Origin of the sequence: Paenibacillus hodogayensis (assembly GCF_039536325.1) — a bacterium.
GTDB classification, from domain to species: domain Bacteria; phylum Bacillota; class Bacilli; order Paenibacillales; family NBRC-103111; genus Paenibacillus_AB; species Paenibacillus_AB hodogayensis.
Window position 1 is genome coordinate 288,358 of sequence record NZ_BAAAYO010000014.1, and the last position, 115,343, is coordinate 403,700.

General features: G+C 55.1%; 102 protein-coding genes and 1 pseudogene (2 of these 103 only partly in view). 22 read left to right on the plus strand and 81 right to left on the minus strand.

The window, feature by feature from the left end; genetic code table 11:
• The 9 genes from ABD796_RS29305 to ABD796_RS29345 all read right to left on the minus strand — a co-directional run.
• Positions 1-412 carry the 5' portion of a hypothetical protein gene (locus ABD796_RS29305; RefSeq protein ID WP_344915103.1) on the minus strand. The gene continues 497 nt to the left of window position 1, outside the view, so only the first 412 of its 909 coding nucleotides appear in the window; the start codon lies at positions 410-412; its stop codon lies off the left edge, out of view.
• Between the two features lie 489 nt (positions 413-901).
• Positions 902-2,161: a VWA domain-containing protein gene (locus tag ABD796_RS29310; RefSeq protein ID WP_344915105.1), complete on the minus strand. Its 1,260-nt coding sequence runs from the start codon at positions 2,159-2,161 to the stop codon at positions 902-904.
• A gap of 3 nt (positions 2,162-2,164) precedes the next feature.
• Complete coding sequence (locus tag ABD796_RS29315) at positions 2,165-4,591, minus strand: DUF5682 family protein (RefSeq protein WP_344915107.1); 2,427 nt, start codon at positions 4,589-4,591, stop codon at positions 2,165-2,167.
• A complete protein-coding gene (locus ABD796_RS29320) occupies positions 4,588-5,679 on the minus strand; it encodes an ATP-binding protein (RefSeq protein WP_344915109.1) in 1,092 nt (363 codons plus the stop codon). Before ABD796_RS29320 ends, ABD796_RS29315 begins: the two co-directional genes overlap by 4 nt.
• Positions 5,655-7,457, minus strand: a complete 1,803-nt coding sequence (locus ABD796_RS29325) for a HEAT repeat domain-containing protein (protein ID WP_344915110.1) — start codon at positions 7,455-7,457, stop codon at positions 5,655-5,657. Before ABD796_RS29325 ends, ABD796_RS29320 begins: the two co-directional genes overlap by 25 nt.
• 31 nt (positions 7,458-7,488) lie before the next feature.
• Positions 7,489-8,943, minus strand: coding sequence for an SWIM zinc finger family protein (locus ABD796_RS29330; RefSeq protein WP_344915112.1), 1,455 nt, complete (start codon positions 8,941-8,943; stop codon positions 7,489-7,491).
• 407 nt (positions 8,944-9,350) lie between these two features.
• On the minus strand, positions 9,351-10,367 hold the full coding sequence (locus ABD796_RS29335) for a FecCD family ABC transporter permease (protein ID WP_344915114.1): 1,017 nt from the start codon (positions 10,365-10,367) through the stop codon (positions 9,351-9,353).
• The gene (locus ABD796_RS29340; RefSeq protein ID WP_379118808.1) at positions 10,364-11,377 is read right to left on the minus strand and encodes a FecCD family ABC transporter permease; all 1,014 of its coding nucleotides are present in this window, start codon (positions 11,375-11,377) and stop codon (positions 10,364-10,366) included. Before ABD796_RS29340 ends, ABD796_RS29335 begins: the two co-directional genes overlap by 4 nt.
• Positions 11,378-11,409: 32 nt before the next feature.
• Positions 11,410-12,447: an ABC transporter substrate-binding protein gene (locus tag ABD796_RS29345; protein WP_344915116.1), complete on the minus strand. Its 1,038-nt coding sequence runs from the start codon at positions 12,445-12,447 to the stop codon at positions 11,410-11,412.
• A 194-nt stretch (positions 12,448-12,641) separates the two neighbouring features.
• Here ABD796_RS29345 and ABD796_RS29350 point away from each other — a divergent pair, with 194 nt between their 5' ends.
• Entirely contained in the window at positions 12,642-14,234 is a 1,593-nt protein-coding gene (locus ABD796_RS29350) for a helix-turn-helix domain-containing protein (RefSeq protein ID WP_344915118.1), read from the plus strand.
• Here the strand turns inward: ABD796_RS29350 and ABD796_RS29355 are convergent.
• From ABD796_RS29355 to ABD796_RS29365, 3 genes are all read right to left on the minus strand, one after another.
• Positions 14,225-15,277: an AAA family ATPase gene (locus ABD796_RS29355; RefSeq protein ID WP_344915120.1), complete on the minus strand. Its 1,053-nt coding sequence runs from the start codon at positions 15,275-15,277 to the stop codon at positions 14,225-14,227. The genes ABD796_RS29350 and ABD796_RS29355 overlap by 10 nt on opposite strands.
• Positions 15,270-15,914: a nicotinamide riboside transporter PnuC gene (pnuC, locus tag ABD796_RS29360; protein WP_344915122.1), complete on the minus strand. Its 645-nt coding sequence runs from the start codon at positions 15,912-15,914 to the stop codon at positions 15,270-15,272. Before pnuC ends, ABD796_RS29355 begins: the two co-directional genes overlap by 8 nt.
• A gap of 200 nt (positions 15,915-16,114) precedes the next feature.
• Positions 16,115-17,554, minus strand: a complete 1,440-nt coding sequence (locus ABD796_RS29365; RefSeq protein WP_344915125.1) for an RtcB family protein — start codon at positions 17,552-17,554, stop codon at positions 16,115-16,117.
• A gap of 434 nt (positions 17,555-17,988) precedes the next feature.
• Here ABD796_RS29365 and ABD796_RS29370 point away from each other — a divergent pair, with 434 nt between their 5' ends.
• Genes ABD796_RS29370 through ABD796_RS29385 form a run of 4 tightly spaced genes read left to right on the plus strand, consistent with a single transcriptional unit; the run spans position 17,989 to position 22,166 of the window.
• The gene (locus tag ABD796_RS29370; protein ID WP_344915127.1) at positions 17,989-19,515 is read left to right on the plus strand and encodes a spore germination protein; all 1,527 of its coding nucleotides are present in this window, start codon (positions 17,989-17,991) and stop codon (positions 19,513-19,515) included.
• 36 nt (positions 19,516-19,551) lie between these two features.
• On the plus strand, positions 19,552-20,757 hold the full coding sequence (locus ABD796_RS29375) for a Ger(x)C family spore germination protein (protein ID WP_344915129.1): 1,206 nt from the start codon (positions 19,552-19,554) through the stop codon (positions 20,755-20,757).
• A gap of 6 nt (positions 20,758-20,763) precedes the next feature.
• Complete coding sequence (locus tag ABD796_RS29380) at positions 20,764-20,991, plus strand: hypothetical protein (protein WP_344915131.1); 228 nt, start codon at positions 20,764-20,766, stop codon at positions 20,989-20,991.
• 14 nt (positions 20,992-21,005) lie between these two features.
• On the plus strand, positions 21,006-22,166 hold the full coding sequence (locus ABD796_RS29385; RefSeq protein WP_344915133.1) for a GerAB/ArcD/ProY family transporter: 1,161 nt from the start codon (positions 21,006-21,008) through the stop codon (positions 22,164-22,166).
• Positions 22,167-22,333: 167 nt separating this feature from the next.
• Here the strand turns inward: ABD796_RS29385 and ABD796_RS29390 are convergent, their stop codons facing one another.
• The 7 genes from ABD796_RS29390 to ABD796_RS29420 all read right to left on the minus strand — a co-directional run bounded on the left by ABD796_RS29390 (position 22,334) and on the right by ABD796_RS29420 (position 28,620).
• Positions 22,334-22,579, minus strand: a complete 246-nt coding sequence (locus tag ABD796_RS29390) for a hypothetical protein (RefSeq protein ID WP_344915135.1) — start codon at positions 22,577-22,579, stop codon at positions 22,334-22,336.
• A gap of 108 nt (positions 22,580-22,687) precedes the next feature.
• Positions 22,688-23,713 (minus strand): NADH:flavin oxidoreductase/NADH oxidase, encoded by a 1,026-nt coding sequence (locus ABD796_RS29395; protein ID WP_344915137.1) that lies wholly within the window; start codon positions 23,711-23,713, stop codon positions 22,688-22,690.
• 204 nt (positions 23,714-23,917) lie between these two features.
• The gene (locus tag ABD796_RS29400) at positions 23,918-24,241 is read right to left on the minus strand and encodes a thioredoxin family protein (protein ID WP_344915139.1); all 324 of its coding nucleotides are present in this window, start codon (positions 24,239-24,241) and stop codon (positions 23,918-23,920) included.
• 2 nt (positions 24,242-24,243) lie between these two features.
• Positions 24,244-25,386, minus strand: coding sequence for a winged helix DNA-binding domain-containing protein (locus ABD796_RS29405; protein WP_344915141.1), 1,143 nt, complete (start codon positions 25,384-25,386; stop codon positions 24,244-24,246).
• Between the two features lie 182 nt (positions 25,387-25,568).
• Positions 25,569-26,078, minus strand: a complete 510-nt coding sequence (locus tag ABD796_RS29410) for a hypothetical protein (protein WP_344915143.1) — start codon at positions 26,076-26,078, stop codon at positions 25,569-25,571.
• A gap of 159 nt (positions 26,079-26,237) precedes the next feature.
• Positions 26,238-26,717: an acetolactate synthase small subunit gene (gene ilvN / locus ABD796_RS29415; protein ID WP_344915145.1), complete on the minus strand. Its 480-nt coding sequence runs from the start codon at positions 26,715-26,717 to the stop codon at positions 26,238-26,240.
• Positions 26,707-28,620: a thiamine pyrophosphate-dependent enzyme gene (locus tag ABD796_RS29420; RefSeq protein ID WP_344915147.1), complete on the minus strand. Its 1,914-nt coding sequence runs from the start codon at positions 28,618-28,620 to the stop codon at positions 26,707-26,709. The genes ilvN and ABD796_RS29420 overlap by 11 nt, the downstream gene beginning before the upstream one ends.
• A gap of 197 nt (positions 28,621-28,817) precedes the next feature.
• Here ABD796_RS29420 and ABD796_RS29425 point away from each other — a divergent pair, with 197 nt between their 5' ends.
• Together ABD796_RS29425 and ABD796_RS29430 are read left to right on the plus strand one after the other, a co-directional pair.
• Positions 28,818-31,106 (plus strand): LuxR C-terminal-related transcriptional regulator, encoded by a 2,289-nt coding sequence (locus ABD796_RS29425; RefSeq protein WP_344915149.1) that lies wholly within the window; start codon positions 28,818-28,820, stop codon positions 31,104-31,106.
• A gap of 172 nt (positions 31,107-31,278) precedes the next feature.
• The gene (locus ABD796_RS29430) at positions 31,279-31,548 is read left to right on the plus strand and encodes a YciI family protein (RefSeq protein ID WP_344915151.1); all 270 of its coding nucleotides are present in this window, start codon (positions 31,279-31,281) and stop codon (positions 31,546-31,548) included.
• A gap of 76 nt (positions 31,549-31,624) precedes the next feature.
• On the opposite strand, the gene ABD796_RS29435 is transcribed toward ABD796_RS29430, so the two are convergent.
• The 3 genes from ABD796_RS29435 to ABD796_RS29445 all read right to left on the minus strand — a co-directional run bounded on the left by ABD796_RS29435 (position 31,625) and on the right by ABD796_RS29445 (position 34,973).
• The gene (locus ABD796_RS29435; RefSeq protein ID WP_344915153.1) at positions 31,625-32,236 is read right to left on the minus strand and encodes a nitroreductase family protein; all 612 of its coding nucleotides are present in this window, start codon (positions 32,234-32,236) and stop codon (positions 31,625-31,627) included.
• Positions 32,237-32,580: 344 nt separating this feature from the next.
• Positions 32,581-33,501: a type I pantothenate kinase gene (gene coaA / locus ABD796_RS29440; RefSeq protein ID WP_344915155.1), complete on the minus strand. Its 921-nt coding sequence runs from the start codon at positions 33,499-33,501 to the stop codon at positions 32,581-32,583.
• A 479-nt stretch (positions 33,502-33,980) separates the two neighbouring features.
• The gene (locus ABD796_RS29445) at positions 33,981-34,973 is read right to left on the minus strand and encodes a Gfo/Idh/MocA family protein (RefSeq protein WP_344915157.1); all 993 of its coding nucleotides are present in this window, start codon (positions 34,971-34,973) and stop codon (positions 33,981-33,983) included.
• A 279-nt stretch (positions 34,974-35,252) separates the two neighbouring features.
• Between ABD796_RS29445 and ABD796_RS29450 the strand changes: the two genes are divergently transcribed.
• Positions 35,253-38,438, plus strand: coding sequence for an Ig-like domain-containing protein (locus ABD796_RS29450; protein ID WP_344915159.1), 3,186 nt, complete (start codon positions 35,253-35,255; stop codon positions 38,436-38,438).
• 148 nt (positions 38,439-38,586) lie between these two features.
• Here the strand turns inward: ABD796_RS29450 and ABD796_RS29455 are convergent, their stop codons facing one another.
• The 3 genes from ABD796_RS29455 to ABD796_RS29465 all read right to left on the minus strand — a co-directional run bounded on the left by ABD796_RS29455 (position 38,587) and on the right by ABD796_RS29465 (position 40,402).
• Positions 38,587-39,441 (minus strand): EamA family transporter, encoded by an 855-nt coding sequence (locus ABD796_RS29455; RefSeq protein WP_344915161.1) that lies wholly within the window; start codon positions 39,439-39,441, stop codon positions 38,587-38,589.
• Between the two features lie 129 nt (positions 39,442-39,570).
• The gene (locus ABD796_RS29460) at positions 39,571-40,092 is read right to left on the minus strand and encodes an ankyrin repeat domain-containing protein (protein ID WP_344915163.1); all 522 of its coding nucleotides are present in this window, start codon (positions 40,090-40,092) and stop codon (positions 39,571-39,573) included.
• A gap of 127 nt (positions 40,093-40,219) precedes the next feature.
• A complete protein-coding gene (locus ABD796_RS29465; protein ID WP_344915165.1) occupies positions 40,220-40,402 on the minus strand; it encodes a hypothetical protein in 183 nt (60 codons plus the stop codon).
• A gap of 182 nt (positions 40,403-40,584) precedes the next feature.
• Here ABD796_RS29465 and katA point away from each other — a divergent pair, with 182 nt between their 5' ends.
• The gene (gene katA / locus ABD796_RS29470) at positions 40,585-42,045 is read left to right on the plus strand and encodes a catalase KatA (RefSeq protein WP_344915167.1); all 1,461 of its coding nucleotides are present in this window, start codon (positions 40,585-40,587) and stop codon (positions 42,043-42,045) included.
• A 183-nt stretch (positions 42,046-42,228) separates the two neighbouring features.
• Here katA and ABD796_RS29475 read toward each other — a convergent pair whose 3' ends face one another.
• Positions 42,229-42,444 (minus strand): hypothetical protein, encoded by a 216-nt coding sequence (locus ABD796_RS29475; protein ID WP_344915169.1) that lies wholly within the window; start codon positions 42,442-42,444, stop codon positions 42,229-42,231.
• 287 nt (positions 42,445-42,731) lie between these two features.
• Here ABD796_RS29475 and ABD796_RS29480 point away from each other — a divergent pair, with 287 nt between their 5' ends.
• Positions 42,732-43,790 carry a stalk domain-containing protein gene (locus ABD796_RS29480; RefSeq protein WP_344915171.1) on the plus strand — a complete coding sequence of 353 codons (1,059 nt, stop codon included), beginning with the start codon at positions 42,732-42,734 and terminating at the stop codon, positions 43,788-43,790.
• 85 nt (positions 43,791-43,875) lie between these two features.
• On the opposite strand, the gene ABD796_RS29485 is transcribed toward ABD796_RS29480, so the two are convergent.
• The 10 genes and pseudogenes from ABD796_RS29485 to ABD796_RS29530 form a co-directional block, all read right to left on the minus strand.
• Positions 43,876-45,150, minus strand: a complete 1,275-nt coding sequence (locus ABD796_RS29485) for a nickel pincer cofactor-dependent isomerase, group 22 (protein ID WP_344915173.1) — start codon at positions 45,148-45,150, stop codon at positions 43,876-43,878.
• The gene (locus ABD796_RS29490; protein ID WP_344915175.1) at positions 45,147-46,487 is read right to left on the minus strand and encodes an AGE family epimerase/isomerase; all 1,341 of its coding nucleotides are present in this window, start codon (positions 46,485-46,487) and stop codon (positions 45,147-45,149) included. The genes ABD796_RS29485 and ABD796_RS29490 overlap by 4 nt, the downstream gene beginning before the upstream one ends.
• Positions 46,488-46,499: 12 nt before the next feature.
• Positions 46,500-47,369, minus strand: a complete 870-nt coding sequence (locus ABD796_RS29495; protein ID WP_344915177.1) for an NAD(P)-dependent oxidoreductase — start codon at positions 47,367-47,369, stop codon at positions 46,500-46,502.
• A 64-nt stretch (positions 47,370-47,433) separates the two neighbouring features.
• The gene (locus ABD796_RS29500; protein WP_344915179.1) at positions 47,434-48,777 is read right to left on the minus strand and encodes an ABC transporter substrate-binding protein; all 1,344 of its coding nucleotides are present in this window, start codon (positions 48,775-48,777) and stop codon (positions 47,434-47,436) included.
• 150 nt (positions 48,778-48,927) lie between these two features.
• The gene (locus ABD796_RS29505) at positions 48,928-49,776 is read right to left on the minus strand and encodes a carbohydrate ABC transporter permease (RefSeq protein WP_344915181.1); all 849 of its coding nucleotides are present in this window, start codon (positions 49,774-49,776) and stop codon (positions 48,928-48,930) included.
• Positions 49,773-50,654 (minus strand): carbohydrate ABC transporter permease, encoded by an 882-nt coding sequence (locus tag ABD796_RS29510; RefSeq protein WP_344915183.1) that lies wholly within the window; start codon positions 50,652-50,654, stop codon positions 49,773-49,775. Before ABD796_RS29510 ends, ABD796_RS29505 begins: the two co-directional genes overlap by 4 nt.
• 37 nt (positions 50,655-50,691) lie before the next feature.
• A complete protein-coding gene (locus ABD796_RS29515) occupies positions 50,692-51,396 on the minus strand; it encodes a GntR family transcriptional regulator (RefSeq protein WP_344915185.1) in 705 nt (234 codons plus the stop codon).
• A gap of 304 nt (positions 51,397-51,700) precedes the next feature.
• Positions 51,701-52,018, minus strand: a complete 318-nt coding sequence (locus ABD796_RS29520) for a helix-turn-helix domain-containing protein (protein WP_344915187.1) — start codon at positions 52,016-52,018, stop codon at positions 51,701-51,703.
• A gap of 530 nt (positions 52,019-52,548) precedes the next feature.
• Positions 52,549-54,185 (minus strand): annotated as a pseudogene (metG, locus tag ABD796_RS29525) (methionine--tRNA ligase).
• A 362-nt stretch (positions 54,186-54,547) separates the two neighbouring features.
• Complete coding sequence (locus ABD796_RS29530; protein WP_344915189.1) at positions 54,548-54,886, minus strand: winged helix-turn-helix transcriptional regulator; 339 nt, start codon at positions 54,884-54,886, stop codon at positions 54,548-54,550.
• 152 nt (positions 54,887-55,038) lie between these two features.
• On the opposite strand from ABD796_RS29530, the gene ABD796_RS29535 reads away from it, so the two are divergent.
• Positions 55,039-56,256 (plus strand): MFS transporter, encoded by a 1,218-nt coding sequence (locus ABD796_RS29535; protein ID WP_344915191.1) that lies wholly within the window; start codon positions 55,039-55,041, stop codon positions 56,254-56,256.
• 30 nt (positions 56,257-56,286) lie between these two features.
• On the plus strand, positions 56,287-57,129 hold the full coding sequence (locus ABD796_RS29540; protein WP_344915194.1) for an aldo/keto reductase: 843 nt from the start codon (positions 56,287-56,289) through the stop codon (positions 57,127-57,129).
• A gap of 66 nt (positions 57,130-57,195) precedes the next feature.
• Here the strand turns inward: ABD796_RS29540 and ABD796_RS29545 are convergent, their stop codons facing one another.
• From ABD796_RS29545 to ABD796_RS29555, 3 genes are all read right to left on the minus strand, one after another.
• Positions 57,196-57,747, minus strand: a complete 552-nt coding sequence (locus ABD796_RS29545; protein WP_344915196.1) for a methylated-DNA--[protein]-cysteine S-methyltransferase — start codon at positions 57,745-57,747, stop codon at positions 57,196-57,198.
• 168 nt (positions 57,748-57,915) lie between these two features.
• Positions 57,916-59,142 carry an RtcB family protein gene (locus ABD796_RS29550; RefSeq protein ID WP_344915198.1) on the minus strand — a complete coding sequence of 409 codons (1,227 nt, stop codon included), beginning with the start codon at positions 59,140-59,142 and terminating at the stop codon, positions 57,916-57,918.
• A gap of 132 nt (positions 59,143-59,274) precedes the next feature.
• Positions 59,275-60,075, minus strand: a complete 801-nt coding sequence (locus tag ABD796_RS29555) for a nucleotidyltransferase domain-containing protein (RefSeq protein ID WP_344915200.1) — start codon at positions 60,073-60,075, stop codon at positions 59,275-59,277.
• 190 nt (positions 60,076-60,265) lie between these two features.
• On the opposite strand from ABD796_RS29555, the gene ABD796_RS29560 reads away from it, so the two are divergent.
• Both ABD796_RS29560 and ABD796_RS29565 read left to right on the plus strand, forming a co-directional pair.
• Positions 60,266-61,582 carry a helix-turn-helix transcriptional regulator gene (locus ABD796_RS29560; protein WP_344915202.1) on the plus strand — a complete coding sequence of 439 codons (1,317 nt, stop codon included), beginning with the start codon at positions 60,266-60,268 and terminating at the stop codon, positions 61,580-61,582.
• Complete coding sequence (locus ABD796_RS29565; protein WP_344915204.1) at positions 61,569-62,393, plus strand: WYL domain-containing protein; 825 nt, start codon at positions 61,569-61,571, stop codon at positions 62,391-62,393. Before ABD796_RS29560 ends, ABD796_RS29565 begins: the two co-directional genes overlap by 14 nt.
• On the opposite strand, the gene ABD796_RS29570 is transcribed toward ABD796_RS29565, so the two are convergent.
• The 15 genes from ABD796_RS29570 to ABD796_RS29640 all read right to left on the minus strand — a co-directional run bounded on the left by ABD796_RS29570 (position 62,388) and on the right by ABD796_RS29640 (position 75,155).
• On the minus strand, positions 62,388-62,954 hold the full coding sequence (locus tag ABD796_RS29570; RefSeq protein ID WP_344915206.1) for a bifunctional transcriptional activator/DNA repair enzyme AdaA: 567 nt from the start codon (positions 62,952-62,954) through the stop codon (positions 62,388-62,390). The two genes, ABD796_RS29565 and ABD796_RS29570, sit on opposite strands and share 6 nt — an antisense overlap.
• A 125-nt stretch (positions 62,955-63,079) precedes the next feature.
• On the minus strand, positions 63,080-63,685 hold the full coding sequence (locus ABD796_RS29575; RefSeq protein ID WP_344915208.1) for a protein kinase family protein: 606 nt from the start codon (positions 63,683-63,685) through the stop codon (positions 63,080-63,082).
• A complete protein-coding gene (locus ABD796_RS29580; protein WP_344915210.1) occupies positions 63,682-64,209 on the minus strand; it encodes a DinB family protein in 528 nt (175 codons plus the stop codon). The genes ABD796_RS29575 and ABD796_RS29580 overlap by 4 nt, the downstream gene beginning before the upstream one ends.
• Before the next feature lie 149 nt (positions 64,210-64,358).
• The gene (locus ABD796_RS29585; RefSeq protein ID WP_344915212.1) at positions 64,359-65,543 is read right to left on the minus strand and encodes a bis-aminopropyl spermidine synthase family protein; all 1,185 of its coding nucleotides are present in this window, start codon (positions 65,541-65,543) and stop codon (positions 64,359-64,361) included.
• Positions 65,544-66,005: 462 nt separating this feature from the next.
• Positions 66,006-66,818, minus strand: a complete 813-nt coding sequence (locus ABD796_RS29590) for a metallophosphoesterase (protein WP_344915215.1) — start codon at positions 66,816-66,818, stop codon at positions 66,006-66,008.
• Positions 66,815-67,795: an ABC transporter ATP-binding protein gene (locus ABD796_RS29595; protein WP_344915217.1), complete on the minus strand. Its 981-nt coding sequence runs from the start codon at positions 67,793-67,795 to the stop codon at positions 66,815-66,817. Before ABD796_RS29595 ends, ABD796_RS29590 begins: the two co-directional genes overlap by 4 nt.
• Positions 67,792-68,775, minus strand: coding sequence for an ABC transporter ATP-binding protein (locus tag ABD796_RS29600; protein WP_344915219.1), 984 nt, complete (start codon positions 68,773-68,775; stop codon positions 67,792-67,794). Before ABD796_RS29600 ends, ABD796_RS29595 begins: the two co-directional genes overlap by 4 nt.
• A 13-nt stretch (positions 68,776-68,788) precedes the next feature.
• A complete protein-coding gene (locus ABD796_RS29605; RefSeq protein WP_344915221.1) occupies positions 68,789-69,607 on the minus strand; it encodes an ABC transporter permease in 819 nt (272 codons plus the stop codon).
• A 5-nt stretch (positions 69,608-69,612) separates the two neighbouring features.
• Positions 69,613-70,557, minus strand: coding sequence for an ABC transporter permease (locus ABD796_RS29610; protein WP_344915223.1), 945 nt, complete (start codon positions 70,555-70,557; stop codon positions 69,613-69,615).
• 14 nt (positions 70,558-70,571) lie between these two features.
• Entirely contained in the window at positions 70,572-72,134 is a 1,563-nt protein-coding gene (locus ABD796_RS29615) for an ABC transporter substrate-binding protein (protein ID WP_344915225.1), read from the minus strand.
• A 21-nt stretch (positions 72,135-72,155) separates the two neighbouring features.
• The gene (locus tag ABD796_RS29620) at positions 72,156-72,890 is read right to left on the minus strand and encodes an MBL fold metallo-hydrolase (protein ID WP_344915227.1); all 735 of its coding nucleotides are present in this window, start codon (positions 72,888-72,890) and stop codon (positions 72,156-72,158) included.
• A 23-nt stretch (positions 72,891-72,913) separates the two neighbouring features.
• Positions 72,914-73,771 (minus strand): MurR/RpiR family transcriptional regulator, encoded by an 858-nt coding sequence (locus ABD796_RS29625; protein WP_344915229.1) that lies wholly within the window; start codon positions 73,769-73,771, stop codon positions 72,914-72,916.
• 12 nt (positions 73,772-73,783) lie between these two features.
• Complete coding sequence (locus ABD796_RS29630) at positions 73,784-74,500, minus strand: HAD family hydrolase (protein ID WP_344915231.1); 717 nt, start codon at positions 74,498-74,500, stop codon at positions 73,784-73,786.
• A gap of 224 nt (positions 74,501-74,724) precedes the next feature.
• A complete protein-coding gene (locus ABD796_RS29635; RefSeq protein WP_344915233.1) occupies positions 74,725-74,937 on the minus strand; it encodes a helix-turn-helix transcriptional regulator in 213 nt (70 codons plus the stop codon).
• Complete coding sequence (locus ABD796_RS29640) at positions 74,937-75,155, minus strand: hypothetical protein (RefSeq protein ID WP_344915235.1); 219 nt, start codon at positions 75,153-75,155, stop codon at positions 74,937-74,939. The genes ABD796_RS29635 and ABD796_RS29640 overlap by 1 nt, the downstream gene beginning before the upstream one ends.
• Before the next feature lie 154 nt (positions 75,156-75,309).
• Here ABD796_RS29640 and ABD796_RS29645 point away from each other — a divergent pair, with 154 nt between their 5' ends.
• Positions 75,310-75,579, plus strand: a complete 270-nt coding sequence (locus ABD796_RS29645; RefSeq protein ID WP_344915237.1) for a helix-turn-helix domain-containing protein — start codon at positions 75,310-75,312, stop codon at positions 75,577-75,579.
• Positions 75,580-75,811: 232 nt separating this feature from the next.
• Here ABD796_RS29645 and ABD796_RS29650 read toward each other — a convergent pair whose 3' ends face one another.
• The 6 genes from ABD796_RS29650 to ABD796_RS29675 all read right to left on the minus strand — a co-directional run bounded on the left by ABD796_RS29650 (position 75,812) and on the right by ABD796_RS29675 (position 84,968).
• Positions 75,812-76,366 carry a hypothetical protein gene (locus tag ABD796_RS29650; RefSeq protein WP_344915239.1) on the minus strand — a complete coding sequence of 185 codons (555 nt, stop codon included), beginning with the start codon at positions 76,364-76,366 and terminating at the stop codon, positions 75,812-75,814.
• 179 nt (positions 76,367-76,545) lie between these two features.
• On the minus strand, positions 76,546-77,775 hold the full coding sequence (locus tag ABD796_RS29655; protein ID WP_344915241.1) for a hypothetical protein: 1,230 nt from the start codon (positions 77,773-77,775) through the stop codon (positions 76,546-76,548).
• A gap of 171 nt (positions 77,776-77,946) precedes the next feature.
• A complete protein-coding gene (locus tag ABD796_RS29660) occupies positions 77,947-78,702 on the minus strand; it encodes a hypothetical protein (RefSeq protein ID WP_344915244.1) in 756 nt (251 codons plus the stop codon).
• Between the two features lie 215 nt (positions 78,703-78,917).
• Positions 78,918-80,969, minus strand: a complete 2,052-nt coding sequence (locus tag ABD796_RS29665) for an S-layer homology domain-containing protein (protein ID WP_344915246.1) — start codon at positions 80,967-80,969, stop codon at positions 78,918-78,920.
• 71 nt (positions 80,970-81,040) lie between these two features.
• On the minus strand, positions 81,041-81,802 hold the full coding sequence (locus ABD796_RS29670) for a hypothetical protein (RefSeq protein WP_344915248.1): 762 nt from the start codon (positions 81,800-81,802) through the stop codon (positions 81,041-81,043).
• Positions 81,803-81,905: 103 nt separating this feature from the next.
• The gene (locus tag ABD796_RS29675) at positions 81,906-84,968 is read right to left on the minus strand and encodes an AAA family ATPase (protein ID WP_344915250.1); all 3,063 of its coding nucleotides are present in this window, start codon (positions 84,966-84,968) and stop codon (positions 81,906-81,908) included.
• Between the two features lie 57 nt (positions 84,969-85,025).
• Between ABD796_RS29675 and ABD796_RS29680 the strand changes: the two genes are divergently transcribed.
• Positions 85,026-85,214 (plus strand): hypothetical protein, encoded by a 189-nt coding sequence (locus ABD796_RS29680; protein WP_344915252.1) that lies wholly within the window; start codon positions 85,026-85,028, stop codon positions 85,212-85,214.
• A gap of 180 nt (positions 85,215-85,394) precedes the next feature.
• Here the strand turns inward: ABD796_RS29680 and ABD796_RS29685 are convergent, their stop codons facing one another.
• Positions 85,395-86,339, minus strand: a complete 945-nt coding sequence (locus ABD796_RS29685; RefSeq protein WP_344915254.1) for a helix-turn-helix transcriptional regulator — start codon at positions 86,337-86,339, stop codon at positions 85,395-85,397.
• Positions 86,340-86,517: 178 nt separating this feature from the next.
• Positions 86,518-86,889 (minus strand): winged helix-turn-helix transcriptional regulator, encoded by a 372-nt coding sequence (locus ABD796_RS29690; RefSeq protein WP_344915256.1) that lies wholly within the window; start codon positions 86,887-86,889, stop codon positions 86,518-86,520.
• Positions 86,890-87,018: 129 nt separating this feature from the next.
• Between ABD796_RS29690 and ABD796_RS29695 the strand changes: the two genes are divergently transcribed.
• From ABD796_RS29695 to nspC, 3 genes are all read left to right on the plus strand, one after another.
• The gene (locus tag ABD796_RS29695; protein WP_344915258.1) at positions 87,019-88,209 is read left to right on the plus strand and encodes an MFS transporter; all 1,191 of its coding nucleotides are present in this window, start codon (positions 87,019-87,021) and stop codon (positions 88,207-88,209) included.
• A gap of 729 nt (positions 88,210-88,938) precedes the next feature.
• Positions 88,939-90,177, plus strand: a complete 1,239-nt coding sequence (locus tag ABD796_RS29700) for a saccharopine dehydrogenase family protein (RefSeq protein WP_344915260.1) — start codon at positions 88,939-88,941, stop codon at positions 90,175-90,177.
• A 1-nt stretch (position 90,178) separates the two neighbouring features.
• On the plus strand, positions 90,179-91,306 hold the full coding sequence (gene nspC, locus ABD796_RS29705) for a carboxynorspermidine decarboxylase (protein ID WP_344915263.1): 1,128 nt from the start codon (positions 90,179-90,181) through the stop codon (positions 91,304-91,306).
• A 72-nt stretch (positions 91,307-91,378) separates the two neighbouring features.
• Here the strand turns inward: nspC and ABD796_RS29710 are convergent, their stop codons facing one another.
• The 13 genes from ABD796_RS29710 to ABD796_RS29770 all read right to left on the minus strand — a co-directional run bounded on the left by ABD796_RS29710 (position 91,379) and on the right by ABD796_RS29770 (position 106,289).
• The gene (locus ABD796_RS29710) at positions 91,379-92,788 is read right to left on the minus strand and encodes a sigma-54 interaction domain-containing protein (RefSeq protein ID WP_344915265.1); all 1,410 of its coding nucleotides are present in this window, start codon (positions 92,786-92,788) and stop codon (positions 91,379-91,381) included.
• A gap of 150 nt (positions 92,789-92,938) precedes the next feature.
• Positions 92,939-94,408, minus strand: a complete 1,470-nt coding sequence (locus ABD796_RS29715) for an aldehyde dehydrogenase family protein (protein ID WP_344915267.1) — start codon at positions 94,406-94,408, stop codon at positions 92,939-92,941.
• 25 nt (positions 94,409-94,433) lie between these two features.
• Positions 94,434-95,855 (minus strand): aldehyde dehydrogenase family protein, encoded by a 1,422-nt coding sequence (locus ABD796_RS29720; protein ID WP_344915269.1) that lies wholly within the window; start codon positions 95,853-95,855, stop codon positions 94,434-94,436.
• A 32-nt stretch (positions 95,856-95,887) separates the two neighbouring features.
• Positions 95,888-96,949, minus strand: a complete 1,062-nt coding sequence (locus ABD796_RS29725) for an aromatic ring-hydroxylating oxygenase subunit alpha (protein ID WP_344915271.1) — start codon at positions 96,947-96,949, stop codon at positions 95,888-95,890.
• Positions 96,950-97,061: 112 nt separating this feature from the next.
• A complete protein-coding gene (locus ABD796_RS29730) occupies positions 97,062-97,817 on the minus strand; it encodes an SDR family NAD(P)-dependent oxidoreductase (RefSeq protein WP_344915273.1) in 756 nt (251 codons plus the stop codon).
• A gap of 39 nt (positions 97,818-97,856) precedes the next feature.
• Complete coding sequence (lpdA, locus tag ABD796_RS29735; protein WP_344915275.1) at positions 97,857-99,236, minus strand: dihydrolipoyl dehydrogenase; 1,380 nt, start codon at positions 99,234-99,236, stop codon at positions 97,857-97,859.
• A gap of 12 nt (positions 99,237-99,248) precedes the next feature.
• Entirely contained in the window at positions 99,249-100,469 is a 1,221-nt protein-coding gene (locus ABD796_RS29740; protein WP_344915277.1) for a dihydrolipoamide acetyltransferase family protein, read from the minus strand.
• A 48-nt stretch (positions 100,470-100,517) separates the two neighbouring features.
• Positions 100,518-101,552, minus strand: a complete 1,035-nt coding sequence (locus ABD796_RS29745) for an alpha-ketoacid dehydrogenase subunit beta (protein WP_344915279.1) — start codon at positions 101,550-101,552, stop codon at positions 100,518-100,520.
• 18 nt (positions 101,553-101,570) lie between these two features.
• On the minus strand, positions 101,571-102,557 hold the full coding sequence (locus tag ABD796_RS29750) for a thiamine pyrophosphate-dependent dehydrogenase E1 component subunit alpha (RefSeq protein WP_344915281.1): 987 nt from the start codon (positions 102,555-102,557) through the stop codon (positions 101,571-101,573).
• Positions 102,558-102,590: 33 nt separating this feature from the next.
• A complete protein-coding gene (locus ABD796_RS29755; protein WP_344915283.1) occupies positions 102,591-103,970 on the minus strand; it encodes a purine-cytosine permease family protein in 1,380 nt (459 codons plus the stop codon).
• Between the two features lie 388 nt (positions 103,971-104,358).
• A complete protein-coding gene (locus tag ABD796_RS29760; protein ID WP_344915285.1) occupies positions 104,359-105,042 on the minus strand; it encodes a hypothetical protein in 684 nt (227 codons plus the stop codon).
• A 1-nt stretch (position 105,043) separates the two neighbouring features.
• Complete coding sequence (locus ABD796_RS29765; protein WP_344915288.1) at positions 105,044-105,913, minus strand: ATP-binding cassette domain-containing protein; 870 nt, start codon at positions 105,911-105,913, stop codon at positions 105,044-105,046.
• 7 nt (positions 105,914-105,920) lie between these two features.
• Entirely contained in the window at positions 105,921-106,289 is a 369-nt protein-coding gene (locus ABD796_RS29770; RefSeq protein WP_344915290.1) for a GntR family transcriptional regulator, read from the minus strand.
• A gap of 165 nt (positions 106,290-106,454) precedes the next feature.
• On the opposite strand from ABD796_RS29770, the gene ABD796_RS29775 reads away from it, so the two are divergent.
• Genes ABD796_RS29775 through ABD796_RS29785 form a run of 3 tightly spaced genes read left to right on the plus strand, consistent with a single transcriptional unit; the run spans position 106,455 to position 110,511 of the window.
• Positions 106,455-107,159 carry an ABC transporter ATP-binding protein gene (locus tag ABD796_RS29775; RefSeq protein ID WP_344915292.1) on the plus strand — a complete coding sequence of 235 codons (705 nt, stop codon included), beginning with the start codon at positions 106,455-106,457 and terminating at the stop codon, positions 107,157-107,159.
• Positions 107,160-107,161: 2 nt separating this feature from the next.
• Entirely contained in the window at positions 107,162-109,492 is a 2,331-nt protein-coding gene (locus ABD796_RS29780; RefSeq protein ID WP_344915294.1) for an ABC transporter permease, read from the plus strand.
• 50 nt (positions 109,493-109,542) lie between these two features.
• Positions 109,543-110,511, plus strand: a complete 969-nt coding sequence (locus tag ABD796_RS29785; protein ID WP_344915296.1) for an AraC family transcriptional regulator — start codon at positions 109,543-109,545, stop codon at positions 110,509-110,511.
• A 15-nt stretch (positions 110,512-110,526) separates the two neighbouring features.
• Here ABD796_RS29785 and ABD796_RS29790 read toward each other — a convergent pair whose 3' ends face one another.
• From ABD796_RS29790 to ABD796_RS29815, 6 genes are all read right to left on the minus strand, one after another.
• On the minus strand, positions 110,527-111,984 hold the full coding sequence (locus ABD796_RS29790; protein WP_344915298.1) for a YcdB/YcdC domain-containing protein: 1,458 nt from the start codon (positions 111,982-111,984) through the stop codon (positions 110,527-110,529).
• Positions 111,985-112,027: 43 nt separating this feature from the next.
• A complete protein-coding gene (locus tag ABD796_RS29795; RefSeq protein ID WP_344915300.1) occupies positions 112,028-113,380 on the minus strand; it encodes an ABC transporter substrate-binding protein in 1,353 nt (450 codons plus the stop codon).
• Positions 113,381-113,431: 51 nt separating this feature from the next.
• Positions 113,432-114,217: a hypothetical protein gene (locus ABD796_RS29800; protein ID WP_344915302.1), complete on the minus strand. Its 786-nt coding sequence runs from the start codon at positions 114,215-114,217 to the stop codon at positions 113,432-113,434.
• Positions 114,192-114,755 carry an RNA polymerase sigma factor gene (locus ABD796_RS29805; RefSeq protein WP_344915304.1) on the minus strand — a complete coding sequence of 188 codons (564 nt, stop codon included), beginning with the start codon at positions 114,753-114,755 and terminating at the stop codon, positions 114,192-114,194. Before ABD796_RS29805 ends, ABD796_RS29800 begins: the two co-directional genes overlap by 26 nt.
• 230 nt (positions 114,756-114,985) lie before the next feature.
• Positions 114,986-115,195 carry a hypothetical protein gene (locus ABD796_RS29810; RefSeq protein ID WP_344915306.1) on the minus strand — a complete coding sequence of 70 codons (210 nt, stop codon included), beginning with the start codon at positions 115,193-115,195 and terminating at the stop codon, positions 114,986-114,988.
• 13 nt (positions 115,196-115,208) lie between these two features.
• Positions 115,209-115,343: the final stretch of a HEAT repeat domain-containing protein gene (locus ABD796_RS29815; RefSeq protein WP_344915308.1), read on the minus strand. 828 nt of this gene lie beyond the right edge of the window; 135 of the gene's 963 nt are visible here — the last part of the coding sequence; its start codon lies beyond the right edge, outside the window; it ends in the stop codon at positions 115,209-115,211.

Consider the following 115,343-nt stretch of genomic DNA (forward strand, 5'->3'; position numbering starts at 1 on the left):
GATATTGCCCGTCGGGCGCCATCGTCGTTTCGAATGAAATATGCTTATGATCGTGCTGCTCCGGGTTGTTTGCCTTGTCGTGGGAAATAATCGCCGTCTTGTCCTTGCCGTTCTCGTCCGCCCAGACGATCGCCGGCTTCGCCCGTTCCGCCGTCCATTGAAGCCGGATCAGATCGGACAGATGCCCCTCCTTCTCGATCCATTTCTTGTCGGTAGACAGATGCAGCCGTTCGTTATGCGGAACGCGAATGCCGCCGCCCGGCAGATCGGAAACGCCGAATTCGACATTCGCCGCCGCTGCCGGCTTTGCCCCGGCTCCAGTCGCCGTTCCGGCCTTGTCCGTGCAGCCGATCGCCAGCAGGCACACCCCTCCAAGCAAAACCGTTGTCCACGCAGCTTTTGATAATCTCATAAATTTCCCTCCGATTTAAGTTATATACGATTCTATTGTTCGTTAAAACGAACAAATAGCTTGGCTTGATCGTATTATAAACTTCGATCGGCATACAACCGTTTCGTGCGTGTTCCCGTAAAATAGCTACTTTACACCCAGTTATCGTTGTCTGATCGTGACGAAATTTGTCCGTAAACAACGAGAGCCGCCCCAGGGCCATTCATAGGCCTTTCGCGGGCGACTCATAGGCGGTTCATGGACGATCCATAGGCCTTTTGCAGGCGGATGGTCGGCGGTCCGTTGACAAAACCAGAGCTCAAGCCGTATTCACGGAAGGGCCCGCTCTCTTGCTCCGCAAGGAGTTGGACCTATTCCGTGTACACAGATCAGCTCTGGCTTTGTACCTTCGTGCGCTTCATTTCCGCTGCCCGGATTTTTGGGCGGCGCGGCTCCTTGTGTTACCCGCTATCCGGGCGCTTTCGTTCGTTACATGGCGTTTTTGCGCCGCTACTCGCGCCTGACGCCGAGTTCGGCGGCCAGCGCCTGCAAATTTTTGTCCTTCAGCGCTCCCTCGATCAGCTCGGGGAGACGGTCCGGCGTGCAGCCGAAGCAAGGAATGCCGAACCGCGCCAGCTTCTTCGCCACCTGTTCGTCATAAGAAGGGATGCCCGTATCGGATAGGGCGAGCAGGCAAATGACCTTGACCCCCGCCTGGCTCAGCCCCTCCATCCGACGCAGCAGCGCCGCCTGATTGCCGCCTTCGTACAAATCCGAGATCAAGATGAACAGCGTTTTCTTCGGATCGCGCACGAACGTTTCGCAATATTCGACAGATTTGTTGATATCCGTGCCGCCGCCCAACTGAATGCCGAAAAGCATGTCCACCGGGTCGTTGGCGCATTGTTCGCTCAGGTCGACTACCGCCGTGTCGAAGGCCACGACCCGGGTATCCAGCGCCGGCATACTGGCGAATATCGAGCCGATCACCGAGGCGTAGATAACCGAATCGGACATCGAGCCGCTTTGGTCGATATCGAGAATAACCGTCCATTCCTTGCTTTGCCTGGCCCGGTCGAAGAAATAAAACTTTTCCGGAATCAACCGTCGCGTCTTCGTATCGTAATGCTTCAGATTGCGCCGGACGGTCGTCTTCCAGTCCATACTGCTGATCGACGGAATCGGCGAGTGCCTCCTCCGGTTGAGCGCCCCGGTCACCGCGCTGCGGATGTCGCTCTCGAGCCTCTTCTTGATTTCGTCGACGACCGCGGCGACCAGCTGCCGCGCCGTTTCCTTCGTCTTCTCGGGAATTTTCCCCTTCAGCGACATCAGCGTGGCGACCATGCGCAGATCGGGCTTGACCTGGGCCAGCGTCTCCGGCTCGAACAGCAGCTCCTTTAGCCCTTTGCGCTCGATCGCGTCCGCCTGAATGACCGATACGACATCCGACGGGAAAAAGCTGCGGATATCGCCGAGCCATTTGGCCAGCTTCGGCTGGGACGCGCCCAGTCCGGCCGAACGCCCGCCACCGCCCCGGCCGCCGCCGGAAGCGCCGGCTAACCCGCCATTGCCCGCGTCGACCCCCGATGTGCCGTCATAGATGGCGGCCAGCGCCTCGTCCATTAGTCTGCTCTCTTCATCCAGCAGCGGCTGCCCGCCGCCTGCCCCAGCGCAGCCGCAAAGCTTCTCCTCGGCGGCCTCGCCGAGGATGAGCCGCCAACGCTGCACTTGCCCGCGCAGTTCCGCGCCGGTCCGTGTTTGCTCCGTCATAGGCTACAAATCCTCGAAATCGAATTCGTTAAGCTCATCCAGCTTCCCTCTCTCCTCTTCGCTTAACGGCCGCTGCAGCACGTCTCCGGACTGCTCGCCGCCGATGCCCCACAGCTCGCCCATCATCTCTGCAATCGAAGACTTCTCTCGCCGCTCGAAAGGCGCGAATGCCCGACGCAGGAAGACGAGCGCCCGGCGGAACTGCATGTCGTCGAGCGAGCCGATATACGCATCCAACTGCTGCCACAAGGCGCTGCGGGACAATAGCGCATACCGGTTGCGCAGCGCCAGCCCTTCGAACCAGCCGGCTCCGAGATCGGCCGGTATGCCCGGCGACAGTCTGCGCGACACTTCCCGCGATACCCGCTCGTCCCCGACCCGGTTACGCTCCAAGAGCAGGGAGAAGGCCAATCCGGACAGCTTCGCGTTGCGGTCGTCGCGCGCCGCCAGCTCGTCGAGCCGCTGAAGCCACTGCGCATCGTCGACCAGCTCGCTTTGCTCTTGCGAGACGGCATGCATCTCGTTCATCGCCGCCACCATCTCGCCGGCGGCTTCTTCGCTGCAGGCCGCCGCCTCGTTCAGCAGCAGCGCCGCCCGCAAGAACAGCTGCTGCAGCAAAGGCTCCAGCGACGCCGTATTCATCCGGCGCACATCGCCGTAGCGCAGCAGCACCGACAGCCCGTGCGCCGCCCCGGCCAGCTGCGGGAAGCTGCCGGCGTCGACAGCCAGCCGCTGCAGCGTCTCGCGCGCGTCTTCCATCGCTTCCGGCAAGCCGCATTCGCACGCCTCGCGGACGATGCGGGACGCCTCGCGAATATCCTTGCACTGCCCGAGCCGCTCCTTGATGACATAGGCGACGGCCCACTCTACCGTCTCGCCCTTGAGCGTCGATTCGACCATGCGGATTTCCGCCTCCGGCGTCCATTGCAGCACCCAGTGCTCGGCCCAGGTCGCCCCTTCCTGACGGACGGCCTGCTCGTGGGCGAAGCCGATCTCCAGCAGCCGCAGCCGATGCAGGAAGATCGAGCGGTTCAGATCAAGGAAGGCGGCTTCCTGCGATTTGACGCGCCGGTTTTCGCGCAGATCAAGCTCCAGATCGGCGGCCACCGCAGACTTGTATTTGTCCAGCTTAAGCTTTTTCAGATGGCGGTTGAAGTCGTCTTGAATCGGCGTCTGGCTGATTCCTTCCGGCAGCGAGCCGATCGCCGTACCGACATCGGTGCGGGCAAGCGCCTCGGCCACTGTCGACCAGTCCCCGAAGCCGAGACAGACGGCTGCCGCGTCGCGCAAATCTTTCCATACCGGCAAATGGCCGGAACGCAGCGAAGCCAGCGATTCCGCCAGCCGCACCCCCTCGATGACGGAGGCGGTGGAACGGAACGTTCCTTCCTCCCGAAGCCGGACCGCCACCTGCGACATATATAAGGATGGCAGCTTCGCCGCATCTCCTCGCCGCAAGCAGTCCCACATCAAGCCAAAGTAAGCCGGAGCCGGATTGCCGGCCCCGTATCCCGAATGCGTGGACAGCTTGTAGTACGAGTAGGGCATCAGCGTCAGCCGCGTCGTCAGGCGCGGCAAGCCGCGCAGCTCGCGATCGGTCATCTCCGGCAAGGCCGGGTCTAGCGCGGCGGTATGATACGCTCCGGTGACGACGACAATGCTTTCCGGCGCATAGCCTTGCCGCACCGCGTCGGCGATACGCCGTCGCATGTACGACTCGCGAATCGCGTTGTAAGCCGCCTCCCGCGGATCGGCCAGGCGTTCCTCCTCCTCCAGCAGCTCTCTCATCTGCCGGGAAAAGGCGTGCATCGCCCGGCGATAACCGTCCGGGTCGGGAGTATGTTCAAAATGCCTTTCCCAATAGCTTTCGTAATCCGGCTCCCCGGCCAGCTCCGCCACCCGCTCGTACAGGCTGTTCTGCCTCCGGTAGTAGTCGCGGCGGCGTTCGCTGGCAGGGGCTGCGGTGCGACCCGCCTCGTTTCCGACCTCGGCCGCCTCCGAAGCATCGGTCCGTTCGCCGGACGGCCGTCCGTTTTCGTCCACCGATTCCAGTCGATCCGCCTCTTCGGCCGGCAGTCGTCTTGCTTCATTATAAAGAACGACGGCGGCGTCGGACGGCAGGTCGATGAATTCCGCCCGCACGCCGTGCTCCGCTGCCCAGACAAACGCCTGATACTCCGGAGAATAGTCGGCCAGCGGAAATAGCAGCGTGCGGATCGGGATACTTTCGGTATAGGCAAGAATCGCAATCGGGGGCACGACGCCCCGCGCCGTGATCGAAGCGATCAGCCCGGTCGCGTCGGACGGCCCTTCCACCAGCACGAGCTGCGGCCGGATGCGATCGAGAAACGAACGCAAATGCACGGCGCCGGCCGGGGACAAATGCCGGATGCCGAATAAATGCACCCCCTGCCCGTCCGCGGCGCTCAATCGTTCAGCTCCCGGCATGCGTTGTACAGACTGCGCCATTCCGATCCCCGTTTTTTCATCACATTCTCCAAATATTCCTTCCAAGCGACCCGGTCCTTCTCCTCGTCCTTGACGATCGCGCCCTGCAAGCCCGCCGCCAAATCCTCCTCGGCGATATGGCCTCCGCCGAAGCTGGCCGCGAGCGCCATGCTGTTGGTCAGCAGCGAGATCGCTTCCGCTGTGGAGATGACCCCGCTCGGCGGCTTCACCTTCTCCTTGCCGTCGAGGGTCATGCCCCCGCGCAGCTCGCGGAATACGGTCACGATTTTGCGGATCGCCTCTTCCTCAGGCGGTGCCGCCTTCAACTCGTAGCTGGCCGCAATTTCCCGAACCCGCTTGCGGACGATATCGACCTCTGTCTCCAGCTCGGACGGGGACGGCAGCACCAAAATATTAAACCTCCGCTTGAGCGCCGCGGACATATCGTTGACGCCGCGGTCGCGCGTATTCGCCGTGGCGATGATCGAGAATCCGCGGGCCGCGGACACTTCCCGGGCGAGCTCGGGAATCGAGATCGTCTTCTCGGACAAGATCGAGATGAGCGCGTCCTGCACTTCCGAGGCGCAGCGGGATATTTCCTCGAAGCGGGCGATCCCCCCGCACTCCATGGCGCGATAGATCGGGCTTTTCAGCAAAGCCTGCTCGCTCGGACCGTTCGCCAGCAGCATCGCGTAATTCCACGAATAGCGGATATGCTCCTCGCTCGTGCCTGCGGTGCCCTGCACGACTTTAGAGGAATCGCCGTGAATGGCTGCGGTCAAATTTTCCGACAGCCACGACTTGGCCGTTCCCGGCTCCCCGATCAGCAGCAGCGCGCGGTCGGTGAGCAGCGTGGCGATAGCAATCTCCACATGCCGCTTGTTGCCGATATATTTCGGCGTGATGCGGACGCCATCCACCTCGCCGCCGGTAATAAACGTCAGCACCGCCCGGGGCGACAACTGCCAGCCGGCAGGCTTTGCGTCCCGATCGAGCGCCTTCAGCGCGCTCAACTCCTGCTCGTACAGCCGTTCGGCCGGCAGCCTCAAAACATCTTGCTTTTGATCCATTCGATCCACCCCGTTCTCGTAGTCGTTGTGTCCGGCTTGGCTTCAATCCGCTCGATAATACCGGACATTTGCTCCTTGACGCTTTCGTAGGCGATGCCCTCGGCATAATCGCGCAGACGGCCGGCGCAGGACACCGGCAATTGGGCCAGCAGCACCGCCTTCGCCCGGTCGACATAATACAGCCGCCCCGCCGTGCTCTGCTCGATCGCTTGCATCGTCAGCTCGGCCGCCTCCGGATGCCCCATCCGGAATAGCGTCAGCAACGTTTCGACCGTTTCCTGCTTGAACCATGAAGGAGCAGCCTGCAGCTTTTCCAGCAAATACGTTTCCGTCCGCTTATCGCGCCGCTTGGCAAACCGGCATACGAGATCCTTGGCGTCCAGCTCGATGAAGCGATGCAGCCAACGTTCGTCCCACGCCTCCCCGCTTTCGGCCTGGTCTGCGTCCAGGTAACTGTCGGCCATATCCTTGGTCAGCTGCATGATGACCCACTGCAGCTCCTTGACGGTCGGCATGCCGGGACGAAGGAACGGTTCGTACGCCTCGTACACCTCGGACGCCGGAAGGTACCTCGCCGCCGCGCGCAGTCCGAAGGAGACGAGCATCGTTTCCTTCCTCGCGCGCAGCTCGTGCAAATAGACGTAGGCGTCTTCCGTATTCCAGTTCAACAATTGCAGAGCCGCCTCTTCTCGCAGAGCATGAGTCGGCTTGGCCGGCAGCTTCGTCTCGGACAGCAGCCTTTTCAAGAAAGCCTTGGACGCTTCCGTCCGCTTTCCCTCCAGCGCTTGCAGCGCCGTGTACAGCTTGTCGGCGGCATCTCCGGCCGCCTCAGCCTTCGTCCCGCGCAGCTGGTCAAGCAGCTCGTCGCCGTAGCGCAGCACTTGGTCGGTCAGCCGTTCGCCTTCGTATTGCAAAATCGGCTGCACGGCAATATCGCTGTCTTTGCCCGACAGCGCTTCATACAGACGGTCTCCGGCGCGTTCCGTGCGCAGCTGGGCCAAAGCTTGCAGAGCCGCCCTGCGCACTTCCTTCCGGCGGTCGTAGGACTGCTCGAGAATCAGCTCCTCCCGCTCCGGATAATCGCCCAGCAGTTCGACCGCAGCAGCCCGCACGTCCGTGGAGCCTTCTCGGACCGCTTCCAGCACGATCTCCTCGGCGGCGCTTCCCGACAGCCGCTGGATCAGCTGAAGCTTGCGCCCGTCCGCCTTGCCTCCCTGCAAATCGAGCCCCTGACGCAGCGTCGGCAGCGCCGGGGCGCCGATCGCGGGGATAACGTCGGCAATCATGAAATCGACGATTTCGCCGAAAGGATCCTCCAAAGCGGCTATCGCTGCGGCATGGGTCCGCATATCGCGGAACAGCCCGCCCTCGTGAGCTTGACGAATCACCTCGAGCCTTCCCGGGCCGCGCGTCGTCAGCGCTTCGATTAACGGTCTCAGCTGGCGGTAAGTGGCGAACGTCTCTACATTCGCTTCCCCGGCATACGGCCGCCCCGGCTCCTCCCATTCTCCCGACGCGGCCGCGTTCCCTTGCGTGTATAGAATCGAATGCAGCAGGACGCCCAGGTCGAGCAGCTTGCCCGGCGACTGCTCGCGGTCGGACTCATGGAGCTGGCGGACGGCTTCGGCCACCCGTTTGAATACCGGGGCGCTTTCCCCCATTTGCTGTAGCTGCGGCAGCAGCTTGGCCAGCCGCACGTCTCCTGCGGCCAGCCCGCTTCCGGCAATGAACAGCCGGCGCACCTCGCGGTGCAGATCGATCAGTATCGGAATGCTCACGGCATGCTCTCCTTGTATGTAGGGATCTCTATTAATAAATGAAGCGAACCGTTTCATGCGGCGTCATCAGGGAGAGCGGCTGCGCCGTCAGACGGTGGTCGTCGAGATTGTGCTCGAACATGACCAGCATCGCCTGGCCATGACGCCATTCATCGCGGAGCTGCTCCAGCATCGGCCCGACCGGATGCGCCAGCTCGGCAATATCGCCAAGCGCCAGACTGCGGCCCTCGCCGTCCTCCAGCGCATAGCGGCCGTCGCCCGTCCGCCCCAGGCGGGCATAACGGACCAGGGCAACCGGATGCTTGCCGGCAAGCGGCTGCTTCAGCTGGTTTTTGACGTCCTTCAACACGTCGGCGAACGACGTTCTCGCATGAGCCAATACCGCCGTCCGATCTTCCGCGGTCGTGCCGCGCATCGTCGCTTCTTCCCATCGGGCACGCGGGACGCCTTCGCCGGGATAAACGTACAATTCCTTCGACTGGACAACCGCATAACAGGAATCGTCCTCCCTCATATGCTTCGCCGCGCGGAAAGGCCGGTACAGCCGGGTCGCGTACAGCTCGCCCGTATCCAGACCAATCCACCAGCCCTCGTCCACATGCTCGCCGCGCGCCTCGTCGGCGTATGAACGGAACGCCAGCTGCAGCAGTTCGGCATCCGTCCGCACAAGTCCGCCTTCTCGCAGCTCGCCGAGCTGCCAGGCATGGCCGATCCGCTCCTCGAGCGAAGAAGCAAGTTCCATCGGCAGCTCGGGGTTTTCCCTCCTTGCCTCCAGATGCTCCCGGCTTTTGCGGATCAAAGCATGCAGCGTCGTCAGACGGTCCATCGCCTCCGTGTACGCGCGCTCGCGGTCGCCCTCGCGGCGCAGCAGCAGCACCAGCTCGCGGAAGGCGGCCTGCAGCCCCGGCACATAATAATTGCCCAACTGCTTCGCCTGTTCTTCCATCACCTTCAGCGCCTTCGCGTCCAGCGAGGCGAGCCCGGTCTGAACCGTCTGGCCCACCAGCTTCTCCAGCAGCTCGACGCCCTCCAGTTGGGCCGCCAGCTTCTTGGCGAGCGCCGCCTTGTTCGTTTTGCGCTTGGGCGCCGGTCCGTCCGCTTGCGCGGCGTCTGCTTCCTTCTTCGCCTCGCGCTGCTCCGCCTTGCCGCGCTTCTCGGCTACGTCGTCGGGGATGTCCCCTTCGGCGAACGGCTTGCCGGCGGCGAATGCGTATAGCAGAGCCAGATTGTGCTTGCACGGAAATTGCCGGCTCGGGCACGTACAGCGGAATACCGGATTTTCCGGCTTCTGATAATCGGCGGAGCAGCGATACGGCTCCTTGCCGCTTCCTTTGCAGTTCCCGTACAGCAGCGTACCGTCTGCGGAACGGTACAGCTCGGCAAAGCTGTTCTTCTTGACCAGATCCCGGCCGTTTTTGATCGCCCCCGCGTTCGGGGCCAACGAATCGATATACGCTTCGGTTATCGTAGTTAGGGTCGCTGTCACGGTTGTACCTCGCTTACGGGTTGAATTTTACGCCTATTCCTTTCTACATGACGTGATCGTTCTCCTGTTGAAAGTCGCCAGAATAGGCCCTTGGACCGTATCTTTTACCGAAAACCGGGACCGGATCTCAGCCGGAAGGACCAGTTACACGGTCATCGCCGGCAGATGGGAATGTCACGTTTACTCCGATCGACCGGCGTGGGCGCGCCTAAAACAAAAAAATCCGCGTAATTCGCGGATCAGGCTGTGTGGGCCGTCTTGGCCGGATGAAAGGCGATCTTTTTCAGCTTCTGGACGGCACCCGTCATGAGCGCCGGGCTTAAGCGGAACGGCCGGCGCCGCGGTACACGATATATCTCCAGGGTTCCCTGCCGCCGTGATTCGGCGCCCAATTCGCAATATAGAGATTATCGGGCATTCCGTCTGGAATACAGCAAATAAATGAAGAATGGAGCTCCGACTGCGGATGTGAATACGCCCGCAGGCACATCCATAGGCAAGAACAGTACTCTTCCGGCCAAATCGGCCAACATGACCACGATGGCTCCAAGCAGGACAGCGACGGGCAAAACGACGCGAAAATTCGTACCTGCCAGTTTGCGCGCCATATGAGGCGCGATCAAACCGACGAACCCGATCCCGCCCGCGACGGCGACGGCCGAAGCGGCTAACGCCACGCTGATCAGCAGCAGCAGCAGACGGCTGCGTTCGACAGGACTCCCCGCTCCTGTCGCGACCTCGTCGCCGAGCTGCAGCACGTTGATCTGCCTCGCCATCATAAATGCCAAAGGCAGAAGCAGCGCCGTCCATGGGAGCAGCGTAAGGACATGCTCCCAGTTTGCTCCGTATACCGATCCCGTCAGCCAGAAATAGGCTTGGCTAGCCTCGTTTCTCGGATTAAACAGCAGCAGCATCGTCGTCATGCCCGACATGAGCGCCGAGACCCCGACACCGACAAGCACCAGCCTCATCGGAGTTACGCCTCTTTTCCACGCCAACGCATACAGCAAGCCCGCGACGAGGACACCGCCGAGCAGCGCGGCAGCCGGCAGCAGTCTGATCGTTACGGTCCCCAGCAAATAGTTCATAAAAGCGATAGCCGCAACCGATGCCCCTCCGGTTACGCCCAAAATATCCGGCGATGCGAGCGGATTGCGGATCATCCCTTGAAGTATCGCGCCAGCCGCGGCAAGCGACGCCCCGGCGAGCAGGGCTACCGCGACGCGGGGAAGCCGCAGCTTGCGGATCACAAGCGAATAGTCATCCCCGCCGATTCCGATAACGCCGCGCACCACGTTAACCGGAGATATGCGCATCTCCCCCAAGCCGATACTGACGATAGACGTCAACAGACATCCGATCAGCAGCAGCAAAACGATCGCCGTCGGTTTGTGGCGCAGAGACAACAACGCCCGGTTCCTCATTTACCGATCCCCCTTCGCGCGATATAGATGTAGAACGGGGCACCTACGACAGCGGTCATCACTCCGACGGGAATTTCCTCCGGCACCATGACGAATCGGGCAGCCAAATCCGCAACGATGAGCAGGATCGCTCCGAGCAAGGCGGAATACGGAATAACCCAGCGGTTGTCGACACCGACGATATGCCTCGCGATATGCGGAATCACAATGCCGATAAAGCCGATCGGCCCGGCTACGGATACCGAACCGCCCGCCAACATGACGATAAGAATGCCAATAGCTGCCTTGACGAACACGATCCTTTGTCCCATTCCTTTGGCCGTCTCTTCGCCTATCATGAGCAGGTTCATATCCTTCGCCAACAAGACAGCCGCAATCCAGCCGGCCAGCATGAACGGCAGCACGGCCATAATCAGATCCGGAGAACGTCCGGCGATCGAGCCGGTTAGCCAAAACAAAACCGTATTGAGTCCCTGCTTATTAAGGACGAGCAGCGTTTGGGTAAACGACGAGAACAGGGCGGTAATCGCCGAACCGGCCAAAATGATTTTCAATGGGGTCAGCCCGTCCCGGCCCATCGCGCCGAGGACGTACACCAGCGCCGCTCCGACCGATGCGCCCAGAAACGAAACCGCCAGCAGCGGATACAGTCCGTCCACGGAGAAAACCAACGCCGCGGCGACCAGAAAAAAGGTCGCGGAAGCGTTGATTCCGAGTACGCTGGGAGCAGCCAACGGATTCCGGGTCATAGCCTGCATCAGAGCGCCGGCGACGGCCAGGCTCGCTCCGACCGCGGCGGCAATAAGCGCCCTTGGCACCCGGGTCGTCCGAATGACGATTTGTTCCGGCATGGCCTCGTTATAATGAAACATCGCCTGCCAGGCTGTCCCCCAGCTATAGTTTGTTGCCCCGAGCATCACGCTTGCCGCCAGGCAAAGCAGAAGCATCGCGGCGGACGCCGCCAAGCCCGCCGTTTTAAAACCGTTAGCTCGCAACTTGAATCGATCCATGTCCGAACTCTCCCGTTCCGGCCGTCATGACGCTATTCCAGACCCAAATAGCGGAACATGTCGTTCAACATCGCTTTGGCCGCCAGCGGTCCGGCTCCGAAGTTCCATGTGATCGGATCGGCTTTGATCACTTTTCCGGTTTTAACCGCATTCAAGCTTTTCCATAACGGGTGCGACGTCCACTCCTCCTGCAGCTTCGGCACATTTTCCTGTCCCGGCAGCGGGGTCGTAATATCGAAAATGTAATCCGCATCGAATTGCGGTATATGCTCCTTGGACGTAATGTCGAGACCCGATCCGGAGAATGTCACCTGCTGCGCCTTGGGTACCCCCAGTCCGAGCTCCCGCATGAACAAGCCCGGGAAGCCTTTCAAATAAACTTTGACGCTATTGTCCCGCTGTACCCGAATGACCGACACGGTCGTCGTCTCCAGCTTAGCACCCATCTTCTTCTTGAAATCCGCTACGCGGGAATTCCACTCCTTCATGATGCGCTCGGCCTGCTCCTGCTTGCCGAGCGCTTCGCCTGCGAGTCGCAAATTATCTTTCCAATCGGCCAAATCCTCGGTAACGACGGTAGGCGCGATCGCCTCCAGCTGCGGCACGATTTTCTCATGACGGGTTTTGGTGGCGATGATCAGGTCCGGCTTGAGGGCAAGAATCGCTTCCAGATTCGGCTGCCCTTCGTCCCCCAGACTTTTCACTCCGCTCATGTCCCCCAAATACTTGAACCACGGCTTCTGGTCCGTCGACTCGACCGCCCCGACGGGTTTCACGCCCAGTGCCGCGCCTACGTCGTTCATGCTTTGAAATAAATAGACGACCCGCTCCGGCGTTTTTTTCAGCGTCGCCGTACCCATGGCGTGTTTGATCGTTCTCTCCGCCTGGGCGCTCTTGCCTCCTCCGCTCGAATCCTTGCTCGAACTGGAGCTCTCTTTGGATGCCCCCGCTTCCTTCGAAACGGTTGCCGCTCCGGGGGCTCCGCCTCCCCCGACTGAACCAGCCGAACCGCAGCCTGCCGCGATCAGCAGGGTTAGCGCAAATAACAAGACGATACGGATGTGTTTCATGGTTGTCGTCCCCTTATAATGATATTGAGAATCTTTATCAATTATAAGGACGAACAGCAAAACATGTACATACAGCATTGTATCCGGATTTCATACACAATTTTGCAAACAGCTGCATTCAACGTATGGTATACTTACTGAGAATGGTTATCATCCTAACAATCATCTTACGCAAGCGAAAGGGAGCCGGTCTTATGACCCGAAAGATCGCCAACGATCGATTCATGCTGCTGTTTACTTCGATCCATCTACGACGACTGGCGAAAGGCAGGACGACGCGGGCGCATAACGTCCCGGTCCCCTTGCTGTGCTATATACTCAAGGGAGTTGGGACGCTGCGGCTCGATCAAGCTTTCTACCGGCTTCAGCCGGATCAACTGTTCTTCATCGCGCCAGGAACCGCGCTTGAAGCCGCCTCGGATTTCGAAGAGGTCGAATATTTCCTGCTCTCGCTCGAAGGTCTGGCGCTTGACGCGCAGCTCGAACGATCTCCGGCTCGCATCGATTACGATTCGGCCTATCTTCCGCTTGCACCGGGCAAAATCCATATCCATCATACGTCTCCCGTCCCGGAAAAGCTGTTCATGCTCCATGAGTCGTACCGAAAATCGGCGAGTTCCGGCTTCTTGCTGAATGCCCGTTTCCAGGAGCTGATTTATTTCATCGTAGCAGGGCTGAACGGAATTGCCGGGACTGCGGAAACCGATAACGGAATCGAGAGAAGCATCGAATATATTCATGACCACTATAGGGATAAAATCAGGCTGGATACGTTGTCGCGCATCGCCGGCTTCACGCCTACCTCTTATTCCCGCGAATTCAAGAAGCTGAAAGGCTTGTCTCCCTTCGAATACTTAAACCATTACCGGATTGCCCAGGCAAAACAAATGCTCGCGGAACGCAACCGTTCGGTCAAGGACGTTGCGGCCTCCAGCGGCTTCGCGAGCGAGTTTTACTTCAGCCGCATGTTCAAACGGGAAACCGGCATTCCGCCTACTCTTTACATGAAGCGCAAACAGACGAAGGTGGCGGTCGCTTCCTGCATGCGCGTTCAGGACAATCTGCATTCGCTGGGGCTGGAAACCGTCTTCGCGACAAATTGCCACCGCAGCAAAATGATCGGCGTCGAGGAACACCGCCGCCTTGTGGCAGAGCGGCTCGAGCAGCTCCGCCAGGCGGAGCCCGAACTGATCCTGTGCGATCACCATCATCTCCCCTATGTGGAGCAATTGAAGCAGATCGCGCCTACCGTAATGTTTGAATTGATCGCTGACTGGAGAGCGGTCCATACGCGGCTAGCCGAAATCGTGGGCAGGGAGAATGAAGCGGAGCGCAATTTCAAACGGATGAACGTTGAGGTCGAGCAAGCCGGCAATCGGATCAGGAAGCGTTTCGGTCAGGAAACCGTCACGGTGATGAAGCTCGCCCATAAGCTGATACGCGTACAAGGAACCATTCGCCATCCGCTTAATTTGCTCCTATACTCGGAGCTCGGTTTAAGACCCGGAGCATGCGTTCCCGCTTACGACGCGATCGTGGAGTTTGCACCCGACAAGTTCCCGGATATGGGAACCGATCATCTGTTTATTCAGCATTCGATCGATCCCGGCGACGACCGATTGTTACGACCGATCCGGCAAACTCCGCAATGGCACTCCACCAGGGCCGTCAGCAACGGGTGTATTTATTCCGTCCCGAATTGGGTTGCCATGAGCTGGTCACCGCACGGGCGAATGCAAATAATCCGGGAACTGCTAGGAGACGCGCCTCTTGCCCCTCACGAGTGATCCCTGTTCGGAACCGCAAGATCCCCCAGCCCGCCGTACTTCGCATATTGGCGCACCGCCGCTTCCACGCGCTCCATTCTCTTCTCCAGCGAGCCTTCGAGCGTGACGAACGGAATATGGCGGATCAGCAAATCGGCGCGAATCTGCTTCTGGAACTTGCGTCGGTGCACGTCCCCGGAGCGGTCCGGCGTATCGTCGTACGGAATATCGTCGGCGCACAGAAACACCAGATCATAGCGGGACGCCGCGCGTTCGGCCAGCTCGCGCAACCGGGGCAGCGCGAAGCCGTGGTAATCGAGCGCGAACATATAGGTCGTGATGGCGTTCGTATCGACAAACAGCACGTCGCGCGCTTCCGCCGTCAGCGCCTCCTCCCGTTCCAGGTGCCCCTCGGCGATCTCCACCATTTGCTCGGGAGCAAGACGGCGGTCGACATGATGGCGCTCCCAGTATTCGCGCCCGTATTCGGGCATCCACACCGTCCCGAGACGTTCGGCCATGGCTTGGGCGACGGTCGTTTTCCCCGTCGAGGGCGCCCCGAGGAACACCGCCTTGACCACCAAGTCCCGGTAAACGATCGGATCGAGAAAGGAGCGGTGCTCGTAGGGAGCTCGGCGAACGGCGGTCCCGGATACGGGAACGGCGATCCGCGCCGGGTCGACCCGGCGGTCGACGGCCCCGAGCGCCTCGCTCATATGCTCGCCGTAACGCTCGCTGGAATAAAAATGCGTCACTTTCCGGCCGTCGAGCAGCTTCAGGACGTATTGCTCCTGCATCCGCATAATTTCCGGGGTGTACCCGGTCTCCGTCGGTCCGTCCCAGGCTTCCAGCACTTCCACGTCCGGATATAGCCGGCGAATCCAGCCCGCCCTTACGGGCAGCGGAATGGAGATCGTCTCCGGACAATCGTAGATGATGACGATGACCCGGTCCGTTTCCGCCAGCGCCGTTTCCACTAGCAGCTGATGTCCTTTATGAAAAGGGGCGAATTTGCCCAGTGTCAATCCTACCGTTCCCGTATCGCGTTCGCGACGTTCAGCCATCCGTTCTTCCTCCCCGCTGTATAGCGTATTGCGCCTTCCAGCCGAACAAGCCGGCGGTGGCGATACCCAGATAAACTACGTACAGGACCGCGACTGCATCCAGTCCTTTGTAAGCGTACAGGCCAATGGAAAGCACGTCGACGACGATCCACACATACCAGTTTTCCAATACCTTCTTCGAAAGCAAATATTGGGCGATGAGACTGAGAACGGCGATCAGCGCATCCGCGTACGGAATTGAGGCGTCCGTGTACCGATGCAGCAGGAAGCCCCAGACGACGGAGGCCGCGATCAGGAACAGTACGAGCCAGCCCGCTTCGGCTCGGGCAATTCTCGAGGTGGGACGCACCTTGGCATCCCCCCGTCCGCTCAGCCAGACGATCCAGCCGTACAGCCCCAGAGCGAAGAAAAACAATTGAAGCGTCATATCCGCATAAAGCTTCACGTCATAAAACATATAAAAAAAGCACGCTACGTTCACCAGGCCAATCGGCCAAGCCCAAATGTGCTCCCTGGCGGTCAGCCAGACGCTGAGCAGCCCGGTAAGGGAAGCGATCGCCTCGAGCGGCGTCGACGACGTGTAGAGAATCAGACCGGTACCAAGCGCGAGTCCGAGCCACAGCAGCCTTTTGTTCATAGGCGATGCACTCCTTTGTTTATCAATATTGTCGTTTTGATATTTTCATTATGACTTTATAAAAGTCAGTTGTCAATCCTCAAAAAAAATCGCTCCCGGCGGTGCGGATCGAAAAACGAACGATCCGGCGCCGACGGAAGCGGCTCAACTTCTTGTATGCTTGCTTCTGCCTTGCTCAGCCTGGACTCGGCAGGCGGCCGTTACGTGCCTTTGACCGTGGCCAAGGGCTTGCATTTCGCCACTACCCGAGCCAGGCCGGCTCCGGTGACGCTCTCGATAATCTGGTCGACATCCTTGTACGCTTGCGGCGACTCGTCGATGATCGACTCCAGCGTCCGCTGGTTGACCACGACTTCCGCATCGGTGCCTACCCCGAGCGCAGCCCGGAATTCCTCGACGCTGACAAGCCGCTTGGTGGCGCTGCGCGAGCGGATACGTCCGGCCCCATGGCAGATCGAATAATAGTTGTCGCGTCCTCCCGGCTCGCCGACCATCAGGTATGACGCCGTGCCCATCGAGCCCGGGATAAGCGCCGGATGGCCCGTCTCCCGGTAAGGTGCCGGATTGTCCGGATGACCGGCAGGAAGCGCCCGCGTAGCGCCTTTGCGATGGACGAAGCAAGCGGTGCCGTCATGCTCCTCTTCCCAAGCGTAGTTATGCATCAGATCGTAGAGCGTGGACAGCTCGGTCTTCGTCCCGAAGACGTCGCGGAACGCCTCGCGGATGCCATAGGCGATTAGATGCCGGTTCGCGACGGCGTAGTTGAGCGCCGAGTACAGCAGATTGACGTACGCCTGCCCGGCGTCCGTCTCGAGCGGGGCGAAGATCAACCGGGGATCGGCTGTTCCCAAGCCGAGTGCGCGCATCGTCTTGGCCACTTCCGTGCCGCAATGCTGATGGACGGCGCCGCCCCAGGCCCGCGAGCCCGAGTGGATCATTACGACGACCTGACCGTCGAATAGCCCCCACGCCTCCGCAACGCCGCGGCTGCTTTCGTCGATCTGCACCTCCTGGATTTCGGCGAAATGATTGCCATTGCCAAGCGTGCCCAGTTGCCGGTGCGAACGGTGCCACACCGACTCGGGAAAGCGGTCCAGATGGCTTTCGTCGAAGCCGAATTTGGCGCTTTCCACGTGGGTCAGCGAAGTCGCCTTGCGAGGCGTATAGCTGTCCGGCACGTATTTATTCGGCAAACCGTGCAAGCCTTTGCGGATGACATGCTCCAGCCGGATATCCGAGAAGTGCCCCCTGCGGTGTTCCTCGGTCGGCAAGTACCCTTCGATCGCCTTCACCAGCTTGCGGCGCTGCCGGACGTCGCGAAGCTCCTCGGCGTGCAGCCGTGTCAGATGGACGCGCATGCCGCAGCCGATATCGGAGCCGACGATCGACGGGGATACGTATCCTCCCGCGGCGTTCCAGACGGCCGTTGTACCGATGCACGTGCCGGTGCCGACATGAACGTCGGGGGTGTAGCTCATATAAACCCGTTCCGGAATTTGCAGATTGTTGTTGGCCATCTCGAACACCTTGTAGTCCAAGGAGCCGAACAGCGCATCCGAAGCATACACGCTGAGTGGTCCAGCCGGCAGCTCCAGCCGCTTGCAATATGGGTTTTTACTATCATTAGCAATCTTAAACATAGTCGAATAACCTCTCTTATTATGAAAAAATGAACGCAAAAAAGCCGCGGACCCCAAATGTCCGCGGCGGATTCCCTAGCGATCTATCGGCTAGCCCGCTGCCTGCCAAACAACAGACAGCGCTGGCTATCATGCGACGATAACCCGAACAGACCGAGAACCGGAAAACGGACATATGCGGTTGAACAAATCGGAAAACAGGCGCGCCTTGCGCAACGAGCGAATATCGCGGTTCATGTTCATCGGCCTCCTTTGAAAAATATAGCTCTTATCTTAACGTCGGCAACGGTTTGCTGTCAATAGGACTATGGGAACGGTCCGGAAAAAGGGCGTTGCCCGGATGGCGGCCGGTCAGCCGTCTCCTCCCAAGGCGTATAAATCGATACGCCTGGTCAATACTGGTCGTAAAAGCCAATGATCAGGTGGAATCAATCATGTCACGAGCCAATGAACCCCTGTTCCAGGAGCTGAGCCTGCCGGAGAAGCTGCAACGACTGCGGCTTACCTTCGGCAACAGCAGTGACCTGGTTACCCGGGAGCTTGCCCCCGATCCGGCCGGATATACGCCTGCCGCGATTATATATATGGACGGTATCGTCAACATCTTGTCCGTCAACGAAATCGTCGACTCGCTGCTGCAGATGACCTACCAAGTGGACCCCGACGCGGAGCGGTCCGCGCCGGAGTGGCGCCAACTGCTTTCGCGCGTGCCGATACCTTCCGGACATATCCGCAACCTGACCAACGTGCCGGATATCGAGATGGCCATCCTCTCGGGGGAAACGGTCATGCTGCTCGAGCACAGCGACGAATATATCGCCATCGATACGATCGGCGGCGAGAAACGCACCGTCGGCGAGCCGTCCACGGAAACCGTCGTGCGCGGTCCGCGGGAAGGGTTTACGGAAAATTTGCGCACGAATGCCGCGCTGGTCCGCCGGAAAATCAAAGATACGAATCTGTGGCTGGAGACGAGACGAATCGGGCGCATCACGAAGACCGATGTCGGTATCATGTTCCTTAACGGCATTGCCCAGGACAGCGTGGTGCAGGAAATCCGCGCCCGGCTCGACCGGATCGACATCGACGCCGTTCTGGAGAGCGGCTATATCGAAGAAATGATCCAGGACGAGGCGACTTCGGTCTTCCCGACCATGACCAGCTCGGAGCGGCCGGATACGATCGCCGCCAATCTGCTGGAAGGACGGGTAGCCATCTTTGTGGACGGCACACCGTTCGTACTGCTTGCTCCGGTGCTGTTCATTCAATTTTTCCAGGCGGCCGAAGACTATTACAACCGGTTCAATTTTAGCGTCATCCGGCTGTTGCGGCTGTTTTCGTTCATGATCGCTTTGCTCGGTCCCGCCCTGTATATCGCACTGACGACGTTCCATCAGGAGGCGATCCCAACCCAGCTCTTGATCAGCCTGGCCGCGCAGCGCGAGGGCGTGCCGTTTCCCGCATTCGTAGAGGCACTCATTATGGAGATCACCTTTGAAATATTGCGCGAGGCCGGAGTCCGCATGCCGCGAGCGATCGGGCAAGCCGTCTCGATCGTCGGCGCGCTTGTGCTCGGCGATGCCGCCGTGCAGGCCGGACTCGTGTCGCCGGCGATGGTTATCGTCGTTTCGCTTACCGCCATATCGAATTTTGTCATTCCCGCTTATGATCTGGCCTTATCCGTACGGCTGCTGAGGTTCGTTTTCATGATGTTGGCCGCTTCATTCGGCTTATTCGGTATTTCCGTAGGGATGATCGCTCTCGTGGTGCACCTGTGCAGCCTGCGCTCCTTCGGCGTGCCGTTCATGGCGCCAATGGCCCCGCTGTCGTTAGCCGGACTGAAGGACAGCCTGATTCGGTTTCCATTTTGGCGGCTGCACAAACGTCCGCGGTTTTTGAGCCCGAACAACCGAGTACGGGAACACAGCTCGGGACCGCGCAAGCCTTCCAGCCGGAAATAACTTGACATTATTCGACAACAAGGGAGTTATGCCGACATGTTAAGACGCGCCGCCGCTACTGCGCTCGTATGCTGCCTTTGTCTCGCTTTGACCGGCTGCTGGAGCCGCCGGGAGCTCAATGAGCTGGCCATAACGGTCGGACTTGGCATCGATAAAACCGGGGATTTGTACACCGTCTCGGCTCAGGTGGTCGATCCCGCCCAGGTGACCATGAGGGCATCCGGCGGCGGAATGCGCGTGCCGGTCACCGTCTATCGGGAAACGTCGACGAGCATACTCGAGGCGCTGCGCAAAATGACGACCGTCGCCCCCCGGCGCATTTATTTGTCCCATCTACGCATGGTCATTATCGGCGAAGAGCTGGCGAAGAGCGGGATCAGCGAAGCGCTCGATTTCTTGTCTCGCGGCCATGAGACGCGCACCGACTTTTTCATTGCGATCGCCAAAGAGGCCAGCGCCCTGGATATTCTGACGGTACTGACGCCGCTTGAGAAAATTCCGGCTAACAACTTGTTCAGCTCCCTGGAGACGTCGGCCAAATTCTGGGCTCCGACTCACGGCATTTTCCTCGACGACCTGATGAACCAGCTTGCCGGGGAAGGACGAAGCCCCGCCGTCACCGGCATCGAATTGACCGGCCGCTTGGACAAAGGCCAGTTCGTATCGAATGTGGAGAGGGTCCTTCCCGAAACGGAGCTGCGCTATACCGGACTGGCCGCTTTCAAGAAGGATAAGTTGATCGGCTGGCTGACGGAAGAAGAGAGCAAGGGCTTTAACTACATCCAGGGCAATGTCAAGGAATCGGCGGGACACTTGAGCTGCCCGAACGGCGGGCGATTGATCACGGACGTTATCCGTTCCAAAACCAAACTGAAGGGCGTGCTGACGGACGAAGGGATGCCCGCCATCGACATTTCGCTGCAGCTCGAAGGAGACATCGCCGAAGTCGCCTGCGATATCGATCTGCAAAAACCGGAGGCGATCGCCAAAGCGAACGAGCAGATCGACCGGAATATCGAACGAATTATCAACAAGACGATAACGAAGGCGCAGAAAGGGTTTAAAACCGACTTTATCGGCTTCGGCGACACCTTCCGCAAATCGTATCCCAAGCAATGGGAGGAATGGAGCAAGAACTGGGACGAGCTGTTTTTGGATCTTCCCGTTACCGTACATGCCGATTACAAGATACGAAGAATCGGCACCATTACGAACAGCTTGACCAAAGAAGTGAAGGAGTGACGTCCCATGTGGCCCGTTGTCGGCATTCTCGTTCTGGCTATTCTGGTCTGCGCTTTCGAGGTGCCGGGTTTGCTGCGCAAACGGTTTTATAAGGATCTGGTCGTCTTCTCCTGCCTGCTCTTTGCGGGGGTGGCTCTCTGCATCGCCTATTCGCAAGATGTGAAAATTCCGAATCCGGTAGACGGCATCAACTACCTGTTCATGCCGCTTAGCAAATGGCTGGAGAAATTGTAGGGGGGACAATCGAGGTGGAACAAGGCAGAATCGCGGAACGGCAATTTACTATACTCGTCGTGATGTTCATTATCGGCAGCTCGATTCTACTCATTCCGGCGGCGATTGCCATACATGCCAAGCAGGACGCTTGGCTGTCCGCCATCATCGGCGTCGTGGAAGGGCTGGCGATTATCGGGCTGCTTCACCTGGTCGGCAAAGAGCTGCCGTCGCCCCTGCTGGTGGAATCGTTCAAGCTGCTGCTCGGTAAATGGATCGGAACGCTGGTGTCCATCCTGTTCGTCCTGCACGCGTTTTTCCTGACCGTCTTCATGATACGCTATATCGGCGACTTCATGGCCACGCAAATTATGCCGGAAACCCCGGTCGAAGCCATCCATATCGTCTTTATCTTGCTCGTCATTTTGGCATCCCGGTATGGTCTGGAGACGCTGGCCCGGTCAGCCGAGGTGTTCCTGCCGTGGGTGCTGCTGTTCGTTATCGTCTTGAGCCTGTTCGTGCTGCCGCAGCTGAATGGACAAAACTTGTTGCCGGTCATAAAGGATGGAATGTCTCCGGTGTTGAAAGGGACGCTTCCTCTGCTCGGCATCCCGTTTCTGGAGTTGGTATTGTTCCTGATGCTCTACCCGAATGTGGACGGAGGCAGGCGCAGAGGCCGAGCCTTTATGATCGGCGGCGCGATCGGCGGGCTGCTGATCATCGTCATCACGTTTATGACCATTGCGGTGCTTGGCCCGTATTTGACCGTGCGGAACATTTATCCGAGCTTCGCCTTGACCAAGCAGATCAATATCGGCCAGTTTTTGCAGCGGATCGAGGCGCTGCTGGCGATCACATGGTTTTTGACGATTTTCTACAAGACGACGGTATGCTTTCACGTTTCCGCGCTTGGCATCGCGCAGGTGCTAAAGCTGAAAAGCTACAAAACGGTTGTGCTGCCTCTGGGCTTTCTGATCGTCGTCTATGCCTCGATCGTCTACCCGAATATCGTCTACGGCAATCAATTCGCCGGGATGATCTGGACGCCGTACGCCTCCGTACCGGGACTCGCGCTCCCGCTGATTTTGCTCGCCGTCATCGCGCTGCGGAAAAAGGTTCGAGGACGGAGAGGCGGGAAAACCGAGAGCGGCAAAAATGCGGGCGATCAAGGGCGGGCGAACCCAAATTCGTTATAACCAAACGTTCCATGGCATGGCCCGCCGGCTATCGGTTATGCTAGAACTACCTTAGGAAAGGAGTGATGCAAAACATGAACAAAAAGGTGATTTCGGCCTAAGCCGAGACAGACAGACCCCGGCGATTTTTCGCCGGGGTCGTTTGACGTTGATTCGTCTGTCGAGGTTTACTCCCTCAAAGCGTCTCGCAGCCGACTCGACATGACATCGGCTTGCGCCATACGCAGCTTGCGCAGCTCCAGCTTCAGCCGCTCGATCTCGGCCTGCAGCCGTTCGGCGTTTTCCCGCCCGGCCGCTTCCCTGCGCTCCAGTCCGTCCGCCAGCCGCAGCAGTTCCCCGCGGAGCCTTTCCGTTTCCAGCTCCTGTGCAAGGCTGCGGAGCGCTTCGTAATCGGTATTGCCCGTCTCGTTCACCCGATATCCCTCCTGCAATCCGACAGACAGCGCTTCGGTTGGTCCATCCTTCCCGCTATTGTACCATCCGCTCGTACGAATTGCATCCGGTCCGGTCCGCCGGAACGATCAGAAGCCACGACCGTATTGCACAGGCACCGGGGCGCTTTCTTTGCCGGCCACCTCGCGGATCGCATGAATCGCCCAATACGGATCCCGCAGCATGCCGCGCGCCACGCCGACGAGATCGGCATCCCCGTTGGCGACCGTAGCATCGGCCAAGGCGGGGTTGTCGAGCAAGCCGACGGCGATAACCGGAACGTCCAGCGCCTCCTTGAACGCTCGGGCGTAAGGCACCTGGTAGCCGGCGTAATTGCCCGGCTTGCGCTTGCCGGCGGGGCCTTCGCCTCCGGTCGAGACGTGGAATACATCGACGCCGGCTTCCCGGTAATGGCGGGCGATCTCCAGCGAATGATCGAGGCCGTAGCCGGCGTCTATATATTCAATGGCGGACATCCGCATCAGGAGCGGCATTTCGGGCGGCATCACGCTTTTCGCCGCGCGTATAACCTCTACCCCGAATAGGGACAAGTCTTTGCCGTACTCGTCTTCTCTGCGATTGAACGAAGGAGAGTGAAATTGATGGATCAAGTAACCGTGAGCCCCGTGAAGCTCGATCGTGTCCACGCCCGCTTCGACTGCGCGGCGGACGCCATCGCGGAATTTGCCGACCATCGCCTTCGTCTCTTCCGTCGTCAAAGCGCGCGGCGTCTTCAGACCCGATTCGGCCGGCACGACGGACGGCGCCACGGGCACCTCGGCATCCTGCGCCTTCCGGCCGGCATGGGCGATCTGAATGCCCACCTTGGCGCCGTGCGCCTGTACAGCGCTGACGACCCGGGCAAATGCCGGAACATGGTCATCCGACCAGATGCCGAGATCGTAATCGGATATGCGGCCGTCCGGCTCGATGTCGGTCATCTCGATGATGACAAGTCCGCTGCCTCCGACCGCTCGGGACGCATAATGCACCAGATGCCAGTCGGTCGGTTTGCCGTCCTTCGCCACGACCGAGTATTGGCACATCGGGGGCATGACGATACGATTGCGGAGCTCCAGGTTTTTGTATGAAAATGGGGTATTCAACCGATTCATTTTCCTTATTCCTCCTTCGACTTTGTCGCAGCATAGTGTTCCTGTAACCCCTATTATAAATTCACTACTTCTATTTAGGAAGTAGTAAACTTTTGTTTACTAAGTTACTTTTGATCAAACATAGCTTTTCCGCGAAAAAAAAGAAAACCCGGGCCGCCCTCTCTAACGGACGGCTTCCCGGATCGTGTCTTGCTCGGTATCGGTTTAGGCTTGCGGCAGCGAATTCAAATAGTCCCGGATCTGATCCGGCGTTTTGGCGAATTTGCTGTGCAAATGGCCGATTTTCTGTCCGTTGCGGTAGGCGAGCAGGCTCGGAATGCCGCGCACTTCGTTCTCCTCGGCGATCTCCGGGAACTGCTCCGCATCCATGGCCACCCATTCCTTGTCCGCATGATCGCCGATGACTCCGCCGATGAAACGGTCGAGGTTTTTGCAATCCGGGCACCAGGTCGTGTAATATTTGACGATCGTCACTTTGTCTTGTCCGGTTAATTCGCGGAACTGCTCCGCACTCGTAATGGTTTCCATGATCAGCACCTCAATATCAGCTCGGATTCGTAGTATTCGACCAATCTTGCCGCTTCTTCCTCCAACGCCGCCCTCACCGGAGGACGTACCTTGGACGGCTCGAACCATTCCACCTTCAGCTCGACCCGGCCTTGCTTCTCCTCCGTCGCCCATGTTCCGGCGAACTTGCCGCCTACGGCGACGACCGGATTGACCCAGCCCTGGCTGCCGTATACGCGCGATTTGTACGTTTCGGCCAGCACGGACGTCGAACGCTGCGCCAGCGAAACCGTATAAGGATCGAACTGCGGCAGCAGCCGCACCGTCCCTTCGGGAATGGCCGCCGAGCGAATCTCCTCGACGGTCTTACGCAGCGCCAGCCCTTCCCGGCCTTCGATGGGAACGGAGACGATTTCTTCCTCAAGCAAGCGGAACAGCTTCTTCACCTTGCCCGCTTCCATGTCCCACCAGCGGCCGAAGTCCTCGAAGGTCGCCGGGCCGCTGCAAGCGACGTACCGTCGCAGTGCGCCCAACAAGGCGGACTCCGTCTTCTCCGAATGCTCGATCCACCGCTTGATCCATTGATCCGGCCGTACGAACGTTACGCTTTCCCCTTCGTTCGGACCGAAGCAAAGCAGGCCGAGGCTGGCAGCAGGCCGCAGCAGCTCGCTCCAGCCCGTCAGCAGCAGACCGCGCAGGCTCTCTTGGCCGGTATGGCGGGCAACGGCATCGGCAAGCCGCTCCGGCGTCTGCGGCTCTTCTCCGAGCACCGCGCCGACACCCTCGGTCAGCAGATCGAGCTGGCGGAGCGTAATGCCTCGCGCGCCTAGCCAGGAAGGCTTCCGGAAGTAGTCCGGAGCGCTTTCCCTCAAGGCGGACAGGATCAGCGGCAATTCTACCGCGGCGAACAAATACGGTTCCCCCTGCATCGCCCATGTCTTGGCGAGCGAACGTTCCTCGCCGATCGCTTTGTTCATATCTCCGGCCTTGACCTCTTCGGCTCTTGCCCATACGGCCAGCTCCGCGGCCGCGAGCGAGCGCGCATGCAAGCCTCCGACCCGACGGGCCAGTTCCGGCCAGTCTGCCTTGTCGGCTCGGCGCAGCAGGCCCTGCCGGTCGTAACGCCATGCGGCGACTTGTTCCCAGGTTAACCCTTGTGCGGACATCTTGTATTCCTCCGTTTGTCATCGGCCGCACGTCGTTCCCTCGTTATCGGAGGAGCATGCGGCTTCCTTACCGTGTCGGAAGCAAGTATACCACGCTTGTTCGTCGCGCTCAAACCGGTTTCCTCGCGCCTCGGGCCGGAGAGTCGCACAAAGCCGGGCCTCAAGCCGTTTTCAGACAGCTTTCACCGGTACTCCGAAGCATGCAGATCGTCGAGGTTGACCAGCTTCCATTCCTTCGTTCCGTCCCGGGTCAAAAACCACGTATCGATGAAAACGTCATTCGGCTCGTAAATATGTTCCCGCGCCGCCCAAATCTCGCTCAGCTTGAACGTCGGAGAAGCGTTGCGGATGAGCAGGGAAATCGGATAGGAAGGATCGTACGCCTGCTTCTTCGATTCCTTGCGCTTGATCAGCTCGTTCAGTTGGGCGATCAGATGGGCCAGCGAAACCGGGCCGGCGATCGTTCCGTCGGGTCGCCCGAGCAGCGCCTTCGCTTCCGCGGCGTCGTAGAACAGATGGGTGATCTCCACGCCGAGCTTGCCCCCGCGCGAGTCCTGCAAAATCGCGTCCGGCCGGTCGTGCTGGTACAAGAGCCGCAGCTTGACGTCGTGCCGCCCGTTGTACAGTCGGATGAATTCGCGCACGGCCGCCCGCTCCAGCAGCCGTTTCTCGTCGTCGTGCCTTCCGGTCAAGCGCAACACCTCCGGATCGATGTAGTGAGCATAGCTTCTTAATAAGTCTATACTACCACATTCGGCGGCCAGACCGACGCATTCTTCCGGCGGACGGAGCCCGATTTCAAAAGGCGGTGCTTCCTGCCGCTTCCGGATCGCTCCCGAACCGCACGGCCCTCAGTCTCCTTGCGGAATAGCCGTCTCCCCCGTCCTTCCTAGCCCCGCTATCCCGTAAGGCCGCAGCAGACGGAGCAGCGCATCGTTGCGCTCGGCCTCCCCGACTACCTGGATGACGACAGAGCCGGCCCCGGCATCCACCACGGCCGCGCAGCCGAACTTCTCCGCGATTGCAAGAATGTCGGCTCTCGTCCGGCTCTCCGGACGCAGCTTGACGAGCATCAATTCGCGCGCCAGCACGGCCCGCCCCTCCAGGCATTCCACTTCAACGACATCGATCAGCTTCCCGAGCTGCCTATTCATCTGTTCAATCGTGCGTTCGTCGCCGTCGACTGTAATCGTGATCCGGGACAAGCCTTCGCGCTCGGAGCCTCCCACGGTGATGCTCTCCATATTGAAATTCCTCCGTCCGAACAAACCGGCTATGCGCTGAAGCACCCCCGGGTGATTTTGCGCCAATATCGACAGGCTACGCTTCATACGCGCCCGCACCTCCTACGATCATATCGCTTAACGTTTTTCCTTGCGGCACCATCGGGTACACCAGTTCGTCGCGCGACACGATAAAATCGATCAGCACCGGCCCCGGCGTATCGAGCGCTTCCCGCCATACCCGCGCCGCATCGGTTTTGTTGTCCGCCCGCAGCCCCTTGATGCCGTACGCCTCAGCCAGCTTGACGAAGTCCGGACTGCCGGACAGATCGATATGGCTGTACCGCCGGTCGTAAATCAGCTCTTGCCACTGCTTGATCATGCCGAGCGTGCCGTTGTTCATGACGACAATCTTGAGCGGAATGTGGTGGATGGCGCATAGGGCCAGCTCCTGCGAGCACATCTGCATGCCTCCGTCCCCGTTGATCGAGACGACCAGCCGGTCCGGGTTGCCGACCTGCGCGCCGATCGCCGCGGGAAATCCGAAGCCCATCGTGCCAAGCCCTCCGGAAGTCACAATCGAACGCGGACGCTTGAAACGGTAATACTGCGCCGTCCACATCTGATGCTGGCCGACGTCTGTCGTGACGATCGCCTCTCCGTCCGTCGTAGCGGACAGAAGCTCGACGACGGACTGCGGCTTGAGCGGGTATTCGGTGTCGTCGTACCTCAGCGGATGCTCCCGTTTCCACCCGTCGACACGCTCCAGCCAGGCCTCTCGGGCGGAGGACGCCGGATGTTCCGGAGACGGCGAGCCGGTATCCGGCTCGGACGCTCCCGCCGCTTCCAGGCCACGCTCGCCGGATTGGCGCTCCTGCTCGCGCAGCAGCAGGGCATAGGCGGCGCGCAACGCAGCCTGCGCGTCCGCCTGCACGGCAATCGCCGTCGGGACGAGCTTCCCCAGCTCGGCCGCGTCGATGTCGATATGGGCGATCGCCGCCTGCGGGGCGAAGCCGTCCAGCCGCATCGTCACGCGGTCGTCGAAGCGCGCGCCCGCCGCGATCAGCAGATCGCATTCGAGCAGCGCCCGGTTGGCCGCGACCGTGCCGTGCATGCCGGGCATGCCGAGCCACAGCGGATGCCCGCTCGGGAAGCCGCCCAGCCCGAGCAGTGTAGTCGCCACCGGGATGCGCGCCGCCTCCGCGAAGGCGAGCAGCTCCCCGCTCGCATCCGCCGCCACGACGCCCGCGCCCGCCAGCAGCAGTGGCCGGCGAGCGGCCCCGACGGCTTCGACTAGCGCCTGCACCTGCGGCAGCAGGATAGCCTTGTCCTGCGAAGCCGTATAGCCGGGGATGACGACCTTGTCCGGATAGCGGAATTCGGTGAATTCGGCGGACACATCCTTCGGGATATCGATCAGCACCGGTCCTTTTCGGCCGGTCGAGGCGATATAGAACGCTTCCCGGATCGTCCGGGCCAGCTCCTCCACGCGTCTTACGCTGTAGCTGTGCTTCGTGATCGGCTGAGTAATGCCGACGATATCGGCCTCCTGGAACGAATCGGTGCCGATGAGCGTTGTGGCGACATTGCCCGTAATGACAACAAGCGGAACCGAATCCATATGAGCCGTGGCGATGCCGGTGACCAGATTCGTCGCTCCGGGCCCGGACGTGGCCAGGCATACGCCGGTTTTGCCGGTCGATCGGGCGTATCCGTCGGCGGCGTGAATCGCCCCCTGCTCATGGCGGGTCAACACATGCCTAAAGCCCGGATTGTCGTGCATCGCATCGTAAATATACAGGACGGCTCCGCCCGGGTAGCCGAATACGCATTCCACGCCCTCGAGCAGCAGCGAGCGCAGCAAAATTTCCGAGCCGGTTATCCGATCCGGCTCCAGCAGCCGCTCCCTCCACGCCTCGTCCGCGAGCGTCGGCACTGAGTTCCGTACGCCCCCCTGTGTATTCCGTAGATTTTCCCCGGTGCCCGCTGCCGTCGTCTCATTCGTCTTCATGCCCCATTCCCCTCTCCTTTGCGATACGGATAAAGTACCATGGCATGAACCGGAGGCGGTACTACCCACAAGGTTAAACCGGTAGTATACTTTGGGATATAAAATATCGTCTACTCAAGCGGAATATGGACAACACCCCGACCAGCGATTAAAGCTTGCAAAAAAGAAACCGCGAAGCGGATCAAGGAGGGATCGACATGGATGCCATGGACGGGAAAGCAACGTTTCCGACGTTGGGCGACCGGCTGGAATCGCTGCGCGGCGGCGATTTTACCGGCCGCAGCTTCGAGCTGCGCTTTTTCGAAGAGCTGCTGGACCGCCTTGCCGAACGGATGGAGCGTATCCTAAACGTACACGGGACGGTCGGCATGGGCAAAACCGCTCTGCTCCAGCGGTTCGCCTCGCTCGCCGCCGAGCGGGGAGCCGCCTGCGTATACGTCGATGTCCGCCAGGCGGCGGGGAGCCCCGGGCGGCTCAACTCGCTGATCCTACGGCAAATGCAGACCGGCAGTCTGCCGAACGCTCGCTCCGGCAGCGGCGCCCTCTCGCTGACGCAGCCGGCGGAGCTGGAGCAGGAAGGCACGGAGGCGGCTCTTTCGTGCGCGGGCTCGCTCAACGGGATGGCGGCGGCAGGAGATGTCGTGCTCGCTCTGGACCACTACGAGGAAGCCGGCCATCTGGACGGCTGGCTGCGGGATACGCTGCTGCCCTCTTTGCATACGCACATCCTGATCGTCATTGCCGGGCGTTTCCCATTGCAAGGACCTTGGAGCCGCTCCCCCGCCTGGAGAAAGCTGATCATCGCCTTGCCGCTGACCGAGTGGAGCTACGAGGAAGCCCGAGCTTATTTGGCCGCTCGCGGCATAACCGACGAGACGTCTGCGGACCGGCTGTGGAGCCGGACATTCGGTCATCCGCTGTCGCTATCGCTGGCTGCAGACGGCTTTGCCGCATCCGGCAGAGCCGCGCTGCCAAAGGAGCAGGAGCGGCCGGGCGAACGGTTCGAGGAGCTTGTGCGCGAATGGCTGCAGGAAGCTCCGGACGACGAGCTGCGGGAGCTGGTGATGACCGCATCGATTCCGCGCACGTTCCGTCTGGAAAATTTGGCGGCCCTTTCCCGCCGCGACATCCCGCTCGCCCTGTTCGAGCGGTTGATCGGACTGTCCTTCGTCGAACGCGCCGCCCACGGCTGGCGGCTGCACGAGCTGGCTCGAGAAGCGGTGCGCCGGGCCTTCCGCGAACGGTTTCCCGATCGTTTCGAGCGGGACGGACGCAAAGCCGTAAGCCTGCTGCGCGAGCGGATCGCCGAGGCGCTGCGGGTCGGGCGGGCGCCGGGAGAGGAAGCGGCCGAGCTGCTCGGCCAGATCGGCAATCCGATTCTACGCGCGCATTTCCGCCACTCGCGGGCCTCCCGCAACTACTGGGAAGCCGCGGGAACGTCTCATCTAGCAGAGGTCGAAGCATACATCCGCCGTCGGGCTCTCGATGAACGCGACAGCGTCGTCCGCTGCTCCGATCCCGAGACCGGCGAGCTGTTCCGCTTCCTTCTGCCCGCCCGTCACAGCGCGCTGCCGCTGCTCGCGGTGAACGTGCGGGAGCTTGTCCGTCTCGGCGGCGGGCGCTCCCTGCTTCTGCTCCGCAGTCCAGCGGGCGAGATCGCCGGCTTGGCGGCCATGCTGCCGATTCACGCCGGCACGCTGCCTTATCTCGCCGAGGCTCCGGTATCCCGCGCCTACTTCCGCTCGCTTCCCGCCGAACGGCTTGCCGCCCTGGCCGTCCCGCCGGAAGCGAGTCCCGGGTTGTTCCTCTATGCGGCCGACGCAGCCGATCCCGAGAAGGAGGAGCTGCGCTCCGATCTGGTGCGGCTCAAGCTGGACCACATTTTGTCCGGCAAGCTGCTTGTCTCCTCGGTCCCTCCGTCTCCGTATTATGCGCAAGCCTTTGCGAGTCTGGGCTTCGAGCCTGTGCCCGGCGCGGAGCATGACGATTATGGGGACACCGCCTTGCAGTCGCCGTGTTACGGGCTGGACACTCGCGATGGCGGCATGACGGGCTTCCTGGACCGGGCTGTCGGACAGACTGCGGACAGATTCGCATTTGAAGATATGCTCCCTTCCGCTATGGCCGGTACACAACCTGCTGCCGTTGCCTCCGGCGGCGCCGACCGCCTCCCTGCGCGCAATGCCGGGCCGGATTCCGGCACGGCATCGCGAGAACTTGGTCCGCTATCGGCCGCTTCCGCCACGCTGACTCCTCGCGAGCGGGAAGTGGCGGAGTGGCTCGTGCAGGGGAAGACCAATGCGGAGATTGCCGCCGGGCTTTATATGAGCGTCGCCGCCGTGAAAAAACACGTCAACGCCATGCTGCGCAAATTCGGTCTGAAAAACCGGACCCAGCTTGCCAGAGCTATGCCTGCCGTCGGCGCGGCCGCGCCTGGGCCGTTTGCGGAGACGCAGGGCGTCCGCACGGATACGGCTGGTAACTGATACCGGATTGTGCGGGCCGTCGAGCGACGAGCGCCAAAAGCCACTCGAAGCCATGTCCCGCGCGCGATTTGGCCCTTTTCATCCGCGGCGCTAAAGGGTACAATGCAAGAGGGAAACTTTGCGGGTGCAGTCCCCGAGCGCCCGCTCCATACCGAAAGGAGTCCGATCCGCTATGCTGTATGCCGCTTTGCTGACGATTATCGACGCCGAACTGAACGCCAAGGTGCGTCCCGCCCATCTCGATTATTTGGACAAGCTGTACAAAGAAAACAAAGTCGTCATGGCCGGTCCGTTCGCCGACAAAAAGGGCGGCATGGTCATCTACCGCGCCGACTCCGCCGAAGAAGCCCAAGCGCTGGCCGAAGCCGATCCGGTTGTCGCCGAAGGCGCGCGCACGCTGGAGCTGCGCGAATGGAACGCGCTGCAATTCCCGCTTGCCTGAAGCCTGATGAACGGCAAAAAACCTCCATCCCGCAACAAGGGGCGATGGAGGTTTCTTTGTATAGTCGTTAGTTGCCTCAGGAGCCAATCCGGCCTTCGAATACGACCTCGCTGAGCGGCTTGCGGCCATTGGGCACTTCGCGTTCGCGAATCCCTTCCGGCAGCTCGTTTTTGTCGCCCCGGTAACCGATGGCAATAACGGCATGAAGCTCGTAATGGTCGGGAACGTTCAGCGCTTCGCGGGCCGCTTGCCGATCGAAGCCGCCGATCGCATGCGATGCGATTCCCTTCAATGTCGCCTGCAAAGCCAAGTATCCCCAGGCGGTGCCGCTGTCGAACGCATGGGCTCCGTTCGGATCGCCGTTTTCCCGCTGCTTATCCGAAGCGATGACCACAAGAACTGGCGCGCTGGACGCCCACAATTTATTGAAATCTCCAAGAAAACCGCGGAATACGTTCAATTGCTCCTCCGTCTTGGCCACAATGAACCGCCACGGCTGATCGTTGAAGGAAGAAGGCGCCCAATGTGCCGCTTCCAGAATCGCATGGAGGTCCTCATCCGATACCTTCCGATCGGTAAAGGCGCGCGGGGACCAGCGATTCAAAAACAGAGGGGACAATGCAAATTCCGACTTCCGATGCGCTTGAACGTCCTCGGTTACAGTAGAAACGACTTCCGGCAAGCTCATTTTTTTACACACCTTTCCGATAGGTATTATTATATTTCATTTCCTACTGTATCACATTCCCACTTACTTTTCAAAAGTTAATTACCGAAGGGGGAAACAACGAAAAACGCCGCTTCGGCCCGATCCCGGTCCGCGAGGCGCTTGCTTCCGTTCTTCCCTGCCATTTGCCGCCGAAGAAGCGCGAAAACCGCGATCCGGCTCCCAGCCGCTTTGCCGTTTTTTCGAGGACCAGCGCCCGCTCGTGCAAAGCGACGCATGCCAAGCAGGTCTGAAGAAGTCGCGCCCGAAGCAGGGTCGCGCGTCGTCTTCCGGACCGCCGAGCGGCAGCCCGGTGGTGGTCCCGTTTATTTGCGCAGCAGCACTTTGCGGATTTCGTGGTTCAAGCCTTTTTGCAGCAGCAGGCGGGCTCGTCCTTTGGACGGCAAAATGTTTTCGCGCAGATTGACCGCATTGATTTCATTCCAGATTTGCGTTGCCGTCCGAACCGTTTCCTCTTCCGTCAACGTCGCATACCGGTGAAAATACGATTGGGGGTTGCGAAATGCCGAGTCGCGCAGCATCCGGAACCGTTCGATGTACCAGCGCTCGATATCCCGCTCTTCGGCGTCCAGGTAGATGGAGAAGTCGAAAAAATCGCTGACGAACACGCGCGCCTCCTTGCTGACCTGAAGCACGTTAATGCCCTCTACGATCAAAATATCCGGATTGCGCACAATCTGCAGCTGGTCGGGAATGACATCGTAGACGAGATGGGAGTAGACCGGAGCGGCTACCTCCGGTTTGCCCGCCTTCACTTCCGTCAAAAACTGCAGCAGCCGCTTGATGTCGTAGCTTTCCGGAAATCCCTTCTTCTTCATCATATCCCGCTCCAGCAAAATCCGGTTTGGGTGCAGGAATCCGTCGGTCGTCACCAGGTCGACATGGCGGTGGTTCGTCCAACGGGAAAGCAGCAGCTGAAGCAGACGGGCTGCCGTGCTTTTGCCGACCGCCACGCTGCCCGCGATGCCGATAATGAAGGGCGTCTTCGCCTCGCGGCTGCCCGTGAACGACACGGTCGACCGATACAGCTGCTGGGAGGCTGCGACGTGCAGATTGATCAGCCGGGTAATCGGATGGTAAATCTGCTCCGCCTCTTCAAACGGAATCTGATCGTTTAACCCCTTTAAGCTTTCAAACTCTTCCCTCGTGAGCGGAAGAGGCGTGTGATCGCGAAGCGCCGCCCATTCTTTGCGTCCAAATTCCATATATAGGGAATGCCGATTCATCTCAGTTCTCCACCGTTCTAGTTGTAACTGAAAGCAAGTATGCACGAGGGCGGACAGAACGTCAAGCAAAAATTGCGAGCCGGCTATCCTATGAGAAATCGCGGCCCCGACCACGCTATCGGGGCTTGGCGCTGCCGGAATCAGGAACGGGCTTCCGCGATCATCGTCAGTCCGGGCTTCGGGCGGAGCGTCACGAGCGGCTGTTATTGGGGGCTGCTCCTTAGTATCCGATGCCGCGCCCCTTTTTATTCCAGAACGGAAACAGAATCCGGGCCGCAGGGCTCTCTTGCGGTCCGTGACCCTTCCTTCTGTAAAGTTGAATGCCGTGGCAATAAAAGAAGCCGGAGGCTTGCGCCCTTCGGCTCCTTGATGCTGTCGCACCCGTATTTCCTTCTTTTATTAGGATGGCCGGCGGCGGGCCGGCGGGGCGGACGCCGCTCCTTGCCTGCAAGTAAGCCGGAATCTGCGCTACCGTTTCGTTACCGGTACTTCGCATCCGCCGGGTAAACGAGCCCTATTTGCTTCCGGGCTTCGTCCATAATTTCCATCGTCCACAACGAATGGTCGTGGGAGTTGATAGCGGACTCCGTCCGGCCTTGGCGGATCAGGCCGATGAATTCGTTAACCTCGTATACCATCGTATTAGCCTCTTGTTCTCTCGTAACGTCAGTCAGGCTGCCGTCCCTGCCGCGAATTTCCACCGACTCCAGCATGCTGATTTTGGCGATCGTCATCACGCCGTCTTCTCCTTGAATTTCGGAAGGGAGCGACGAGTTTGTCATTTTCGAATAATGAATGACCGCTTCCATCTCCGGATACGCAAGCAGCAGGCTCCCGCCGCCGTCCACTCCGGAACCGAGCATGACGGCATTGGCGTGAATCCGATCGGGCTTGCCGAACAGGACGACCAGCGGATAAAGGCAATAAATCCCCAAATCCATGAGCGCTCCGTTCGAGAACGAAGGGTTAAACGCATTCAGAACTGTTCCCTGCTTGTAGGCATCATAACGGGAAGAATATTGGCAGAAGCTGGATACATACCGCCGCACTTTGCCGATCCGGTGCAGGTTGTCCCGAACCGCGCCGAAATTCGGCTGCAGCGTCGATTTCATCGCCTCCATCAGCACGACGCCATGCTCGCGGGCGACGGCGACCATTTCTTTCAGCTCCGCGCTATTCGAAGCGATCGGCTTCTCGCACAGCACATGAACGCCGTGCTTCATACACGCTTTGGCGTGCTCGGCATGGAGCGAGTTCGGGCTGGCGATGTAGACGGCGTCGATTTCCCCGCTTGCGGCCATTTCCTCTATATTCGTGTACACGCGGGCTGCGCCGTACTTGTCCGAGAATTCCTGCGCACGCTGCGCGGTCCGGGAGTAGACGGCGGTCAGCGCGAAGCCGTCCGCCTCTTGCGCAGCTTGCAGAAAGGAATCCGTAATCCAATTGGTGCCGATAATGCCGAATCGTATCATAGCTGCTCCTTGTCGGTTGAAGTTAATCCGTCTTGGAAAAAAGCATACTTGAATTTTCGGCCTCCTGCAAATTCCCCTCCGGTTGCGAGCATGAATCGCCGCACTCTGTCATGAAAGTACCAAGAATGGTAATTTAAGTTCATACATTTTATTCCTCTTCAATTTTAAAATGGAAGTGCAAGTGTTTGTAATCGCTTTCGAAAGGAGGACCCAAAGACAGGGACAACCCCCGACAGCCAGTCTCAACCGGACTACTACCTTATACTTGGAGGGAATCGGATGAAGAAAACGATGTTGGCCGTCGTGCTATTGGCGACAGCTCTGCTCGGCACGGCATGGACCGCAGCCGCCGAAACGGCGAGCAACACCCCGCTCGTGCTAGAGATCGAGGCCGCAAGCGGAGCCAAGAAACAGATCGACGCCGTGGACGCTCCTAGCAGCGGCAATTATTTGGCCGTACTGACCGACAGATACGGCGACAAAACGAACAATACGAACAAATATAACGTGGCCGTCCAAGTCAGCAGCGATTTTATCGTCACGAAAATCGCCAATAAAGCTCCTGCGCCGGGAACGCCTCCCCCATGGCAGGATTCGCCCAATCTGGACATTCCGCCAAACGGCTTCGTGCTGCTTGCGAGCGACGATGCTTATGCGTCCAGGGGTTACAAAAAGTTTTTGGCGGAAAACTTCACCGTGGGCGACCGGGTAAAGCTGAACGTCGATGGCGTATCGGTCGCCTTGAACGAGTTTAAGCAAAAAACCGAGCATTTGGCCCAGCCTTCCACGCTCGTGCTCGATCAGACGAACATGTTCCCCGTCTCTAAGGATCAGCAATCTACCGCCATTTCCGGCAAGTTGACCAATTATCAGGCCGACGGCGTGTACAGGATTGTCGTCAACGGACAGCAAGTTCCCATTCGCGCGGACGGCTTGTTCTCCTACGATGTCCAGCTGCAGCCCAAGACGAACTATATAACCGTGGAAGTGTACCGCGGACCGATCTTGCAGAACAAATCTACGGTGACCGTCTACCGCTACATGCAAGAGCAGCAAGGCCGCGAAGTCTATTTATGGATCGAGCAATCGACCAATCTGAACAAATATCCGTCCTCCGCCTCCATACGGGCGCTGCTCGTGAAAGCCAAAAACGCCGGCGTTACGGCCGTCGCTTTCCCCGTGAAAGGTCATGAAGGCTTCCTCTCCTACCTGCAAAACGACCTGTCCGGACTCCCTCATATCAGTCAAATCACAGAAGCGACCAAAACCGGGGTTCCTGCCGATCTCGACGTGCTGCAGGAATATATCAGACACGGCCACGAGCTGGGGCTGCGCATCGACGCCGTCTTCAATCTGTACGGCTCCGGAACGGCGAAGGATACCGGGCTTACTCCGGGACAGTTCGCTTCGTTCGAGGAATGGGTGTACCGCCCGGAAGACGGCGGGAATATCGTTCCGATTCGCCAAAGCGCGTACAAGCCTTCCGTCTATTTCCTTAACCCCGCGAACGAAAACGCCCAACAGCTGCAAATGCTTGCGATTGAAGAAGTGATGCGCCACTATGACGTCGACTGCGTCGTGCTCGACCGCGCCCGCTACGACAATCTGTATGCCGATTTCAGCAATCTCTCCAAGCTCCAGTTCGAACAGTATTTGACCGGCAAAGGAAAGACGCTGGCGCACTGGCCGCAAGATATTTTCGAGCATAAATACGACGCATCCGGCAAATATACGGAAACGGTGAACGGGCCGCTGTTCTACGATTGGCTGACGTATCGGTCGACCGTATCGAAAACGTTCTTCCAAAAGCTGCGGACGAAAGTAGACCAAGTCAACCTCGAAACCGGCAAGCACATCCCGCTCGCCAACTCAATGGGGTCCTGGTATACGTCGTATTACGAGGTCGGACAAAATTGGGCCAGCCCAGATTTCCGTTACGACCCGCGGCTTGGACTGAATTTGCCCGGACTGTACACCGAGGAGTATGCGAATACCGCATTCGGGACGCCCGATATTTTTGACTATTTGATTTTGGGCACCTATTACAATACGCCGGAAGCGGTCATCAAAGGAATCGCGCTCATTCATGTGCTGACCATGGAGCAGTTCCCGGTGTATGCCGGCTTCCAGCTCCAGCAGCTGCCCGACCCGGAAGACCAGAGGCAGTCTTTCCAGGCAGCGCTGAAGTTTACGAACGGCATCAAGCTGTTCGATTTGTCGGTCATCAATTGGGATATCCAGAAGGCGGCGCTGGAGGACCGTCCTTACGTGAAGCCGTACCAGCTCGGCATCAGCATCCCGAACGGCCTCGTTCTGCCGGACCCGCTGAAGCCGTTTATCGCCAAAGGTTTTATCGAAGGCGACTATTTCAATCAAAACCGGGCGCTGGACACGGTCGGTTTGTACACCGAAGCGTTCGGACCGACGACAGGAACGTCGGGAAGCTATGGCGTGGAAGTTATCGTAGGCGCCGACGGCAAAGTGACGGACGTCGTCAACAAGCAGCAAGCCATCAACTGGCAGTGGAGCGGCAATCGGGTGAACAACAGCATCATCCCCGCAGGCGGGTTCGTCCTATCCGCTCTGGACAAAGACGGGATTCGCGTCCGCCGGCAGCTGCTCGCGAACGCCTACAGCATCCAGAACGATGTGCGCGCCGCTCTGCTGCGCGGACATTTGGACTATAAAGACGCGACTACGTCCAATGCCAATTTTGAAGTAAAAGGGAATGTAGAGGTACTGGGGCCGGGGACGGCCGCGGTCAAACTGAACGGGGCTCCGGCCAATATGGCCGTAGGCGGGGATTTCAGCGGAACGGTACCACTGCAGCCGGGGGCCAACGACATTGCCATTACCGTCGAAGTCGACGGGAGCAAGACGAACGAGGCGACAATTCGGGTAACCCGCCTGGAGCCGGTGCTGAAGGCGCTCGAGCTGGATGTGAACGGCGGCAAACTGTACGAGGGCGAGACGTACGCTTCGGTTGTAACGGCCGTCTATTCGGACGGTTCGCGAAAGCCCGCTTCGGGTGCCGTATTCGTCTCCTCCAACCCGGGGACGGTGTCCGTGTCGGTATATGGCGAGGCTTCTGCCCTTCGCCAAGGCACGTCGGTCATAACGGCCTCGCTTGATGGACTATCCGCCACCCAAACGGTCACTGTCATCTCTTTGACGAGCATTTCGGTCGATGACGCGAACGTCAGCCTCATCGCCGGCGAAACGCACCTCATTGGCGTGACGGCTGCGTATGCGGACGGGTCCCGCCGAACGGCAGCCGGTCCTCGTTTCTCCACCTCCCACGAAGCGGTAGCGACGGTGGCGAGCGACGGGCTCGTGAAGGCGGTCAAGCCGGGACGGTCCACGATTACCGTCTCGTACGGGGATAAACGAGCGGAGGTTCGCGTGAAAGTGTTCCACCACAAAAATCCCGGGAACAGTAAAAACGACGATCTTTATTTCGATTAACGGATAGCCGCAGAAGGAATAGGGCTACCCCAACCGCCACGAATATGGCGGAGGAGGGTAGCCCTTCTTTTGCTTATGAAGCCCGCAATGCTTGCCGATCCGGTCATCGTACAGCCGAAACCCTGCCCTCCGTAGTTTCCCTCTGTCGTCACGCCCCGCCCCAAATGCCCAAAACGACCACCCCGGCCGTAATCATCAAAGAAGTGAACAGCCGCCGCGGGCCTTGCTGCTCCTTAAGAATCCAAATGCCCATCGCCGTCCCGAATACGGTGCCGATCTCTCGCATCGGGGCGAGCTGGGCAACGGGCGCCAGCGACAAGGCAAGTAAAAACAGCAAATAGCCTCCCGGCGCCAAAATACCGCCAAGTATAATCGTTTTCCCGTTCGCGGCCCATTCTTGGCGAATCCCGTTGGACCGGAAGGCAGCTACGCTTAGAGCAAGCATATTGCCTATATTGGAGGCCTCGTTCAATACGACGGCCGGAACATGATCGAGCGCAAGCTTATCCACTACGATGTAACTGGCGATGCAAACGCCTACAGCCAGCGCCAGCAGCGGAGCGCGTAAGGTGCCGGAGCCGCTCCGGTCGAAACGGATACCGCTCAACAGCACGATGCCGCACACGATGAACGCGACCCCGCCCCAGCCATAGACCGATAACGGCTCACCGATGAGGAATACGCCCGCAAACGGTACGAGCAAAGGACTCGTTCCCCGCATAATCGGGTACACCTGCGACAAATCCCCGATCGAATAGGCGGCGGCCAGCAGAACGACATACAATCCGTGCAGCGCCATGGACGCCGCGACCAGCAAAGCCGTTTGGCCAGACCAGTGAACCGCGTCCAGCTCGACAATCGCCCACGGCAAGAAGACGACGACCGCAGTAAGCTGGCAAAACCACAGAAAAACGTTTTTGTTCAAGCTTCTCTTCGTGTATAAATTCCAAACCGAATGAACGAAGCCCGAGCCGAGCACGAGCAAAACGGCTATTCCTGTCATAGAGGCCCCCTTTTTACGGGCCTGCATCCCTATCCCGTTTCGGCTTTGCCAAATAAAAAAAGACGTCCCATCCGAGACATCCTTCTTTCCCTAGCGGTATTGTACCATGTTTCTTAGCGGCATTAAACTTTAAATTCCAGCGCCCCGTTCGCGCAAAAGCCCGGCAACGCTCCCGTTTCCTTGCTTCTGGGCAATGGACAGCGCCGTTCCGCCTCCTTGGGCAGCGGCGTTGACGTCCGCGCCGTGCTCGAGCAGCAGCCGGATCAGCTCGACGTTATCGTCATGAAAGGCGGCCGTATGCACGCACGTATGGCCGTTGCTGTCGAACAGACGGGTATCCGCTCCCCGGTCCAGCAGCAGCCGAATGACTTCCATGTTTCGTTTACCGGCAATCGCCGCATGCAGCGCCGTGTTGGACGGGATGTACGAAACGGACGAACGGGAAACGGCATTCACGTCCGCGCCGTAATCAAGCAGCACCCGCACCGCTTCCTTATTGCCGAAATGGGCCGCGTAGCCGAGCGGCGTGAGTCCCTCGCCGTTTGCCGTGTTCGCGAGGCTCGACTCTTCGTCTAGCAATCGCTTCAGTTTCTCCGCGTCTCCCGATTGCGCCGCTCCGAACAGCTCGCCGATCTTTGCATTCAAGTCCACTCCAAATCCCTCGCCTTCCAGAGTCGAATCCGCTTCTCGCGGGTTACGCCACCATTGTATACCGCGACGGCGCATGTCCGCTTCCCGAAAATCCCTTTTTTGCCGATAACGCTCTTGGAGACAGCCGCTAATACCGGTTCTGATCCTTTTTCTCGTTAATGTAAATATCAAGCGCTTTAATGCCTCTGTGGGCAAGGCGAATGAATAATATCAAGCAATAGATCGAAAGCCCGATCAGAACGAGATAAATCAATACGCCGAACGAACTGAAAAAACTTAACATGCTAAAGCCTGCGCCTCCGGTGCTCATGAACGCTCCCTCCTCTTCTTCTTTTTATGCATGTACGTTAGGACCACGCAAAAGTTTCACCGCATTGAATTCTGAAAAACTATTATTTAGAATTATTATAAATAAATATTGATGTTTTAGTAATACATGTTATCATAGAATATAGAAAAGCATCATATCTATCTGATGAGGTGATTATATTCATGACTACCAATAAAAATAATCATTTAACGACAAGTTGGGGCGCTCCCGTAGGCGATAATCAAAATTCGATGACAGCCGGTTCCCGCGGGCCGACCTTGATTCAGGACGTCCATCTGCTCGAGAAGCTGGCGCATTTCAACCGCGAGCGCGTGCCCGAGCGCGTCGTTCACGCCAAAGGCGCGGGTGCGCACGGCTATTTCGAGGTGACGAACGACTTGTCGGCCTATACGAAGGCGGACTTCTTGTCCGCGGTAGGCAAACGCACGCCCATGTTTATCCGCTTCTCCACGGTTGCGGGCGAGCTCGGCTCATCCGACACGGTGCGCGACCCGCGCGGCTTCGCGGTCAAGTTTTACACCGAGGAAGGAAACTACGACCTGGTCGGCAACAATACGCCTGTCTTTTTCATTCGCGATGCGATCAAATTTCCCGATTTCATCCACACGCAGAAGCGCCATCCGCAAACCCATTTGAAAAACCCGAATGCGGTATGGGATTTCTGGTCGCTCTCCCCCGAGTCGCTTCATCAGGTTACGATTCTGATGTCCGACCGCGGCATCCCGGCTACGCTCCGGCATATGCACGGCTTCGGCAGCCATACGTTCAAGTGGGTCAATGCCGAGGGCAAGGCCGTCTGGGTGAAGTATCATTTCAAAACCGAGCAAGGCGTTCGGAATCTCGATGTCGAACTGGCCGCCAAACTTGCGGGCGAGAACCCGGACTACCATACCGAGGATTTGTTCAACGCGATCGCGAGCGGCGACTTCCCTTCCTGGAAGCTGTGCGTGCAGATCATGCCGGTGGAGGACGCCGATACGTACCGGTTCGACCCGTTCGACGTTACGAAAGTATGGTCGCAAAAAGATTATCCGCTCATCGAGCTCGGACGCATGGTGCTGGACCGGAATCCGGACAATTATTTCGCCGAGGTCGAGCAGGCCACGTTCTCGCCGGGATCGTTCGTGCCAGGTATCGAAGCATCGCCGGACAAAATGCTGCAAGGGCGCCTGTTCGCTTACGCCGATGCGCACCGGTACCGGGTCGGCGCCAACCATAATGCGCTGCCGATCAACCGGCCCAAAGCGGAAACGAACCATTACCAGCGCGACGGACAAATGCGCTTCGACGGCAACGGCGGCGGAGCTGTTTATTACGAGCCGAACAGCTACGGCGGACCAACCGAGTCCCCTGCACACAGGACGGCGCCGTTCGAAATATCCGGCACGGCCGATAGCGTCGCTTACGACCACCATGACCATTATACGCAGGCAGGCGACCTGTACCGGCTGATGAGCGAGGACGAGCGCGGCCGTCTTGTCCGCAACATCGTCGGCGCGATGAAGCCGGTGGAACGAGACGAGATCAAGCTGCGCCAAATCGCCCATTTCTACAAAGCTGATCCGGAGTACGGAACCGGTGTAGCCGAAGGGCTCGGGCTGCCTGTGCCGAAAGACGAATAAACCAATATCGAAGCTTTGGACTTTGCGGTCCAAAGCTTTTTTGTTTCAAGAGAGCTCGTCGTCTTGGCGTTTTCCGTTCGACCTTCGCCGAAAAAGCCCCTGGCGTCATTCTCTTGTAGGCGAATGACTCCGGAGCTAAGGCGGGCCTGGACGCGTCGACCTGCAACGGCCGGTTTTCGGTCGTTATACGCCTGTCCTTCTTTTTTGGTTATTCGGCTTTTTGTTGATCTGGCTCTTCATCTGCTTGACATCCGTCGTATGATGGCCGCTTTGCAGATCCTTCGACTGGTGCTGCTCCTGCTTTTTCTGCGCCAGCTTCCGCTTCATGGCCTCGGCCAGCGAGATTTTGCGCGGCTCCTCCGCCGTTCCGGTTTCCGGCTTATCGATCGATTCCGACATCGGTTCATTCACCTCGGCTTTCTTTGTCCATTCCCGATTCTCATCTTACCACACCGGAGGCAAGCTTGAAATGGATGGCGGATAAGCCCTCCCGAAGAGGCAGAACGGCAAGCTTAAGACCTACATTCGCATTATTAGAAAAATAGGTATTTAGAATTAATAATTTTCATAATTTTAGGCGAAATAGTCTTTTTTACATAGAAAAACATATCCGTATCCAGTATAATCAGGTGGAGAAATCCTTCAATCGAGGAATTCCAATTATACAGACAAGGGAGAGATGGTTTGTGCGCAAGAGCTTGAAAAGGATGTCGGCCCTTCTGGTTGTGGCGATGGTCCTTTCCGCATTCGCTTCCGCCGCCGCGTTCGCTGCCGATGCTGCAGTGCGGGCAGGCGAGGAGAAAACGATCAAGACTGTTCAAGGCGGGGAAGTTTCCCTGACTAATATTTTGAAAGAAATTTCGTTCACCGACGAAGGCGCTGGAGTAGGAGACATCCTTTACGTTTCCGAAGGACCCGTAACGATCGTCGTCAAAGACAAGAAGGCTCCGGCACAGCTTAGCTACTTTCCGGATGCCAAGCTCGACAAAGACTTTTTCGATATCGGCGAAGTTCATGAACGCATGGAAATGAGCAATAACACCATCACCATCAGCAAACCGGGCTACTACGGCGGACATGCGCAGTTCGGCGAGGACTATTCTCCGGATTCGGTTGCGCAATTCGCCATTCAAATCGTCGCCCGTGGAATGGATGGCGTGAAGCCGGAAGAAAAGGCCGAGCCGAAAAACGATAAAGCCGTCGAAACGAAACCGGAAAACAAGACGGACGCTGCTCCGGCAAAGCAGGAGAATAAGCCTGATCCTACGTCGGCTGAAAAGCCTACCGAAAAACCAGCCGGCAAGCCGGAAATCGCCGCCGCCCTCCCGACCGCTGCCAAAGTGCTCGTGAATGGCAAAGAAACCGCGTTCGAGGCGTATACGATTAACGGCAATAATTACTTCAAGCTGCGCGACCTGGCCATGGCCGTCAACGGCACGGACAAGCCGTTTCAAGTCGGCTGGAACGACGCGAAGAACGCCATCAGCCTGGAAACGGGCAAAGCTTATACGCCTGCCGGCGGAGAGCTTGCCGTGTCCGCCAATCCGGCACCGGCCGATGCGGTCACCACCGGCTCCACCATCTACCTGGACGGCAAAGAAGTTCCGTTTACTGCCTACAACATTAACGGCAACAACTATTTCAAGCTGCGCGATATCGCCAAAGCCATCAACTTCGGCGTGACGTGGGACGGCAAAGCCAATCAGATCGGCATCGATACGAAGTTGGTTTACACGGAAGAGTAGAACAAAGAGCGGGACGACAACCATCATTGTCGTCCCGCTCTTCTTCTATTCGTTCCCGTTGCTTTCAGGGCATAACCAGCTACGTCTACGCCTTGGGCAGATGGCCCTCATCATCGAAATGCCATTCCCCCGGCTCCGCCAATACTTCGATATCCGGGTGTTGGCGGGCTTCGTCCAGCATGGCGGCGGATATCTGAATGTCGCCCAGATGGAGCGTGTCGCGGATCCGCACGAGACGGCAGGTCGTATAATCGAATATATTGCACGTCTTGACCGCAGCCTTGATCGCATAATAATCGTTTTCCAGCGTGGTCGATATGTTGCAAGGCAAGCATACGGTCGAGGTCAGGCCGTTGGCGTACGTCGCCTCCGCGCTCATCTTGTCGACCATGCGGCGCGTCGTAAAGTCGGAAAGCCCGATCCCCGCGGCATTGCCCTTGGATTCGGGCGTCAGGTCTAGCGCCACGATCTTGGTGACATCCGGCCCGCCGTAAGCATAAGGGGTCGGGAAGCGCCCGGTCACATTCGGGTCCATCCCGTCGCCGCTAATGTTTTTGCCTATCCAGTCGATAACCAGTACGTCGATTTGCCCAAACAGCAGCTTCGGAATGCGTTCCTTCGCCTCCACGAGCAGTTCCCGCTCCCGCTCCTCCACCCGCTCGATCGGAAGCGCTTCGATGAGGCACGTCTGATCGTACGCATTCTCCACGATCGCGATGCCGAAGACGATCGGCAGCTTGCGCATCAGAATGCGGGCCGCGTTCGGCATATTGACGGCCATATGCTTGAAGCCGAGCTGATGGATCGCTTCGGCTCCCTTCTGCTTGCCGAGACCGACGGCGATCATCTTCATGACGCCGCTCTCGTACGGCCCGCGGAAGGCGGTATGCGGCTTGATCCGGTTAATGACGACGATGGCGTCGGCTTCCATGGCGAAGCGGTCGACATAGACGGGCAGGCCGTTGTCGAGCGTATCGATCACGACGACTTCCATCGAAGCCAGAATCGGCACCAGCATCGTCGCCTCCGTAATGCCGAGCTGCTTCAGGATATCGACCTGCCCTTCGGCGGTCGCGCCGCCATGGCTGCCCATGCACGGAACGATAAACGGTATCGCCCCGGCGTCCTTGATCCGGTCGAGCGTTGTTTTGACGATCAGCGCCAAATTTTGAATGCCCCGGCTTCCGACCGCGACGGCAACCCGCTGGCCCGGCTTCAGCCGGTCGAGCGTCCCCGGCCTCTCCAGTTCCCGGCGCACATGGCCGCGAATGTCGTCAATCCGGGTGTCGTCGAATTTTTGCCGAATCAACGCCATCGGCGGCAGCGGAATCGGCTCCAGCAGCTTGCGGATGATGCTCATGCCTGTAACGCCTCCATTCCGGGACCGTTTTTCATCCGATCCAGCAGCTCGATGATCAAAATTACGTTGCGGATAATATGGTACGGGTCTTTAACCGGCAGCGCGACGACCTTATCGATCGGCTCGCCGTTGCGCCGGCGGATCTGAATCCATTCCCCGACCCGTTCGTCCGGATGCGGAAACGTGCGGAACGTATAGTCGTGAATGGCGCGATAGTCGGTAAGCAACCGTTCGTCCCCGGTCAAGCTGTAGCCGAGCATCGTCGTGTACAGCGCCTCCGAATGGACCCACCACAGCTTGTTGTCCCAGTTTTGCCCGATTTGTCCGACCATGCCCGTATGCTCGATGCCGCTGCGGTCTCCCCGCGGCTGCCCGCCGTCCCGGTCCACGAACAGCAGCAGGCCTCCGTATTCGTCGTCCCAGCCGAGCTCCACCATCTTCTTGGCCGTCCGGACCGCTTTTCCGATATAAGGCTCCATCCCGAGCTTCATAGCCGCATGGATGACGAACCACATATCCTCGATGGAATGGCCTGGATTGCAATAACGACCCAGCAGCGAGTCGACCCGGGAGCGGTCGGCGCCGATCATTTCGTTCAGCACCCCGTCCGTATCGACAAAATGGTCCATAATTTCCTGCAAAAACATCCTCATGTTGCCGCGCAGCCATTCCGTCGTATCGCTTTCGGCCGTCCCGCTCTCCGCTCCCCCGCTTGCGGTCCCGAGGGCTTCTTCGGCCTCCAGCAGCTCCTGAGTCACATTAAGCAGAATCATCGGAATGTTGTGCGAACGGTACCCGTCCGGTGTCGGATAAGGCGCCATTTCGTATTGCCCGCTTTCGATCCGTCCGATAATCGAGCGGTACAGTGTCCGCGCAAAGCTCAGGCTGTCCGCACTGTCTGCCGTCGCGGCATATTTGGCCAATCCGGCCACGACGAAGCAGTCGGCGAAGATGCTGGAATCGTACCGCTCGTTCGGGGGATTGAGCTTCGGATCACCCGTCCGCTCCATGACGAACGCGCAATTTCCGTTGTCGAGCAAGCAATGGTCCATCAGAAACTTCGCGCCGCTTTCGGCCAGCTTCAGGAAACGGTCCCGTTCCCCGCTGTCGAAGGTGTCCGTGCTCATGGAGGCCAGCTTCGCGTACATCCAGACGAACCGGCCTTGCGACCACGTATATTTATCCGTGGAGACGAGCTTCTCCCCCGTATTGTCGTAGCAGTTGAAGTACCCGCCGTGCTCCTCGTCCGAAGAGCGCAGCCAGAACGGCAGCAGCACCCGCTTCAGATGGTCTTCGTAAAAAACGCGCAAGCTTCCCGCATCCCAAGTTTCGCTCATACCCGACTCTCCTTATTCCGTACCCATCATATCCCGAACGACGCGAGCCATTTCCGAGCAATCGTTGGCCCCGTAGCCTTGCTGGTGCCCGATGCGCAGCAAATTCAAGCCCCCGTCCAGAACAAAGGACGGAAATTGATGTTCGTCGAACAGCTTCTTCACGTATGACAAATCTTTCAAAGCCAAATCGAGGGCGAATGAAGGGTCGTACGTTTTGTTGACGATTTTCGCCGCATTGCTTTGATACATCGCGCAGTTGACCCCGCTGTTGCCGATAATCTCGAACAGCTTGCCGGTATCGAAGCCCAGCTTCTCCGCCAGCGGGAATATTTCCGAATACAACGCGATGTACATGATCGACAAATAGTTGTTGGCCAGCTTGGCGATATTGCCCGCGCCCGGTCCCCCGATATGATGAACGCCGCGGGAAGCGAACGTGAGAATGATCGGCTCGCATTGGGCGAACGTCTCCTCGTCCCCGCCGAAGGTGACGATCAAGCTACCTTGCTCGGCATGCATCGGCGTACCGGTCAGCGAGGCGTCGGCGAACTGTCCGCCGGCCGCTTTGACCTGCGCATGCAGCTTGCCGGAAGACAGCGGGTAGCTGGTACTGAGGTCGACGATCGTCTTCCCCGATACGCCCCGCGCGATAAACTGTTCCACGACCTCTTCCACCTGCGGCGATCCCGGCAGCGACAGGAAGACGACGTCGCTTGCATCCAGCACGTCCCCGACGGTTGCCGCGACAGCCGCATTGTCCGCGAACGGACGGGTGTTGTTCTCATTAATATCAAATACGGTCATGGCATAGCCGCCCTCAAGCAGTTGACGGCAAATGCCGCTCCCCATTCTCCCCAAACCAATGAAACCGATCGTTGTCATATCGTCCGTTCCTTCCTTCTCCGAATAATAGGGGGCGGTCGATTCTCGCCGCCCCCGGTAGACGTCACTGGGACGCTTTCTCTTTATCGATCAATGCCTGAAAATCTTTTTGCGCCTTTTCGGCAGCCGCAGTAAAGTCTTTGCCTTCGATAGCGGCGCTCATCGGCGCGCTGATAATATCTCTCGCCTCGGCCACGCCGATGACTTGAGGACGGTCGACCCCTACGCCGATCTTGGAGCTTTCGTTGATGACTTTGACCAAGTCGGCCGGATAGCTTTTCGTCGACTCCGGGTTATTCCAGACCGATTGTCTCGCGCCCGGATTGCCGGCGGATTGGGTTTTCAGCACCGTTTCCTTGTTGGTCGCCCATTTGACAAACTCGGCGGCAGCTTCCTTGTTTTTGGAAAATTTGCTTACTGCCAGCGCCCCGGAGCTGACGTTATACGGACGCGCGCCCGCCGGACCTGCCGGGAACATCGCGTAGCCCACCTTATCGCTGACCGTCGATTTGGTCGGATCGGCCACGTTCAGATAGATGGCGTCGGCGTCGGTGAACAAAGCCACCTTGCCTTGGGCAAAAGCCGCGGCGGCTTCCGTCCAGTGCATATTGATCGCTCCCGGAGGGCCGTACTTGTTCAGCATGTCGCCGTAATATTTGAAGGCGGCCATCGCTTCCGGTGTGTTCAACGTCGCTTTGTCCCCGTCGTGGAACTTGCCTCCGAAGCTGTACAGGAAGCCGGAGAACTGGGTGACGGCGACGACTTTTTTGCCGCGCGCGGCGAAGCCGTACATGCCGTTTTTCGGATCGTTCAGCTTCTCCGCCGCCTTCATCAGCTCATCCATCGTTTTCGGAACGGGGATGTTGTTTTTCTCCAGCAAGTCTTTGCGGTAGTACAACACCTCGCGCTCGGTCGTAATCGGGATGCCGATCAGCTTGCCGTCGTACGTCGACGAATCGAGCGACGATTGGATAAAGTCTTTCACGTCATAAGCGGAGTCGCTTGTCACGAACGGATCGAGCGGCTCCACCCAGCCGTTTTTGGAGAACAGTTTCGTCTCGTCGAGCGGCCGGAGGAACAGAACGTCCAGCGAAGAGGTTTTCGCCGCCAGCTCGACCGCCAGCTTGTTGCTGGTCTGCTCTTGGCTGAACGATTCGACTTTGACTTTAATCCCCGTCTTCTGCTCGAATTCCGGCAGCATCGTCTTGATCGTATCGAGCCATGGATGGACGGCCATGACGAACCGGATTTCCGTTCCGGCGTAAGGCTTGTCCTTGTCGGCGCCGCTGCCCGTTTTGGTGCCGCCCGTCTGCCCTTTATCGCCCGAAGAGCCGCATGCCGTTAAAGCGCCGGCCAGCATCACCGATGCCAGCATGACCGAAGTCGTTTTTCCCCAATTATATTTCATAGTAGCCTTACCCCCAGCTTCGTATTGTGTTGCTTGTTTCCCCCATTGCCTGTTCCGAGGTTCGTGCTTCATCTCTGTTGTATAGGTTGTCGCGCTTGCTCTGGAATATCCCGGCTACCACCTCCCGTTCGTAATGTGGCCGTTTGCGTGTCAGCCTTTGACCGCTCCTGCAGTAAGGCCTTGAATAATGAAGCGTTGCGTGAGCAGCGAGATGATCAGAATCGGCACCGTAATGAGCACGGCGGCTGCCATCAACGCGCCCCAATCGATCGCGGCGTACGAGATAAAGTTGAATATCGCCAGCGGCAGCGTCTGCGTATTGCCGCCCGCCAACGCCATCGAGAAGACGAGATTGTTCCACGAGAAAATGAAGGACAGCAGCGACGCGGTAATAATGCCGGGAACGGAAAGCGGCACAATGATCCGCAGGAACAGCCCGAGTATCGACGACCCGTCGACGATCGCCGCTTCCTCCAGCTCCTTCGGCAAGGAATCGAAGTACGGGATCATGATCCAGATAATAAAAGGCAGGTTGATCAGCAGATGGCTGAGCGCCAGCGCGAAATGCGTATCGACCAATCCCAGCTTGGAAAAAATAACGTACCACGGAATAAGAAACGTAATGCCCGGAATGAACCGGACCATCAAAATGACGAGGCCCAGCATCGTCTGCTTGTAGCGGGAGATCGAATACGCGGCCGGAAGACCGAGCAGGATCGCCAGCAAGGTTGACGATACGCCGATAATTAAACTGTTCATGATCGGCTTGACGAATTCGTAATCGTTGAACACCGTTTTGTAGTTGGCGGCGATCGGCTCGAATACGAACAATTTTTCCATGGACATGATTTGTACCTGTGTTTTAAAGGAAGCAAAAATCATCCAGATAAACGGAAAGCAGACGATCAGCAGAATCACGGCAAGTCCCGCGTAAAACAATAGGGAAGCCGGCCGCCATCGCGACGCGCGTCCGCCGCCGGTTTGTACCGCGTCCATCATAAAGCGTCACCCGCCTTTTTTCTCACATACACGAAGACCAGACTGACCAAAGCGACCAGCAGCAAAAACAGCATGATCAACGCCGAGCCGAGACCTACTTTAAAAAAGCCGAAGCCCAGCACATAACCGTACGTGTTCAACGTCTCCGAGGAGTTGCCCGGCCCGCCCTGCGTCGTCGCATAGATCAGGTCGAACGTTTTCAAAGCGTCGATCATGCGCAGCAGCATCGCGACCACGATCGTCGGAATCAGCATCGGAATCGTAATTTGCCAAAAAATTTGCCAGCGGGTTGCTCCGTCGACGACAGCCGACTCGTAAGGCTCATGTGGAAGCGTTGTCATCCCAGCCAATACGATAAGCGTAATCATCGGCGTCCATTCCCATATATCGACGAGCATCAGCGACGGCAGCACCGTGTCCGAGGAAGTCAACCAAGCTTGCGGCGCGATGCCGAACTGCCCGAGCAAGTAATTGGCGAAGCCGACCGTCGGCTCGAAGATCAGCATCCATACCATCGCGATCGCCACCGGCGTGGACACCATCGGCAGCAAAAAGAGCGTTTTCACAATGTTTTTAAAACGAAAATGACGATTGAGCAGCACTGCGATGACAACCCCGAGTATCGTCTCGGCTATGACCACCCCGAACGAGAAGTAGATCGTGTGCCAAGCGGACTGCCAAAACCGCGAATCCGCCAATAGCTCGGCGTAGTTCCCCAATCCGACCCACAGCGGCGCCGTCGTGCCCGACATGCTCCATTCGTGCAGGCTGAGCCAGGCCGTATACCCTAGCGGAAAGACGACCATCAAGGCTACGAACAGAACAGCCGGCAGCGAGAACAAGTAACGAATATTGCGATCGACCCAACTTGAAACCATAACATCACCCTTCTTGTCATAATGTCACGGCAGCCGCTTATTTTAAGGTGATGGAAGAGAGGCTGTCCGTTTTCTTGAAATAATTCGGGTACTTCTCCAGAAGCTCGGCTTTCTCGAAGCGCGACTTTACGTGCTGCCGCAGCTCTTGCTCAGCCATGATGGGATCGCGCAGACGGATGCTTTCCACGATCCGGGTATGCTGGGCGATAATCGTCTCCCAATCGAAGTAAACGGCGAGCAGCAGGTTGCGGAACCGCTTATAGTGAGCCAGCATCTGCTGGATGACCGACCACGTTCTTTGCTTGTGGCATTTGTTGAATATCGTTTCATGGAAAAGCTCGTCCAGGTCATGCATCTTCTCATAGTTATTATGCCCGCTGTAAATCCGCTGCTCGGCGATAAGCGCTTCCATGTCTGCGATATCGCGTTCGGTGAACGTGTCGCAGGCGATTTTCAAGACGGCGACCTCCATGTTCTCCCGGACGAACCTCGCTTCCTCCACTTGATCGATATCGATCAGCGAAATGAAGGAGCCTTTCTGGGGATAAATGACGATCAAGTCCTCTTCCGCCAATTTGATAAAAGCTTCTCTCGTCGGCGTGCGGCTTACTTCCAGCTTGTCGCCGATCTCTTTCTCGGAGATCATCGTGCCCGGTTCCAGCTTCAGGCTCAAAATATTTTTTTTGACGATATCGTACACGTAATCGCGGCTTGAGCCTTGCCGTTGTTGTGGTTGGTTCATATCGTGACCCCTTTCGCTCTGTCTTATATACTAGTATACTAGCATACAAGTCGCGAGTATGCAACGGAAGAAAATATTTGTTGACCTATGTTAGGAGTTGAAACGGTCGAACTCAAAAAGCCCTCGGTTATCTCTTTGGATAACCAAGGACTTTTTCGCCCCATCATTTTAGGAAGTGATATCTGGTACAAAGTCAGACCTTAAGCCGTATACGTAAAATGCCCAGATCCCTTGCTGAGCAAGAGGTCAGGGCATTTTACGTATACACAGAACTAGCTCTGACTTTGTACTTGTTAACATGCAATCAATCCCTGGCTGCGGATTGTTCATCAAAGGTAGGATCTAACTGCACCAGCCTTAGGCTACGAAAAACGCGATCCATGACTTCCATAGTGACATTCCCTGTACCGGACTCAATTTCAGAAATGCGATGTTGAGTCGTTTTGGCCATGTCGGCCAACTGCTTTTGCGTGTAGCCGAGATGTGCCCTGCGTGCAAAAACAATATTTCCAATAACAACGGAGTAACTGTTCAAATACTCTTTAACTTCCGGAATCTCACGAGCTTTTTCCTTTAGCTCTTTAAAAGATTGTCCCAATCTAGGTGGTTTCATATTCGACATGTTACCGCTCCTTTAGAATGTAATGTACTTCTCGGGATTTGCAATGAAATCAGTGTATATGACATCAGACTCTGCAGCGATTCGTTCAAAGTCAGGATCGTACGTTTAAATATTTTGCGAGTAAAATCGTGTACGGATTGCCATCGTCCCTGGTACCGATAAAGTACTCTCTGGCGGCAGCCGGAATACCGTGGTGTTCTAAAAACTCCAATCCACGCTGGACAAATTTGTATAACTGTAACTTCCCGGCATCACCAGAGACAGCATCTGCAATAAGCTGATCAATTTTTAAGCGGACAGGCTGCGTTTCGGTACTTGGATCAAATAAAAATTCTATTATTGCCCGTTTTCCAATAAGATTCCATTTCTATTCATGATACCTTTTGGTCCATTAGGGAACAAGCTGCCTGCTTGCATGTGCCAAAATTAGGTTCAGAACACGCTTAAGGAGGCTACTTAAGTCGTGCTCCATCCTCCTCCAATTTTGATGCAAGTCCGGAAGAGGAGCGCACGCAGGTAGTGTTTATTACTTATTTTTTCCTTCTCAACCGTTCAACCTCTTCTTCAATCCGGCTCTTGTCGATACGGTCAAATAACAATTCCAAGCGTCGAATTTCACGCTGGGCCGGCACCGTAGTCCATCGCCAGACGGGCTCTCCGAGCTCTAAAAAAGATCGTATTTTCTCGCAGGAAAACGGAAGGAACGGGTCAAGCAAATGGGCGAGATTGGCGATGATTTGCACGCATGTATGCAGCGTCTGTCCGCAAGCTTCCCGGTTTTCTTGGATCTGCACCCACGGCTTCTGTTCGTCGAAGTATTGATTGGCACGGCGAATCCGCCCAAAAATCGCCTCCAGCGCTTCTTTCAAACGACCTTGCTCGATTAACGCTCCGGCCTCGTTATACAAATGCTCGATATGGCTTTGCCATTGGCTGTCACAAACGCCTTCCGGCACGCGTCCCTCGAACGATTTGACGATAAAAGCCAATGAACGATTCACAAAATTTCCGAATGCGCCGAGCAGCTCCCCGTTATGGCTATGAATAAACTCTCTCCAGGAAAAGTCGGCGTCGCGCTTCTCGGGGCCGTTGGCGATTAAAAAATAACGGATAGAATCGGGCTGGTATCGGCTCAAGAGATCCGGCACCCAAACCGCCCAGTTGCGGCTTGTCGAAAACTTTTTCCCTTCCAGGGTCATATACTCGCACGATACGATCCGGTCCGGCAAATGCAAGCCCCCCGCTCCCAGGAGCAGAGCCGGCCAAATCAGCGTATGAAACGGGATATTGTCTTTGCCGTGAACGTAATAGGCGGTCACCGGCTCGTCGTCCTCCGTCCAGAAGGAGCGCCAATCTCCGCCCATTTGCGCAGCCCATTGCCGGCTTGCCGACAAATACCCGCTCACGGCTTCGATCCATACATATATCTTTTTATCCTCAAAGCCTTCTACCGGCACATCGACGCCCCACGCCAAATCCCGGGTCACAGCGCGGTCCTGGAGACCTTCCTGCAAATAACGTTTCGTGAGCTGAATGGCATTGTCGCCCCAGCCTTTCGCCCGATGGACGTACTCGGTCAGCTCCGGCTGGAATCGGGAGAGCGCCAAATAAAAGTGCTCCGTCGGACGTTCGACCGGACGGCTTCCGCAAATCTGGCAGGTTTTGTTCGATAAATCGGCAGGGTCAAGCAGGGTTGAACAAGCATCGCATTGATCGCCTCGCGCACGGCTTCCGCATACCGGGCAGTCTCCTTCGACATACCGGTCGGGCAAAAATCGTCCGTCTGTCTCGCAGTACGTCTGTTGGACCGTTTTTGTGTACAGGAAGCCGTTATCCAACAAGCTCAAAAACAGTTCTTGAACGACCTGATGATGAAATTCCTGGTCCGTGCGCGTATACAAATCGTACGTAAAACCGAGCCGCCGAAAACAATCGACGAATTCCTTATGGTATCGGTCCGCAATATCGCCGGGCTTCACGCCTTCTTGAGCAGCTTGAACGGCTACAGGCGTGCCGTGACAATCGCTGCAGATACGTACAACACCTTCTCGCCCTTCGAACGGAAATACCGGGCCAGCACCTCGCCTGGCAGCAAACTCGCCAGCCTCCCCAAATGCAAAGAACCGTTCGCATAAGGCCACGCTCCGCCGATAAAAATAGTCGCCATCATCCATCCTCCTTTTTTGGAAAACAAAAAAAGCCCTCATCCCAAAGGGACGAGAGCTGTGCTCACGCGGTACCACCCAATTTTATCAACGCCTCGCGGCATTCACCTTTTCAGGTACGACGCGGATCGCGTGTATACCCTAGCACGTTAACGGATGCGGGTTCCGGCGCAGTCTACGACCCGTTAACGGGTTTCGGTGCGCAGCTCCGAGACCATATTCCCCAAGCGTAGTCTTTGCTCCTTCTCAGCTTCCGGAGCTCTCTGTTCAAAGCTTCTACTTCGGTACTCTTTCTCTTCTTAGCTTTTCAGAATATTCATGTTATTGGAAATAATACAAAAGTTAAGTCGAAGAGTCAAGAATGTTATGCGTTCAAACTTCCGACTTCCTCTTGTTCCTGCTGCTCCACATGCTTCTCGCCCCATGCGCACATCGCATCCAAAATCGGTTTGAAGGACCACCCGTAGTCCGTCAGAGAGTACACAACCTTGGGCGGGACTTGCTCGTAAATCGTGCGCTTGACCATCCCGTCCTCCTCCAGCTCCCGGAGCTGCTGCGTCAGCATCTTCTGGGTAATGTCCGGAATCAGCCTCTTTAGCTCGTTGGTCCGCTTGTCCCCTTTATCCAGATGACATAAAATAACGACCTTCCACTTGCCGCCGATGACGTCCAGCGTCGCTTCGACCGGAATGTTATACGCCATGCGCCGTTCCCTCCCCATAGGGTACTTTTTAGTACCTATATTACTTCAGAGTACGTACTTACAATTTCAACCCCTTCGTTTTATACTAACATTCATGCAGCGGCATACGCAACGTCCCTGCAAGGCACTTACCACTATGGAGGAGGGATTGGATGAGCAAGGCTAGTGCTACCTTACAACCTGAAGCTCGGCCGGTTGCCCATAAAAAGTCAGGTTCCCTCGCTTTGCTCGCGCTGGCCATCAGCGCCTTCGGCATCGGGACGACGGAATTCGTACCCGTCGGACTGCTCGCAACCGTAGCGGACGATTTGAACATCGGCATTACACTGGCCGGGCTGCTGATCTCCGGTTACGCGATCGGCGTTGCGGTAGGAGCGCCAATCCTGACCGCGCTCACCAACCGTATCAACCGCAAGGCGTTATTAATGGGATTAATGATCATATTCATCCTAGGAAACGCCGCAGCCGCGCTATCCGACTCGTTCGGTCTGCTGCTGGCTGCCCGCATCATTACGGCGTTCTCGCACGGCGTCTTCTTCTCCATCGGCTCCACGATTGCGGTGCAGCTCGTACCGAAGGAGAAGCAGGCCAGCGCAATCGCGCTAATGTTCACGGGATTGACCGTTGCGACTGTAACCGGCGTACCGCTCGGAACTTATATCGGTCAAGCGTTCGGCTGGAGAGCGACGTTCTGGGGCGTGGCTGTGCTTGGGTTCATCGGGATCGCCGCAAGCGCCTGGCTCATTCCCAATCAATTGAAGCAAGCGCCGCCCGCCAAATTCACGGACATGTTCCGCATTCTGGCAAACAAACGCCTGTTGACGGGATTCGCGATTACGGCGCTCGGATACGGCGGCACCTTCGTCGCTTTCACGTACTTGACTCCTATCCTGCAAAACGTCATCAAGCTCAAACCGAGCACTGTCGGATTGGTGCTGCTTTTCTACGGCGTTGCCGTCGCCATCGGCAACGAGATTGGCGGCAGATGGGCGAACCGCAATCCAATACGAGCGCTGTTCTCGATGTTTATCCTGCAGTCCGCGGTTTTGATCGGCATGTCTTTCCTGATCCCTTTTCGCACGGCAGGCCTGATATCGATCGCCCTTATGGGACTGTTCGCGTTCATGAACGTGCCCGGTTTGCAGCTATATATCGTGAAGCTCGCCGAGAAATACGTCCCTTCCTCGGTCGACGTAGCTTCCGCGCTGAATATCGCCGCCTTTAACATCGGGATCGCGATCGGCTCCGTCACCGGCGGATTTGTCGTCGATCATCTCGGGCTCAAGCATACCCCTTGGGTCGGCGGGCTCATGGTGATCATTGCCGTCGTCCTGACGGGAATATCGTCCAAGCTGGAAAGGAAACCTTAAATAACAGACAAGCACAGGAGGAATTAGTTTATGACCCAACATTTGCAAAGCAAAATAGCCCTTCACAACGGCGTCGAAATGCCCTGGTTCGGTCTTGGCGTATTTAAAGTGGAGGAAGGAGCCGAACTGGTCGATGCGATCCGTTCGGCCGTCCGGTTCGGCTACCGCAGCATCGATACGGCCGCTATTTACGGAAACGAAGGCAGCGTCGGGCAAGGGATTCGTCAAGCTCTCGAGGAGAACGGCCTTTCCAGGGAAGAGCTGTTCGTTACATCGAAATTGTGGAATGCCGATCTCGGCTATGATGCCGCGCTAGCCGCCTTTGAGCTTAGTTTGACCAAACTCGGCCTGGACTATTTGGACTTGTACCTCATTCATTGGCCGGTCGCCGGCAAGTATAAAGAAGCATGGGAGGCGCTGGAGAAGCTGTACAACGACGGCCGCGTCAAAGCTATCGGCGTCAGCAATTTTCAAGTGCATCATTTGAAAGATCTGATGGACGGGGCGGAAATCAAACCGATGATCAATCAAGTGGAATTTCATCCACGGCTGACCCAGAAGGAACTGCTTGCGTATACCCGGGAACAGCATATTCGGCTGGAAGCGTGGTCCCCGCTTATGCAAGGCCAGCTGTTGAATGAGCCGACCCTTCAAGCGATTGGGAGTCGGTATGGAAAGTCTGTCGCTCAAGTCATTTTGCGCTGGGATCTTCAGCATGAAGTCATTACGATTCCGAAGTCGACGAAGGAACAGCGGATTGCGGAAAATGCCACGATTTTCGATTTCGAGCTGACACCCGCAGAGATGGACGCGATCGACGCTTTGAACTTGAATCAACGCGTCGGACCGGACCCGGACAACTTCGATTTTTAATCTATAATGAAGAGAGCCATGCGCGCTGCACGGCTCTCTCTTTCTGCGTTTTAATGACCGGCCTGCTTAAAACTGGAACCGTTCATGACCGACAGCCTTCATGCCGGTCACCCCTTCCAGAGCAAGGATGTCCCGTTTCATCTCCAGCCCTCCCCGAAACCCGGTCAGCGTGCCGTTCGAACCGACGACCCGGTGACAAGGCAGCACGACCGGCAGCGGATTGCGCCCTACGGCGGTGCTCACCGCCCGGATCGCTTCCGGTTTTCCCAAAGAGTCGGCAAGCTGTTTATAGGTCCACGTTGTGCCGAAAGGAATTTGGCCGAGTCCTTTCCATACGCTTTGCTGGAATGGCGTTCCGCCTACATCGAGAGGAACTTGATCGAAGCTGACCGGCTTTCCGGCAAAATACTGCTCCAGCAAGTCCAGAATACCGAATTCGGCGAACAAACCGGGATTCTCGGTCAGTTGTTTCGCATGCGCGTAATCGTCATCCTGACCGGTCATCGAGCTGAGATGAGGAGGATACAATAACTGACTGACTCCTCGTTCGCTGGCGATTAGCGTCCATGGCTGGTCGAAGCCCATGACCGTTTGTCGATATATCCGATTGGCTGTCACATGAATCTCCTCCTCTTGTTCGGATAACTCAAGTATAAGCCAATCTGTAGTGCGATCCTAGCCCGTACGGACAGGACCGCAAGATTTCGACAACGGCCGCTTTCCTCTCAGCGCGAGCCTTCTCCCCGCTTGTTCAGCTCATTCGGAGACGCTCCCCGATCAGCTCCGTCAATCCTTATAAGGATCGAATTCATCCGCCCCCGCCATACAGACGCCGATCGGCTTCAGCACGTGCAGAACCTCGATCGTTTCCGTATGGGCATCCAGTACGTCCTGAAGCTTCCGGTAAACGAACGGGCTTTCATCCGTTCCGGCGCCGCGCAGCTCGACGCCATACGTGCGAACCGCATCCAGCATTTGCGCCGGGGAGATGAGTCCTCCGCTCCGGGTACGGGTTTTCCAATTCATTTTACCGGCGGCCTGCGTACGGCTCATCACGCGCCCGGCTCCGTGCACGGTGCTGTAGTAGGCCTCGCGGTTTTCTTCGCTATCTTTGCCACGCACGATAACCGATATGTCCCCCATGCTTCCGCCGATAAAACCGGTCTGTCCGGGCGCGGACGGGGTCGCTCCTTTACGGACGACCGTAACCTCTTTCCCGTCATGCATCTCTTTCCAGGCGTAATTATGGTGATTGTGAACTTCAAAGTCCGCTTCCGTTCCCAGAATCGCCAATACTTCCCCGATCACATAATCCCGTCCTGCATAAGCGTAGCGCCCGGCCAGTCTCATGGCGCGCTCGTACATGTCGCCGAGCTCGCTGCTCAGGTCGAGCAGAACCGGAGGCTGGTCCATGCTTTCGCCGGGAGCCCCGGCCATAAAGAGACGTCCCGCCGCCAAATTCATAAAGCCGCTGGCCGTTTTATGCCCGAATCCCCGGCTGCCGAAATGATTGCCGATCCAAATCCGTCCGGTCGCTTCCTCTACGAAAAGATCGACAAAATGGTTGCCGCTGCCGACCGTGCCGAGCTGATCGCGAGCCAGTGCCTTCAGCTTGTCGTGCTCCTGTCGGCCGACGGCGCTGTATACGCTCCAGTCCGGGTCGTCAAACAGGTCGTGGTCGACCTTCTCCTTATTGACCCGTCCCACCCCGAAGGAGATGGAGCGAGCGATTTCGTCCATGATTCGGGGCAGCCCATTCTTCACCTCTTCCACATGCAGACGGGTTCGCACCGCTTTATTCCCGCAGCCGATATCGTACCCTACGCCTGACGGCGATATTTGGCCATCGTATACGACAACTCCGCCGATCGGCTGACTGTACCCTTTGTGGTGATCCGCCATCAGCAGCGTCTGCACGACATTGCCGAATGCCGCGCACCGCTTCGCCTGCTCAAGAGCACCTCCGTCCGGGGTTCCCCACACGCGTACTCCGTCTATTTGCCGGTAGGCCATAATCCGTTCCAACTCCTGTCTTTCCTTGATAGTAAAAAAAATTCTTCAATCATTCCCCGCATACCTTCATCCTCGGGCATGCAGCCGTTCGGGGAACTAAGCACATTCTCCGGCGACTGGCCAAACGAAAGATTAGCCGCCTGTTCGGCTTGTTCCCCATGTCACCTGGAGCGCCTCCCGGAACAGCTCGTCAAGCCGATGCTCCTGACCGCCCATGCCAGGCTTGATTCCCAGTACCGCTCGTTCGTAATAAGCCAGCTTTTCCTCCAAAAATTCGTTGATCCGCTCGATTCGCGGCTCGTAATCCAGCTCGTCGCCTGCCATTTTGCGCGCCAGCAAATCCAGAATGACCCCTTTCAGCTCGCTGCCATTAGGGACCAAAGCGTCGACAAGAGTCAAAAACTCGATCGGCGGCATCCCGCCGTAGGTTTCGATCCATGCGCACGCCAAAATCGGACGGAGCACATAAAAGTATTTTTTGATTTTGACCCGTTCGCCCTGCAAATACTCGCGGTAATTCCCTTTCGCCATATGCAGGTAGTGATGCATGCAGGAGCTTGGCGAGAAGGCGCGCGGAGCGATGCCGCGAATGAGCCCGGCTACTGGGCCGTTCTCCATATAAGGAATCGGGGACTGCAGCCACTCGAGCAGCGGCGGATTGGATTTGAGGAACAGCCTCAGCGCCTTCTTCAGATCCCAGCCGTTGATGTCCAGCTTGTCGCTGATCGGCCGTTCGATCACGTCGCGCTTCTCGAAAATCGACAAATACCACTCTACCGGTCGGATATATATAAATCTTACATCATAATCGCTGTCCTTGGACGGAAAACCCCACGCGCGGCTGCCCGATTCACAGGCGTACAAAATCCGCACATCTTCTTCCTCTTCGATCCGCTTCAATTGTTCTACGATTTGACGAGAAACAGGAGACATGCCATCCCCTCCTTTCTTTTTCATAATAATGACGCCAGACCGCCGCCCTCTTGCATCTATCTTCACTCATTTCCGACCAGGCGAACATGGCGAAAGTATTACAACCGGTGAAAAAGTTCGCCATATCGCCCAATTCCTTCCCCTCCCCTGTTACAATGAAGGAGACACTTTAGGGGAACGGGGGATACCGGTGGCAAAGGAAAGCTTCGATAAAGAAATCCAATTCCTGCGCATGGTTGCGCTGACAAGCGGCGCCTTCAGCAGACAGCAATACGCGGAGCGGCTGGGAATCTCCGTCCATACGTTCGATAAAACGATCCGGCGGCTTAAAGAGATTTCCGGCTCCATGTACCCAAGCGCGCCGCAAGAGCAAGGAAAAGCATTCCCGGATACGCTGCGGTTCAGCTATTACGACTCCGCCGACCCGGCTCTGCTGTTTCTGTTCCGCGCCAAATCCGTCAAGGAATCGGAAAGCCATAGGGTTGCGCTGCTGCTAAGCGCCATGAACGAGCAAGCCTTGACCGCAATGGAGCTGTTGGACGTATGCTGCGCCGGGCTGCCCTCCGATCTGCCGTTCCCCGACGAGAAGACCGTCCGGTCGGATCTCAAATATTTGGAGGAGGTCGGCGTCATCAGGCGGGAACTGGGCGCTCGCCCGTTTCGCTACCGCGTCCGGAACGAGCTGGTGCGGGAGCTATCGGACGAGGAGCTCGTCGATTTGTACGATTTTGTAGACGTGATGGCCAACACGCAAATTCCATCGGTGCAGGGCTACCTGCTGCGCGACGGGCTCCGGAAGCATCTGCTGCGAAACCAGACGGAGAAACAGGCGGCGGAGCCGTTTTTATATAAATACCAGTACTACACCCGGATTTTGGGCGAAGCGCACTTGTTCACGCTATGGAACGCCATCCGGCAGCGCCGGAAAATCCAGTTCGTCTATTTCTCTCCAAAATCGGAGAAAAGCTACGCCTCAAAAAATACGAATCCTTTATTCGAACGGGACAACGAAGGCCATGCGGAAAAGACGCTTCCGCTTAAAGTCGTCTACGATCATCAATATGGACGGTGGTATTTGCTTGCTCACGGTCGGATGGGCATCCGCAAATACCGGATGGAAGGCATGACCCAGATCGAGGAAGACGAGCCGGTGGACGAGAATTGGTTCGATGCGAAGACGATCGAGCTGGAAGAGAAAATCCGCTACAGCTGGCTGATCGACACCGGCGGACCGGTAACGGTGCGGGTAAGGTTTTACAACCCCGATCCCAGCCAGGCGGAATCCAACTTTGTGAAGGAAAGGGTGCTGCTGCAAGGACAATGGGGGCAGATCGTGTCGGAAGACGAGCATTCCTTTCTATATGAAATCACCGTGAACGGGACGACGGAAATCAAGCCGTGGCTGCGAAGCTTCGGTTCGAGCTGCGAGGTCGTGGAGCCTGTCCATCTTCGCCGGGAGATGATCGCCGAATGGAAGGAGCTGTTGGCTTACTATGAATCCGTTTGAGAAAATATTCAATTACCAGATCATCTCCCGTCTGGAGGATTCCGGTACATTTATGGCGACCTCCCACGAACGGGCTTGGCTCAAGGCGATGCTGGCGCATCCGGCGGCGGAGGAAGCGTTCGCCCCGGAAACGTTGACCAAGCTGCGCTTGATTCTCGAGGCGGACGCGGCGATGGAACCGGCCGGCCATCTGATCGAAAAAGCGCGAACGGCGGAAAGGCAGGTCTATCACCCGCTGTTGCGTTCGCTGCGCCGGCATATTCTGAACAAGCAAGGTATCCGGATCACATATAGGCTTCGGGCAGGAAACATCCAAGAGGAGCAGCTCGGAGTGCCTTACAAACTGGAATATTCGATGGTCAAACGAGAGTGGTATTTGCTCTGGCACCATATGCGGCGCAAAGCGTTTATGAGAACGAAACTGAAAACCGTCCTGGCCGTCTCCGCGGAAGCCATCCGGCCGGCGGAGGCGGACCGCATTCTCCGGAACGTGAGCCGTCTGCTCGACTCCCGTAAAACCGAAGTGTTGCTGGAAGTCGTTCGCGAATACAACACAGAGCTGTCCCGCATTCTTTACGCCCTCTCCAGCTTCGAGAAGGATGTCGAATACGAGACGGAGCAGGAGCAATACACCATCCGGGTGTATGTGCCTGGTGACGAAAGCGAATATTTGCTTTCCAAAATCCGTTTTCTAGGGAAACGCGTGCGCGTCGTGGAGGGCGATTATTTGAAGAAACGAATGCTCGAAGCAGCGATGAAAGCTTTAGCGCGCTATGGGGTCGCTCCGACCGATGAGGAGCCGCCTTTATAATAAGCTTCGTTGCCCATTCCGGTACTCAGTGGGAGACAGGCCCGTTCTCCGGCAAAACCACGAGGTGAAATGCGAAGGACTGCTGTAGCCGACAGCGGCCCCGACCTCCGCAACGGCTTCGTCCGTTTCCACCAGCAGCTTCTGGGCGTGTTTCAAGCGGACGCGTTCGGTTTTTTCCGCGGGGGAATATCCGGTCACTTGCTTGTACACCCGCTGCAGATGGTAAGGGCTTATAGCCAGTGAAGCGGCTAGCATCGACAACGTCAGCTTGTCAGAGTACTTTTTCTCGATAATCGCGTCCACCTGCGCGGCAAGAGCCGCATCCGGCCGAAGGGGACCATTCTCTTCCGGCTTGCATCGCTTGCATGGCCGGAATCCCGCATGAAGCGCCCCTTCCAGAGAATCATAGAACGTCACGTTGCCGGCCAGGGGCGTCTTGGCCCGGCAAGTAGGCCGGCATACGATCTTCGTCGTCTTGACACCCGTATAATAAACGCCGTCATAAGTCGGCTCGCGCTTGACGACCGATTCATACACCCGGTTAAATAACTGTTGTTCCATTAGGCTCACCTCGTTCTCCAAGTATAAGCCAATCCCCGCTCCCTTAGTAGTCCGCCCGAATAGGACAGCAATATCCCGACATCTTTCGGCACCGTTTTATTTAACCCCTTTAATTTCCTGGGAAATCAACAAGAGATTGCAGCGTCTCCCCCCCGCCTGAAATAACGATCTATATGTTCTTGCAGAAGAACATGCTCCTTATTCTTGAGCAACTCGATCGTTTTAGCCGTAAAATTCCAATTCAGACAGCCGGATAAGCCCTCGATGTGAGATTTTTTAGGAAAAATCGCAGTCTCGAACTTGGCAGACAGGTTGTGCAGGACTTGGGCAAATGAGCCGAATTTTTCGGCTACCTGTTCGGTGCAGCAGGTAATATGCTTGCCTTCCATCCATTGGAAGAGCACGACCCTCCATGCTTTGTCGCCCTCCGTAATCCGTGTAAACAACTCTCCCGCTGACGTCGGTACATGATTCATAAAAGGAATGCCAGCTTGAACAAGGTAGTTACCGAAGCGGATTTGCTCCGTTAATACTTCATCCGTTAGTTGTACGAATACGTCTGTTTCATACCGTTTCTCGCGCATCAGTCTGGCGGAATAAGCATGATCGTCTACCCGAACTTTGAAATGCAGGTCTCCGTGCCAGCTGTCGGATTGAATTTCTTGTTCAACCGAAAGACGGTCCGGATTTAACCCATATTGTCCAATCGCCTTATGGAGTAGTTGCTTCATCTCGGTTTCAATATGCCCAAGTAAGCCGTCCAGGGGCCGACGTCCGTTCGGTAGCGCTCGGCCATGACCCGGACGATTTGCGCCGTGTGCGTTAAATCATGAATAACCCACGTAGAAAGCAGCTCTCTTAGCTTCACGATGCCGAATGCAGGATGCAGCCCGGTCCGTTCCAGATCCCTATCAGGGTCAACCTGTTGCTTCAGCAGGGCAATATTGTGCGATCGGATCGTTTGAAAATCAAGTAGCTTTTGTCCAAACGACCGTTCCGGTCCGGCATTCAAATGAGAATAACGGTCGAATGGAGGGAACGGCTTGCTTTCCCCTTCCTGAAGAAGAAATTCCAGCCTCGGTATCCAGTTCGTTCGCTCCGCCTCGATGAGGTGCTCGATCACCTCCGTGACATTCCATGTCCCTTCGCCTTCGTTGCACAGCAGCCACCCCTCGGATAAACCAGACAGAAAATGACCCAAGGTTGCTGGCGTACGCTCCAGAACCTCAATCGCTTCTTCCATACGAAACTGCATAGAGCTGCTGCTCCTTTCTGCGTTTACTTTGTTCTCACGCACTCCTTTTAACTATATCATAAACCAGTCGGCCTCCAGCCGGAGCGGATTTCAACGACTCGTAAATCCTGTGGAGGAGGCCGATTGCCAGACGGCACCCATCCAGACGGCTACTTCCGTTCCTTGTCGCCAGATACGGACTTCTTTTCTACCATATCAAACGTATCATGGCCGCAGGCAGGGCAGCCTTGATTTTTGAGCTGCTCGATAGTAGCCAGATCCCCTTGTATCCCGACATACACGGGCTTTGAGCATTGCTTGCATTGATACGTGCGCAGCGTTTGTCTCACCTCTCCCGTATACAGGGCGTCTGTAAAGACTCCTTGATGCTCCGGTTCCGTCTGGTCGGTCGTCCGAAGGATAAACATTTGACTTCGATTGGCGATCATTTCCGCTCCCTCATATTCGTTGAAACGCGGGAAATTGGCGCAGACCGTCAGTCCCATTCGGACAAACTCCCGCTGCATGGCCAAGGCAAACTCCGGCGACTTATGCGCAAAGGATAAGAATACCGGCAGTCCCTTTACCCGCTTCAATGCCTGAATGCCTCGCGACACGAACAAGCTCATCCCTTGGAGCGTATAGGGAGGATCGGTGAACACACCATCAAACTGCCCGCGCCATTGCTCCGGCAGCGGCTCTCGAAAGTCGACGGAATGACATTGCACAGGCAGTCCCCGTTCTTTCGCAATATCTGTAATGAATCGGACAAACCTTTCATCGATATCCATCACTTCCACCCTCGTAGCGGTATGGTTGCCACCCGGGAACAACCGCTGCAGCAGCAAACCGATCGACACGCTTACCAAATCGTCATCGCCTACGCACAAAATACGCTTCCCGATCAGAGCATGCTGCTTCAGACAAAGAATGGCCCGGCGCAGGCTCGTTTCCGGCGTACATTTGGACTGATCGATACGAACATCCACGGACGGCCGCAGCGGAAAAAGCGTCTCCAATACATCCAGAATATCGCGGTATTCCCCTTCCTCCTCTCCTTGATGGAGCAAGGCTTGATGAAGCGAACGATTCAGCCCGCCATACCCCCATTCCCGCTCGATCCAAGCCGATCCATCCGGCGTACATCGGACGCCCCGATCCTGCACCAGCGCTCCGGCCTTGATGAATTCCCGTTTGACGGCGGCGGCCACGGGAACGGGCAGCAATGTTTTACGCGCCAACTCTTTCGTGGATATGCCGGGAAGCAAATAACATTCGATCAGCAATTGCTCCATAACCTGAGTGCCTTCTTGCAGTTCCAGATGCTCGCTCGCTTGTTCCATGTATGATTTCACTTTTATCCCTCCGAGTGCGTTATTTGTCTTCGTCCCTCTTGACTAACATCCGTCGATCCCGACATATCATCACTCCTCCGTTTTAGACGCAAAAAAGGACAGGGAATGAACATACGTCATCCCTGTCCTGTATCAAGTTGCCTAAAAAAGCGCCGTTAAACAACAAAAATCCGCACTGAACTCAGCACGGATTTGGGCGCAATAGCATAGGCATCCCCTAAGGATTGGTTATCTCCGCTGTTCTTAACTAATTCCGAAGCTTTCAAATACCCACGAGCAAACAAACCCCTGCTATTTCAGCAGTTGGCTCGCCCATCGGACTATTGAAACCTTCTTCTATGGAATTTGATTAGTTAAGAACGATCCCCGACATAAACTCTCTCCTCAGTGGAAATATGTTTAATCTTATTACAACTCTTCTGCGGAAGTCAAGCGAGCAACATCAAACGATCATAACCGATGCTACAGGGAAATGGTTTGCAGACAGTCGCGAATTTCTTCGACCGCCGACGCCTTTCGCCATTCTTTGCGATACCCCAAGCAAGCGCAGACCAGTTCCGTCCCCTGATCGGCAAATTTTTTCCGATAATGAACGTGGCCCATAATGCCGTAACGAACGCCGTAACGCCGGTACAGGTCAGCATACTCCTCGCTGCCCAGGAATGCGTTGAAGTAACGCCACTGGGGATGGGGCATCGGCACTTTGAAATACGGATGAGTCAGCATGTGCGTAACCATCACGACCGGTTTCCCTTGATGTTCCGCCAAATCCCGCTCGATACGCTCGTAAAAATACCGGTGAATGTCTTTGTTGCTCATCCCCCACTGCACATAAAGGCTATCCTGCCACGTTCGGTCCATCGCGTGCATCCGTTCGAAATCCTCGAACGAATATTCCGGCTCGCCCATCGTGTAATCATACCAACCGGAGTTCCCGATCACCACCCAGCCGTTTGCAAGCTCGTAAGGCTTCTCGCTCAAGCATCCTTCGAACGTTTGGAACTGCCGGTAAATGTCCCACGTATCCCGAATGCCGTTGTCTTTGCTCCAGTAATCGTGATTGCCGGGAACGAACAGAACGGGATAATCGCACCGTTCCTGGAGCTCATGCAGGACGGCGAGACTGCGGTTCGCGTCGTTGGAAATATCTCCGGCGATAATGAGGCCGTCCAGTCCCTTCTCGGCGGCGACCTCCAGCAGCGCTTCTTCGATCGGCGGCTCGCCGGCAAGCTCGTTAAGATCCACATGCAAATCGGATATGACGCCTAGTTTCACGGTTTATCGTTCGCCTCCTCGTATAAATGGCAGCTTACTTCGCGGCCGGGGCCTACGCGTCTTAACTCCGGAACCACGTTGCGGCATACGTTCGTCGCGAGCGGACACCTCGGATGAAACGCGCAGCCGCTTGGCGGATGAATCGGGCTCGGCACTTCGCCTTGAAGCGTCGTCCGTTCCTTCCTCTTCTTCACATCGGGAATCGACGAGAACAACGCCCGCGTATACGGATGGAGCGGCTCCGCTCCCGCCTCTCCGGCTTCGAAAATTTCCACCATTTTGCCCAGGTACATGACGCCTACCCGGTCGCTTATATATTCCACGACGTTCAGATCGTGGGAAATGAACAAATACGTCAAGCCCCGCTTCTGCTGCAGTTCTTTGAGCAGGTTCAAAATTTGCGATTGCACGGATACGTCAAGCGCGGACACCGCCTCGTCGATGACGATGAACTTGGGCGACAGCACCAGAGCGGCAGCGATTCCGACACGCTGCTTCTGCCCGCCGCTTAGCTCATGCGGATAGCGGCTCGCATAGTCGGGATCGAGCCCGACCTGCTCCAGCGTCTCGGAGACGATCCTTCTTCTCGTCAGCTTGTCCCCGACCCGATGGATGATGAGCGGCTCTTCGAGAGTCCAGCCGATCGTCTTCTTCGGATTCAAGGAGGAATACGGGTCTTGGAACACGATCTGGATGTCCCGCCGAAGCGACTTCATCTCGCTCCCCGACAATCCGCCGATGGGGCGGCCCCGGTACAAAATATCTCCTTGCGTTTGCTTCACGAGCTGTACGAGCAGTTGGCCTGTCGTCGACTTCCCGCAGCCGCTCTCGCCGACCAGCCCGAAAATTTCACCTTCGGCGATGTGGAAGGAAATGCCGTCTACCGCCCGCAAAACGTGTTGCTTCTCGAACAGCCCCTGCTTCGGAACGGGGTAATGCTTGGTCAGCGAGCTTGCCTGGATGAGTGCCTCGGTCATACCGCCCTCCCGCCGTCCGCATACAGGTGGCACCGTACCCGGTGTTGGGCCCCTACTTGCCATAATGCCGGAGCAGCCGACTTGCACGTGTCCGAAGCGCTCGGACAACGTCCCGCGAACGGGCATCCGGCCCCCCGATCGGTAATAGGGGGGACCCGGCCGGGAATCGTGTAGAGCGGACGGCCTCTCTTGTCGGCGCTTGGCAGCGACTGGAGCAGCGCGGCCGTATAGGGATGCTTGGGATGATCCAAAATCTCTTCTACCGAAGCGTCCTCCACGATCGTTCCGGCGTACATGACGATCACCCTCCGGCACACTTCGCGTATAACCCCGAGATCGTGCGAGATGAACAAAATCGCGGTTCCCGTCGATTCGTTCAAGTCCCGCAGCAAATCCAATATTTGCGCCTGGATCGTCACGTCGAGCGCCGTGGTCGGTTCGTCGGCGATCAATAGCTTCGGCTTGCAGATCAAAGCCATCGCGATCATAATCCTTTGCATCATGCCTCCGGAAAGCTGGTGGGGATAATCGTTATACAATCGCTCCACCCGGGACAGGCCGACCTTCGCCATCATGTCCATTGCCAACCTTTTTGCCTCCGGCTTCGAGACGGATAGATGGGCCATCGCCATCTCGGCGATTTGCTTGCCGACCGGCATGAGCGGGTTAAGCGCAGACATCGGATTTTGGAAAATCATCGATACTTGCTTGCCCCGCACCGTACTCCATCCTTCCCGGGACGACGCCTCCATAGGACGGCCGTCCAGCACGATCCCGCCTTTGGTCATCGCCGCGGTCTCGGGCAGCAAGCCCATCACGGACAAGGACGTCAAGCTTTTGCCGCATCCGGATTCCCCGACGATGCCGACCGTTTCCTTCTCTCCGACCTGGAACGTAATGTGCTGCAGCGCCGGATACGTTCTCTTCCCGATCGTAAACGCGACTTCCAAATCCCGCAGCTCCAGCAAAGCGTTTGCCATGAGGACTGTCCCCCTAACCCTTTTTGTCGAAAACGTCTCTTAATCCGTCTCCCAGCAGATTGAATCCGAGCACCATCGCCGTAATGACCGCGCCCGTAATTAGCACGTACCACGGAGCGTTCACAATGAACGGCTGCGCCTCGCTCAGCATGCGGCCCCAGCTCGGATCGGGCGGCTGTACGCCAAGCCCCAAGTAACTCAGCCCGGCTTCGGCCAGAATCGATCCGGAAAACCTCAGCGAAGCGGCCACGATAAGTGGCGACGTAATATTCGGCAAAATATGGCGGAAAATGATGCGCGCCGGCCCCGCCCCTCTCGCCACCGCCGCTTTGACGAAAACGAATTCCTTGTATTGAATAAATCCGCTGCGGGCGATTCTGGAAAACGAGGGGATGCTCATTACGCCAAGAGCCACGATCGTGTTGCCCAGCCCGGGGCCGAATACGGAGACGAGCATAATCGCCAGCAAAATGCCGGGAAACGCCAGCTTCGCGTCGATGATCCGCATCAATACTTCGTCCAGCCATCCTCCCGCGTATCCGGCGATCGCGCCGATGAGCAAGCCGAAGACCAACCCGATCGCCACGGACGTAAAGCCGATCAGAAAAGCCGTCTGCGTTCCTTCCATAATCCGGCTGAAAATATCACGCCCGAAATTATCCGTTCCCCACCAATGCGCAGGTTGAGGAGCGGCCAGGCGCAGCGACGTGTTCATCTCGTTGGGTGCATAAGGGGTGTAGAACAGGCTCGTCACCATAAGCGCCAGGAGCAGAGCGATCAGACTCGCGCCGATCAGCATCGGCTTGTTGCGGACTAGCAGTTTCCATTTCATCTCGTTCACCTTTTCAGTCGAATGCGCGGGTCTATGACCATATAGAGAATGTCGACGATAAAATTGATGCAGACGACGATGACCGCAATGTACAGCACCATCGTTTGCAGCAGCGGCAAGTCGCGCGTGCCGATCGAGGTGATCAGCAGATTGCCGAGCCCCGGCAGTGCAAACACATTTTCCACGACAATGCTCCCTCCAAGCGTATCGGCGATGAGCAAGCCCACAATCGTCAGCACCGGAATGAGCGAGTTGCGCAATATATGCCGGTACATGACGATGTTTTCGCGCAGCCCCTTGCTTCTGGCCGTACGTACGTAATCCATACGGGATTGATCAAGCAGCGTATTGCGCAAATACCGGATCACGACGGCGATGCCGGGAATGGCGAGCGCCAGCGAGGGCAGGAACAACGATTGGAACGCCCTCACCGGATCTTCGCTCCACGGAACGTAGCCGTAAGTCGGAAACCATCTGAACGTAACGGAGAACAGCAAGATCAGGATGAACGCCAGCCAGAACGACGGCACTGCAAGCCCCAGTTGGGTAAACATCGACAGCAGCAGCGCCGAGAACTTGCCGTCCTTCCTCGCGATATAGATGCCGAGGGGAACTCCCAGGAGCAGAGTGAGCCCCACGGATATCAGCGCGAGCGACACCGTCACGGGCAGACGTTCCGACACGATGCTTTTAACCGGACGGTGGTAGCGGAGCGATTCGCCCAAATCCCCGGTTGTCGTATCCTTGATCCAGGACAAATAGCGTTCCCCCGCCGGGCGTTCCAGCCCCATCGTCTTGCGCAGCTCGGCGAGCTGGTGCGGGTCTGCATCGACGCCGAGCACGATCTGGGCAGGGTCACCGGGCAATATTTGAAAAACGAGAAAGGTAATGACCGACACAAGCAGCACAGTCGAAGCTAAGGTGGCCAGCTTCCGGATGTAGTATCTCACCTAACCGCCCCTCGTTACTTCGTGTAGTACATAGCTGCAAAATCGTATTTCTGAATCGGGAACATTTTAAAGCCGTGCAAACTGTTCTTCATCGCCACCGAGCGGCTCGGATCCATAATGTATACAGCAGCGGCTTGTTCGGTCAGGATCGTTTGCGCTTCCTTGTACAGATCGGCCCGCTTGCTTTCGTTAATTTCCAGCCGGCCGCGATTGACCAGATCGTCGAATTGGCTATTGCTGAATTTGAAGAAGTTTTTGGAGTACGTCGTTTCGTAACGTCCCAGCACCTCATGCGGATCGAGCTTGCCCGTCAAGCCGACGATCGTCGCTTCATACTTCGCTTTGTTGTACACGTCCTCCAACCAGCTGCTCCACTCGATTTGCTTGATCGTCGCTTGAATGCCTACGACTTTCAATTGCTCGGCGATGACTTGGGCCGTGTCGACATGGAACTTGTAGTTGGACGGAACGGTAATCGTCAGCTTGAAGCCGTTCTCTAAGCCCGCTTCCTTCAGCAGCTTTTTCGCTTGCTCGGTGTTCGGCGCGTAACGCGTGTCCAGTCCTTCCTTGTAGTACATTTTCATGGCCGGGCTCATATTCGAACCAAGCTTGACTCCGTTGCCCTCGGCTACCGTTTTGATAATGACGTCCTTGTCGATCGCGTAGTTGATCGCCTGGCGAACTTTAATGTTGTTAAGCGGCTCGACCGAATTGTTGAGCGCCAGAAGCTGAACCATGTTTTGCGGGCCGGATACGATATCGAACCCGTTCCCGAGCTGGAGCGCCCCTTGTGAGGAAATGCCCGGCACCATGTCGATATCTCCGGATTTCAAAGCGAGCACGGAGGCGTTCGGGTCCGGCATGAACTTGAATTCCACGCGGTCGAGCGTCGGTTTATGCTCCTTGTCGTAGAAGTTCTCGTTTTTCTCCAAAACCAGCTGCTGACCCGGCGTATACGCCGCGAATTTGAACGGGCCCGCGCCGATCGGCTTCGAGCTTTGTTCCTCGTAGTCCTTCGGAACGATCGCCACGATATTGGCGGCCAGGAACGCCGCATCCTTCGCTTTAAGCTTTACGACTACGGTATAATCGTCCGGCGTGTCGATCTTCTCGATGGCGGCAAACTTCGAGGAGAGCGGCGCCTTTCCGTTCAGACCGGATAATTTCGCATATGAGTAATAAACGTCCTTCGAGGTCAGATCCGCCCCGTTATGGAACTTGATGCCTTTCTTCAAGACGAACGTATACGTCAAGCCGTCCTCGGATACCTTGTACGATCCCGCCAAAGCCGGAATCAGATCGCTGTTCTCTCCGCCTTCGAAGAGGCCGTCGAACACGTTGTCCATCATCGAGCCGGTATCGGTCGCTGCGGACAAGTAGGGGTCCAGATTGTCCGGCTCGGTCGACATGGCTACCCGCACGGTGCCGCCCTGGACTTTCTCGCCCGATGCCGAAGAGGTTCCCTTAGCCGGAGCGGCTGGAGCGTTATTGTCGCTTTTGCTACAGCCGGCCATAACCATCGATGCGATCATCAGAGCGGAGAAGCCGACTACGAACGTTTTCCTAAGCTTCAACAAGAGAAAAACCCCTTTCGAATCTCAAATGTGGACTTGCATGCCGCAATAAGCCAATCGGATTGGTCCTGCATAATGCCGCGAAGCTTCCTCGGCCAACTGGGTAAGCTCTCCGTAATGGGGGAAATGCGTCAAAATCGCTTGTCCCACCCCGGCCAGAGCCGCGATCTTCCCCGCTTCGCCTGCCGTCAAATGCCATTCCATCTTGCCCGCCTGCCAGTCGTAAAAGCTGCTTTCGATTAACAAAACGTCAGCCGACCGGGAAAAATCGATAAGGGCTTGGCAATATCCGGTGTCTCCGGAATAGACGAACGTTTTGCCTTCTTGCGAAGTCAGCTTGACCGCGAAGCAGGGGATATCGTGTACCGTTTCGGAAAATTCCAATTTCACCGAGCCGATCGTTAGCACCGTGTCGGCGTCGATCGAATGGACGCGGACGTAGTCCGGGTATTCGAAAGCGAAACTGCCGCGTTCCTCGCCGTTTACGTAAATGTCGAGCGGCTTGCTCCGCTTGCCGATCTGCATCAGAATGAGAATGGCAAACTCCAAGCTATATACGTCCGCGATATGATCGGCATGCGTATGGGTCAAGACGACGGCGTCCAGCTCTTCGAGCGGGCAATGGTTTTGCAGCCGGGACAATACGCCGCTGCCGCAATCGAGCAAGATTTTGCCGCCTTCGCTTTCCACCAAATAGCCCGAGGTCGCTTCGTTTTTCTCGGGGTAAGCTCCCCAACAGCCGATTACCGTAATATTCATCCGAGTATCCTTTCCCGCGGGAATTATTTCGACCGATTCATCCACTCGAAGTTGTCCTGAAACGCCTTGAACATCAGCTCCATCTTCTCGATATTGAGCTTGACCCGATCTTTTTCCAGATGGGAGATTTCATTGATGAGGGCGTTCACCACCGATAGCGATGCCGTATAGGAATCGAGAAATCCGGTGGATTTGCATGCCGCGAAAAGCGATAAATCCGCCAGCTTCGCAAACGGGGACAGCCCGGAATCGGTAAGCGCGATCACCTTCGCACCCTGCTCCTTGGCCAGCGTCGACACCTTCAACGTGCGCGAGCAATATCTCGGGAACCCGCATGCAAAGACGACGTCGCCGGGTTTCAGGTAAGACGCGTACTCCGCAACGCTTCCTTGGGGAATCAACTCGCAATTGCCCAGCATATATTTCAGGACAAAGCTGAAAAACGAAGTGACCGATAGCCCCATCCTCCAGCCGGCGATCCAGATCCGGTCCGCATCCAGCAGCATCCGGGCGGCATTGCGGATCTGCGCCTTGTCCGTCCACGCCATCGTTTCCTGAAGGTTCTCGATCTCCTGCACGAAATGCTTCTCGATCCAGGAATCTTCCTGATAGCTCGTCGAGTGCAGGAAATTGTTGACGGCGCGTTGGTCTTTCAGCACGTGGCGACGCAAATCCTGAAGCATGCCCGAGAAGCTCGGGTAAGACAAAGCCTGTGCCAGACGGTGCACGGTAGCCTCGCTAACCCCGGATTTGCCCGCGATTTTCTGAGCCGACTCCATGACCGCATCTTGCATGTTCGCTTGAATGTAATGCGCCACTTTCTTCTGCGCGACGCTCAAGGCGTCAAACTGTTCTTCAATTCTCTCCGCAATCGTCGACATTCGCGAAACTCCTTACCGATTCATCTCCAGCGGCACTTGAGCGTGTCCCAAGTACGCGGCCACCTCTTGAATACCGGATATGATAGGATGATACGACAGTTCCTCAATCCCGCGGTTTCCGTACGCGTTGATGAGCAGGCAGTGCATGCCGATCTTCTGGCTCCCGATGACGTCGTCGTAATAGTTGTCGCCGATATAGAGCGACTCGCTCGCCGAGACATCTCCTCGGGACAAGGCCAACCGGAAAATGTCCGGGTTCGGCTTCTCCAGTCCGACTTCCGAGGAAATAACGATTTCGTCCAGCTCCTCGTCCAATCCATTTCGAGCGAGCACCGTACGGGCCGACTCGTCCCAGTTGGAGATAAGGCCCAGGCGGTATCCCAGACTTTTCAAATAGCGAAGCGTCTCCCGTGCCCCGTCGTAGGCTTTCCATTCGATCGGCCATTCCTGAGCCAAAGACCGTTGAACTTGAAGAACCTCTTCGATCGGCAGCGGCAGCCGCAAATAATAGTTCAGCGTACCGATATACCACGGCAGGAAAGCCCGGCTGTCTTTGCCAAGCACGCCCGGATATTCTCTCATGAACAGCTTGTCCGTCCGATGATAGGCGAGCGCGATCTCCTCGGCATTCCGGAACACGTCGAAGCGCTCCAGCGCCTTCCGGTATACGTCCTCCCGGTTCGTTCTTGCCAGCGTGTACCCCAAGTCAAACCATAAAAATCGAATCATGCTGTCCCCACGTCTCCCATTTCCTGTAGGATTTCCTTCATCATTCTCGAAATGTTTCATTTCCTTCATCTTCATGATAGAAACCAAGTGTTCGTGGAGCGTTAATTCCAGGTGGAGATTTCGTAAAGGTTGTTTTGTAAGGGGAGACCGTCCGAAGGGCTTTCGAAAACAGCAAAAAACGCCCGTAGAATAGGCGCATTGGCGTAATTCCGGGGCGTTCTTTGTCAAACAAAGATATTGAATATTATATTCGGAAACAGATCCTCTACCTCTTCCCCAACAATCTTCGCTATTTGCAAGGCTACTGGTAATAAAGGCGTTTTACGACCTGTCTCGATCATCGAGTACCCGCTCTTGGATGGGTATCCAAGCATCTTTGCCATTTTTTCTTGGGTCAGCCCTTTTGCACGTCGGGCATTTTGAAGACGGGTATTCATTAGCCCGGCTCCTTATCTGGTTCAATTGTTTGTTGAGCTAGCGATATAGACACAAAGAACTGATCCTCTCGCACAACCAACTCTTTCCGAACCGTTTTATAGGAAACGCCTTTTATAGATATGGAATCCACAACTTCCATGGTAAACAGAAGTTTATTGATATTTCCGACGTTTGTTTCCCAAGTTTGATTATCCGGGAAAATCCATTGAATGTTCATCTCAAAGGACACTCCTTTACATGGTTTAGGAAATTAAATGAGATGTAAGAAGAAGATGAAGAAATATGTAATTTATTTACTTTTTGTTGAATACTTTATCTGTTAGTGGTTAGTATAACAGAATGATAATGGTTTTAAAAGGAGTAATTCCTCATTGAGCGAACAGCCCATTATCATTAAACAAATAATAGGGAAAACCTTAAAAGCCATACGGATGAAGCATGGCTTGAGTCAAGAGGATTTGGCACATGAATGCGGTGTGGATCGGTCCTACATTTCCATGATCGAAGTAGGACGTAACGAGCCTTCCGTTACCAAAATATTTGACCTGTGCAAAGGACTAAATATCAAACCTTCCGACTTTTTCAAAATAGTCGAAGCAGAGTATCAAAAGTTTTCACAAAACAGCGGAGAAATTGAATAAGAGCGAGACGGATGAGTTAAACCATCGTCTCGCTCTTATGTTTGATGTGGGGTTGGAGGGGCGCTCCATTGGGCTTTTCATGAGGTTAAGGTTAGAATATAATGCCATTCTTCTTGTTAGTTCGTTATTACTTCCGCGAGGGATAGGTGCTTGATTCCAGTATGTACGAGCCACTTCATTTCCCTCCTTTGCACTTATGAAGGATTTCTGTAAATTCCTTCGATCCAATAGCTTATCCCTGAGAGACAGTACCAATCACGAACAACACCACACAGAGAGCAAATACAAGGAGCAATGCTCTCCACTTTTTAGTTTCAGTCGTTCGAAAAAAAATCGATGCGTTTTCGCGGCACAAGTAGAACAGAAGAAAGCCATTCCATAATATCCTTATCCCATATTTGGCGTAGGTCATGCCGATTCCTTGTTCAGGCTCCCCCAATTGTTGGCTTAAGCTTGAAATCGAAACGACCACATTCACATTACGTGTCACGGCATAGGCAAAATAAAACAAAGCAAGCCACCATCCCCATTTTTTTCCGAACCACATTCCAATGCTCGCTACTACACCAAGTAGACCCAAAAATCCGATTCCACTTTGCAGAAGCACGTTCGATATGCCGAGTTGGGATGAAGCTTCGCTGACCTTACTGAATACCAGCAGTTGGGTAAAAAGCAGACCGCCGCCCCAAAGTCCAAGCAAGATTGCCAGGAGGGTGACACCCACAGGGCGATCATACGAACCTTCTATAATGTCCTCTTTGGTCATTTTTGTATATAAATTGGACATGGTTATTTTCCTTTCTGTTCAGCAAGCCCTCGCAACAAACCACTTCACTACTCGCCCTCTCTCATGTTCAAACTGCAAGGAGGGAACGGTCAGCGGTCTGCGGTTCCCCTGTTTGACTCTTCCGACATTCGGAGCTCCTCTTCGAGGATATGCTTATACATCATCATTTACCGACTCTCTCATCTCGCCGGAGCATCGGCATTGCTCTTGACGACAGCCTCAGGCTGACTCAATGCATCGTTTCCGAAGTAATAGGCGTTCTCGCGGGAAGCGATCCACCACTCATTTTTGTCCGGTACTTTTTGGATGGTATAAGTCCAGCTGGATTTGGTTGTCAATTCGCTGGAAAAGAAAGATAAACTCTTCTCTGTCGCAAACAAAGTAGTGGCCTGGATGGTGAATTCGTTTCCCTTGATCTTTGCCGATTTGGGATCGACTCCGATTTTTAGCAACGTATATTTATTATCGGCTGGTTTGGTCATACTGCCGGCAACGGCCTTGAAGTACGGACTATCCGGCTTAATCCCCTTTAATTGGTTTGGATCTCCCTCGTTGAATGCTTTCGACCAGGCTAAGTTTGCATCGTATACTAGGTCGGCTGCGACTTTGGCGATTCCTGCACTTAACACACCGGACAGGTCGGCGACCGACGATTGTTTGACGTTCAACGTCATCGAACCTTCCAACGGCAGGCCGAGTACAGTTCCTTTTACCTGGAACTGTGCTTCCTCCGGCGCCGGAGATATCGTCGTTTCCTTGGATGCGTCGAACGGTTTTCCATTCAAGGTGACTGCCGCATCTTTCGGCTGGGGCGTTCTTACGGTCAGTCTGCTCTTCATCATCCCGACAACATCCACATTTCTTTCGCGCCCGCTTGTTAAATCAACGCTTCCCTTCACGGTCTCAGCAGCATAAGCGTTCGTAATTTGAGACTCGTAGTTGTAGGTCGACGGCCAAAGCATGGAGAAACGACCGTCCGTGTCCTTCAGCGAGCCGATACTCGTGACAATCGCAAGATCGCTTTTCTTCCCAATTTCCAATTGAGCAGGAGTCACTTTCAGGCTCCACTTGGGACCTCTCCAGCCGGATTTTTTAGTAAATTGGACAATGCCGCCCGATGTCAAACCGGAAGATTTGCGATCCTTCTCCGCAATTTGCGATGCCGATTTAATGGCCAGTTCATATCTGCGTTTCACACTGTCGTTAAGACTTTCCCGGAACGCCTCCAAGACCGCAGGCTGTTTCAGCTCTGGTTGACTCGGATCCAGCCATGCCGCGAACTTGTCTACATCATTCTGACTTAGCGCTTGTAATGCTTTGTTCTCCAATTCGGCCGGAGTGGAGGGTCCATTGGTTAAACGCGCCGTTCCGTAACTTCCCACAACAAGTACTAATCCAATTCCTGCCACAAGCAAGCGGTTCCGGGTTTGTTTAGAGAGGTTCCATTTCACGGCGTATGTATGCGGCCTGGGCATAGGGAGAGCAACCCCCGTACCGCAATTGCCGCAAAACCGATCCGTGCGCTGCACCTTATTGCCACATTGACCACAGTACAAATCGATCCCAACCTTTACGTGAACTTAAAATAATATCGAAGCGACCGCGTCCCGAAGCAGCACTCCGGATGCGGTGAGAACGATGACCGCATAAACCGTCATCGAAGCGATTACAAACGCCAAACGATGTTCTCGGCCTACTCCGTACACATCCAATGCCATGAGGCAAGTCAAAATAAGCGTAATCAACAAGCAGATGGCAACCAAAAGCAAGGAAAATGAAACCGATACAAAAGCAGCAATGGCAGCCACGATGAAAACAACTCCCGACGCCAGCTGCATCGAGCCCAAATAGGTGACGGTTTCTTTCCACCCTAACTTATCAGTTCCTTTCCAACGCCCAGCCAGCCATAATGAACCGAATAGAACAACCAGAGAAATAAGTCCAAGGATCAACATGTTCGTCGCGATCGGGGCTTTGCTCCCGGCCCCCTTCATGCCTTCCTTCACCAATCCGCCGAAAAAATCCATATCGCCCGTCACCGAACTGACCTTGCCGACAATGGAATTGATCATGTTCCGTTTTAAAGCCAATCCCCACAGAAAGAACCCGAGCAAAGATCCCCCCATGCCTATTAATCCATACACATACTCTTTGTCCGGCACTAGAGACAAACCGGCATCCGGTTTTTTCAAGAGATGCAGCAGTATGCCAGGATCGACCGCGCTACCCGACGTGTTGAATCCCGAGTTATCTTTCGCCTGCGCACAAGTGTGAATGTCCCCTTCCGTTAGTGCTACTCCGCATTGTGTGCAAAATGCCATCAAGCTCAACTCCATTTCACAAAATAGGTTCTTTATTACCATTTATCCATATATTAGACAAGTGCAATATTACTATTAATATATCGAGAATGCTGTCGTTTATTGTCGAATAAGAAAAATTTGTAATGTTTTGTTTTATAGTTACAATTGTCCCTCCAAGAATGGACGATAATAAAAACACAAACACCCCCACCAAATCGTATAAACGATTCAGGGAGGTGTTGTTTCGCTTAGCGTCTGATGTTCAGCATACGGACGATGGCGGATGCCGCTTCTGCGCGGGTGGAGAGCACCTGCGGAGCGAATTTGTTGTCCGGCAGCCCGCCGACGATGATGATGCCGGTCTCCTCGGCCTTCGACACGGATGGTTTCGCCCATGCCGGAATATCGGCATCGTCGGCAAAGCCGGTCTGCGGCGCACTTTCCTTGGCAAGGCCGGAGGCGCGCACAACCATGGCGATCATTTCCGCGCGAGTAATGTTGGCGTTCGGCCGGAACGTACCGTCCTCATAGCCGCTTATGATGCTAAGCTGCACCGCCTGGGCCACCGGTTGGACCGCCCAGACGCCGATAGCGTCCTTATCCGCGAAGGCAAGCGAAGAACCTTCCCCCTTCGGCTTAAGTCCTCTCATGAGCATGGCTGTAAACTCAGCCCGGGTGACGCTCGCTTCCGGCCGGAACGTGCCGTCCGGATACCCGTTAACGAATCCGAGCGCCACCGCCTTCCCGATCTCTTCGCTCGCCTTGTGCCCCGCAATGTCGGTCAAGTTTGGCGTAATAACCGGGTCCGGCGGCGGAGACTTGCTTTCCGCAGCCCCTATTACCGTCACTTCGCAAACGGCAGTGAATTCCCCGTCCTCCGTCTTCGCGATAATTTTCGCCTTGCCCGGCCTTACGCCCGTTACTTGACCGTTACGATCCACCTCTGCCACTGCGCTTTCATTGCTGCTCCATATCACCCGTTTGTTTAATGCCGCGTCAGGGACAACCGTAGCCTTCAACACTTCGCTGGCTCCCGTTTGCAAATCCAACGCGTTTTTATTCAAGCTGACGCTTGCGGCGTCGGTGCCGAGCGCATACAAGGTTTTGGCCGAGACCATGTAGACTGTTCCGTCAGTTCCTACAGCAGGGCTGTATCCTCCAAAGCCCTTGGCGTAATATTGCCACTGTACTTTCCCCCGGGGATCGATCGCGTACAACCAATCGCCTACTGCTGCTGCGGCATAGACCGTGCCGTCGGTTCCGACCGCGGGAGTCGAAAAGAGCGGTTGATAGCCGCCGCATACCGAGGCATTCGTCAAAAACGGTTTTCCGGCTTCCATCTCCCATTGAATAGCGCCATTCGGATTGTAGGCAAGCAGCTTCATATCCGACCATACATAAACGGCACCGTCTGTCCCGACGGCCGGCTTGGAATAGGTTTTAAGATCCGAGCTCCATTTCAGCGTACCATCCTGACGAAGAACATAAAGCGAGTCTCCGCTTGAGTCAAACGATTTCACATAAAGGGTACCGTCGGCTCCAAACACGGGAGGAATGTAAATACCGCCTCCATTTGCACGAAACGTCCATTTTTTCTCTCCATTCGGTTTGATCGCGTAAAGACTGCCGATTTTCGTGCCGATATAAATCGTTCCGTCCGGTCCAACAGCGGGGGAAGCCACTTCGTTCCCCTTCACTTTCCACTCCGGAGGGGGAAACTGTTCTTTCGTCTCCGCCGCATTAACGGCATACAGCCACTTTCTCGACCCGTCCGGATGAATAGCATACAGCTCGCTTACTCCTGGGGCATAGATCGTGCCGTCATCGCCAATGGCGAGTGCTTTAAATCTATACCGGCTCCACGAGCTGCAAGAGTCTCTGGCCACCAGAGCCCCTTCCCTGGCGAACTCCCATTTCAGTCTCCCGACCGAATCGATGGCGTACACTTTACCGTCGACGCCGGCCGCATAGAGCGTACCGTCGGAGCCCGTGACGGTGAAATAGACGACATCCGGCAATAAAAGCTCCCACTTTTTCGTTCCGTCCGGGTTAATGGCATACAGCTTTTTATTTTCCGCTCCCAAATAAACGGTGCCGTCGGAACCTACCGTGGGAGAAGTGGACAGAGTGGCGTCAATTTCGTTATAGGCCCACCTGACTTTACCGCTCGGACTGCCTTTATCTCCCGGTATCAGGAGAGGAGTCGTATTTTGATAAATAGCATCAAACTTTAGATTGGGCGTGATTTCCGCTGCGGCAAGCGAAGGGAGCAGCCCTAGGCTCAATACGAGGGAGGCCAAGAAAAGCCCTCCCGTTTTCCGTCTGATTGTCATAACGAGCTGCCGTACGAAGATTAAGGATAAGCTTCTCCTCACTTGGACGGCGCTTCTTTCGAGCCGGCGGTTGCGGCAGGGTCTCCGTTATCGAAATAAGAAGTATCCAAAATTCTTGCATAAATATAAGGGTTCAAATTCGGACTTTGCACATGGATTTTGATTTTCTCCAGACCTTCGACATTGAAGATAAGCTTCTTTACGTCGTCATCCGGTTTAACGGTAAGCTTTTTCAGAATCGTTTGGGCCGTGTTCGCCGCATTGTCGCTCGCGTTATACAGCGAGAACTCCACCTCGTGTTCGCCGGGACTGACGACAGCGGCATCCAAGACCAGCCGTTTGTATTTCCGGTCAGTTGTAAAAATCACATCTCCGTATTGGTCAATCTTTAAAACCTCTTGAAACTGCTTATTTTTCACCATCGTTTCTTTCGGGTCTTTGGACAAGATCGCGTAAATGTTGTCAATCTCCATCGGCATGGCGAAAATCGGCGTCTTCTCCGCGGGCTTGCCTCCGATATATATTTTTTGACTAACCGCGTCGAATTCGATCGGTATTTTTAGCGCCTCGGCCAAGGCTCGGACCGGCAAATAGTTGCTTCCTTCGTAATGAATCGCTGTCAGCAGGTTTCCGTCTTCGTCCTTGGGCTGCCACAGCTCTCCCTTTAACACAAACGATACGCCCCGGTTAAAATAAGCGTTGATCGGCTCCAAATTGGCCGCGGCATAGGCGGATCCGTATGAGCTGGCTAATACGGCGGCAACAAATGCCAAAATAATACCCATCTTCTTGTTCTTCACTTACTTTCATCCCCTCGTCAATGTATTCACATTCATTGTAAAGAGGGGAGCGCTTCAAAAGCGCTTCAAAACTCAATTGGAAACCCGAACGACTCCACTCATTTTAAGTAGAATATCGATCGATTTGCTCCAACGTTTCGGGAGATACCTTGTCGGCTCGGGCAGCTTCGGCTGCAAGGGGCGGCATCGGACGCGCCATGGCCGCCGGGCAGGAACCATTAAGCTCGCGGCAACGGTCGAAATACAGCTGTTTGCCCGACTTTCGGTAAAGTTCTTCGTTCAACAAGCGCCCAGCGGCTTGCTGTTCCTGCGACTCCGGATTCAGCTTCCACATCGCGTAACGAATGGAAGCCTGTTCTTGCGGATCGGGGTACTGCTCCAGCATCCGTTCCAGCAAGTTCATCGCTTCTTCGTAACTTATCCGGCCTATAACGGTCTCTACCTGCGTCAGAAGCACCTGAAGGCTGACCTCCATATCTTTCCGTTTCAGCCGATTGGCGAGCTGCAGAGCTTCTTCCGCCGTCTCTACAGCGCTTTCGTACCGATTCTGGCGTTGTCGCAGCAAGCTCATATAATAGAGAGTTTCGCATTCGAAGTAAGGAGTTCGCAGTTTTTGAAACAGCCGAATCGAACGTTCGAGCAAGAGGTCGGCTTCTTCCAGCCGATGCCGAGCGAGGCGGCTGCGCCCTTCATAACTGAGCATGATGGCCGCTACTCTCCAATCGTTGATCGCAACGGCTTCTTCGAGACAAAAAACGAAGCATGGCGTCGCCTGCGCATGGTGTCCCAGATACCAATAATACCTGCCCAACATACCGAGTGCATTAGCGAAGCCCATACGATCTCCGATCGAGCTGCTGATCTCCATTTTATCCGCGATGAATTCGAAAGCCCGGTCCATCTCGTCCATGTCCATATAGATCATCGAGAGCACGCCCATGGCTTGCTCTATGGAATATTTGTCCTTATTGTCCGTTGCGATCGAGATCTGCTTCTTGATCCAGAAAATCGCTTGGTCGTATTGGCATTGGTCATAAAACAGATGGCCTATAACTCCAAGAAATCGACAATCCTCGCGGCTTTGATTGTCAACATCGGACAATTCCGTCCTTTTCTTCAAATATTCGAGCACCTTGTCGTAATTGCCCTTATAGTAATGCAAAATACCAAGCGTCGTATAAACGAAAGTCAGACCGGAATGATCCTCCATCAGCTCGAAGCAGCGCTGCGCTCGTTCCAGATGAACGCTCGCTTCCTCATAGTTCCCCTGCAATCGCAAACAATTGCCCAGCGCCACGTCGCAGAGCGATCGTTCCCGGAGCGTTGCGGAGTTTCCCGAACGTTCAAGCCATTGCCGGTAGCTTTTCTCCGCTTCGACCCAATCCCCTACCAAAATCCATGCTTCGCCGAGTTTCATCAGGTAAGGCAAAATTTGTTCGGGGGGGAGCAGCAGACATAGCTTCCGGTAATAGTTGATCCTTGTTTCATTGGCGTACATCTTCTCGGCGGCTGACGCGGCCATCTCATAATAGGGAACGGCCTCCCCGCCCATTCCCGCAAGCTCCAAATGATAGGCGATTTCCGCGGCGACAGGTTCCAGCTTCCCGTCATGAAAAGCGACCAGCCCCTGCGCGATTTGCTTATGATCCCGCCTGCGCCTGCTGTCGTTCTTCAAATGGTACGCGACGCTTCTTACGAGGTCATGCGTGAAACTGTATTGCTTGTCTCCGAATTCCTGCATAATCTTCAGCTGCACGAGTTGCTCCATGTTGTCGAGGACCGTCTCTTCTTTCCTATCGAATACGACCGCCATAAACTCCGGCAACACGGGCCTTCCGACCGCGGCTACGGCTGAAATCAGCTGCAAACTTTCTTGCGAAAGCCTGCTTAACCGACTTTCGATGACGGATTTGACCAAAGGCGAAAGACGAAAGTCGCTCTGGCTCCTGCCGGTTTGCCATTCCCTCATCGTTTCCACGATGAACAGCGGATTACCACCGGTTTCTGCATATAAACCGGACGAATTCAGCTCCGCTAACGGAATGCCGACCATAGCGGCCATCAGTCGTTTCGTGTCATTCTCGTTCAACGGGGCAAGCTCGATTTCCGTAATCGTCCGTTCGATCCGAAGCCCGGCAACGAAATGGCCGAGGGCATCGTCCGCGTACTCGTCGGTCCTCATCGTCGCGATCACCAGCAGCTTCGCTTTGGAGCCGCTGTGAAGAAGATAGGCAAGTAGCTGCAAAGTTTCCTTGTCGCTCCATTGGATGTCGTCCAAGCAGAGCAGCAGCGGTTGTTCGGCCAGCAGCATCCGTTCTATCGCCTCGTACCATTTGTTCAGCTGCCAGCTTTCCTGGATCGGCGTCGGCATCGGCAAGTTCGGGAATCGTTCGAACAACTCCGGCAGCAATCGCGCCAGTTCGGACAGCCAAACCACATTCATCTGTGGCAAGGGAATGCTTCTGAGCCAGCTTGTCACGGGAGTATAGGACAGCGAACGCACGGTCGGGTAGCAGCCGGCAAATGCCGTTCGAATTCCCCGGCTTTCTACCCATTCCTTAAATTCCAGCGCCAATCTGGTTTTGCCGATTCCCGCTTCTCCCTTCAAAAGCAGCAACGAGGTTCTGCCCGCCTTGGCTTGCTGCCAAACGCTCAGCATGGTTTCCCATTCGGCGGTTCGGCCGAAAAGCGGCGTTTGGCTATACCCGCCTGCCGTATGGTCGCTTCCGTTCCGCATCAGCGTTTCGTACAGCTGTACCGTCTCCTCCGCGGGAGCAATCTCCAGCTCGGCTTCCAAAACGCGGCTAAGCTGCTCATACATTTGCGCAACGCCCGCCATATCCTTATTCAAGGCATACAGCCGCATGAGGATACGGTACGTTTCCTCCCTTTCTTTATTCCGGACCAGCAGTTTATTCGCAAATAATAAAGCCGACGCGTAGTCCCGCTGACTTTCCAAAATAGAAATAAGCTTATCGAGCACATTCAAATACGTTTGTTCCAGCAGCTCTCGCTTCGCATCGAGCCACTCCTCGTAAAATCCGGGCAGAAGCTCGCCCCGGTACAGTTCTTCCGCTTTGCGCAGCTCGTAGAGCGTGTTTCCTTGCGCCGCCTGTTCAAATTCGAACACATCCGAATAGAAGGGCAGCTCCTGCCTCCAATGCATATAGGCCGGTGTAACTTTTATGTACTGGTCTAATTGAGGAAGGCATTCCCGAAGACCATGAATGAGTTTCCGCAGATTGGAAAGAGCTTGTTTTTCGGTAGAGTCCGGCCAAAAATCGAAGGCAATGCGCTTCCTGCTTTGCGGCATATCAAAAGCGAGGACCAAGTACGCGAGCAGCAGCACGGCCTTTTTTCCTGGAATTTCCGTGATGGACGTATCGTCGAGGGCTATCCTCAAGCTGCCTAATAATTGAAAGCTGTATCCTGGCAAAATGTTACCCCCTAATCAGTCCGCATTGTCCGGCCTCTATCGAACTGGCTGCTTCTACCTCAAACATATCTCAAAGAGTCATCCTGTCAAATAGCCTGGAAGAACTAACGTTTGTCGAATTCGCAAAGCTTGGCAAAACAGCATGAATCGTTCCCTTCAACGGTAACGTTCCAACAGCTCGAGGAGCCTCCCACGGATCGCCTCCTTCAACTCTGCCGGCTCTTCCAGAACGACTTCGTTTCCTAAGGCAACGAAGAATTCCGAATAAAAGGGAATGTCGCTGCGGGACACCTCCGCCCGGATCGTGCCGCTCCCGTCTTCATGCACTTGCAACATGGGAGCCAGCCAGAGCTCGGCTTCGCAGCGCTGGACCCCGGCTCGGCTTACTTCCGCGAGCAGGCGGATAGGATCCTTCGTTTCGGAGTGATCCCGTACAAGGAGACGGACATCGCCCGGATCGAGCGGTTCCGTGCCGGACGTATCATAAGCCGCCTCGCGGATCCGATCGCACCGGAATACGCGGTATCCCTCGCGCAAAAAACAATAGGCGGTACAATACCAGAAACCGTTATTTGCATAAAGGCTGACCGGTTGAATCCTGCGGCTGTTCGTCTGCTCCTCCTTCGTCTTGTATTCCACGGTGAGCACCTTTCCACGTATGGCAGCCTCGAGAAGAATCGCCAGGCAAGGGGAATCCCCGCGTCTGGCCGGCGTAATGAAGTCGACCCGGTCTTTCATGCTGTCGATCCGGTCTCGGACATCCCCTGGCATATGAAGGTAGAATTTGCTCAGCGCGGAGGCGGATTCCGCCTCGAAGGGCAGCGAGGAATAATGGCGCAGGGCGTGCACCGCAAAGAACATCGCCACAGCCTCTCCCTCTGTGAATGCGATCGGAGGCAGCACTCTCTCCCTTATTACCTGGTAGCCTCCGTGCGGCCCTACTTCCGAGTAAAGCGGCACGCCCAGCTCGCTCAGCTCCTGCAAATCCCTCAAAATCGTGCGCCTGGAAACCCCGAATTCGTCGGCCAGCTCCTGCACCTTGAAACGCCGTTTCCGGTTGACCGTCATCATCAATTCCATCAGTCGTTTGGACTTGGGCATCCCCGCCAGCCCCTTTTTATAAGTAAATTCATGACAAGTAATGTCACTATTATGCTTTACGCTACGCATGGAAGCAACAGCTGATTGGGAGGAATCGACAATACGGAAATTGGGGTAACAAAAGAGCCTGTTGAAATTTCTCAACAGGCCGGTCAGGCTGCATTAGGTAGTAGTTATTTTAAGTAGAAGCGCCGGTTCTTTCGTCGATTTGCCGCGAATTGCCCCACTTTTGCACCCATTTATCCATCTCTTTCAGAGCGGTTTGGAAATCGCTCCCCTTCTCGGTTAAGGAATATTCCACCGTGACAGGTACAGTCGGAAAAACTTGGCGCCGGACAAGACCGTTATGCTCCAAATGACGCAGCGTATCCGTCAGGGACTGGGTTTTAATAACGGATACGTTCCGTCGAAGCTGGTTAAATCGTTGCGGTCCGTTAAGCAGCTCGTTCAGTACAAGAAAAGCCCACTTGGCTCCAAGAATTTGCAACACTTCGCATATGCTGGTATTTCCGGTTTCCGAACCTGTTGTAGAGGAAGCTTGTTCCGGCATACGATCACATCCCTAACAAAAAGTAAGTTGGTCCAAATACATTGCTTATGTCCCAATACTTTGCCTTCTTACAATTTTATCGTAACCACCCTATACTGACAATACCATAAACGGAAGGGAATGAACGCAATGCATAAATGGGCGGTTTACGTAATGGCCTTGGGCGTATTCGTAACGGCGACCTCGGAGCTGGTCATCTCCGGCATTCTTCGCGTACTTGCTAAAGACCTAAACGTTTCCATCGCCTTTGCCGGGCAATTGATCACGGCCTATTCGCTAGCCTTTGCCATTGGAACTCCTGTCCTGGTATCGCTGACTTCCCGTATGGAACGCCGAAAAGTGCTGTTAGGCTCGTTGGCCGCCTTCATTCTGGGCTGCCTGCTATCCTCGTGGAGCCCTAATATCTCGATCTTGATCGCTTCCCGCGTCATTCTGGGCATAAGCTCGGGACTCTACATCGTCGTTGCATTCGGTGCGGCTGCCAAAATCGTCCCTCCCGAGAAATTAGGCAGTGCGATCAGCACGATCGTTCTCGGCTTCAGCAGCGCCATGATTTTGGGAGTACCGTTCGGAATAGCCATTACGAACGGGTTGGGCTGGAAAGCGATTTTCTTAATTTTGGGGCTATTCACCCTATTAATCGCCTTCGTCATATCCCGCCTGCTTCCGGAGATCGATGGGGATGCGCCGATTTCCTTCCGGCAGCAATTCAAAGTGCTGGGAAGTGTCGTTATCGTAAGCGGTTTGTTTCTTACCTTTTTTAGAGAGTCGGGGAACTCGGTTCTGTTTACGTATTTAACGCCGTTTATGCAAGACATCCTTCATCTTAAAGCGTCCAACATCGGTATGGTCATGCTTGTGTTGGGTGTAGTCGGCGCAGTCGGTACGCGCTTGGGCGGTTACGGCATCGATCGCTGGGGGGCCGCGCGCATCCTTGCCTTCAGCACCATCGTTCTTGCTGCGGTTCTGGCGCTGCTGCCCCTGTTTGCCGGATCGACGACGATCGGATTACTATTGATCTCGCTGCAGGTACTCTCTCTGTTCATGGCAGGACCGGCCACTCAAACGTATTTCATCCAACAAGCGCCCCAGTCTTCCGGTCTCGTTCTCAGTTTGAATACATCGATCGTTCATTTGGGATTGGCGGCCGGTGCCGGGGCGGGCGGAGCGATGATAACCGCCAATTCCACCGTGCTCTATAATCCATGGATGGCGAGTTTCCTGGTAACGTTAGCCTTACTCTCTGCATTCTTCAGTTTCTCGATGGGAAAAAAACGATTGGTCAACCTGCAATCCCGGTTGCCCGAATCGGAGGGATGAACAAATAACGCGCAGAAGGCGAAGCCCGTATATAGCAATAAGCTCTCGAGATCCATCGATCTTGAGAGCTTGTGCTTGCGATTGCACCTCACCGTTCGCGCCGTCAACTCGGTTGCAAAACCAAAATACTCATCAAATATCATGATTTGTCGTATTATGTTGTGAAATCTTAAATATATGTATTGATATATCCGTAGTTTATGATATTATGAAAATGCGTTATTTGGAAAGCTGCTATTCAAAACACGGGATCTTTCCAAGCAGATAATTTTTGACCACATCCGCAAAGGAAGTAAAGGCCATACGGACAGCCGGGTCAAATGCCGAACGGCAACTTTAGTTGCCTTATTGATTGAGCGACAAGCTCAAATTTTATAAGTTAGGTTTCTTTACAACCAGTGCATCGCACATCAACTTGTGAAACGATCAATAAGAGTGGTAAAAGTGATTATTTGCTATATAGACTCTGATCCTGATTGATATATTTTGAATATTAAAGAGCTTTCTTCAAAAAAAAGCGACGTCTCCGGAATGGTGACTTTAATATTTCTGATTATATCTAAACAAGTGTGATACGCGACGATGCGTTTATTCACTTGTTTTTTTGTGCGGAAGAAACGATGGCAACATCAGATCGATCCCAACGAACACGGCAAGTGGCAGCAATCTGCAATTGAATGGATAAGAAATTGTGCTTCACCAAAATTGATGAGGTAAGGGGATCGAGAAATGGGAAAAGCCCTGGTTATTGGTTGTGGCGGAGTGGCATCCGTAGCTATCCACAAATGCGTTCAAAACAGCGAAGTGTTTGAAGAAATCTGCATCGCAAGCCGTACCAAATCCAAATGCGACGAGTTGAAAGCAAAACTGGATGGCGGCAAAACGAAAATTACGACTGCGCAAGTAGACGCAAATAATGTGGATGAGCTCATTGCTTTGATCGAAAAGGTCAAACCGGATATCGTTATGAACTTGGCACTGCCGTACCAGGATTTAACCATCATGGACGCCTGCCTGGCTACCAAAACGCATTACATGGATACGGCGAATTACGAGCCGGAAGATACCGCCAAATTCGAATACAAATGGCAGTGGGAGTACCGCGAGCGTTTTGAGAAAGCCGGCATTACCGCTCTTCTGGGCAGCGGATTTGACCCGGGCGTAACCGGCGTATTCTCGGCTTACGCGCTCAAGCATTACTTCGACGAGATTGAATATATCGACATTCTGGACTGCAACGGCGGCGATCACGGCTATCCGTTCGCAACAAATTTCAACCCGGAAATCAATATCCGCGAAGTATCGGCCAACGGGAGATATTGGGAGAACGGCGAGTGGATCGAAACCAAGCCCATGGAAATCAAGCGTGTCTATAATTTCGATCAGGTTGGCGAGAAAGATATGTACTTGCTTTACCACGAAGAGCTGGAGTCCCTTGCGGCCAACATGCCGGGACTTAAGCGTATCCGCTTCTTCATGACCTTCGGCCAAAGCTACCTGACTCACCTGAAGGCGCTGGAGAACGTAGGAATGACTTCGATTGAGCCGATTGAATTCGAAGGCAAGAAAATCATTCCGCTTCAGTTCTTGAAAGCCGTATTGCCCGATCCGGCATCGCTGGGACCGCGTACCGTCGGCAAAACAAACATCGGCTGCATTTTCCAAGGGAAGAAAAACGGCCAAGATAAAACGTACTATGTATACAACGTTTGCGACCACCAAGCGTGCTATAAGGAAGTAGGCTCTCAAGCGGTCTCTTACACGACCGGCGTTCCAGCCATGATCGGAGCGGCTATGGTTCTGACCGGAAAATGGAACAAGCCGGGGGTCTACAATATCGAAGAGTTCGATCCGGATCCGTTCATGGAAGAGCTGAACAAATGGGGACTTCCATGGGTAGAAGACTTTAATCCTATATTGGTTGATGATGGACAGGAAGCCCCTAAACAACCGGCGCTGGTGCGTTAAGATGCGGTTTGAGGATCTGCCCACGCCTTGTTTCGTCGTCGATGTAGCGCTCATCGAGAAGAATCTTAAAATCCTTAACGGCGTCATGCAGCGAACTGGAGCCAAGATTGTGTTGGCGCAAAAAGCATTTTCCATGACAGCCTTGTATCCCCTTATCGGCGAATACTTAAGCGGCACAACCGCAAGCGGCTTATACGAAGCCCGGCTGGGCCACGAAGAGATGGGCAAAGAAACTCATGTCTTTGCCCCTGCCTATCGGGAAGAGGAATTTGACGAAATCCTCTCGATCTGCGATCACATCATTTTTAATTCCTTCTCGCAGCTGGAGAAGTACAAAGACCGGGCCCTCCGCTCCGGCAGGAAGGTCGGCTTGCGCATCAACCCGGAATGCTCGACTCAAGTGGGGCACGAGATCTATGACCCGTGCTCTCCAGGCTCCCGGTTCGGCGTCAAACGGGAGGATTTCCGTCCGGATTTGCTGGATGGCGTATCCGGTCTGCACTTTCATACCCTCTGCCAGCAGAACTCCGATGATTTGGAGACGACGCTGCGGGCGGTCGAAGAAAAGTTTGGAACGTGGCTGCCGCAAATGGAATGGATCAATTTTGGCGGAGGCCATCATATCACGAGAGACGATTATGATATCCCCACCCTGGAAGCTTGCATCAAGAGAATGCAGAACCGATACGGACTGGAAGTTTATTTGGAGCCCGGGGAAGCCGTTGCGCTCAACGCAGGCTACTTGATTGCATCCGTACTCGATCTGCATAAGAACGGAATCGGGATTGCAATTCTCGACACCTCCGCAACTTGCCATATGCCCGATGTATTGGAAATGCCGTACCGTCCCCCGCTTCTGGACTCCGGCCTGCCTGGAGAAAAGCCGTTTACCTACCGACTTACTGGACAAACCTGCCTAACTGGAGATGTAGTCGGAGATTATTCGTTCGATCGGCCATTAGTGTGCGGCGATCGTGTAGTGTTCGGCGACATGGCGATTTATTCGATGGTCAAAACGAACACCTTTAATGGCATGGCGCTTCCGGCTATCGCCCTTCAAGACAAAGACGGCGATTGCCGGATCGTGCGCGAATTCGGCTATGAGGATTTTAAATACCGGCTCGCGTAGGAATTGGACATGCGCTTAAAAGCGGCAACGTTTGAAAAAACGTTGCCGCTTCTTGTTTAACCGTCCGTCCGTTCATAGACCGGAATCTTCCTCATCGAGGCGCCCTTTATCTCCGTTCAGGCCCATAACGTATTTGCGGATCAGGCGGGAAGCCTTGGTCTGGCTAATCGCCAATTCGGCAGCAACTTTGCGGCTGCTTTGAAGACGCTGGTAAGCACTCGTCACCATGGACCGCTCCAACTCTTCTAACGCCGCATCCAGAGCGGAAGGACGAGCCGCGGCAGCCGTGTATTTTTGAAATAAATCGGGCAAATCCTGCACCTCGATTACCGAATCGGTCGTAATGACGAGCCGCTCGATCAAGTGCTCCAGCTGCCGCAGATTCCCCGGCCAAGGGTAGTGGTTGAACAACGCAATGACATCCTCGGAGATCAATTGATTGGTCCCGTATTTTTTATTGAATTTATTCAAAAAATAATACGTAAGCGGCGTAATGTCCTCACGTCTTTCCCGTAACGGCACAATCTTAATGTCGATAACATTCAAGCGGTAGTACAAATCCTCGCGCCACCGTTTTTGCTGGACCATTTCCTGCAAATTGCGATTGGTTGCCGCAATAATCCGAATATCGACTTTTTTGGTCTTGCGCCCCCCTACCGGGATGAACTCGTGCTCTTGAATGACTTGCAGCAGCTTGGCCTGCAATTTCAAAGACAATTCTCCGATCTCATCCATGAACAACGTACCTTCGTTGGCCGCTTCGATTAATCCGGGCTTGCCCGATCGGGTCGCGCCTGTAAACGCTCCTTGTTCATAGCCGAACAGCTCGGATTCGAGCAGCTCCTCGGGGATCGCCGCACAGTTGATCGTCAGAAACGTGCCCTTCCGGCGATTGCTAATGGCATGAATATAATGCGCCAACACCCCTTTGCCGGTACCGGATTCGCCCTGAATGAGAATCGTGGAGTCGATGGGCGCCACTTTTTGACACAGCTTTAAAATTTGCTTCATCTTGGCACTGTTGGTAATGATAGAAGCCGCCGGATTCGCGCCCTCTTCCCCTTCCTTCTCGCCAGACTCCTCTGCGCCCTGGACCACGCGTTTGTAATGAAGCATTTGCTGGGAGGTGATGACGGCAAGCTCGATATCTCCGTCCCCGTTTAAGAGCGGAACCGCCGTCGTGATCAGTTCCGTCCCCAGATAAGTCGTCTGCTTCATGGTTGTTGTTTTTTTGCTTTGAAACAAGTCCGGAATAATCGACGGCGTCCAGTAGCCTTCGGCATACAAATCCATGACGTTTTTCCCGATCACATCCGCGGGCTTCAGACCATAATGCCTCTCGCATACGCCATTCACATAAACAATGCGTTTATTGCCGTCTACTACGAAAATCTCGTCCGACGAATGGTCTAGAATTTTCTGCAGCATCTCGCTATTGATTTCCATCGTTTTGTTCAAGGCGCTTCGATCCTCGCGCATCATCAATCCCTCCCTGTCATTGAGTTAAATATAACTCAATTCCGAGTCACTTACCACTCTTACGGATATTATACAAATACAAACGCTACTCAGGTACGCCAAAAGCCCGGTATCCGTCAATGGAACCGGGCCTTACGTATAGCGAACGGAGCCTTACTCGCGAAACCAGCCGATCGGCTCGACTTTTCGGTTAATATTGATTTGCTTGACCTCCTGATATTCCTCCAGGCCGAGCGTGCTCAATTCGCGGCCGATGCCGCTCTGCTTGTATCCTCCCCATGGGCCTTCATCATAGGACAGGTGATACGTATTCACATAGGTGATCCCGGCGCGAATTTTGCGAATCACCCGCTTCGCCTTGTCCATATCCCGGGTAAACACGGCGCCTGCCAAGCCGTAGATCGTGTCGTTGGCCAGTTGAACGGCTTCGTCCTCTCGGGTGAACTTCTGAATGACCGCAACCGGACCGAAGATTTCTTCCTGCACGATACGCATCGCAGATGTCACATCGGCAAAGGCGGTCGGAGCGATAAAATATCCGTGCTCGCAGCCGTCGTCTACCTTGCGGTATCCGCCGCAAACGAGACGCGCTCCTTCATCCCGGCCGATCTGAACGTACGAGAGGATTTCCTCCATATGGCTCTGAGTGGAGATGGCGCCCATTTCCGCTTCAGGGTCGTCGCTTCGACCGACTCGAATCCGGTTGGCGCGTTCGGCAAAGCTTGCCACGAAGCGGTCATAGATCTCGGCTTCTACCAAGATGCGGGAACCTGCCGAACAAACTTGGCCCGCTCCCATGTAAATGCCGTACAACGCATAATCCAGAGCGGTGTCAAAATCGGCATCGGCAAAAATCACGACCGGCGACTTGCCGCCAAGCTCCAACGCGATCTTCTTCATATTGCCCGTAGCGGCCTTCATGACCGTTCGGCCAGTCTGCGTGCCCCCTGTGAACGAGAGACAATCGACATCATGACTGCTTGCCAGTTCGTCTCCGATCGAGCTGCCGCGGCCGAGGACCAAGTTGGCTACGCCTGCAGGCAAGCCCGCTTCATCCATGATCTCAAATACTTTGACGGCCGTAACCGGCGTATTCTGGGAAGGCTTGAAAATGAGCGTATTGCCGGCCGCCAGCGCGGGGGCCATTTTCCACGCGGCAAACAAAATCGGGTAATTCCATGCCGCGATCAAGCCGCACACCCCTACCGGTTCTCGGACGATCAGCAAGTCCACGTCTTCGGTCGGCTTCAACGCGAGCGGTTGTTGCTCGACGATCAGCTTGGCGTAATAGCGAAAGCAGGAGACGGCTCCCTCGACATCGTAGACGGCTTCGCGAAGCGTCTTGCCATGGTTGGCCGCTTCGAGCCGAGCCAGCTCCGCCGTCCGCGCCTCCATCCGGTCCGCAATGGCTGTCAGATAGGCCGCGCGCTCGGTCTTGTCCATATCGGACCAAATCCCGCTGTCGAAAGCCTCCCTTGCCGCCGCAATGGCCGCCTGCGCCTCCTCGCGATCGCCTTCGGTTGCCTGTCCCATCACTTGGCCATTGGACGGGTTCACAATATCCCGGGTCCGACCGGTGACACTCATGATCCACCGACCCTTAATATACATGCCGAGTTTCATCCAGGGTGCACTCCTTTCCTTGGATCTAATTTCGATTCCACACAACCAGCTTCATTTCCGTCATTTCCTCGACGGCATACTTGATGCCTTCGCGGCCCAATCCGCTCTCCTTCACACCGCCATAAGGCATGTGATCCACCCGGAAGCTTGGAATGTCGTTAATCATGACGCCCCCGACTTGCAGCTTGTCCACGGCGTCCAAAGCCGTTTGAATATCGCGCGTATAAACACCGGCCTGCAGGCCGTAGCGGGAATCGTTGACCAGGTCGACGGCCGCCGCTACTGAACGGACCGAATTGATCACCACGATGGGTCCGAAAGCCTCCTGACAAGACACATTCAAGGCATGGTCCGCCTGCAGGAGCACCGTCGGCATCAGGACGCCGTCTTCCGTCGTTCCGCCTGTCGCCACCACGGCGCCATGCTCCCGAGCCTCCTCTATCCAGCTCTGCACGCGAGCCGTTTCCTGACGGCTGATCAGCGCAGACAGATCCGTATTCGGGTCCAACGGGTCGCCGATGCGAAGCTGCCGGGTCGCCTCCACAAACCGGCCGACAAAATGCTCGAATACCGCTTCATGCACATAGATCCGTTGCAGGGAGATGCACACCTGCCCTTGATTGCTGAAAGCCCCGGTCACGCAGCGGGAAATAATACGATCCACATCCACTCCCTCATCGATGATCACAGCGGCATTGGACCCCAGCTCCAGCGTGACGCGCTTGAGACCGGCCTTGTTGCGAATGGCGGTTCCCACTTCCGGGCTGCCCGTGAAGGTGACCATCTTCACCCGCGGATCCGTCACAATCTGCTCGCCGACGGTACGGCCGCTGCCGGTCACCACATTCAGCGCGCCTGGCGGCAATCCGGCTTCCTGAAACAAACGGGCGATAAAGAAAGCCGACAGCGGCGTCTGGGCGGCCGGCTTAAGCACGACGGTATTGCCTGCGGCAATGGCGGGACCAAGCTTATGGGCCACCAAATTCAGCGGGAAGTTAAACGGCGTGATCGCCCCGATTACGCCAAGCGGCTCGCGCATCGTATAAGCGATGCGCCCTTCGCCCCCGGGCGCGGCATCCAGCGGGATCGTCTCCCCGTGAATCCGTTTGGCTTCTTCCGCCGCGAATTTATACGTTTGAATCGTACGCTGCACCTCAAGCCGGGCAGTCGTGATGGCCTTGGCCGCTTCCAGTGCCAGGATTCGCGCCGCCTCGTCGGCCCGCTCGCTTAACAGCACTGCCACCTTCTCCAGAATGGATGCCCGCTGGTGGGCAGGCATCCGGGCCATCGTTTCGCGCGCCCGGTCGGCGGCGGCCAGGGCGCGATCGACTTCGGCTGGCGAAGCGGCCGGTATGTGTGCGATCGCTTCTCCGGAATAGGGCGACCGCAAAACCGTTTCGTCTGGCGCGTCTACCCACTCTCCGTCGATGAACAACTGCTGTTTCATTTCCCCACATCCTCTCGTTGTCTGGACTGCCGTTAGCGCGGGCCAAGCGCAGACTGGACCAATTGGGCAAAATGGTAAACCCCGTGCTCGGTCGGCGAACAAATGCCCCGGTCAAATGCCGAGGAACGATACCCCACTTGAGCCAGTTCGACCAGTTCAACATCTTCTTGTCTGACCTGATCGGCGAAAGCCATCAATTGTTTTTGCTCAGCCGTCGGTTCGTCGCCTTCCAGATAGAACGTATAGACCCCCATCGTCGTCTCATGGTCAATCGGCAGCATCTGGATGGTCGAAATATTGCCGGGTCCCGGATAAACCGTCACCATCGTATTGGGCCACAGCCAGTAGAATCGCCCTTCCTGAACCTCTGCGGTCTGCAGGTCGGTGCGGCCGGCTTTGAGACCGGTTCCTTGAATATTGCAATAATCGCCATTGATAATGTGATACTTCTTCATATCGAGCGTGGAAACAAAGCCGGGATGGGCTATCGGGCAATGGTCGCATTCCAGGAAATTGTCGATAAATACTTTCCAGTTGCAGCCAATGACCCGTTTTTTGACTTCGATTTTCTTCAAATTGCCCATGAACGAAAATACGCGGATATCTTCAAAAAAATCGCGATACGTATCCAATAAGGCCGGCGCTTGATCGTCCAGGTTGACGAACATAAACGAGGATTCGATTTCCAGGCGTATCGGCTTCAAGTCGAAGGCGCCTGTGCATAGCTCGGAACAGTCTTTAAAATTCGGCGTTTTATTCAATCCGCCATCCAGCTTGTACGTCCAGCCGTGGTACGAGCACATCAATATTTTCTTGGAGCCGAACTCTTCCTTCTCCACTTTCGTGGCGCGATGGGCGCATACATTGTAGAATGCCCGAATTACGCCGTCCTGCCCATGAGTGACAATAATCGGTTGGCCCGCTACCTCACAAGTATAGAAGTCTCCGGGCTTGGCCACAAGACTGGACATGCCGACGAAATTCCAGGAACGCGAGAAAATCTTTTGCTTTTCCTCCCGGTACACTTGAGGGTCCGTGTATAACGCGTAAGGCATGGTTTGAAAAAATGGAGCTTCGGCAGATGGATTCGTCATATGAAACTCTCCTCTTCTCTTTCTATTTTCCTTCATGGGCTTCACGGGATAGGACCCTTCTCTACCGGGCTATCCGATTCCGAAACTCCTCCCCGGGAGAGGAGCCATTCCTTTACATGGCTGTCCAGCCGCCGTCAATCGGCAAAGCAATTCCGGTAATAAACGAGGAGGCGTCCGAAGCGAGGAACAACACGGATTGCGCGACCTCGTCCGGACTTCCCAGTCTGCGCATCGGCGTTGACGCCAGCAGCGCTTGATGCTCCTCGGGATTGTTGATATCCTTCTCCGTCATGGCCGTGCGAATGATGCCCGGGCAAATGGCGTTGACGCGGATATGGGATGCCCCGTACTCGACCGCCAGCGAGCGTGTCAAGGCGAGAACCCCTCCTTTGGAAGCCGTGTAGGCATCCCAAGCGTACCCGCCGGTCAGAGCCACAATAGAGGAGGCATTAATGATGGACCCGCCTCCTTGCTTCACCATCAACGGCAAAACCGCTTTGCAAAACTGGTACGTGCCCTTTAAATTGACCCGGATCGTCTGATCCCACACTTCCTCGGTCACATCGACAATATAGCCTTCGCCCGGCAGCACGATGCCGGCATTGTTAAATAAAATATCGATCGTTCCGAACGCGTCCACGGCCGTCTCTACGGTGCGCAATGCCACCTCCTGGCTGGCGACATCGCCGCAGGACATGACCGCTTGTCCGCCAAGCGCGCGAATCTCCGCGACGGTCTGCTCCGCCGCTTGCGGATTGTAGTCGTTAATGACCAGTTTGCAGCCTTCCCGGGCGAACAGGATGGCCGTCGCCTTGCCAATTCCGGCCCCTGCTCCGGTGATTACCGCCACTTTACCCTGTAAACCCATCTTGTTGTCCTCCCGTGTTCGTGTTGTCTGCCCATCTCCTTAGCTGTGGAGCGCCTGTCCCTTCGCATCCAAGACCGCTTCATAGATCGCCTCGGATAGCGTCGGATGCGCTGCAATCCATCCTTCGAGCCCGTCGACGGTCATCTCGCTATGGATCATCAAGGAGCCTTGTCCAATCAACTCGGTCGCCCGCGGTCCGACAATCGAGACGCCGACGATTTGTTCATAGACCGGCTCCACCAGCACCTTCACTTTCCCCGCCTGCTGATCCAAAATCAGCGCCTTGCCGATAGCTGCGAAGGCAAATTCCCCGATTCGAATGTCCCCATATGCTTCCCGGGCCTGCCGTTCGTTCAAGCCGACACTGGCAATCTCCGGCGATGTATAGATGCAACGCGGAATCACGGCAGCATGCGGTGCCTGCTCTTGTCCGCATGCATGCCGAGCGGCGGTCTCTCCTTCATGGAAGGCGACATGGGCCAGTTGAATCCCGCCGATCACGTCCCCGCAAGCGTAAATATGCGGGACCGCTGTCTGCATGTGCGCATTGACCGCGATGCCCCGGGCCGTCGCCGTGACACCGATGCGTTCCAGACCCAAATCGCGAATCCGCGGTTTGCGTCCCGCCGCGATCAGCACCCGCTCAAACGAATGGCGCGCGACGGACGAAGCGTTCTTCAATTCCACTTGCTTGTCCGCTCGGAGCACCCGGTGCAGAGTCGTTTCCGTGCGAATCTCGACGCCCTGTCGGGACAACTCCCCGTGCAGCACTTGGGCAATATCCGCATCTTCGCCCGGCAGCAGTTGGAGACCCATTTCGACCAAGGTGACCTGGGTTCCCATCTGGCTATAGATACTTGCAAACTCGCAGCCAATCACGCCTCCGCCCACAATCAATAACGACTCGGGAATACTCGGTAATGCCATCGCTTGCTTGCTGTGAATGATCCATTCCCCGTCATAAGGCGCGGCAGCCAGCTCGACCGGTTCGGAACCCGTCGCCACAATAAATCGATCGGCTTGAATACGGATCGTCCCGCCTTCCTGGCGCACCTCCAGCGTGCGGGCATCGGCAAACCGGGCGCTTCCCCGCACAACGGCGATCTTATTCTTTTTCATCAAATACCCGATACCTTGAACGAGCTTGGCTACTACCTGATCCTTATACGCTTGGACGCGCGGCCACTGTATGCCAGCCCCCTTGAGAGGCACCTCGATGCCGAAGTGTCCGGCCCGTTGAACCGCGGTCCACACTTCCGCACTTTCCAGCAGCGCCTTAGTCGGCATGCAGCCTTCATTCAAGCATGTTCCTCCGAGCGCCTGCTCTTCAACCAACGTCACATCGGCCCCTTGGCGGGAAGCGGTAATCGCGGCGACATAACCGGCCGGACCGCCTCCAATAACGGCTACCTTGCTCACAGCGGGTCCTCCTTAAAATAGTAAGCTGAGCGGCTTTTCCAAATTTCCCTTCACCGCATTCAAAAATTGGGCAGCCGGCACTCCATCCAATACCCGGTGATCAAACGTCAAGCTGAGCGGCAGCATCGTTCTGCGCTGCAAGTCATCCCCCATGTAGACCGGTTCATCCTTCGCCGTCCCGATTCCCAATATCCCGGCTTCCGGCGGATTCAACACCGGCGTGAAATATTCGATCCCGAATGCGCCCAGATTGGTCAAAGTAAAGGTGGAACCGCTCATTTCATCCGGAGACAACTGGTTGGCCTTGGCCCGCTGGCTGAGCGATTTGATCCCGCGAGACAGGTCGACGACCGATGCCTGGTGGACATGGCGCATGACCGGTACGACCAGTCCGTTCTCCACCGCGACGGCAACGGCCAGATGCACGTGGCCGTAGACTTCGATGCAGCCGTCCCGGTAGGCGCTATTCATCCCCTTATGCGCCTGCAGCGCCAGCACGACGGCTTTGGCGATAAAGTCCGTCAAGGTCAGCTTGATGCCATGCTGATCTTGGACATGGGGGACGGCCTGTTTGTGCAGGGCTGCCAGTTCCGTCACATCCGCCTTCGCATGCAAGGTCAGCTGCGCGCTTTGCTGCAAGCTTTCCGTCATGCGGGCGGCTATCGCTTTACGCATCCCGGCTACCGGGATACGCTCGACGGACTCCTCGGCGCAGGTGCCTGCCGGACTGCATACAGCCTGCTGCCGATGCGACTCCAATGCCGTCTGCACGTCCCGCTTCGTAATGCGCCGACCCGGTCCGGTTCCGATTAAGGAGCCTAGATCCAGACCGCTTTCCCGCGCCATCTTTTTGGCGACCGGTGTCGCCACTATACGACCGCCGGACCGGCTCACCGTATCCTCTGCCGGCTTCATAGGCAGCTGCGGCGACGGAGCGGACAATGCCGGCGGCGCCGTTTCCGGGCGAACCGGCTCTGGCGTTGCGAAGGCCTCCCCCGGCTGGCCGATGTGGCCGATTGCCGTCCCATACGGAACCGTCTCGTCTTCATGGACCTGTATATTCAGCAGAACGCCGTCGGCTCCGGCTGCAATTTGGGTTGTCGTCTTCTCGGTGCTGATTTCCACGAGGGCTTCCCCTTTTGCCACGGAATCACCGACAGACTTTAACCATTTCACCACCGTTCCTTCGACCATCGACATACCCAATTTAGGCATAATGACTTCTGTAGCCATAATGAATTGTTCCTTTCTGGATAACAATATTTATCGTTCAAGCGCTAATCAGCTTGTGAGCAGCGACGAATCGCCCACCATCTCGGCAAAGGCCGCGATCACCTTCTCCGGAGAAGGCAAATACAACGCTTCCAGCGGCGGCGAATACGGTACCGGCGTGTGCGGCGCGGTTATGCGCTTAATCGGCGCATCCAACAGATCGAATCCTTTATCGGCTACCAGCGCGGCAATATCGGTCGCCATGTTGCAGCGCGGATTCGCTTCATCGATAATAATGAGCCGATTCGTCTTGGCAACCGAGTTCAAGATGCTCGATTCGTCCAGCGGAGACAAGCTGCGCGGATCCACAATCTCCGTCTCAATGCCTTTAGCGGACAAACGGGAAGCCGCCTGCTGCGCCACCTGCACCATCTTGCCGATAGCCACGATCGTCAGATCCTGTCCTTGGCGCTTCACATCGGCCTTACCCAGCGGGATCGTGTAATACCCTTTGGGCACTTCTCCCTTGGTGTAATACATCGACTTGTCTTCGAAGAAAACAACCGGATCGTCGTCTTCGATCGCAGCCAATAACAAGCCCTTGGCGTCATACGGCGTAGAAGGCACGACAACCTTCAACCCCGGAATATGGGTAAATAACGCATACAGCGATTGCGAATGTTGGGCCGCGGCCTGCAAGCCGGCTCCGTGCGTCGTACGAATCGTAACCGGGACTTTGGCTTTGCCGCCAAACATATAGCGGAACTTGGCCCCCTGGTTCATGACCTGATCCAGACAAGTCCCGATGAAATCGTTGAACATCAGCTCGGCGATCGGACGCAATCCGGTAATAGCGGCGCCCATTGCAGCGCCCATATAGCCCGCCTCGGCGATCGGCGTATCGATCACCCGCTCGCGGCCAAACTGCTGGACCAATCCTTTGGTCACGACGAAGGAACCGCCCCACGCCTCATCGTCTTGCAAATGGTCCACATCGGCGCCTCCGGCGACATCCTCACCCATCAAAATGACGTTAGGATCGGCCTTCATCGCGATTTCAATCGCTTCGTTGATCGCTTCTGCAAATGTAATGATTCTTGACATGATATATCCTCCCGATCATTAGTAAGAAACGTAAACGTCTTCGTACAGCACCTTGTCTTCCGGATACGGGCTTTCTTCGGCAAACCGCACCGCTTCCCGAATTTGCGCATCGACCGCTTGCTCGATTCCCGCTGTTTCTTCTAACGACAGCAGGCCGTTCTGGAGTACGTATTGTTTGAACAGGACAATGGCATCCCGTTCGTTTTCCTCTTTTGTTTCCTCATCGGTTTTATAGGTCTGGGTATCCCCTTCAAAATGGCCATAGTTGCGGAAGGTAATGCATTCGATGAGCGTCGGCCCCTCACCGTTACGCGCCCGGTCAATCGCCGTTTGCGCCGCCTCGTATACGGCTATTACGTCCTTTCCGTCCACGATTACTCCCGGAATATTATAGGCATGCGCCCGGTCGGCAATATGCGTGCAGCTGGAGGCGTATTCGAAGGTCGTCGCCTCCCCGTAGCCATTGTTCTCCGCGACAAAGATGACCGGCAGCTTCCAGATCGCCGCCTGATTCAACGACTCGTGAAACGTCCCTTGGTTGTTGGCGCCATCCCCGAAGAAGCAGCAGCTGACCGCTTGCGTTTTCTTGATTTTGGCTGTCAATGCCGCACCGGTCGCGATCGGAAATCCGCCCCCGACAATCCCGTTTGCCCCCAGCATCCCTTTGTCCAAATCCGCAATATGCATGGAACCGCCTCTGCCTTTGCAAATCCCTGTCGCCTTGCCGTACAATTCCGCCATCATGCCATTGATATCGCATTCTTTGGCAATGCAATGCCCATGCCCGCGATGGGTGCTGGTGATCGTATCCCGATCGTTCAAATGGGCACAGACGCCCACGGCCACCGCCTCCTGACCCGCGTACAAATGTACGAATCCCGGCAAGCTTCCTTTGGAAAATTCATGATGGATTGCATCTTCAAATTTGCGGATTTCCAACATCTTCGTGTACATCCATTTCGCCTTTTCGCCGGAAACTACAGCTTTCTCGCCATCCCTTGTCATCGTTTCATCTCTCCTTGTTCGTCCAATAGATCCTCAGCTCTTCACAACGGCGTCGGAGGTTTGGTCATTTTGAATTTTCACTTTATTTTTCAATAGCAGGTAGTACAGCAAGCCAGGCACCGTCAGCGCAATCACCCACGTAATGTCCGCGCCCCCCATGGCCTTGGATACAAACCCTTCGTAGAACGACATCGTCATAAAAGGCAGCTCCATCAAAATCGTTGCCGCATACGTGAACAAGCTCGTCCAGTTGTACCGGCCGTAAATCCCATTCTTGTCGAATATATCGGGAATGCTGTATTTGCCTCTGCGCATGACATAATAATCGACGAGATTAATCGCGGTCCACGGCAAGAGGAAATATTGCAGCAGCAGCACCAAATTGGAGTAGTATGCCATGAAATTGCCTTGTCCAAAAATTTGAATCGTCGCTCCGGCGGACATCGCCAGGAACAAAATCAGAAATTTGATCCTTTTGGTCACCTTGAACTCCTTGATCGAAATCATAAACGTCGTCGTCGACATAAACGCTCCGTACAAATTCAAGACATTGCCGGCCGCCAAGCCCGTGAAAATCACAATATAGACGATCAGCGTGTACGGGCCGAACAACGAAGCAATATTCACACTGGCGTTATCCATAAAGTCGGGAATGGCCGCCCCAAGCAGCGCACCCAGCAGCATCATCCAGACGGTGCCCAGGACGCTGCCGACATACGTATACCCGAACGTCTGTTTGGCCGGGGTATTGCTCGGCAAGTATCTCGCGTAGTCCGCTACATACGGAGCGTACGTAATCTGCCAAGCCGCGGCAATACTCAAGAAAAGCATGAACGTCCCGAAATTGACACCGCCCGTCGGCGACCATGCCCCTGCCGGGAAGCCTTGACTAATGATCAATATCGTAACCGCCGTAAAAATAAGGGCGGAGAAGATCGACAAGTATTTGGCCATCGAATGAATAAAATCATAGCCGATGAACGTCACGATCAGCGTCAGAATACTGGCTATAATAATAGCCGAGTTGCTGCTTACCGGAAGGACGGCCTTGATCGTATCCACTTCCAGCAAGCCGTTAGCCGCCATAAACCCGACGTACATCAAAATCACCAGAATGATGGGGAAAATCGCTCCGATGACGCCAAATTGCGCCCGGCTCTGGATCATTTGCGGGATTCCCAGCTGCGGGCCTTGAGCGGAATGGGAGGCCATAAAGATCCCGCCGATCAAGTTGCCCAATATAATGGCGGTAAAGCACCAGAACAGATTGAGTCCCATCGTCACGCCCAATGCGCCCGTGACCAGCGTCACCACGGTCATATTGGCATTGAACCAGACCGTAAACAAGCTTTTCGGACTCCCATGGCGTTCTTCTTCCGGAATAAAATCGATACTGCGACGTTCTATCTCCATACCCATAACCCCCCACATTTCATAGCGAGATTCAATGATTGCGCTTTCGTAAACAACAAGACCACAGACTCGACCTCACGCAGCGGCGGGGAATGGACCCAGCCCTCCTCTCTCCCGTATTCCTTTCTTTTTTCCTCGCCTCACTCAAGTATGTAGCAATTATCGTGCCAATATAACTTTAGCGCCAGTACAGGGCCCGCGGCGGTTAAAGCACGTACAATTCGAGTCATTTATGACTCGACATTTCAATTTCGACTCACTTCCCTTAGCTTGGACGACCATCGGGAAAAATATGAAAGAAGACCCCTTCATGATTGAAGGGGTCTTTGAACGAATGATGTGGAAGTCCGTTACATACATAAAGGGATGGCCTTGCTGCTCAGACATTTTAATGCGTCCTTCCTTTTGTAAAAAGCCAGCCGCCGGCCACGAAAACGAAATAAAGCAGCAGGTTCAATCCGACGCCCGCCAGCAGCGAGCCGTTGAATAACAAGGTTTTGAAAAACAAAGCGACATGAACGCGCAGCGAAGGGATCGCCGTTCCGATCGGGATCGCCGCGATAAGCACCGCTCCAAGCAGCCAGCCGATAGGGTGGTAGTAACCGGAGATCAGCATGCTGAGCAGCGCCATCACCATCAAATAAAAGACGATTTGGTAAAGAAAAGAGCCTGCCACCCCGAAGTCGTACCAATGAAATGCTTCGACAAGATCGACGGTATCCGTATAATTGCGGATCACATTCACTTCAAGCACATGCCATAAAGAAATGAACAATGCGATAGCCGCTGCCCAGAAGGCAAAGACGAATTGAAGCCCCATAAAATATTGCTCTCGGCTTGCGCCCAAATGTACGATGCGTTTGTAATAACGAAGCGGCAGCACGATAGCGAGGAAGAGCAAAATAAGAAGGAGCACGTTGCCGCTCGACAGGCTGGTATTCCGCGTGTTGTCGGTAAAGAAACCAACAATGAACTCCGCCAGTCTGCCAAGCAGGAGAGCAATAATGACGCACCAGATGTAAATCTTCATTTGCAAATAGGTTGCCTTTACATGAACGGCCGCTGCCCCCACTTTACTGACCTCCCTCAATCAAATACGAGAAAAACTTTTGAAGCGTCAGATTCTCAATCGAAATGTTCATCTCGCGCGCCTGCTGCCTATCCCCGTCGTCCAGCTTTGCATAAAGGGCGGCAATGGTGCCGTGGCCATAGGCTTCCGTATTCAGTACCCGCTTTCCGGCTGTAAACGAAGCCACCGCTTCCGAATTTCCCCGAATCAGATAAGCTTCCATCCGGATCCGTTCCATCTCATCGTGAAGTAGGAGCGATCCGGCTTCAAGGATATACACTCTTTCTGCGACCGGGGCGATTTCGTCAATCAAATGCGTAGACAGTAAAATCGTGCGAGGGTAATTGGCGTAATCCTCCAGAAGCGCTTTGTAAAACTTTTCCCGCATCAAGACATCAAGTCCGAGTACCGGCTCGTCGTATAACGTCAGCGGCGCCCGGCTGGCCAGACCGATGATATTGCCTACGAGCGATTGCATCCCTCTCGAAAGCTGTCTAATTTTTTGGCGCGGATCGATCCGAAACGTTTGGAGCAGCTCGTGAGCAAACGTCCAATCCCAATGTGGATGAAATTTCGCGGCAAACTGCAAATTGTCGATAACCCGCGCTCCCCCGAAGTGCTTGTTTTCTTCGCGCACGAAACAGAAATCTTTCGGAAGTTCGCCTCTGCCCAGCTTTTTCCCTCTTACCTCGATTGTGCCGCCGTCCGGAAAAATGCCGCCCGCGATCATGTTGAGCAGCGTCGTTTTACCGGCGCCGTTTCGCCCGAGAAGGCCGTAAATGACGTTTTCCTCCAACTGCATATCCAGATTCCGCAACGCGTAAGTTCGACCGTATTGTTTGTTAACATGGCTGCAAGTCAACGCTATGCTCACGGTTCCTTCAACCCTTTCTCAACTGTTTGATCATGTCCATGATCTCTTCGGTGGTCAGCTCGAGCTTGTCGGCTTCATCCAGCAAATTGGACAACAGTTCCTTGTAGAAACGATCTCTGCGCTTCTTCTGAATGTTCTGTTTCGCATGAGTCGCCACATACATGCCAAGCCCTCTTTTTTTGTACAGGATCCCTTCATTTACGAGCAGACTGATCCCCTTCACCACGGTCGCCGGATTAATTTGAAACAGCTGAGAGAACTGAGCCACAGAAAGAACCTGCTCGTCCACTCGGAAAGTGCCGTTCAGAATATCGTCCTCAATGATATGGGCGACCTGTTGAAAAATCGGTTGCTTATCGTCGAAAGTGATGTTCATTCCCTCACCATTCAGCTTATTTAGTATGTTACTTACCTAGCGTACCATAATTTATGGGATATGCCGACCGTCGGACCGGTTATTGACAACGATTTGCGGATGAATTATAGTGTGCTACATAAGTAACATACTAACATACATAAGACGATTTGGGGAGATGTCCGCGTGAAAAAGTTGATCGAATTCAAAAACGTTTCGAAAGAATACAACCTGGGAGAAGTACCGATCAAGGCTCTTGATCGTGTGGATTTTTCCATATCGGAGGGAGAATTCGTCGTTATTTTGGGCGCAAGCGGGGCCGGTAAAAGTACCATTTTGAATATACTTGGCGGTATGGATACGGCTACCTCGGGTCAGGTGCTGGTTGGCGATCAAGAAATAACAAAATTCAACGAAAAAAAATTAACGCAATATCGCGGCGAAAACGTGGGCTTCGTCTTTCAATTTTATAACTTGATTCCGAATTTAAACGCTCTGGAGAACGTCGAATTTGCCACGGAAGTATGTAAAAACCATTTGGACGCCAAAGACATTTTAACAAAAGTCGGCTTAGAGAACCGTATCCAAAACTTCCCCTCCCAGCTCTCCGGAGGAGAACAACAAAGAGTGGCTATCGCTAGAGCGGTTGCCAAAAATCCTTTGCTTTTACTTTGCGATGAACCCACCGGAGCTTTGGATTATGTGACAGGCAAGTCCGTCTTAAAGCTTCTTCAAGATTTGAACAAGGAAACGAAAAAATGCGTCGTCTTGGTCACGCATAATTCCGCTATTGCTCCTATGGCGGATAAAATCATTAAGGTAAAAAGCGGGACGATCGAAAGCGTTACGATCAATGAGGAAAAACAAAGCGTTGAAGGGATCGAGTGGTAATAATGAAATTATTCATAAAATTAGTTAGGGATATGAAACAATCGATCGGGCAATTTATAGCCTTTGTTTTGATTATCGCAGTAGGAGCTTTTTTCTATGCAGGACTGGTCACGTATAGCCATAATCTTAGTGCTTATACCAAGGTTTACTTTAAACAACATCAGTTAAGCGACTTAAATGTGTATTACAGTCAAATCTCCAAACATGATGTGGCCGGTTTAAGCCAATTGGAAGGTATCCAGAAAATAGAAGGACGTTACTCCTTTGAAGCTACGCAAGCCTTTGCAGATTATAAAGCTTCCTTAAAAATCCATTCGATCCCGGCACAAAATGAGATCAATACGCCTACCCTGATTAAGGGGAGTCTCCCGTCCAAAAAAGATGAAATCTTAATAGACTCCCATTATGCAAAAGAACATCAGTATGATGTCGGCGATCAGATCCGGATAAGTACGAACGAAAGAAATTTGAAGTTTACGATTAGCGGCTTGGGTGAAAATGTGGAACATGCCAAAAAGAACGAAACGCAAGACCATAAAACCTACGGAATCGCTTATATTGCAGAAGAGGCCATCCCTGAAATCGTTAACGGTTTTTCCTATAACGAAGTCATGATTGATGCTAAAGAAGGTTACGATATTGACCAATTAGGGAAATCAATCGAAGTACAATCCAAGGAAAACCGACTTGCTTATGTAAACCAAGTAAGTAAAGAACGGACTTTCAATTATTCTCAAATCAATCAAACGATACATAATAATAATTTGATGAGCAAGGTTATCCCTTTAGTTCTCTTTTTCATTGAAGCGATTATCCTATTTCTTGCGATGTCGAGGAATATAGATTCTCAAAGAAATCAAGTAGGGATTATGAAAGCTTTGGGGGTAAAAAACAGAAGCATCATGCTTCATTACATGGGATACCCTTTGTTGGCAAGTCTAGTAGGCTCCCTTCTTGGTTGTGCCATTGCCGCCATAGTATTTATTCCATTAGTAACCGAATCGAATGCAAGGGCCTACTCGCTGCCCGGCATCACATTCACCTTTTCTCTTTATTCGATTATTCCTCCCATCTTGTTCTCTAGCGCTTTCGGACTCCTATCTTGCTACTTGAGCGGCAGAGCCATTTTAAAAGAACGCGCTGCACAGGCTATGCGTCCCAAGCCTCCAAGGAAGATGAAAAAGCTGCTTATTGAAAAAGTTCCGGGTTTATGGAGTCATATTTCCTACAGCTACAAGCTCATTTTGAGAAATATCTTTTTAAATAAGCAAAAAGCGTTGGCGAGCTCGATTGGCGTCGCCGTAAGCACGGTTTTGCTGATAACTGCATTTGGCACACAAGCGGCCTTGCTTAAAGTCGTTAACCAAGTTGAAGATGTGTATACCTATGATTTAAGAGTAGATTATAAAATTGGAACAGCTGCCGATACGTTACCATTACCCTCCGGTATTAAAAACAGTTATTTTTTATCCACTTTTCCTGTTGAATTCATCAAAGATGACGAGAAAGAAAATGCCACTTTAGTTGTTACAGAAAAAGAAAACAATCTTATCCATTTCTTTGACGAAAATGACCAAAAGATATTCATGGAAAACAACGGTGTTCTGGTGCCGAAATCTTACGCCGACAAACATCACATTGTAGAAGGGGATGTAATCCAAATCAAGTTCATTGCGCCAGAGCTTGCAAATAAAACGGTAGCGATGAAAGTGCTACATATATCTTCCCAGTATTCGAATCCGTCGTTTTATGCGACACCCGCCTATGTAAAGAGCTTGGGCCTGGATTACAGTCCAACCTCGCTTTTGGTCGAAGCTAACAGCTCTACCGATCTTATGAACGTTCGCGGCTTCTTTGAACAAGATCAGCATGTAGACACCATTGCGGATAAAGACGATCTAAAGAAATCAGCTCAATATATGTTGAAGCAAAACAATTTCGTGTTTATTATGTTTATCGTCTGTGCCGTCATCCTTTCTTTTAGCGCCATCTATACGATATCTTCCATAAACATTTATGAAAGGAATCGCGAGCTTGCCACGCTTAAAGTATTGGGCTATCAAAAAAATAAAATAAACCGGCTTATCTTTTTTGAAAACATCCTGCTCACCACCTTTGCGATCCTTGTAGCGCTGCCGATCAGTCGCTATATGTACGCCGTTATTATCAAAGCCCTGTCGAGCACCCATCAACAAATCCCGGATCAATTGAATCTGTTTGTGATAGGGATATCCGTTATTCTCGCCTTCTTGCTCACCGCCCTCTCCAACCTGCTGCTTCGCAGAAAAGTAACCAAAATAAATATGATTGAATCGTTGAAAAGTGTAGAATAAGAGGCTATGGTAAAATGATGATAACGACAAGAGAATCAGGGGACAGACTCATGAACAATCCTACACGGGGTCCAACTTCGAAAAGCAGCGACAAGGAATCACTCGCTATAGAAACAGCTCGCTTGGCAAGCCTTATCCACGCCCAAGTTCCCTATGATGGAACGTATAGGCAATGTATTCCCGGACTGTCCGTCAGTCGCTATTCGCAAGTAAATGAAAACGATGTAAAATCATTCGACTCGCCCTCCATGTTAATCATTGCACAAGGTGCCAAGACACTGACAGTAGGGCAAGAAGTATATCAATTCCATCAAGCGCAAATACTTATGCTTCCTGTTGCCCTTCCTATTGCTTTGAAGGTGACTCAAGCAAGCAAGTTCGAGCCTTATCTAAGCGTGAAATTGGTTCTTGACCCGCAAAAAATTGCTGAATTGGCCCTCAGGGTATATCCGAAGGGCGTGCCAGCCGTAAAGAAATGGAGCGCAGGTTATGTTCTAGACGCCGACACAGAAATGATTAGCGCTGCAACACGACTGGTGAAATGCTTGGCCAATACCAGCGATGCCGAATTGCTGGGCCCCCTTGCGATGGATGAGGTTTTAATACGCATCCTCCGCAGCCCGATTGGATCCCGGATCGCCGAGCTTGGTTTTGCAGGCTCGGAAGCTCATCGAGTGACGAGAGCGATTACCTGGCTTCGTAATCATTACCCCTATCCCATGAAAGTTGCAGACTTGGCTGATATGGTACACATGAGCGAATCCACTTTTCGAGTGCATTTCAAATCCATTACTTCAATGAGTCCCTTACAATACCAAAAAGCGCTTCGCCTGCATGAAGCAAGACGGTTAATGCTCTCCGAATCCATGGATGCGACAACGGCATGCTATCAAGTGGGTTATGTGAGTCCTTCTCAATTTAGTCGAGACTACAGCCGTTTTTTTGGAAGTCCGCCAAGGAGAGACGTTGTAGGGGTACGTCAGCAAGTCACGAATGGTTTAGACCTTCCGCTGGAATAGGCAATCTTATATAGATTACCGCAGCTTACCCGTATGCGCGTCGACATAAGAATCGGTGTTGATCCGGTACACGAGCACCGGCTTATCGGAAACCTGGCCGTCCACGGTCGGATATACGTACTTGAGCTCGTACGGATTGTGCTTGACATATTCGGCAGCGGCCGGCTTGGCCCCCACAAATCCTTGCGGCTCCTTCAACGAAAGCGGCGATTCCGTATGGTTATAAGCAAAGTAACTTACGACAGCTCCGCTTTGCTTATCGATCCCCACCTTGTAATACTGATCCAGTACGGGGATTCCATGATGCACGGGGTGAAATTGGAACGAATATTCCGTGCTGCCAAGCGGAGGAGCCTGCGTTCGTATAACTTGAACTTCGTTCACGCTTGAATTAAGAAACGTTTGTACGAACTGCGCGGCTTTCTCTTGCGCTTTTTCCTCGGAATATGCGGCTTGCAAAGCGGATGAGTCGTAATAACCCTTGAAAAGGGAATAAGAAACCAACTGACCGTCTTTCGTTTGGACAATAACGTTGCTGCCGTCGCTTGCTACGACCGAATAAAACATATCTCCGCCACTCTCCGACCCTGCTTCGAGTGTCAGCTCTATCCCGAAATGTTCGGCAACCCGCTTCGACACGTCTTCCGGCGTATTCGCCGACAAGCTCTTGCCTCCGGCCGTGACGGGAATCGGCGGAGACGTATACGATTCAACCAGTTCCTTGCCTGTCGCAGCGTCGATGATGCCGGAGAACATCGGCGCATAATTCAGCTTCCCGTCTGACGCGAAGCCTAATTTCATATAGTCCGCCAGCGCTTTCTCCACTTGAGCCTTCGGCAACGCTCCCGAAGGGTCCGGGAATTGCTCTTTGTCCGCATATTTTCCGCGGGCATGCCCGGCCTCCTGGATTCTTGCAATCGCTCCGTCCGCCGTTACGGTCACCAAGTAACCGTCTCCCTCGACCTTCAAGCCGTTAACGACGCGCGAGAATTGGACCGCTTTTTGGCCGAGTACATTGGTTCCGATTTTATCCTCCATCTCATATTCGCCGGCATCTTCGCTTCCCAGCCACTTCTTCATAAACGCGTCCGCCTTCTCCTTCATCAAGGCGTCGGGCACGCTGTCGCCTACGGCCGTATTGTTTACAAACGAACGAAGCCGGCCTTTCTCGTCGATGAATGCGAAATCAAACATGCGTATCGATAGACGCGAGAAGTCGTCGTCAAACGTAATAGCGAAGCTTGCCCCCGCTGTGTATTGCTCGACGCGCTGCTGTTTGGACGCAAGGTGCGGGAACAGCGTAAGCAGCTTGTCAAGCGACTGCTTGGCCGCATCGGTCAACGTCACTGCTTGCTGTACGTTTGCTGCCTCCGGACTTGCCGCGGACGCGCGCTGAACTAACCCAACCGAGGTTACGGACAGAACGGCTGCCAGTACGGTTGCGGTAACAATCATTTTATTCCCTTTTTTCATAGTAGTCTCTTCATCCTCCCGGCATGTTTATAACATGCTATGGTCAATTGGTCTTGTCCTTCTCGGCCGCAATGGACTGATCCAGGATCACTTGCCCTTGCCGTTGAATGTTCTTAAGCGCCTCATCAATCGACTTGCGTCCGTCATAGGCGTCCTGCAGCTCCTTCTTGGCTAACGCCTCGTAAGGCATATAAAAGCTTTGCGGTATTTTCCCGCCCCCCTTCGGCGCGTCAGGGTCCGGTCTCAATGCATAGAAAGCTTCCAAGCTGTGTCCTTCCATGTCTTTCAAGTACGCGGTTCTGGACGGCATCACTCCGTGCCTCCACGCTTTGGATATCGCACTCACATAGGAGTCGCCGTTGAAGTAGCTTACGAATTTCCAGGCGTCCTCCACATTCTCGGCATTTGCCGAAATTGCAGTAATGCTGCTGATCCAGATATTGTTTCCGACATCCGGCTTTTTCGGGTCGACAGGCACCGTAACGATATCCCATACCGGCATCTGCTCCTTCAGAACGTCCTGGGCTCTCTTCAATTCTTTGAGAAAATCGCTATGGCCAAGCGCCATCGCCGTTTTCCCGCCGATGAAAGGATGCTGCTTCAGCACAGCGCCAGCATCCATACCCGATGGGTACGAAACCTCTCCCGAGAACAACGCCCCCGATTTCATCGCGCCGAAGGCGAGCTGGTACACTTTTTTCCATTCGCTCGTATCCATGATCATTTTCATCGTATCCTGATCGACCGAAGCGAGGCCCATATTTCTCCCTATCTCCAGACCCGTGTAGTACGGATGAACATCGTATAATCCAAGCATGATTCCGGCCGTCCGATCTTTCGAATCGCCTTTGCCGGTGGAAAAACGCTGGGCAAGCTGCATCGTCTCCTCCCAGCTCATTCGATCTTTCGGATAAGGAATACCCGCTTTGTCAAACAACGTTTTGTTGTAGTAGAGCGCCTGACTGCTGAAATGCGGTGCAAGCCCGTACAATTTACCTCCGCCCATCGCTTTGACCGTAGACAAAACGGCCGGTACAATGCCTTCCACATTAAACTTGTCCCTCTTGATGAGCGGCTCGAGATCGTACAGCAGCCCGTCCTGGGCATATCGTTCAAAAACATGGCTTTGCTCCAAAATAAGCACGTCCGGCTTCTTTTGCTTGATGTACGCATCCATGTCCTTCGGGGAAACTCCTGTCGTAGGCACGACCTCCACCTCCATGCTCGGATGCTGGGCGGCGAACAGAGTACCGAAATTCTCGTAGTAGGCCTCTTCGTTGTAATACAATACTTTAAGCGTTGTCTTTTTTTTCGTTTCCGGGCTTCCGGTCGCTTCGCATCCAACCGCGCCAAGGGCGAACATTATCGTGACCATCAACAATATGAAACGCTGCATGTCCGATCATAGACTCCAATCTGTCGGGGATTTATTACCATTTGGCTCTACCTACAGCTTCAGCTTTTGACCGATATAAGCTTCGGCCAGCTTCACCAGCTCTTTCTTGGAGACTTTGCCGTCCAAGCTTAAGTGAATCATCGTGCTCTCGTCGAACTTGATCTGCAAATCAAGAGTTGCCGTGTTGTTATATTCCCAATACACGCTCATGATCTGCTCGTTCACTTTGACGACCTCCCATTGTTCGGGATAAAAATACTCGATTCTTCCTTCTACCGGCTCGCGTTTGGAGGCATTTTGTCTGACGACAATTTGCTCTTTTCCTTGCCCGAATACATCGTAAAAACCATTGACATGGACGTCATCCTTCTCCCACTGCTTGCCGGGAATCATCACCACTCCAAAAGTCCGGACAGGCTTCTTATCCGTATGAACCGGTCGCATAAGAGGTACGGGCGATTCCTTTTGCGCTTCTTCCAGCGTGATCTCTTTCCATACCTCAGGGCTTTTTTGCAGCTCATGATCGATAAGCTGCAGAAAGGTCATATGATCATGCCACGTTTTGCCCGGCTTAGGCTCATACTTGAATGTTTTGATTTCCATGCCGTTCCATTCAAACAATAGCGTTGCCGCACCGCTCACCGAAACGGCGGTGAGGAGGAACAGCGCCATGATCACAACGGACGCCCGAAGGCGAAACGAGGAACGAATCGGCTTCTTCCGGGCTTGCTCGTATCCGCGAATCCTTTGCATCACGTTGGGGGCGACGTCGATCTCCTCCACTTGAGCTTTCTTGATGGCGCGAACGAGCTTATCGTAATTCGAATCGTTGTTCATGACCTGTAACCTCCTCCCTTTGCGACTTTTTTCTTCTTAGCTTCGCCTTCAGCCGCTCGAACCGTTTGCGAACCGTCGGAGCGCTTTCCTCCATCATTTGCGCGATCTCTTCAAATGAGTAATCCTCGACCACTCTTAGAAATAGCAGTTTTTTCTCCGGCACGGACAAGCCATGAAACCAGTAGGCCAGCTCCGTCCCCATTTTCTCCGCATATACCTGCTCCGCGCTTCCAGCTTGTTCGGTCGGGCGAAACAACGGAAGCAGATGAAACCATCTCCGTCTTCGCTTCAGCAGATTGCGACAATGATTTTCCGCGATCTTATGCAGCCAGGCCGAAAACGACTGGGCCGGATCGAACTTGTCCAAATGCTCGTACGCTTTGAAAAATATATCCTGAGCCGCATCTTCCGCCTCCTGCCGGTCTCCAAGCAAAAACAGACAAAATCGGTATATCGGCTGCTCGTACTTCCGGATAATCGGTTCGAAGCAATCGACGTCTCCTTGCCGAACCTTTTGAACAAGGGCGCTGATCTCCACAAATACCTCCCTCTCTTTTCAACCCTATTACGTATACAATCGGGAGCCCCGCTATGTGACATCTATTCAAAAATAATTTTATATGCAAACTGCGAACTGGGGAACTGGTCCTACTCCCTACACAATACCAGACAAGTCCATTCCAAGCTTTAGATCGATACATATAATCATGCATAAAAAAACGTCCCGCTAGGGACGCTTCATTTTATTTTATATAATGAAACCCGATTTCAGCTTTTATTATTATCCTTTTGTTTCTTTAGCAACTCCTTGCTATTTGGTGAAAATACTAGTCCAAGAATATAGCAACCTATAGATAAAGCCGGAATCAAATAAGCATCTTTAGGATTAAGTCCTCCCCTAATGAAAAAGTCGTCCAAATAAAAGTTGGAAATGATAAATACGATAGCAAGCCCTATTAATGGAAGACTTTTCTTCATAGGTAACAACTCCTCACCTTTTAGGCGACTGAGAGACCAAGTCGGCCAACCATTTCGCCTCGTGTTCGAACAGCTTATCCGCTTTCGAGGTACGCAGTGCGTGCAGCAATTTGGTGACGTCTTCTCTATTCGACACTACTTTCCAAAG

Bases quoted from the DNA above. Each gene is read 5' to 3' on its own strand.
- ABD796_RS29605 (WP_344915221.1), bottom strand. From the start codon at position 69,607: ATGAAATGGAAACTGCTAGTCCGCAACAAGCCGATGCTGATCGGCGCG.
- ABD796_RS29745 (WP_344915279.1), bottom strand. From the start codon at position 101,552: ATGTCAAGAATCATTACATTTGCAGAAGCGATCAACGAAGCGATTGAA.
- ABD796_RS29625 (WP_344915229.1), bottom strand. From the start codon at position 73,771: ATGTCGACGATTGCGGAGAGAATTGAAGAACAGTTTGACGCCTTGAGC.
- nspC (WP_344915263.1), top strand. From the start codon at position 90,179: ATGCGGTTTGAGGATCTGCCCACGCCTTGTTTCGTCGTCGATGTAGCG.
- ABD796_RS29420 (WP_344915147.1), bottom strand. From the start codon at position 28,620: ATGAAGACGAATGAGACGACGGCAGCGGGCACCGGGGAAAATCTACGG.
- ABD796_RS29520 (WP_344915187.1), bottom strand. From the start codon at position 52,018: ATGTCGAATATGAAACCACCTAGATTGGGACAATCTTTTAAAGAGCTA.
- ABD796_RS29450 (WP_344915159.1), top strand. From the start codon at position 35,253: ATGAAGAAAACGATGTTGGCCGTCGTGCTATTGGCGACAGCTCTGCTC.
- ABD796_RS29730 (WP_344915273.1), bottom strand. From the start codon at position 97,817: ATGGGTTTACAGGGTAAAGTGGCGGTAATCACCGGAGCAGGGGCCGGA.
- ABD796_RS29535 (WP_344915191.1), top strand. From the start codon at position 55,039: ATGAGCAAGGCTAGTGCTACCTTACAACCTGAAGCTCGGCCGGTTGCC.
- ABD796_RS29510 (WP_344915183.1), bottom strand. From the start codon at position 50,654: ATGGTTTCAAGTTGGGTCGATCGCAATATTCGTTACTTGTTCTCGCTG.
- ABD796_RS29630 (WP_344915231.1), bottom strand. From the start codon at position 74,500: ATGATTCGATTTTTATGGTTTGACTTGGGGTACACGCTGGCAAGAACG.
- ABD796_RS29455 (WP_344915161.1), bottom strand. From the start codon at position 39,441: ATGACAGGAATAGCCGTTTTGCTCGTGCTCGGCTCGGGCTTCGTTCAT.
- ABD796_RS29490 (WP_344915175.1), bottom strand. From the start codon at position 46,487: ATGAGCGAAACTTGGGATGCGGGAAGCTTGCGCGTTTTTTACGAAGAC.
- ABD796_RS29425 (WP_344915149.1), top strand. From the start codon at position 28,818: ATGGATGCCATGGACGGGAAAGCAACGTTTCCGACGTTGGGCGACCGG.
- ABD796_RS29555 (WP_344915200.1), bottom strand. From the start codon at position 60,075: ATGTCTCCTGTTTCTCGTCAAATCGTAGAACAATTGAAGCGGATCGAA.
- ABD796_RS29335 (WP_344915114.1), bottom strand. From the start codon at position 10,367: ATGAGGAACCGGGCGTTGTTGTCTCTGCGCCACAAACCGACGGCGATC.
- ABD796_RS29640 (WP_344915235.1), bottom strand. From the start codon at position 75,155: ATGAACATTCAATGGATTTTCCCGGATAATCAAACTTGGGAAACAAAC.
- ABD796_RS29700 (WP_344915260.1), top strand. From the start codon at position 88,939: ATGGGAAAAGCCCTGGTTATTGGTTGTGGCGGAGTGGCATCCGTAGCT.
- ABD796_RS29475 (WP_344915169.1), bottom strand. From the start codon at position 42,444: ATGTCGGAATCGATCGATAAGCCGGAAACCGGAACGGCGGAGGAGCCG.
- ABD796_RS29675 (WP_344915250.1), bottom strand. From the start codon at position 84,968: ATGCATTGGAGGCAGGAGCTGCCCTTCTATTCGGATGTGTTCGAATTT.
- ABD796_RS29345 (WP_344915116.1), bottom strand. From the start codon at position 12,447: ATGAAACACATCCGTATCGTCTTGTTATTTGCGCTAACCCTGCTGATC.
- ABD796_RS29755 (WP_344915283.1), bottom strand. From the start codon at position 103,970: ATGGAGATAGAACGTCGCAGTATCGATTTTATTCCGGAAGAAGAACGC.
- ABD796_RS29530 (WP_344915189.1), bottom strand. From the start codon at position 54,886: ATGGCGTATAACATTCCGGTCGAAGCGACGCTGGACGTCATCGGCGGC.
- ABD796_RS29370 (WP_344915127.1), top strand. From the start codon at position 17,989: ATGTCACGAGCCAATGAACCCCTGTTCCAGGAGCTGAGCCTGCCGGAG.
- ABD796_RS29695 (WP_344915258.1), top strand. From the start codon at position 87,019: ATGCATAAATGGGCGGTTTACGTAATGGCCTTGGGCGTATTCGTAACG.
- ABD796_RS29500 (WP_344915179.1), bottom strand. From the start codon at position 48,777: ATGAAATATAATTGGGGAAAAACGACTTCGGTCATGCTGGCATCGGTG.
- ABD796_RS29400 (WP_344915139.1), bottom strand. From the start codon at position 24,241: ATGGAAACCATTACGAGTGCGGAGCAGTTCCGCGAATTAACCGGACAA.
- ABD796_RS29595 (WP_344915217.1), bottom strand. From the start codon at position 67,795: ATGACCGAGGCACTCATCCAGGCAAGCTCGCTGACCAAGCATTACCCC.
- ABD796_RS29565 (WP_344915204.1), top strand. From the start codon at position 61,569: ATGAATCCGTTTGAGAAAATATTCAATTACCAGATCATCTCCCGTCTG.
- ABD796_RS29790 (WP_344915298.1), bottom strand. From the start codon at position 111,984: ATGAAAAAAGGGAATAAAATGATTGTTACCGCAACCGTACTGGCAGCC.
- ABD796_RS29445 (WP_344915157.1), bottom strand. From the start codon at position 34,973: ATGATACGATTCGGCATTATCGGCACCAATTGGATTACGGATTCCTTT.
- ABD796_RS29600 (WP_344915219.1), bottom strand. From the start codon at position 68,775: ATGGCAAACGCTTTGCTGGAGCTGCGGGATTTGGAAGTCGCGTTTACG.
- ABD796_RS29310 (WP_344915105.1), bottom strand. From the start codon at position 2,161: ATGACGGAGCAAACACGGACCGGCGCGGAACTGCGCGGGCAAGTGCAG.
- ABD796_RS29465 (WP_344915165.1), bottom strand. From the start codon at position 40,402: ATGAGCACCGGAGGCGCAGGCTTTAGCATGTTAAGTTTTTTCAGTTCG.
- ABD796_RS29810 (WP_344915306.1), bottom strand. From the start codon at position 115,195: ATGAAGAAAAGTCTTCCATTAATAGGGCTTGCTATCGTATTTATCATT.
- ABD796_RS29770 (WP_344915290.1), bottom strand. From the start codon at position 106,289: ATGAACATCACTTTCGACGATAAGCAACCGATTTTTCAACAGGTCGCC.
- ABD796_RS29690 (WP_344915256.1), bottom strand. From the start codon at position 86,889: ATGCCGGAACAAGCTTCCTCTACAACAGGTTCGGAAACCGGAAATACC.
- ABD796_RS29350 (WP_344915118.1), top strand. From the start codon at position 12,642: ATGACCCGAAAGATCGCCAACGATCGATTCATGCTGCTGTTTACTTCG.
- ABD796_RS29715 (WP_344915267.1), bottom strand. From the start codon at position 94,408: ATGAAACTCGGCATGTATATTAAGGGTCGGTGGATCATGAGTGTCACC.
- ABD796_RS29495 (WP_344915177.1), bottom strand. From the start codon at position 47,369: ATGACAACGATCGGTTTCATTGGTTTGGGGAGAATGGGGAGCGGCATT.
- ABD796_RS29320 (WP_344915109.1), bottom strand. From the start codon at position 5,679: ATGGATCAAAAGCAAGATGTTTTGAGGCTGCCGGCCGAACGGCTGTAC.
- ABD796_RS29505 (WP_344915181.1), bottom strand. From the start codon at position 49,776: ATGATGGACGCGGTACAAACCGGCGGCGGACGCGCGTCGCGATGGCGG.
- ABD796_RS29720 (WP_344915269.1), bottom strand. From the start codon at position 95,855: ATGAAACAGCAGTTGTTCATCGACGGAGAGTGGGTAGACGCGCCAGAC.
- katA (WP_344915167.1), top strand. From the start codon at position 40,585: ATGACTACCAATAAAAATAATCATTTAACGACAAGTTGGGGCGCTCCC.
- ABD796_RS29635 (WP_344915233.1), bottom strand. From the start codon at position 74,937: ATGAATACCCGTCTTCAAAATGCCCGACGTGCAAAAGGGCTGACCCAA.
- ABD796_RS29515 (WP_344915185.1), bottom strand. From the start codon at position 51,396: ATGAACCAACCACAACAACGGCAAGGCTCAAGCCGCGATTACGTGTAC.
- ABD796_RS29435 (WP_344915153.1), bottom strand. From the start codon at position 32,236: ATGAGCTTGCCGGAAGTCGTTTCTACTGTAACCGAGGACGTTCAAGCG.
- ABD796_RS29800 (WP_344915302.1), bottom strand. From the start codon at position 114,217: ATGAACAACGATTCGAATTACGATAAGCTCGTTCGCGCCATCAAGAAA.
- ABD796_RS29680 (WP_344915252.1), top strand. From the start codon at position 85,026: ATGAATGAGTTTCCGCAGATTGGAAAGAGCTTGTTTTTCGGTAGAGTC.
- ABD796_RS29570 (WP_344915206.1), bottom strand. From the start codon at position 62,954: ATGGAACAACAGTTATTTAACCGGGTGTATGAATCGGTCGTCAAGCGC.
- ABD796_RS29540 (WP_344915194.1), top strand. From the start codon at position 56,287: ATGACCCAACATTTGCAAAGCAAAATAGCCCTTCACAACGGCGTCGAA.
- ABD796_RS29710 (WP_344915265.1), bottom strand. From the start codon at position 92,788: ATGATGCGCGAGGATCGAAGCGCCTTGAACAAAACGATGGAAATCAAT.
- ABD796_RS29650 (WP_344915239.1), bottom strand. From the start codon at position 76,366: ATGTCCAATTTATATACAAAAATGACCAAAGAGGACATTATAGAAGGT.
- ABD796_RS29660 (WP_344915244.1), bottom strand. From the start codon at position 78,702: ATGGAGTTGAGCTTGATGGCATTTTGCACACAATGCGGAGTAGCACTA.
- ABD796_RS29430 (WP_344915151.1), top strand. From the start codon at position 31,279: ATGCTGTATGCCGCTTTGCTGACGATTATCGACGCCGAACTGAACGCC.
- ABD796_RS29740 (WP_344915277.1), bottom strand. From the start codon at position 100,469: ATGGCTACAGAAGTCATTATGCCTAAATTGGGTATGTCGATGGTCGAA.
- coaA (WP_344915155.1), bottom strand. From the start codon at position 33,501: ATGAATCGGCATTCCCTATATATGGAATTTGGACGCAAAGAATGGGCG.
- ABD796_RS29785 (WP_344915296.1), top strand. From the start codon at position 109,543: ATGAACAATCCTACACGGGGTCCAACTTCGAAAAGCAGCGACAAGGAA.
- ABD796_RS29620 (WP_344915227.1), bottom strand. From the start codon at position 72,890: ATGAATATTACGGTAATCGGCTGTTGGGGAGCTTACCCCGAGAAAAAC.
- ABD796_RS29375 (WP_344915129.1), top strand. From the start codon at position 19,552: ATGTTAAGACGCGCCGCCGCTACTGCGCTCGTATGCTGCCTTTGTCTC.
- ABD796_RS29395 (WP_344915137.1), bottom strand. From the start codon at position 23,713: ATGAATCGGTTGAATACCCCATTTTCATACAAAAACCTGGAGCTCCGC.
- ABD796_RS29550 (WP_344915198.1), bottom strand. From the start codon at position 59,142: ATGGCCTACCGGCAAATAGACGGAGTACGCGTGTGGGGAACCCCGGAC.
- ABD796_RS29355 (WP_344915120.1), bottom strand. From the start codon at position 15,277: ATGGCTGAACGTCGCGAACGCGATACGGGAACGGTAGGATTGACACTG.
- ABD796_RS29405 (WP_344915141.1), bottom strand. From the start codon at position 25,386: ATGTCCGCACAAGGGTTAACCTGGGAACAAGTCGCCGCATGGCGTTAC.
- ABD796_RS29795 (WP_344915300.1), bottom strand. From the start codon at position 113,380: ATGCAGCGTTTCATATTGTTGATGGTCACGATAATGTTCGCCCTTGGC.
- ABD796_RS29580 (WP_344915210.1), bottom strand. From the start codon at position 64,209: ATGCAGTTTCGTATGGAAGAAGCGATTGAGGTTCTGGAGCGTACGCCA.
- ilvN (WP_344915145.1), bottom strand. From the start codon at position 26,717: ATGAAGCGTAGCCTGTCGATATTGGCGCAAAATCACCCGGGGGTGCTT.
- pnuC (WP_344915122.1), bottom strand. From the start codon at position 15,914: ATGAACAAAAGGCTGCTGTGGCTCGGACTCGCGCTTGGTACCGGTCTG.
- ABD796_RS29750 (WP_344915281.1), bottom strand. From the start codon at position 102,557: ATGACAAGGGATGGCGAGAAAGCTGTAGTTTCCGGCGAAAAGGCGAAA.
- ABD796_RS29780 (WP_344915294.1), top strand. From the start codon at position 107,162: ATGAAATTATTCATAAAATTAGTTAGGGATATGAAACAATCGATCGGG.
- ABD796_RS29725 (WP_344915271.1), bottom strand. From the start codon at position 96,949: ATGACGAATCCATCTGCCGAAGCTCCATTTTTTCAAACCATGCCTTAC.
- ABD796_RS29365 (WP_344915125.1), bottom strand. From the start codon at position 17,554: ATGTTTAAGATTGCTAATGATAGTAAAAACCCATATTGCAAGCGGCTG.
- ABD796_RS29380 (WP_344915131.1), top strand. From the start codon at position 20,764: ATGTGGCCCGTTGTCGGCATTCTCGTTCTGGCTATTCTGGTCTGCGCT.
- ABD796_RS29685 (WP_344915254.1), bottom strand. From the start codon at position 86,339: ATGCCCAAGTCCAAACGACTGATGGAATTGATGATGACGGTCAACCGG.
- ABD796_RS29340 (WP_379118808.1), bottom strand. From the start codon at position 11,377: ATGGATCGATTCAAGTTGCGAGCTAACGGTTTTAAAACGGCGGGCTTG.
- ABD796_RS29575 (WP_344915208.1), bottom strand. From the start codon at position 63,685: ATGAAGCAACTACTCCATAAGGCGATTGGACAATATGGGTTAAATCCG.
- ABD796_RS29485 (WP_344915173.1), bottom strand. From the start codon at position 45,150: ATGAGCATCATCCGCAAGCTGCTGGAGCCGATTCCGCTGCCGCCGATG.